We start from the raw sequence: 115,343 nt of genomic DNA, 5'->3' as shown, positions 1-115,343 counted from the left end.
GGTCATGCCGGAGTCAAAGATAGAGGCATGCGGGTCGGTGACGATGTCGGTGGAGACCAAGGGCTCCTCGGAGTAGGCGAGGATGCCCTTCATTTCACCTTCAGCAGCCTTCTTGATGGCGGCGTTAACCTCATCCACAGAAACTTCCTTCGAAGCTGTGAAAGTGAGGTCCGTGCAGGAACCGGTCGGGACCGGGACACGCATCGCGAAACCATCGAGCTTACCCTTGAGCTGCGGGAGGACCAGGGCGACAGCCTTGGCTGCGCCCGTTGAGGTGGGAACGATGTTGACGGCTGCGGCACGTGCACGGCGGAGGTCACTGTGCGGCGCATCCTGCAGACGCTGGTCACCGGTATAGGCGTGGATCGTGGTCATCAGGCCACGCTCAATACCGAAGGCATCATCCAGCACCTTTGCCATCGGAGCCAGGCAGTTGGTGGTGCAGGAAGCGTTCGAGATGATCTCGTGCTTCTCGGGATCGTAATCGGTGTGGTTGACACCGACAACGAAGGTAGCGTCCTCATTCTTTGCGGGAGCGGAGATGATGACCTTCTTCGCTCCCGCTTCGATGTGGGCCTTCGCTGCGTTGGCGTCAGTGAAGAAACCGGTCGACTCGATGACGATGTCGACATTGTTCTCGCCCCAGCCGAGGTTCTTCGGGTCCCGCTCTGCGGTGACGAGGATGCGCTTACCACCGACAATGATCGACTCATCGTCGTAGTCGACGTCCTGGCCGAGACGACCGAGGATGGAGTCGAACTTGAGCAGGTGCGCCAGGGTCTTATTGTCGGTCAGGTCGTTGACTGCAACAACCTCGATGTCGGCGCCGCGCTCGAGAATTGCGCGGAAGTAGTTGCGTCCGATGCGACCGAAGCCGTTGATGCCTACACGAACCGTCACTGTGATCTCCTTATGTCCTGTTGGAACTTTTGATCCATCGGGATGACCCCAAACCGGGCAGTTCAAGCGTTCATCCCTGATGGCTCTCACTCTACCGGCGTCCGCCGAAGCGCGCAGTGAAACCGGGCACAGTCGAACCAGAAATAGACATATACGGGCATCCGAACGGACAGAACACTCTCGGCCGACTTTTGAAATCCCACACCGCACGGACGGTGAATTTTGGTACCGAAAACCCCCTGCCTGCATCAACCAGGATTCCGAGATGCCTATCACCCCCGAATAGCGGGATCTTTTCGTCCCAGCCGGGCAGATCAAACACATGGTAGCTAGAAATGTGCAGTTCGTCACACCGTGGTAAAACGCTGCCGTCCGGCACACCAGCGCCAACGGAGCCGACTCACGTCAGCTCCAGATCACAGCTCAGGATCCGTCCGAGAACAATCCGTCCGTGACAACGTCCGTGGTCTTGGGAACCCCGAGTTCCACCGCCCGCCGATCCGCCATCGAGAGCAGGCGCCGGATCCGCCCTGCCACCGCATCTTTCGTCATCTGTGGATCGGCGAGCCGCCCCAGCTCCTCCAGGGACGCCTGGCGGTGCTGCACCCGCAGTTGTCCGGCTTCCGCCAAATGATCGGGAACGTCCTCCCCGAGGATCTCCAGGGCTCGTTCCACCCTGGCTGCCGCGGCCACCGCCGCACGAGCCGATCGACGCAGGTTCGCGTCGTCAAAGTTCGCGAGGCGATTGACTGTGGTCCGAACCTCCCGTTTTATGCGCTGTTCATCCCATTCCAGACGCGTACGCTGAGCACCCATTCTTGTTAAGAGCGCACCGATCGCCGCACCATCACGGATGATCACGCGCTCGGTTCCGCGGGTTTCCTTCGTCTTCGCGGTGATACCCAGACGCCGTGCGCATCCGACGAGCGCGAGGGCAGCCTCGGGGCAGGGGCACGTGACCTCGAGCGCCGAACTCCTTCCGGGTTCAGTGAGTGAACCGTTCGCGAGGAACGCACCACGCCAGGCTGCTTCCGCATCAGACACAGTGCCGGACACGACCCGGGGCGGCAGCCCCCTGACAAAGTGTCCCGACGGCGAGACCAGTCCCACTCTCCTGGCAATCTCCCCGGCACCGTCAGACACCGTCACGGTGTACCGTCTGGTTCGTCGGGCGCCTTCCACACCAACAGCATGGATGATAGCCTCGCGATCATAGAGATACCTGATGGAGTCCCGGATACGTCGTGCGATCTCCATCGACTCCACCTCCGCCTCGACCACTATCTGGTCCCCGAGCACCTGGATACCTGCGGTGAAGCGGAGCAGAGAAGCGAGTTCTGCAGTCCGCTGCGCGTCGCGTTTGATCGCGACACGTCCCAGTTCTTCCTTAACCCGCGTCGTCAACGCCACGGTATCTGGCTCCCCTCATTCACTGGATTCCCCATCGGTTTCCCGTCCGGTGGACGGAACTTCGGGGCGACCCGTCGATCCTACCGTCGACTTCCCCCAATCATGTGGCGCGCATAAACTCGGCGAAATGCTTCCGCGAGTTTGACAGGATCATGGCGGTTGACCCAGCCACCGTCACCATCACCGGCACGAACCGGTTCGAAGACGACATCTGCGCCGATTGTGGCGGCCGCGCGCGCCAGATAGCGGCGCTCCACTTCACTGGAGATCATCGTCGAATCGATGATGATCTGATCAACACGCAGATCCGGTGCGTGCTGAGTCAACATGTGGATGTGACGTTCCGTGGAGAATCCAGCGGTTTCGCCCGGCTCAGCCGTTAGATTGAGGACGACCACACGACACGCATCCGTCTCGATCAACGCCCGTACAATGTCTGGGACGAGGATGTGTGGGATGACCGAGCTAAACCATGATCCGGGCCCGAGGGTGACCATGTCGGCGGACCTGATCGCGGCAACCGCATCCACACCCGCCCGGGGACGCTCCGGAAATAGCTTTACCCGACGAACGTTGCCGGTCGTCGAAGCGACCGCGACCTGCCCCCGGACCGGGCGAACCGCCATCGGCTCATCACCGAGTCCCGCCACCTCCGCTTCAATCTCCAACGGCTGTTCACACATGGGGAGAACCCGACCATGCGAACGGGTCAACGTGGCGACGGCGTCCAACGCCTTTACCTCGCTTCCGAGTACATCTGTCAATCCCGCAATGAGAAGATTTCCCACTGCATGTCCCGCAAGCGCCCCGTAACCACCAAAACGGTGTTGGAGAGTTTCCTCCCACATACGCCCCTCATCATCGTCACGGGAGAGTGCGGCCAGCGCCATTCGCAGATCTCCGGGCGGTATCTGCCCGAGTTCCTGCCGGATTCGCCCTGATGAACCACCGTCATCGGCCACAGTCACGACTGCAGTGATCTCGTCAACATTGAGGTGACGTCCCGCCCTCAGTGTCTGGAACAGACCATGACCTCCACCAAGACAAGTCAGGCGGCGGAGTTCCGGGGACGTCGTGCAGGCGCTGTCACTCATCATTCGCCTCTCAGCCACGACAGATGTCACGGTGATTGACCGAAATGTCCAGGCCCTCTATTCCATCGAGCCGACGAGCGATCTCAACGGCCACCGCGACCGACCGATGGTGTCCCCCGGTACATCCGACCGCAACGGTGATGAAACTCTTACCTTCGCGGCGATATCCCTCGACCATAGTGGTGAACATAGATACGAAGTTGTCGATGAATTCCTTGGCGGACGGCTGCGCCAAGACATAATCACTGACCGGCTTGTCGACACCACGGAACGGACGGAGTTCAGGTTCCCAGTAGGGGTTGGGGAGGAAACGGACGTCCACGACGAGGTCTGCGTCCGCCGGAGCGCCATTCTTGAACCCGAAGGACTGTACTGTGACGTGCTGGCGCATATTGTCGATCGTGGCGAAAGAGCTCTCTATGGCACGGCGGAGATCGTGCACCGAAAGATCGGAGGTGTTGATGACCACATCCGCGCGCTCCTTGATCCCGGCAAGCGCTTCCCGTTCCCTCTCGATACCGATACTTAGCGTGTCTGTCCCCTGCAACGGATGAGTACGACGCACGGTATCGAACCGGCGGATGAGCATGTCATCTCGCGCATCCATGAAGAGAATCGTCGGATTGATCCCCTTCTGGCGTAGCTCACCGAGCACCTGCTGCAGTCCTCCATGGAAACTCCGCGACCGGACATCGGTGACCATCGCGAGTTTGTCCACCGGCGAGTCATCCCGTCGGCACAGTTCGACGAGTTCCACCATCAGGCCAGCCGGCAGATTCTGCGACACGTACCAGCCCAAGTCCTCCAGAACCCGGGCCGCGGAGCTGAGGCCTGCACCCGACATTCCGGTGACGAGAACGGGATCTCTCTCAATCGAGTGATCACGACAACGCTCAGAGGAACCTTCACGCGAATCGACTGTCATGTCCACATCCTATCCCAGGGACTCACACAAGGAACCTACTCCGGATGCAAACTCCGATACACTGTGTTCGCGAGGGTGGGGCCGAACCCCTTGACTGCGGTGATTTCCTCAACGCTCGCGGCCTTCAGTTTTTTGACGCTACCGAAATGGCGCACGAGTTCGGTACGGCGCGCGGCCCCGAGCCCCCTGATTCCGTCGAGTTCACTGACCCGCATCCGCTTGCTCCGCTGTTGTCGGTGGTAAGTGATGGCGAAACGGTGCGCCTCATCACGAATCTGCTGGAGCAGGTAGAGGGCCTGACTGTTTCTCGGGAGAATAACCGGTTCGCTGTCTCCCGGTACCCAGATCTCCTCCAGCCGTTTAGCCAGCCCGACGAGTGTTATGTCAGTGATACCGAGCTCATCAAACACAGCCTGAGCTGCATTAACCTGCGGTAAACCACCATCAACGATAAATAGATTCGGTGGATAGGCGAACCTTCTCCCATCCGTGGACTGCTCCTCGATCTTCTCGTCATCGAAGCGAGTGCCGTCAAATTCCTCCGCTTCGGGTACTGCGGTGCAGCCACCATGATGGCGCAGGAAACGACGCCGGGTCACCTCCGCGATGGATGCGACATCATCACTGTGTCCATCGCCCGCAGCATCCCGGATCCGGTAGCGCCGGTAGTCGGACTTTCGAGCAAGTCCGTCCTCGAAAACGACCAGTGACGCCACGACATCAGTACCCGCTATGTGGGAGATGTCCGTGCACTCGATCCGGAGGGGAGCATCTTCCATCAGGAGCGCATCCTGAATGTCCCTGAGCGCTGCAGATCGTGCCGTGAGGTCACCGACCCGTTTGAGCTTGTGCTGTTTCAACGCCTCCCTGGCGTTGCGTTCGACGGTGTCTGCAAGCGCACGCTTGTCTCCTCGTTGAGGTACGCGGAGATCGACTCGTGCCCCTCTGAGGGTACTTAGCCAGTCAGCGGTTTCCGCCGGGTCCTCCGGAAGTACCTGGACGAGAACCTCCCGGGGGACAGGAGTCAGATGATCCGAGGTTGTCTCTTCACTACTGTGGGACAACTTGTCGACACCACGGCGACGAATATCCGCATCGTGGCGGTAGCGCTCATCCACCGCGCGCTCAGCGGCATCCCCATAGAATTGGGTGAGAAAGTTCTGAATGATCCGTGGTACCGCCGGATCATGCCCATCCTCGGCGATATCCAACTCAGTGTCACCGCTTTTTTCCACGACCCAACCGCGTTGTCCACGGATACGTCCACCTCGGACATGGAAGATCTGGACGGCGGCCTCCAGTTCGTCAGTCGCGCAGCAGATGACGTCAGCGTCGGTCCCATCCCCCAGGACCACCGCCTGTTTCTCCATCGCCTTGGTGATCGCTCCGAGATCATCCCGCAGACGTGCAGCACGCTCGAAGTCGAGAGCTTCCGCGGCAACCCGCATCTGGCGTTCGAGGCGGCGAGTCACCCGGTCAGTCTGTCCCGCCATGAAGGAACAGAAACCATCGACGATCTCCCGGTGTTCTTCCGGACTCACTCTGCCGACGCACGGGGCAGAGCACTTGTCGATGTATCCGAGCAGACAAGGGCGACCGAGTTGACGATGCCGGTTCAGCACCCCCTTGGAACAGGTTCGGACAGGGAAGACACGGATCAGCAGATCAAGGGTCTCCCGAATTGCCCAGGCGTGGCTGTAAGGACCGAAATACCGCACTCCTCTCCGATGGGGACCACGGTAGACGAAGGCCCTCGGGACTTCTTCTCCGACAGTGACCGCGAGCATCGGATAGGTCTTGTCATCGCGGTATTTGACGTTGAAACGAGGATCAAAACGTTTGATCCAGGTGTATTCGAGCTGAAGGGCCTCAACCTCACTGGACACTACCGTCCATTCAACTGACGATGCGGTGAAAACCATCTGCCGGGTCCGGGGATGCAGTTGAGTCACATCCTGGAAGTAACTGGACAGTCGCGAACGGAGATTCTTGGCCTTACCGACGTAGACAACACGGTCCGAGGCATCACGGAACTTGTAGACTCCCGGGTCCGTGGGAACGCTCCCTGGCGCCGGGCGATAGGTAGCCGGGTCAGCCACAGGTCACCGACTCATCACACATGGTGCGCGCATCAGGTTTACCCTAGTCCTCCGGCATGTACGCGTCCTCGAGGTCGCGGAAGTGGGATACGGCTTCGACAACGGATTCCCCATCGGCGGACTGGAATGCCCACATTGGTACGAACTCGAACTCCGGGAGCTCGAGTCGCGCCCAACGCGCCCCTCTGGGAAAGGAAAGACCGTAAATCACCGACCAGGGGTAAAAGCGGGTGCCGATGAAATTCCTGACCTCGACGCCATCAGAGTTGGCACGGACCCGCGGACGAGCGATACCGATGCAGAAAAAAGCTATAACTAAACCAACGCCGACAAAGGACCACTGATCGACGGTCGTCACCGCTGCGCCGGTATCCCCAACCGCGACGGCAAAAGCCATGAAAATATGAACAGCCATCACCACGATCACAGCCACCATCGCGAGGAACCTGAGACGACGGGAAGTAACAACAAGCTCCCAGGGACGGTCGGTGGTCGTAGGGGTATCCGCGGCGAGTATACGCTGGATGTCGACGCCGCTGTCCTCGACTCCGTTGGTCTTGCCCTCTGGGTTCACGTCCACTCAATCTCTGTTCATTGTTACGGCCATGTTTCGTGGAACAGTCTAGCCCTCCCTCCCCGTCATCCGGTAAAGAACTCCGGACCTTCGGGTACGCTTCAGATAGCTTGATCAGGCTTCCGCCGCGAGTCTGCGCAGATGGCCTATCTCGGCATTCGGATCCCCGGCACCGTAGACGGCTGACCCCGCAACGAATGCATCGCATCCCGCAGCGGCGGCCGCGGCGATAGTGTCACGGGAGATACCACCGTCGATCTCGATGGTGCACTCTAGCTCACGTTCATCGATGATTCGACGCAGGGTGCGAACTTTCTCCAGCTGATCCGGCATGAATGCCTGCCCGCCGAAGCCTGGCTCGACGCTCATGACGAGAACCTGGTCGAATTCATCGAGGATCGGTAGGTGCTCCTCGATCGGGGTACCCGGCCGTAGGGAGAAGGCGGCTCGAGCCCCCTTCTCCCGGATGTGCCGAGCGAGGGTGACCGGATCGTCGGTGGCCTCAATGTGGAAGATGACGGTGTGTGCTCCGGCCTCGATATGGTCATCGACCCATTTCTCCGGATTCTCGATCATCAGGTGGACATCGAGAGGGATGTCTGTGACCCGATGAGCAGCAGCGGTGATCATCGCCCCGAACGATAGATTGGGGACAAAATGGCCGTCCATGATGTCCACGTGGATCCAGTCCGCATCCGATACCCTGGCTATCTCCTCGCCAAGTCTGGTGAAGTCGGCGGACAGGATTGACGGTGCGATGATCGGCTGTGACATGTCGCCATCCTATCGCTCTGCCCCCTGCTACGCACAGTAACGGATCAGCTCCCGCCAACCCGGAACACCGCGAAGAACATCGCGTCGGTTCCATGCCGATGCGGCCACATCTGCACACTCAGGTTTTCCCCGGTACCGGACATCCCACAGGCGAGTTCACGGGCATCCAGCTCCACGACATCGCATTCAACGAGCGCCCGATCGACGACGCCTCTGGTTTCCCTGAGATCCGGCGAACAGGTCGAGTACACAACCACACCACCCGGACGTGTGAGTGAAACTGCGCTTGACAACAACTCGAATTGCAGCTCCGCCAGACCCGCGATGTCCGACTCAGACTTCCGCCACCGCGCCTCCGGGCGTCGACGCAGCGCACCCAGCCCAGAACACGGGGCATCAACGAGTACCCTGTCGTACCCGGGGATCAGACCCGGTGAACGACCGTCAGCGGTATGAACATCCACAGGAAGTCCACTGGTCGCCGTCCGGACAAGCCTGGCACGATGCTCAGAGACCTCGACTGCATCGACCCGGGCTCCATCAACACGTGCCAGCGCCCCAATGAGTGCAGCTTTCCCACCCGGACCAGCACACAGATCAAGCCAACGACCGGCGTCCGGGCCGTCGAGCGGAGCTTCAACCACCGCACGAGCGATGACCTGGCTTCCCTCATCCTGGACCGTGGCCAAGCGTTCCCGCAGTGGTTCCAGATCCCCGGGATCACCCGAATCAAGGTGAACCGCGTAGGGCGAATAGGGTCCGGGCTCACCGCCGGTGACCAGCGCGAGTTCCTCTGCCGTGATCTCTCCCGGACGTGCCGCAAGATGGACCCTCGGTCGCGCAGAATCCGCTGCGAGTGCACTCGCCAGCTCACCTGTACCAATGACCCTGGCGAAACTCTCCGCGATCCACACCGGATGTGCGTGTTCAAACGCGACCGCAGGTATCTCCTCCCGGGGTGCAAGTTCCATCATCCAGGTCTCCGGAGACTTCCTCGAAATCGTGCGGAGGACCGCGTTAACGAATCCTTTGGCCCGTTCCTGCCCGATTCCCTCCGCCAACCGAACCCCACTATCCACTGCGGCATGAGCCCCGACGCGCATATTGAGAAGCTGGTAAGTGGAAAGCCTCAGAACATCCAGTAACTCCCCATCGATCATCTCCACAGGCCGACTTGATGCGGCGTCAATGATCTCATCCAGGACTCCGAGCTGGCGAAGCGTACCGTAGGTGAGTTCAGTCGCGAACGCAGCATCACGATCAGTGATCCCGTGCGTTCGGAGGAGCCCTGGCAACACGAGGTTCGCATAGGCGTCATCGGCACGTACCGCACGAAGGACATGCAGCGCTGCAGCACGAGGCATATCAACGCCCGGGGTGAGAGGCCGCACGGATGCAGGTGTCTGGGGCCTGCCCTTCTTCGATGCCTCCGTTCGTTGAGGCAGTCCGTCCCGGCGTCGGGTGGAAGTCCCGGATTGTTTCTTCGGATGGCTGGCAGAGCGGGACGCTCCGCCCGTCCTCGAGGTTGCCGAGGGATCAGATTGCGGTCGGCTTCCGCCACTCCGTGCACGGAAACCACCGGATTTGTCCAAGCTCATACGAGTACCGTTCCTTCTTCCGGATGAGCGCCACGCGCCCAGTCCATCGCATCCATCATTTTCTTTCCGGGGGCTTGTATCTGTTGAAGCACCACACATCCGTCTCCGGTCCCGACGGTGACTCCGGCCGCAGTCAACCGGATTTCTCCGGGGGCCAGAGTCCCAGTAATGTCCTGATCGATAACAGTGACCGGCCCAATCTTCATGCGCTGACCGTTCAGGGTCGTCCAGGCACCGGGCACTGGAGTGTACGCCCGGATTCGTCGACCAATGACCGATGCATCCGAGTTCCAGTCAATCCGGGCATCTTCCTTCGAGATCTTTGATGCATAGGTGGCGTCACCGGACTGGGGCTCAGGGATGAGTGTTCCGTCGCCGAGTCCATCCATCGTATCCACCAGAAGTTTTGCACCCCTGTGCGCGAGCCTGGTGAGAAGGTCATCCGCGGTGTCATCCGAGCCGATCGGTTCCAGAATCCGGTCGAACACCGGGCCGGTGTCCAGTCCCTTTTCGATGCGGAAGGTCACCGCACCCGTTTCGATATCTCCGGCTGCGATGGCAGCTTGAACGGGAGCCGCACCACGCCACGCCGGCAACAGAGAAAAGTGTAAGTTTACCCACCCGTGCGGAGCCACTTCCAGCAGATCAGGGGTGATGAGGTTCCCGTAGGCGACCACAGGAATGCAGTCGGGTGCGAGCTCCATTAATCGGGAGCGCAGTAGCTGTCCGTCGGCGGTACCCGGTTTCAGCGTCGTTGGTCTCAAAACCTCAATGCCGTTGGCGGTGGCGAGTTCCGCGACCGGTGACGGGTGCAGCGTCCGGCCTCTCCCCCGCCTGGCATCCGGTCTCGTGATAACCGCGACAACGTCATGGTTGGAGGCGAGGAGTTTCTCTAAGGCGACGACAGCGGGTTCCGGAGTACCGGCAAAAACCAGGCGCATGGGCGGGGAGCATCCTTACTATAGGGATAAACGGTCAACACCCCATCCTACGGCCAGGTTCATGATCGGTTGCACTCCGTCTCCGGCGTCCCCGAAAATCGGGTCACCCTAGGTGGATCGGATCAACCTGGACCCGGAGGGGGAGCTCGTCCTTCCGCACCACACGCGCAGTCCTCCCTCCTCTCAATGCCCTGCCGAGAGCGGTCCTCGGGCCTGCACCGAGAGGAACCCTGATGAGAATGCGCTGCGGCGGGCCGAAACGGGACTCGTCGTACTCCCCCGGCAGTGGTTTTCCGGGTGGCAGAGCAACGGGGCCGAGGATGTCTGCACCCCGGGGAAGCTGGACGAGCTCCAGGAATTCATCGAGAGTGGCCTGTGGACCATCGACTGCAGCAAGGTGTACTGCGGGAGGAAGATCAACCTCTCTACGCTGAGCCAGTTCAGTAGCTGCGGCGCCCACCAGATCCCAACGAATGAGCGACTGAACAGGTTGGAGAGCCGGATCAGCGACGATGATGACCTCCCCACCGGATTCAGCCGGTGCGACAAGGGTCGCTGCAGAGGCCCATTTCCCCAGTGTGTCTTCGGTGGCGCGGAGATCTGCGCGCCCGAGGAGTGCCCAGGCGTCGAGAATGAGACAGGCGCCGTAAGAGCCATCCCGCACCGGCGGTTCAGCACCGGGTGTGGATACAACGATCCGGGCACCCATCGGCACTTCATCGAGCACTCGGGAACCACCGGAGGTTGAGACCGGGAACTTCGGGAAGGCTCTACCGAATTCCTCTGCGGTGCGCTCCGAGCCCAGAACCACGGCCCGGAGCCGGACCGACCCGCAGTTTCCGCACCGATGATTGGCTGCTGGTCTTCCACACCACCGGCATGTCGGTACGCCCGGGACATCCGCATCGTTAGCGGGAAGTCCAACGGGTCCGTTACAGGAGCGGCATCTCGCGGGAGCTCGGCACCGGCCACAGGCGAGTGTGGGGACATAGCCTTTCCGCGGTGTCTGGATGAGCACGGGTTTATCCCGTTCGAGCGCACGGCGCACCGCCTCGAAGGCAACACCGGGGATTCGTGCGGAACGGGCCCGCGGATCCCGTTCCAACTCGATGTCACTGTCTGCGGTAGCCCGGATCCTGGGCATCCGCTGGCGAATGACCTCTCTGGGAGCGACGAGACTGTGCATCCATCCCTGCTCAACCATGAGCTGCACCTCGGCGGTCCTCGAGTGGCCGCCGAGGATGAGTGCACACCCTGTCTGCGCACTTCGGGTCGTAAGCACTTCACGCGCATGCGCATAGGGGGCACGCGGATCGATCAGGTTCTCGTCCCCGTCATGCAGAAGTACAGCGAGCCGGAGATCGGCAACCGGTGCATACGCCGCACTGCGGGTGCCTATGACCAAGCGTCCCTGCCCGTGAAGTATCGACAGAAACCGACGGTATCTCGCCTGCGGTCCCAATGCCGCATTGAGCACAGTCACCTGGCGGGCGGAAACCAGTTCACGGAGAGCGGTTTCGAGCGTATTGACGTCGCGTTGATCTGGGAGGACGACCAATGCCCCTCCCCCGGTACGGACGGTGGCGACGGTAAGAGCTGCCAATGCCCGAGCCCAATCGTCTCCGGGGGCGATCTGCCACGCGGCGCGTGCAGAACGTCCGGCAAGGACAGCGTCAACGAAACCAGGACCGTGGAGATAACTGATCCAGGGAGCCAGATCAGGTTCACTGACGGTCCCGAGTTGTTCCCATGGGGTCGAGGTGTCCGCGTTCTCCGCGGTTGCGTGACGAACAGGAACTGCGGAGCGGATCAGGTCACTCCGGACCCCGCCGTAGCGATCACAGAGAGCGTCCACCAGTTCCCGGGTTTCCTCGGGGTAGACGATCTCCGGTGAGATGACCCGTTCGAGCCAAACGAGTTCACCGCTGTGCGAACTGACGGAGGTTCTGTCGAGGACAACCGCATCGATTAACCGCCCGGAGAACCTAACCCTGACCTTCACTCCGGGGCGACAGTCTTCATCTTGTGTCGTATCGACCAAATAATCAAAGGTGCGATCCAGATGCGCGAGACCCAGGAGCGGAAGAACCCGCGCCACCGGCGCTCTCTGCGCCGGGGAACGGGGTGGAGACATGCCGCTGATTGTATATCGGTATCTGGGCGCTGCATGCTCGGGGTCGGGTCAGATTCCGGCAGCCGATCGCAGCGCGTCAACCCTGTTGAGCTGTTCCCAGGGGAGATCCAGATCAGTCCGCCCGAAATGGCCGTACACCGCGGTATCCGCATAGATCGGACGGAGAAGATCGAGCTCCCGGATGATGGCGGTCGGCCGAAGATCGAAGACCTCAGCCACCGCTGCCTGAATATCAGCGTCCGACAGGCCCCCGTGTGCGGTACCGAAGGTCTCGACGTAAAGCCCGACCGGTTTCGCCCTCCCGATGGCGTAGGCGACCTGGACCTCGGCACGGTCCGCGAGTTCTGCCGCGACAATGTTCTTCGCGACCCAACGCATGGCGTAGGCACCTGAACGGTCAACCTTGCTCGGGTCTTTACCCGAGAACGCACCCCCACCGTGACGAGCCATTCCACCATAGGTGTCCACGATGATCTTCCTGCCCGTCAAACCAGCATCCCCCATCGGCCCCCCGACGACGAAGGATCCGGAGGGATTAATGAGAACGGTGAGATCAGCGTCAACATAATCTTCCAGGCCCGCCTCACGGACAACGTACTCGATCACATGGGAACGCAGTTGTTCAGCCAACCATTCTTGACTCACGTCACGGTCATGCTGCGTCGATATGACGACGGTATCGAGCCGGACGGGACGGTCATCACCGTCGTAGGCGAAGGTGACCTGCGTCTTGCCGTCAGGGCGGAGATTCGGGACAATTCCCTCTTTTCGAACCTGCGTGAGCCTCCGGGCGAGCCGGTGTGCGGTCGCGGCCGGTAGCGGCATGTATTCCGGGGTCTCGTTTGTCGCGTATCCGAACATGAGTCCCTGATCACCCGCACCACTCTGATTGTCATCATCCCCGGTGTCTCCGTTACGGACCTCGTGGGAGGTGTCGACCCCGGCACCGATCTCCTGCGACTGCTCTCCGATGGCGACCGTGACTCCACACGTGGTGCCGTCGAAACCGACTTCTGAAGAGGTGAAACCGATCTCCCGGAGTTTGTCTCGAACGAGCGCCGGGATCTCGACGTATCCGGAACACCGGACCTCACCGACAACATGCACAAGCCCCGTGGTCACAACCGTCTCGACGGCGACCCGCGAACGTGGATCAACCCTGAGCATCGCATCGAGGATCGTGTCAGAGATCGCGTCACAGATCTTGTCGGGATGCCCTTCGGTGACCGATTCGCTGGTAAATAAACGGACGGCGCTGGTGCCTACAGCCACGGTACTTCCTTCTAAACTCGTTGATTTCCTGGTTGGCGGGCTCGTTCAGTGATACGGAGGCGACTGTACTGGTAAGTCGCGGAGCGCACCGGAGTGCGGCCGCCCGGTGACGAAACCAACCTAAATATAGACCAAGCTGTCTAAAACTGCAATGGCCCCCTCAGTCGCAGGTCACAGAGAGAGACTTCGGCCACTGGCAAACGATCATCGGCCGCTGGTGATTCGCGACACGAAATCGAGAATCCGGGACGCGACCTCAAATTTCGTGCCGTCCGGCACATCCGTCGCAACACCGTCCGGTGTGATCAGCCACCCACGATTCCGGCTTCGCCCGAATACCTTCCCGGAGCCGACATCGTTGCACATGAGCAGATCGCACCCTTTCCGCCTGATCTTCTGGACGGCGTGGTCCAAAGCAGTAGCCGCGTCATCACCAGTCTCAGCAGCGAAACCGACAATCACCGTATCCTCCCGCAGCTTCCCCGCCAGACGGTCTGCCACGAGTCCCGCGAGAATGTCAGGATTCTCCGTCAGCTCCAAATTCGTTAGCGCTGTAGCCCCGGTTTTTTTCAGCTTCACCGGAGCAACATCTGTCGGCCGATAGTCAGCGACCGCTGCCGCCATAATGATCACGTCGTGTACGTCGGCACGTGTGCGCACCTCCTCGTCAAGCTCCCGGGCGGACGAAACACGAACAAGTTCTGCACCACACGGCACAGGTAGTTCATCCACGGACCCCGCGACAAGAGTCACCTTCGCTCCTCGCTGCACCGCGACTTCAGCCAGCGCAAATCCCTGCCTCCCAGAGCTCCGGTTACCGAGGTAACGCACAGGATCAATATTCTCTCTCGTCCCCCCTGCGGTGATCAGGATACGGCGCCCATTCAGGTCCCGGGGCAGCTCGTTCTCAGCCAGCCGCAACAGGGCTAGGTCGATGATCTGCTGTGGTTCGGGAAGCCTGCCTGGTCCGGTGTCGGGCCCGGTAAGCCGACCATGCGCCGGCTCCAGAACTGTCACCCCCCGCGACCGGAGAATCTCGACGTTAGCCCTGGTTGCAGGGTGATTCCACATCTCGGTGTGCATCGCCGGGGCGAGGACCACCGGACAGGTCGCAACGAGACAGGTCGCGGTCAGCAGATCATCAGCCCGACCGATCGCCAGTTTTGCCATCAGGTCAGCGGTCGCAGGTGCTATCACCACCAGATCAGCGTTCTGTCCCACCCGAACATGTTGGACCTCTTCCACCCGGTCAAAGACACTCACCGCCACAGGATTCCCGGACAGCGCCTCGAATGTGGCTGCACCAACGAAGTTCAACGCAGATTCGGTGGGCACCACCCGGACGGAGTGACCCCGCTCAGTGAAGCCACGAACTACATGGCAAGCCTTATATGCGGCGATGCCACCGGTCACACCGAGCACGATATTCCGGGATACGGACGCGGGATCCGGATGTGCAGAAGGTACTGTACTGGCCACGATGTCCTTCAATCTTTACTGTTCAATCAAGATGTGCGCTGTCGATACCGGAAAACACGAGACCCCTCCTCCCTCCAGCGGAGCACTCCGGATGGTGTGAAACCTCCGGGTGTCCGTGGAAGAAGAAAGGGTGTGCGGAACAACATCGCATCGAGTCTTATTCGGAAGGCCCTGGAAGGATCAATCAGCCTTCTTCGTGGTCGAGCATTCCGCGGTTGATCTCGCGAAGTGCAACGGTCAGTGGCTTGGCGTGATGATCATCAATCAACGGACCGACGAATTCAAAAACGCCTTCATCACGCTGATGGAGGTAGCTGTTGATCTGCCGAGCTCGCTTGGCGGCGAAGATTACCAGGGCATACTTCGAGGACACCTTGTCCAGCAGCTCGTCGATCGGAGGATCGGTGATTCCGACTGGCGGATCGAATACAGCCTCAGTGGCGGAGATGTCATTGCTCACGGTTTAGCACCTTCAAAAGTCGAGGAAGAAAAATGGTTCTGGTTCGTCTGGGACCAACTACGACCCCGGACCGGTCAGTCACCGGTAAGGAGTACACGTATCTGGGCGACCGCGCGATCCACGTCATCATTGACGATCACATGATCAAATTCATCGGCCGCCGCAAGCTCATCCTTCGCTGTCTGCAGGCGACGTTCGATGACGTCGGCAGGCTCCGTACCACGACCGGTCAGGCGTTCCACCAGGGTCTCCCAAGATGGCGGCGCGAGGAAAACTGTCTGGGATTCAGGCATGATTCGAGCGATATTACGCGCACCGACCAGATCGACCTCCACAAGTACGGGACGATGGCGTTCAAGCGCCTCCCGGACGGGCCCTGCAGGGGTACCCGAGCGTTGCAGACCGCCGTGGATGTCGGCCCATTCAAGCATCCCACCAGAATCTATGGTGCGTTGAAACTCTTCAGGTGTCACGTAGAGGTAGTCACGGCCGTGGACTTCTCCGGGCCGTGGCGCACGTGTCGTCATGGAAACGGAGAAGAACAGGTCGGGGACTTCATCTCGGAGCCGATTGACCACCGTCGATTTACCGACAGCGGAAGGCCCTGCGAGTACAACCAGGTTTCCTGGAATCCGTTCACCCGACATATCGTTGACTAGTCCTCTTCAGAGAAGCCGAAACGTTCCAGAAGCGCACGGCGCTGCCGGTCACCGAGGCCACGGAGACGGCGAGTCTGAGCGATCTCCAGCTCCTCCATGATCTCCTTGGCCTTGACCTTGCCTACCTTAGGCATGGCCTCGAGCAGCGCGGAGACCTTCGTCTTACCGATGATCTCATCACTCTGCGCCTGAGCCAGCACCTCCTTCAGGTTAGTGCCACCTCGCTTCAGCTTCTCCTTCAGCTCGGCGCGCGCCTTACGGGCCTCTGCAGCCTTTGCAAGGGCATCCTTGCGCTGCTCATCGGTCAACTTGGGAAGGGCCACGGGGTTCCTCCGTTTTTCATGTTCTCGGACAGTGTCTATGGGTAGTCTCGGGTTTCGGTTCTACCAGTTCTCGCCGGTCACGACACCAAAAATCTCAACAGTGTCAGCCAGCGAACTTGGAACAGTCTAACACTAGTGCCCCAAAGTCCAAGGTCGAGGCCGAAAGCAGGCTCTCCCTGCCATCGGAAAAGCCCTTGACCAGTATTTTCGATGGACATTCAGAGACCATCAACGACCGAAGCTGAGAGCCTGCTGCATACAGGCTTTCCGCAGGTCATCAACGTTCGGCCCCGCGCGGAGAATGCCGCGCGAAACACTGGCGAACGCCAACGGCTCAACGCTTTGGGTGAGTAAGGCCACATCGCCCGGTCCGGCTCCCTGCGCACCGACACCAGGAAGCAGGACTGGACCACCGAGTTGCTCGAGCGAGGGCGGACCGGTCACGGTCGCCCCCACCACGACACCGCAGGGGCCGTATCCACCGGCAGTCACAAACGGTTCATTCCGAACCGCGCAGGAGTCGACGACATACTGTGCGACCGACGTGCCGTCAGCCTGTTCGGCATGTTGCACCTCCCGTCCTTCCGGATTGGAGGTGGCAGCGAGCACGAACACCCCCTTACCGTTCTCCACGGCCAGGGACACAGCGGGGTCCAGCGAACCGAACCCGAGGTACGGGGAGACTGTCACCGCGTCGACGGCGAGTGGCGAGTCGTCGTGGAGCCAGGCGTCGGCGTATGCCGACATCGTGGATCCGATGTCTCCCCGTTTCGCATCCGCGAGCACGAGACATCCGGCCTCGCGGAGCGTGAGAATCGTCTCCTCCAGCACCGCGTAGCCCGCACTGCCGTAACGCTCGAAGAAGGCCACTTGGGGCTTGACCAGTGCAGCGGTGTCCGCGAAGGCGTCCACGCAGATCCGAGCGAAGTCACCTAGGCCGGACGGGTCAGCCGACAGCCCCCAGTCACGGAGCAAACCCGGGTGCGGGTCGATGCCGACGCACAGTCGGCCCCGGTCGGCACCCGCCGCGGCGAGCCGGTCCCCGAAGGAGGGGGTCACGGTGCCGCTCATTCCTTCTCCCGGACCATGTCGACGGCGTGATCGAGCTGCTGGAGCGCACGCACGGTGAGCTCGCCAGAGCGCATGGCCTCGATGCCCTGGACAGCCGCAGTGACGCCCTGGACGGTGGTCACCAGCGGCACTCCGACCGAAACCGCGGACGAACGGATGTCGTATCCGTCATGCCGCGCACCGGCGGAACCGGCGGGTGTGTTGAGGATGAGATCAATGTCGCCGCCAAGGATCTGGTCGACAACGGAGATCTTGTCGTCCCCCTGCTTGACATCGGAGTGCTTGTACACAACCTCGCACTCGATTCCGTTGCGGCGCAGCATCTGTGCCGTACCGGAAGTGGCCAGAATTCTGAACCCGAGGGTGGCCAGGCGCTGGATCGGGAAGATCAGGGTCCGCTTGTCCCGGTTGGCGACGGAGACGAAGACCGTGCCCTCGGTCGGCAGACCACCGTAGGCACCATCCTCGGCCTTGGCGTAGGCGGCACCGAAGTTGTCCGCCAGGCCCATGACCTCACCGGTGGACTTCATCTCCGGAGACAGCAGGCTGTCGAGCAGCGATCCGTCCGCGCGGCGGAAGCGGTTGAACGGCAGGACCGCCTCCTTGACCGCGATCGGCGCATCGAGCGGCAGTGAACCGCCGTCGTGGCTGGTCGGGATCATGCCCTCCTCCCTGAGTTCGGCGAGCGTCGCGCCGAGGGAGATCCGGGCCGCCGCCTTGGCGAGCGGAACACCGGTCGCCTTGGACACGAACGGCACGGTGCGGGAGGCGCGGGGGTTGGCCTCGATGACGTAGAGGATGTCGTCCTTCAGGGCGTACTGGACGTTCATCAGGCCGCGGACACCGATCCCGTGTGCCAGCTTGACCGTGGACTCGCGGACCTTGGCGATGTCCTCCGGGCCGAGGGTCATCGGGGGCAGCGCGCACGCGGAGTCACCGGAGTGGATGCCCGCCTCCTCGATGTGCTCCATCACACCGGCGAGATAGACCTCATCGCCGTCGCAGAGGGCATCGACGTCGATCTCGATGGCGTTGTCCAGGAAACGGTCGACGAGTACGGGGTGGTCGGTGGTGATCTCGGTGGCGCGATCGATGTAGTCGGACAGCGACTGCTCGTCGTAGACGATCTCCATTCCGCGTCCGCCGAGTACATAGCTCGGGCGAACGAGAACCGGGTAGCCGATCTCCTCGGCCACGGCTCGAGCTTCCCGGAAGGAGGTTGCGGTGCCAAAGGCCGGGGCCGGGAGCTTCGCCTTGCGCAGGACCTCTCCGAACTCGCCGCGGTCCTCGGCAAGGTCGATAGCCTCGGGGCTGGTGCCAACGACGGGAACTCCGGCATCGCGCAGTTTCTCCGCCAACCCCAGCGGGGTCTGGCCGCCGAGCTGGACGATGACGCCCGCGACGGTGCCGGACTGCGTCTCGGCGTGATAGACCTCCATGACGTCCTCGAAGGTCAGCGGCTCGAAGTAGAGACGGTCGGCGGTGTCGTAATCGGTGGAGACGGTCTCCGGGTTGCAGTTGATCATGACGGTCTCGTATCCGACGCGGGACAGTTCGAGCGCGGCGTGCACGCAGGAGTAATCGAACTCGATGCCCTGGCCGATCCGGTTCGGGCCGGACCCGAGGATGATAACCTTCTCCCGTTCGGTCTGGGGGGCGACCTCGGATTCTGCGGCCGGGTCGAGCTCGTAGGCCGAGTAGTGGTACGGGGTCTTCGCCTCGAACTCCGCGGCGCAGGTGTCGACCGTCTTGAAGACGGGCCGGACGCCGAGGGACCAGCGCAGCCGACGGACTCCGTCCTCACCCGCGAGTTCCGGGCGCAGTGCCGCGATCTGCAGATCGGACAGCCCGTACCATTTCGCGGTGCGCAACAGTTCCTCGGTGAGCACCGGTGCGTTCTCGAGGGTGGCACGGAAGTCAACGAGTGCCTGCAGCTCACCGAGGAACCAGGGGTCAATGCCGCTGGCCTCGTGCACCTGATCAACCGTGGCGCCGAGTCGGAGAGCGAGCTCCGCATCATAGATGCGTCCTTCGGTCGGACGCTGGAGGTCGGCGAGCACCGCGTCAATGTCGGTGGCACGATCACCGGCGAAAAACTCATCAGGTTTCGTCCAGAACCCGGTCTGCTTGGTCTCCAACGAACGCATGACCTTGCCGAGGGCTGCGATGTAGTTGCGGCCCAGGGACATCGCCTCACCGACGGACTTCATGGTCGTGGTGAGGGTGTCGTCGGCACCGGGGAACTTCTCGAAGGCGAAGCGGGGTGCCTTGACCACAACGTAGTCGAGGGTCGGTTCGAAGGCCGCCGGGGTGACGCCGGTGATGTCATTGGTGATCTCGTCGAGGGTGTAGCCGATGGCGAGCTTCGCGGCGATCTTCGCGATCGGGAAACCGGTCGCCTTCGAGGCCAGCGCCGAGGAGCGAGAGACGCGGGGGTTCATCTCGATGGTGATCAAACGGCCGTTGTCCGGGTTGATGGCGAACTGGATGTTGCAGCCACCGGTATCGACGCCAACCTCGCGGAGAATCGCGAAACCCTGGTCACGCATGATCTGAAACTCACGGTCGGTGAGCGTCATGGAGGGCGCGACGGTGACGGAGTCTCCGGTGTGGACGCCGAGGGCGTCGACGTTCTCGATGGAGCAGACGACGACGCAGTTGTCGTTGGCATCACGCATGAGTTCGAGCTCGAATTCCTTCCATCCGAGGATGGACTCCTCGATGAGGACGTTCGCCTCCGGGCTGGCGGCCAGTCCCCCACCGGCGATCCGCTCGAGATCCTCGTCAGTGTAGGCGAGACCACTGCCGAGGCCGCCCATGGTGAAGGACGGCCGGACGACGACGGGCAGGCCGAGTTCGGCGACGGTCTCCCGGACCTCGTCCATGTTGTGGCAGACCCGCGAGCGGGCGGATTCGCCGCCGATACGCTCGACGATGTCCTTGAACTTCTGCCGGTCCTCGCCGCGTTCGATCGCGTCGATGTCCGCACCGATCAGTTCGACGTCGTACTTTTCGAGGCTGCCGCGGCGGTCGAGGGCGATGGCGGCGTTCAGTGCGGTCTGTCCGCCGAGGGTGGCGAGGACGGCGTCGACGGGGTGACCGGCAGCGCGTTCCGCCTCGAAGATCTTCTCGATGTACTCGGGCCGGATCGGCTCGACGTAGGTGTGGTCGGCAAACTCGGGATCGGTCATGATCGTCGCCGGGTTGGAGTTGATGAGGGTGACCCGCAGGCCCTCCTCCTTCAGGACCCGGCATGCCTGGGTGCCGGAGTAGTCGAACTCGCAGGCCTGTCCGATAACGATCGGCCCGGAGCCGATGACTAGGACGTGGTTGATGTCACTACGTTTGGGCATGGTTCTTAACCTTCCGTCGAGGTGCTGTGGGCGGACATGAGCTCGACGAAACGGTCGAACAAGGGATTGGCGTCGTGGGGGCCGGCAGCAGCCTCCGGGTGGTACTGCACGGAATACGCCAGTCCGTTGACGAGTGCTACTCCCTCGACGACATCGTCGTTGAGGCAGGTGTGGGTAACCCTCGCGGGGCCGAAGTCGGTGTCGAATTCGACGCCCGCCTCCCCCTTGAGCGCGAAGCCGTGATTCTGGGCAGTGATCTCGACGGTTCCGGTGGCGTGGTCGAGTACCGGGACGTTGATGCCGCGGTGGCCGAACTTGAGTTTGTAGGTCTCCATTCCGAGGGCGCGACCGAGGATCTGGTTGCCGAAGCAGATCCCGAAGAACGGGATCTTCGCGGCCAGGACATCGCGGACCGCCGCGACCATGGCGTCGGCGGTCGCAGGGTCGCCTGGACCGTTTGAGACGAAGACTCCATCCGGAGAGTAGGACGCGATGGTCTCGAAATCCGTGCCGGCCGGAACGATTACGGTACGGATTCCACGGGAGGAGAAGTTACGGGGGGTGTTCGTCTTGATACCCATGTCGAAGGCAACGACGGTGAAGCGGTGTTCACCATCCGGTTCAACGGTGTAGGGCTCGGTGCAACTAACCTCACCGGCGAGGTCCGCACCAACCATGGAAGGCTGGGCGTTGACGATACGGACGAGCTCCTCTGTGTCACACTGTGCATCAATACCGCTGAACACCCCCGCTGCCATGGAGCCGTGGTTGCGGAGATGGCGCACGAGTGCCCGCGTGTCGACGCCCCGGATACCGATGATCCCCTGTTCCGTCATCTCCTCGGCGAGAGTCCGCTCCGCACGCCAGTTGGAAACACGGTGTGCGAGGTCACGGACAACGAGGCCTGCAACCCAGATCCGGTCACCGCGGGATTCGCCGTCCTCGTCGTTCCATCCGGTGTTACCGATCTGTGGCGCTGCTGCGACAACGATCTGCCGGTGGTAGGACGGATCGGTCATCGTCTCCTGGTAACCGGTCATCCCGGTGCTGAAGACAGCCTCGCCGAGAGTGGTGCCAGTGGCCCCGAAGCCGAAGCCCCGGTAGATGCGGCCATCAGCGAGAACGAGAACTGCAGGGATATCGGACCGCTTGGTGTCGACGGGGTCGCTCACGGGGCCGCCTTTCGGGGGTCTGGGATGAGAATCGGTTTTATTCATTGTGTTGTATTATATGCAATCTTGTCGTGGGGCGGACCCGTTCAGTTCCGGGGTGCGGCAGATGTGCCGTCTTCGCAGGTGACCCGGCCCCGGAGAACCGTGGCCCGAACCTGGGTGGAAAACTCACGCCCCTCATAGGGGGTGTTCTCCGCCTTCGACGCCATCTCGGTACCCCTGGCAGTCCACCGACAATCCGGGTCGACGACGCACAGGTTGGCGGGTTCCCCTACTGCGATCGGACGACCGTGACCGGGAAGTCGGGTGATCTCGGCGGGACGTTCGCTCATCACCTTCGCCACCCAGCGCCAGTCCGCGAGACCGGTCTCGACAAAGAGCTGGGCGATAATGGCCAGCGAGGTCTCGAGGCCGAGCATGCCGGGGCGGGCGTTCTCGAACTCGCAGCATTTCTCCTCGGACCCGTGGGGGGCGTGGTCGGTCGACACACAGTCGATGATTCCGTCGAGGAGCGCCTGTCGAAGGACGTGGGTGTCACTGTCCTCGCGCAGCGGCGGGTTCACCCGGTACCGCCCGTCGTAGGAGGTGAGGCACTCATCAGTCAGCAGAAGATGATGCGGCGTGACCTCGGAGGTCAGCGGGATACCGTGCTCACGAGCCCAGGTGAGTAGCTCAACCGTGCCCGCGGTCGACGCGTGGCAGATGTGCACGCGCCCGCCGTAGTCGCGGGCGAGCAGCGCATCCCGGATCACGATGGACTCTTCGGCGGCGCGGGGCCAGCCCCGAAGGCCCAGCTCTGCGGCGACCTCTCCCTCGTGTGCCACGGCACCGGCGGTCAACCGCGGATCCTCGCAGTGCTGGGCCAGCAGCACATCGGTGCCGCGGGCGTACTCGAGAGCCCGGCGCATGATCAGCGGGTCGGAGACACACATGCCATCGTCGGAGAACATCCGAACCTTCGCCGCGGAATCGGCCATCAAGCCGAACTCGGTGATCTCCTTGCCCGACAGTCCTTTGGTGATGGAGCCGACCGGATGGACATCACAGAGGCCGATGTCCTGGCCCTTGAACCAGACGGATTCGGCGATGATCGGCTGGTCCATGACCGGGTTCGTGTTGGCCATGGTGAACACGGCGGTGAAACCGCCCTTCGCCGCGGCAGCGGAGCCGGTGACGATCGTCTCGGTGTCCTCGCGGCCTGGTTCCCGCAGATGCACGTGCATGTCGACGAGTCCGGGCAGGAGAACACCCCCGGCGCCGTCTATACGCCGGTCGGCGGAGGTGTCTGCGGGAGCGTCTAATGAGGTGATGACACCATCTGTCACGAGTACGTTGACCGGCGCGCCCTCGCCGTAGAGGCGGACGTCGGAGATGAGGAGAGTACCCGGTTCCACGGGTGCGAGGGCACCGGTGGCGGGCCAGTCAGAGGTCTTGGTTGCAGTCATGGAAATCACGCGTCCTGGAGAAGTCTTTGAGGGTTGTGGGTGAGTCGATAGTCAGCCGGCGAGCAGGGTGAACAGCACAGCCATCCGGAGATGGACACCATTGGACACCTGCTGCAGAACCGCCGTCTGCGGTGCGTCAGCGACGCTGTAGTTGATCTCCATACCGCGCAGCATCGGGCCGGGGTGCATCACGATGCACCCCTTCTTCAGCCGGGCGAGCCGATCCTTCGACAGGCCGTACCGGTTCGCGTACTCGCGGTGCGACGGGAAGAAGCCACCGAGCATGCGCTCCTGCTGGACGCGGAGCATCATCACGACATCTGCGTCAACGATCTCATCGTCCATCGACCACGCGGTCCGGACCGGCCAGTTCTCCACACCTGTAGGCAGGAGCGTCGGCGGCGCAACGAGCACAACCTCGGCCCCCAGGGTCGACAACAGGTCGACATTGGAGCGGACGACACGGGAGTGGAGACAGTCCCCCACCAACACCACTTTCCTGCCCTCAACAGAACCGAGCCGCTGCCGGATGGTGACGGCGTCAAGGAGTGCCTGGGTCGGATGCTGGTGCGCACCGTCGCCGGCGTTGATGACGCTCGGGCCGTCGCCACCGGGCGCAACCCACTGGGCGAGCTGCTGGGGGGCGCCCGACGACGGATGGCGGATGATCAGTGCGTCTGCACCGATAGCCTTCAGGGTCAAACCCGTGTCCTTCAGCGACTCACCCTTCTTCACCGAGGACGATGATGCGGAGATGTTGATGACATCCGCACTCATCCATTTGCCGGCGGTCTCGAACGACGAACGGGTGCGGGTCGAGTTCTCGTAGAAGACCGTGAAGATAGTCCGACCGCGGAGCGTGGGGAGCTTCTTCACTTCACGTCCCTCAAGCGCCTCCCGGAACCTGTCGGCCTCATCCATCAGACCGATGATCTGGTCGCGGTCGAGGTCCTTGATACTGAGCAGATGTTTCATGGAATCCCTCACACCCCGTCGGGGCGGGTCAGCACGACGGCGTCACGGCCATCGATGTCTTCGAGAAGGACGTCGACGTCCTCGGAACGGGAAGTCGGGAGATTCTTCCCGACATAATCAGCCCGAATGGGCAACTGACGGTGACCCCGGTCCACGAGAACCGCCAACTGAATGACCTCCGGACGACCCAGATCACGCAGCGCATCGAGTGCAGCGCGAATCGTGCGCCCGGAGTAAAGGACATCATCGACGAGAACAACCGTCGCCCCGTCAATTCCACCGGCAGGTACATCGGTGGGTTGCAGTGCCCGGTGACCACGAGAACGCAGATCATCCCGGTAAAGGGTGATATCGAGTGAACCGCAGGAGACCTCGACCCCGGAGAATTCCACTATCTTGCGTTTCAGACGCCGTGCGAGGGGCACACCCCCCGATGGGATGCCCAATAGAATGACCCTGCCGGACTCCACAGAGTCGAGGGCCGTCTTCTCAATGATCTGGTGCGCGATGCGCGCGACCGTCCGACCGACATCGTCCGCTGACAGCAGCTCCGTCGTAACCGGTTGATCGTGTCCGCTCATCGTGACCTCCTTTCCCGCCTCACGGTGCGGTTCCTTAAAGGATGCCTATGCTTGAACTACGATCACTACCCTAGCACCACCGGAACCATGGAGAAACGCACCTCCGCAGACCCCACCCGTCCGGCGGTGAAACTGATGACGGGAGCGCCAGCATGAGCCTGACCACGAGCCACTTCGTACCCTTCGACAGGGAGCGGGTCTGGGACTGGCACACACGCGCCGGTGCCGTCATGAGACTCTCTCCCCCTTTCGTCCCCATGACCCCGCTGAAGCAGGCAGCACGGCTATCAGACGGAACCACGATCTTCAGCCTCCCAGCCGGTCTCAAATGGGTTGCGCGGCATGACTTGTCCGGATACCGACGCGGACATCGTTTCACGGATGTCTGCGTCTCCGCGCCCCTTCGTTCCCTTGCAAACTGGAGACACATCCATACCTTCACCGATGCCCCCGGTGGAACCGTGATCACTGATGCCGTGTCGACCCGCGTACCCGGGTCCGCTCTCACGGGGCTATTCGCTTACCGGCAGCACCAGCTCTTCGAGGACCTCAAGTTTCTCGACCGGATGAACGCCTTCATCTCACCCGAGAACCGGGCCCCGAACGGAGACCCCCGTCCCCTCACCATCGCCGTAACCGGTTCAGGGGGCACCGTCGGTAAAGCGCTCTGCGCCCAACTCGGCACTGCCGGGCATACCGTCGTCAGGCTGCATCGCGGTGCCGATGCCGGAGTCGGCAGGCACTGGAATCCCAGTGACCCCGACCCACACCTCCTCGACGGAGTGGATGTCCTTGTCCACCTCGCAGGCGAACCTCTTCTCGGTCGATTCACGGAGGGGCACAAGAGGGCCATCCGGGAATCCCGGACTGGCCCAACCAACTATCTGGCGAAACTCGTCGCCACATCCCCCACCTGCAGCACCATGGTCTGCTCCTCCGCGATCGGTTTCTACGGACATGACCGGGGAAACGAGATCCTGACCGAGGCATCCGAGAGCGGCGACGGATTCCTCGCGGATGTATGCCGTGACTGGGAGCGCGCCTGCCAACCGGCCATCGACGCCGGAAAACGGGTAGTGAATGTCCGTACGGGTATCGCACTGGCCGGTACCGGTGGGGTTCTCCCCCTACTCAAGGTGCTCTTTTCCGCCGGTCTCGGCGGCAAATTCGGGGACGGGTCCATCTGGTTTAGCTGGATAGCCCTCGACGACCTGACCGATATCTACTTCCGAGCGATCGTTGACCGCGCGCTCTCCGGTCCCGTCAACGCCACCGCCCGCAACCCCGTCCGCAACGTGGAGATGACCGCAGCGCTGGCCAGCGAACTGAATCGTCCGGCATTCCTCCAGATCCCCGCCCTCGGACCGAAACTGCTATTGGGCAGTGAAGGAGCCGAGCAGATCGCTCTGGCGAACCAAAGGGTCGCACCCACGATCCTGAACGCACTCGACCACACGTTCCGATACCCGACGATCAACAGGGCACTCGCCCATGAACTCGGAGCAGAGGAGCTTCTCGGTTCCACAGGATCAAGCCCCTCGGTGTGACTGCCGACGAGGCATGCAGCGGGATCCCCGTACCGACTCCCGGTAGGATCTCGGAAAGCACACATGGCGCACCTGAGCGCCCTGGAACACACTTCACAGCTACCCGAGGAGCTCTGCACGGCAGTGACCGACAAAGACAACATCCCGACACCGGTTGACCTCGATCGTGTCGCTGAAATTCTGGACGGTGAAGGCCTCAAATGGCTCCGGGAGGAGGCATCTCCTGATGTCCTCCGTACCGGTTTCCCCAACGCAGCATTCGGGTTCTTCATCCGGGACGACAAGATCCTCGCGGACGCCATGTGGCGCGCTACACCACCCCGGGAACGTGCCCCGGAACTGCTCGCGGCGGTCAACGAGTGGAACCTGACCCAGATCACTCCGATACTGCACTTCTCCGAAACTCCCGACGGAGCACTCTCCATTTATGCGCACAGACGCCTGTTGGCCGGTCACGGCGCGACCCGGAACCAGATCGGTGCATTCACCATGTCGACCCTGGAACTTACGGTCAACTGTTTCAACTGGCTGGGCACCCAATTCCCCGACCTCGTCACCTGGCAGGAGCACAACCATGAGCAGTGAGAACTCAACCGGCGTCAACCCATTGGCTGGAACATCCGCAGAAGTCGGGCACGTGGATTTCGATGACGTACGCACCGTCATGCGCAACTTCGGAGTCGAACTAACCATGTCTGATGAAACGACGATCGCGGGAGCGAATCTCAACGGTATCCAGGCCACTTTCGCGATCATCGGTGGAGGGGTACTCCTCATCCGTGCTGATGTACCCACCGGTACTGCCCCTTCCGCAGGCGACCCGACACTGTTTCTCGCAGCCAACCAATTCAACGTGTACAGCTACGACGTGAAAGCGGTGGTCGTGGACCGAACCGACGAGCTCATCCTCCGGACCGAGAGTGAAACCCTCCTCGCAGCCGGAATGACCGAACCACAGCTCACCGCCGCGATCCGGTCCGGGGTGGACGGAATCCTCGGTGGACAGCAAGTACTGTCCGAGATCACCGCCACTCTCCGTGGTGCAACTGAAGGCTGGAACACACGACAGGCCTGACCACGCACCCATTCTCCCTCCCCGAACAGTATCTTCCCGAAGGCCCCAGATAACCGTGCATCCGATTCTCACGACCGTTTCCAAAACCCTTATCGCCGACGGACATAGCCCGACAAACGGTGACGGCATGATCACCGTGGAGACCAAGGCATGGGTCCTCACCTTCACGGTGTCCGACAAAAACAGCCTGATCGCCTCCGGTATGTGGAAGAAGCTGACCTCGATGGAGAATTCCGCACCTGTCATCGACCTGATCCAGGCCTGGTATACACGAGGATGGGATCTACCGTCCGCAGGCTACAACACCGACATTGCACCGGGACACATCGTCCTCGTCTCATCCGCCGCTCTAATGTGCGCGGACCGGATCGATGAGGGAATCCTGTCCGCATTCACGCTTCACGCACTCCATGGCACGCGCAGGCTCATGGAATACGCTGCACGCTCCCTACCCGACGGAGAAGAAGCAGCAGTGACCGCATTCGACGCCATTCCACAGAACGATGAGGCGGGTGCCTCCGCTCCGGGTATATCGCCCTCTGAACTGCATGCGGTGCTGTCCGGTCTCGATGACATCGCCGTCGGCATCACACACGGTAGCGCGCGCCGTGGACCGGTCATATATACGATGAAATCCGCCGATCACTCCCCGTGGTACAAGATAGAAGCCAGGTGGCGGACCGGCCTTCCGGGCGATGACGTCGATCTTCTGACCATGACACTGCACATCTGCAACGAGTTCACGGTCTCAGCGGCCGGACCTGTCATGGATTTCGTCACCTCACAGGGGGAAGTCGTGCTCAAAGCAACGGCACTGGTTTTCTGCCCGGGACGACTCGACCCCGAAGTTCTCTCCGAGACACTCGACCGAAAAATCCGGTGGATGCAGACTGGACTCCATCACGTTTCCGACCGCCTCCGGGCCCCCTCGGTCTGCCCACTCCCCTGATCCGTCAGTGCCTTCTCATGGAATGCAAAGTCTCGTCATCTGGATAGCATCCATAACCCCGATCCTGCTCACTCGGCTACCCCTCATTACCGCCCACGATTCCGGATAAACACAAACGACCCCCGAACCCACTTAATCTGGGGTTCAGGGGCCCTACGGTGATTCAACACGCGTCAGTGAATCTACTCATCACCGCTATCGGCACGGCCATCCGTAGATTCAACGGTCTCTTCCACTGCAGAGTAAACATGCCCAACCAGATGGTCGAGTTCAGGATCGGGATCGAGGAAATCCGGAGCCTCAGGTTCCGGTTCATTCACCCGAAGTGAGTCAAGATTCCCCGCGATCGAATCGAGTACCGCATTGACGTAGGCCTGCGCAGTCTCAGAGGAGTAATCACCCGTGAGACGCACAGCTTCATCGATAGCGGTGATCGGCGGTACCTCGGGATTGCAGAGCATCTCCCAAACTGCGACCCTCAGAATCGCACGCTCGACGGCAGGTAGACGTCCAAAGGTCCAATCTTCCACGAGATACCTGGCGATCGTCGCATCAACACGATCCAGCTCGTACGCGGTTCCTTCCACGATACGCCTGGTGTAATCGGCGATCGGCGCCACGTCAGGATGCGGAAGCCGCGACAGTTCCACGCGATCCTCGACGATCGCGATCGGATCCACGTCGCGCGCCTCCGCCTCGAAAAGAATATCGACGGCACGCCGCCGTGCCCGGAAACGGGCGCCGCGGCTCTTATGGGATGTCCGCCGTCTGGAATTGGGGTGTTTTCCTGTGTCAGTCACTGCCGAAGTGGTCCCGACGCCTAGTTGTTCACTCGTGAGAGGTAGGAACCGTTCCGGGTGTCCACCTTGAGCACGTTACCGGTCTCAATGAACAGCGGGACCTGGATCTCCGCACCGCTCTCGAGAGTTGCCGGCTTCGTGCCTCCGGTCGAACGGTCTCCCTGAAGCCCCGGATCAGTGTGCTCAACCTTCAGTTCCACGGAGATCGGCAGCTCCACGAAAAGCGGCTCGCCCTCATGGAAAGAAACCTGGACCGTCATGTTCTCAAGGAGGAACTTCGCGCCGTCACCCATGAGATGTTCTCCGACCTCCAACTGCTCGAAAGTCTTCGCATCCATCAGGACGTAGGACGTACCGTCATGGTAGAGGTAGGTCATGTCACGTCGGTCAACCGTCGCAGTCTCGACCTTGACCCCGGCGTTGAAGGTCTTATCCACAACCTTGCCCGAGACGACGTCCTTGAGCTTCGTCCGCACGAAAGCTGGACCTTTGCCCGGCTTGACGTGCTGGAACTCAATGATCTGCTGCAGCTTGTTGTCGATCTTGAGCACAAGACCGTTCTTGAAGTCGGCGGTGGTTGCCACGCGTTGCTCTCCCTCGGATATCACGATGCGGGGATCGGGCCGGATAATCCGGACTCCCGCTGGTACGGCGTATCAGCTTACATTACGCCTCCGCATGGATCACCTGCAGGTCCTTCGGTAGTTGGGTGATCACCTGCGGCGCACCGGCTGTGATGATGAGTGTGTCCTCAATCCGGACACCACCCTGACCGGGGATGTAGATGCCCGGCTCAATCGTCAACGTCATCCCTTCACGAAGTTCCCCGGCACCGGTCACAGCGGCAGATGGCGGTTCGTGAACATCCAGCCCGATACCGTGTCCAGTCGAGTGCACGAAGTAGTCTCCGTACCCTGCGGCTTCGATGATGCTGCGGCAGGCTGCATCAACCTCTCGGAGAGGAGTACCCGGTGTCGCAGCTTCCACACCAGCCGCCTGCGCACGCTGGACCAGACGGTAGATCCCTTCGGTGAAGTCCGTGGTGTGATCCATGATGAAGGTTCGGGTACAGTCCGAGTTGAACCCCCTGTCATGCGCACCAAAATCTATGGTCACCAGATCTCCGGATTCAATCACCCGATCCCCCGCGCCATGGTGGGGTTTCGCTGAGTTTGGACCAGAGGCGACGATGGTATCGAAGCTGACCCGCTCCGCTCCAAGCATCCGCATCCGATATTCCAGATCCGCCGCCACCTGGCGTTCGGTACGCCCCACGGCGAGTTCACCGGAGTCGAGCACCTGCTGCAGTGCTGTGGACGCCAGGTCCGCGACAGCGGTGAGCCGTTCCAGCTCAAGCTGGTCCTTGATCAGACGGAGATCCTCGATGAGTCCGGTGACGGGGACGAGCTTCACATCTTCGCCACACGCTTCTACCAGTTTGTCAAACTGTGCGACCGTAACATGTGCAGCCTCAAAACCGACACGACGCGGTCCTTCGATCTCGCGGAGCAGCTCCGCTGCGACATCACGCGACACGAGGCAGTCAATGTCCGGCACTTCCTCGGCGATCTGTGTGATGTAGCGACCATCGGTGGCAATTCTGGCAGATAGATCCTTGGAGAGCAGCAGTGCTCCGTTCGAACCGGAAAAACCTGAAAGATAACGCACGTGCGTGAGGTGCGTCACCAGAATCGAATCTATCCGCTGTCCGGCCAGTGTGGCCGCGAGTGCGCGTCGACGGTTGGAGAAACGAGTATCAGCGAAAAAAGTCACAAGCTCACCGTACTTTCGAGGAGGAATCGGAATCGGTCGGAGGGCCGTCGGGGTAATTACCCGAGCGCAACCCGCCACCATGAATTTCTTTTTGTTCAGGGTAACCCGTCGACACAATCCAGTGTTTGCGGCGGTACCGGAAATCCCGTAAGGAGGGGTGGTGATGGGGCATTCCCGCAGTCTCTACTTCCTGTAAAGCACAGTTCACCGGGGTGGACGACGGTATAGCTACCGGGTCCAAGGAGCACCCCGTCAGTCGACGGCAGCTAATTTGCGCAGAGCAAAACCATATCCGTCAGTTCCTAGACCGGCAATGACACCGCGCGCAATCGGTGAGAGATAGGAATGGTGCCGGAACGACTCCCGGGCATGCACGTTTGAGATATGAACCTCGATGAAACCTGCCCCATCTGCAATTTCAGCGAGAGCATCGCGGAGCGCCACAGAGGTATGAGTCAATCCTCCAGGGTTGATTATGACCGCGCGGCCAGCTTCTGCAGATTCATGGATCCAGTCGATGAGCTGGCCCTCCCAGTTCGACTGACGGCAGCGCACAGAAACGCCCAGACTCTCCGCGAGTGCCGTGAGTTCCTGTTCGACGTCCGCGAGCGTAGTCGAACCGTAGATCTCCGGCTGGCGTTTTCCGAGTCGGTCAAGGTTTGGACCGTTGTACACGTCAATGGTGCGCATGGCATCGATACTATTCGATGATCGCGTCGTAGGCGGCACGGAGGGAGTCAATCGACGGCCCCTCGATCCGCGTTGTTCGCCCAACCCCTGTCAAGGCCACAAAACGGATCTTCCCGTCGCGGTTCTTCTTGTCACGAGTCATCCCCGCGTAAAGTTCATCAAAACAGCCAGCGGTGTACGTGGTCGGTAGTCCGACGGAATTGAGAATCCGACGGTGCTTCTCGACGAGGGCATCATCCATGTGTCCCTCCCGCGCAGAAAGCTCGGCGACAAACATCATGCCCACCGCCACAGCACGTCCGTGGCGCCAGACGAAGTTCTCCCGGAGTTCAACGGCATGTCCAAAAGTATGGCCGTAATTGAGGATCTCCCGGAGTCCGGACTCCTGCAGATCCTCGGACACGACACGTGCCTTGACCGCAACGGATCGGGCAATCAGCTCAGGCAAATACCCTTCCGGGAGCAGACACGCGCCCGGGTCGGCTTCGTAGAGAGCGAGGATCGCCGGATCCGCGATGAACCCGGTCTTGATGATCTCGGCGCTCCCCGCGACTATCTCATCTTCCGGAAGGGTGGACAGGCGTTCCAAATCAATGAAGACGGCCGCAGGCTCATGGAAGCAACCCACCAGATTCTTACCTGTTGAGGTATTGATCCCGGTCTTTCCCCCTACAGCGGCATCGACCATCGCGAGTAGTGTGGTCGGAACCTGAATGACGGCGATTCCACGCATCCATGTGGCGGCGATGAAACCGGCGAGATCTGTTGCAGCTCCCCCACCAAGCCCGATCACCACGTCCCGACGTCCGATTCCGCCGCGGCCGAGAGCATCCCAACAGTCACCGGCGCTATCAAGTGTTTTTCCGGCTTCCGCATCGGGGATCACGTGCCGGATGACCTCCAGCCCCGTGAGTACCAACTCCCGCTCCAAGCCATCTGCGATTCCCCGCAATGCATCTTGATGGAGAACCGCGACCTTGCGCACCCCGGGTAACGCCGAAACAAAGCTGGCGATCGACGCATCCAGGCGGTGTCCGATCCTGACGGTGTACGGTGCAGGACCGTTGACGGCGATCGTTGATTCAAAATTACCGGGTGTACTCACGGTGAAGCCTTTCGCGTTCGGTGGATAGTCCTGTAACACGGTTCCGGACGGCAGCCAGGGCGGACTATGCCTCGGAGTCCAGATAGCCAAGAACGTCCGCGACCACCTGTTGAGGCGTCCGTTCATCAGTCCTTGCGCGGAAACTCGCCACCTCGCGGTAGAATTCCCGTCGGTTCTCGAGCAGTTCGGTGTAACGGGCAACGGCGTCCGCACCGTCTAGGACCGGACGGTTACTGCCTTCCGTACGACGTACACCTTCTTCAGGCGAAACATCGAGCCAGATGACCTCGTGCCGACTCAACAGTTCCCGCGTGGAACGGTGTACGACGGCTCCGCCACCGAGACTGACCACTCCGTTGTGTGTGAGCGCGGATTCAACGATTCGTGCCTCCAGTTCCCGAAAGGCAGCCTCACCGAGTGCGGCGTACACATCTCCGCACGGCTTACCCTGCGCCTCTTCGATCATCTCGTCGGTATCAACCACCGTGGTGTTCAGCGCACTGGCCAGCCGACGACCGATGGTGGATTTCCCGGCACCAGGAGGTCCGACGAGAATAACACGGGGATTGGACATCAGTTATCGAACTCCAGACGCTCGGCGACACGACGAAGATAGCTGTCAATGTTACGGGATGTCTCGTTCAGGCTGTCCCCTCCGAACTTCGAGAGAACCGCCCGCGCCAGAACCAGGGCGACCATGGCCTCCGCGACGACCCCTGCCGCTGGAACGGCGCAGACATCGCTACGTTGGTGAATTGCGCTCGCTGCTTCACCACTCGTCATGTCGATTGTCTTCAATGCTCGGGGAACAGTCGAGATCGGTTTCATCGCAGCCCTGACCACCAACGGCTGTCCGTTGGTCATTCCACCTTCGAGCCCACCGGCCCGGTTCGTGGTACGGGTGACACCATCGGGGGTCCTGATCATCTCATCGTGCGCGGCGGTACCGCGCCGACGTGCTTCGGCGAAACCATCGCCGATCTCCACTCCTTTGATGGCCTGGATACCCATGACTGCAGCGGCAAGCTGGGCATCCAAACGGTCTTCACCTGAAATATGGCTCCCGAGACCGATCGGTAGCCCGTGCACGACAACCTCGACGACTCCTCCAAGTGTGTCACCGGATTTCTTGGCGGCCTCGATTTCCGCGATCATCGACTCCTCAGCCACGGCGTTGAACGCCCTTACCGGGGATTCATCGATAGCATCGATATCACTGAACTCGGGGACCGGTGCATCCTCGACCACCGTCGATGCACCGATGGAGATAACGTGCGAGAGAACCTCCACGCCGAGGGCCTCACGGAGGAAGCTACGGGCGAGTGTCGCAGCCGCCACTCGTGCCGCGGTCTCCCGCGCGGATGCCCGTTCCAGGACAGGGCGAGCCTCATCAAAATCATACTTGAGCATCCCGGCGAAATCCGCGTGCCCGGGGCGGGGGCGGGTCAGTCGGGCTCCCCGTCCGGAATTCATTGCCTGAACGACTCCGTCATCATCAAGGTTCACCGGATCTGCGGACATGATCGTCGTCCATTTCGGCCATTCTGTGTTCCCAATCATGATGGCGACCGGACCACCGATGGTCCGTCCGTGCCGAACCCCGGTGAGCATAGTCACCTCGTCGGCCTCAAACTTCATCCGGGCACCACGTCCGTAACCGAGTCTCCGACGCGCGAGTTGGGTGGAGATTTGATCGGTCGTCAGCGGAACACCCGATGGCATGTGCTCAACCATCGCTATGAGAGCCTGGCCATGAGATTCGCCTGCTGTAGTCCATCGAAGCATGTGCTCATTGTTCCATGCCGGTACTTCAATGGGACAGCAGGGTCCCTGAAGCATCTCATATCAAGGAATAACGGCCCCCGCTCCGACGAAGAGAAGCACCAGCGACGTGGCGACGAGCATCGCCGGGCCATGTGGAAGTGAGCCTTTTCGGGTGATGAAAAGGATTCCGGTGGTGAGGCCACCAGCGAGTGCAACGGCGACACACATACCAGCGAAACCTGCGGTCACCGTGGTTAGCACACCGAGCGGAAGCGCCAGTTTAATGTCCCCGCCTCCGATTCCCCCGCCGGTGGCGGTACCCAGAAAGAGGTAGACCAGGAACCAACTGACACCCGGCAGAAGTTCATTGGGTGCGATCCATCCGGTGATCAGAACAGCCGCCACAGCGGGAGGCAGAGTCAATCCGTCAGGAAGTCGCCGGTGGTGGACGTCACTCTGTCCGAGGCAAAAAGCCCAGCCACAGAGAATAAGTACCGAACAAAACATGATCATCCACCGAAATCTAGCCTCACGATGACCGATTCCTGTCCCAATCAGGTCAAATTGTGGATGAGACACCCGAGATGATCAGAATGCCACACTAACTCGCATGATGATGTCGAATATCGTCAGTGTCAATACCGCGACGTGATAACAGACGAAAGCAGCCATGATCCAACACGGCGGCCGGTTCTCATCTGCGCTATCCAGGCGACGGGCGTAGCTGACCGCATTCGCCAACAAGATGACGCTCGCGGTCGTGAGATAGCTCAGTTCAGCGAATGGCGGGAATCGTGGTCAAGTCCGGACAGGAACAGCACGGGGAAATAACCGACCGGTACCAGGACCGCGACGAGGACATGCCGGAAACAGGGATCGTCTTCCGACCATGACCGGGGCTGGCCCCGACGCCCGTCATACCCCCATTCCTTTCGCGGCCAAAGCTTGTTCCAGCGCCTCCCGCATCGCTTCCCGAGGGGCACGCACCGCAGTGAACTGCTCGAACTGGCTGAGTGCTTGCCCGAGGAGCATGATGTCACCGCCGACAACCGGAACACCGGAGTTCAGCGCAGCCACGGCGAGTGGAGTCGGCCAGGGATCATAGATCACATCGACGATCGGAGCCTGAGCCAGGCTACCTGCGAGTCCTTCTGCGGCATTCGCCGGAACAGTGGAGATGACAACCGTGGCTCCTCGTGCCGCCTTCCGCACCGCTTCGGTATCGAAGCTACACCACTGGAGATTGATTCCGAGGTTCGACGCGAGGTTCGTAAATTCAGCACTTCGATCAGACCTGTTGATCAGCGTCACTTCCCGAAATCCCGCCTGACCGAGAGCCCACAGGGCCGGGCGTGCAGTGCCTCCCGCACCAACGAGGACTGCCCGGGAGCTACCCTCCACCCGGATGATCCCGAGCGCGTCCAGGGCTGCGAGCACTCCTTCACAGTCCGTGTTGTCCGCTCTCCAGCCATTACGGGTTCGAACCAGTGTATTCGCCGAGCCAATCGCGGTGGCGCGTGAGGTCGCCTCGTCCGCGAACGACAGTGCGGCGAATTTACCGGGCATCGTTACGGAGAATCCGACGTACTCGTGCCCGGCTGTTGCCACCAGCCCCGGGAGGTCCTCGGCACTGCAGTCGATTCGACTGTAGGCCCAGTCATGCAGTTCCGCGGCCCGGTAGCCGGCTGTGTGGATCACTGGGGAAAGACTGTGTTCCACCGGTTGACCGAGCACTGCGACCTTGTGCCGGATGACGATGCTCATGAGAACGCCTTTCAGAAAAACTCAGAAGAAACCTGTTACACACCGACGCGCATCCATCCTGAACAGAACCTGTGGGTGCCGCCCCTCACCGGCCTATCGGTTGGAGTCCAGGACACCATTGTCGACCGACTGCTGTATGTCTCGCAGGTGCTCCTCGAAGGTATCGTTAAATACGGTTCTCCCGTCGGTGTCGACAGTGACGAAGAAGAGCCAGTTACCTTCCGCGGGGTTCTCCATCGCCTCGATGGCCTGAATCGAAGGCGCGGCAATCGGAGTCTGTGGGAGACCATCCATCGCATAGGTATTCCACGGAGTTTTGCGGGCGCGATCTTCATCGGTCGTGGCAACCTCAACCTCACTCAGGTCGTAGTTCACGGTGGAATCGAACTCCAGCCGCATCGGCGCTGCAAGTCGGTTGAGGATGACGCGGGCAACTTTGTCGAAATCACCGGCAGGTGCCTCCCTTTCCACCAGTGACGCCGCGGTGAGCAGTTCATAGGGGGAGAGATCCATCGCGGCCGCCCGCTCCACGATCCCAGTGGAGTTGTACCCTTCAGCTCCAGCACTCACGAGTTCCGTCAGGATTCCCACCGCGTCTTTAGCCGGATTGATCACATAACTACCCGGTGTGATCAACCCCTCCAGACGCTTCGGGTCACCTGCCCGGGCCCGAACCTGATCGAGTGCCCACCCGGGAACTCCAAGCTCAGCGGGATCACTGGTTGCCGCAACACGCTCGAGTTCCTTCGTGGTGACACAGTTCGGGGATCCCTCTGTACAGGTCACTGCAGATATTTTGGTGTAGATTCCGGGACGCGTGGCACCTCCGATGACACGAACATCCATCAGTGTCGCACCACCCGGGATCTCCAGCATCTCCACCTTGTTCGCGGGATCCACGAGAGCCGCGACCGCGGACTTCGCGCTCATCTCCCCCTGGAGCCGGTAGAACCCCGGCTGGACCCGGGCCGCATCCGGGTTCGCCCCGGCCGCAGCTTGGAACGCACCGTTCGATTTGACGATCCCTCTCTTCACGAGCTCCGGACCGAGTGCGGACACGGACGATCCCTCTTCGATCTGGACGAGTTGGACGATCTCATTGCCGGTGCCGGTGAAGTCCTCCGGTACATTCGAACCACTCCGGGAGCTCACTATGTAAACCACCGTCCCGATGATGACGAGGACACTGGCGATGATGATCGCCATGCCGTACTGCCTGCGGCGCACATATTTGGTCTCCATCCGACGACCATTCACGGTACGTCGGGAACGTGCTCTCGTCATTTATGAACCGTCCTCGTCATAGGTGGCTGCCAGTGCATTTATCCGGGCATCGAGCCAGGACTGGAGAATTTCTACGGCTGCAGCCTGATCGATTACGCTGCGCCCATTCTTTGTATTTCGTCCCGACATGTGCAGTGCACGGGTTGCCAGAACCGAAGTGAGGCGTTCGTCAGCCATACGAACGGGAATGGCTCTACCTTGATCATCCCATCCGGTCAACCGGCGATTAATCCGAAAAGCGAGTTCCCTGGCATGGGTCACGGACGCCGATCCGTTTCCACGGAGATCCCGGGGCAAACCCACGATCACCTCGACAACTCCGTATTCACGGATGAGTTCGAGGATTCTGTCAATATCGGATCCGTCCCGGTCACGAAGTCCGGTAACCCGGGGAATCGTCTCCACGGGAGTGGCCAAAACACTATTCGAGTCGGAGACGGCAACACCGATCCGAACCGTCCCGACGTCAATTCCTAGACGGCGCCCCCGGCCGGGATCGTTACGTCCGGGTTTGTCTGGCTGTATGGACATACTCTCGGATTCATCCTTCATGTCGGTCACTGACGCAGGCGGCACAGAGAGAAACTCCGGCGTTGTCGGTGGGGATACCGTGCATCCCCCACCACGCCACGACCGTAACAGACGGCGCATGACGACAGCAGGGAAAGGTACCACACAAATCTATAGGTTCACGTCACACCATGCACCGATTGATGCGGCGTGTCCGAAACAGTGACGCCCACCGCTGGTCCCGACACACCGCACACGGACCCCGTTCACCTACCCCGGAGTTCGGTCTCCACGGCGGTGAATCCTGCATCGATCCCGCTTGCTTCCGAGCCTGAACCCTGAGCCATATCCGGTTTGCCACCGCCACGTCCGGCGACTGGACCTCCGAACACCTTGATGAGATCGCCGGAACGGACACCACGCTCCACCGCCGCGTCCGTCGCGGCGATGAGGAACGGAACCTTCCCCCGTTGATCTGAAGTGGCGAGCACGATGACCGCCGGAGCCGTTCCGATCCGGTTCCTCAAATCGGTGGCGACGGTCCGCAGATCACCGCCCGGGGTTCCCTCGGGCAACCGTACCGTGAGTAACTTGAAGTCCCCGATCTCACGGACCTGACGCAGATATTCACCAGTGGCCGCCGCGAGCTGCTTTCGGTGCAATGCAGCGATCTCTTTTTCCGCTGCCTTAAGTTTCTCAGTCAGGTGGGCGATCCGCTGGGGTAGTTCCTCACTGGGAGACTTGAGGGAGCTGGCGATCCCCTCCACGAGAACACGTTCCCTGGCCAGGTAGCGGAATGAATCCAATCCGGAGTACGCCTCAATACGTCGTACACCGGATCCGACCGACGCCTCACCGAGCACCGAAACAGGACCAATCTGCGAAGAATGCGTTACGTGAGTTCCACCGCAGAGCTCCATCGAGAAAGGACCACCAATCTCGACGACGCGGACTACGTTTCCGTAGTTCTCACCGAACAGGGCAAGCGCTCCCATTGCTTTCGCCTCGTCCAAGGTCGTCTCGAAAGTATTGACTGCCCAGTCGCTATCAACGGCCTGGTTGGTGATGTTTTCGATCTCGGTGAGCTGTTCAGGCGTAAGTGGCCGGGCGGAATTGAAGTCAAAACGGAGGTAACCCGGCTTGTTCATCGATCCCGCCTGCACCGCGTTCGGACCGACGACCTGCCGCAGCGCCGCATGGATGAGGTGGGTTCCGGAGTGTGCCTGCCTGGCCGCGTGCCGCCAAGCGTGGTCAACTGAGGCGAGCGCCCGCTCGCCGACACAGATCTCACCGCCCTCTACGGTGGCTTTGTGGATCCAGAGTTTCTTGCCGATCTTCTGTACGTCGTTGACCCGTAGTCGGGTGTCTCCCAGGACTATTTCCCCTCGGTCCCCCAACTGTCCACCGGCTTCCGCGTACATCGGGGTGACATCAAGGATCACCTCGACATCGTCTCCCTGTTCAGCATGCGTAACGGTTTTCCCGTCCCGCAGCAGTCCAAGAACCTTGCTCTCCGCTTCGAGATTGTCGTATCCGACGAACACAGTGGGATGTTCGTCCACGAACTCCCGGTACACGGAAAGATCTGCGTGACCGTGCTTCTTCGCTCGACTGTCTGCCTTGGCCCGGTCACGCTGTTCAGCCATGAGCTTCTCGAATCCGGCACGATCCACATCAAGTCCCGCCTCGGCAGCCATCTCCATGGTGAGGTCGATCGGGAAACCGTAGGTGTCATGGAGTGCGAAGGCCTGTTCCCCTCCGAGGGTCTTCGCTCCCGAGGCACGAACCCCCTCAGCGGTCTGTTCAAACAACCGCGTTCCCGACTCCAGGGTACGGAGGAATGACTTCTCCTCGGTCACTGCGGTGTCGAGGATCCGGCCCCGGGACTCCGCGATCTCGGGGTACGACGGGGTCATCGTGTCCATGATGGTGGCGATGAAGCGTTCCATCGTCTCACCCGTGGCACCGAGCAGCCGCGCGGACCGGATGATCCGGCGCAGCAGCCGGCGCAGGATGTAGCCGCGTCCCTCATTGCCCGGGGTGACGCCGTCGAGGATCAGCATCATCGCGGTCCGGGAGTGATCGGCGATGACCCGAAACCGGATGTCATCGGGGTGCTTCTTACCGTAGGTCGCGCCGGTGAGCTGCTCGGCGACGTCGATCACGGGCCGCAGGAGGTCGGTCTCGTAGACATTCTCGACGCCCTGCAGCAGGCAGGCGACGCGTTCGATGCCGAGGCCAGTGTCGATGTTCTTCTTAGGCAGCGGGCCGAGGATCTCGAAGTTGTCCTTGCCGATGCCCTCGCCGCGCTCATTCTGCATGAAGACGAGGTTCCAGATCTCCATGTAGCGGTTGTCGTCGGCTTCCGGGCCGCCGTCAGCGCCGTACTCCGGCCCGCGGTCGTAGTAGATCTCCGAGCAGGGGCCACAGGGGCCGGGTATTCCCATGGACCAGTAGTTGTCCGCCATGCCGAGCCGCTGGATACGCTCCTTCGGCAGACCGACCTTCTTCTCCCAGATGTCCGCCGCCTCGTCGTCGTCAAGGTAGACGGTGACCCACAGGCGTTCGGGATCCATCCCGAAGCCGCCGTCCTCGACCGAACCGGTAAGCAGATTCCACGCGTGGGAGATCGCGCCTTCCTTAAAGTACTGGCCGAAGGAGAAATTGCCCGCCATCTGGAAGAAGGTGTTGTGCCGGGTGGTGATACCGACTTCCTCGATGTCCAGCGTACGGACACACTTCTGGATGGAGGTCGCGGTACCGGAGGGGAAAGGCGGATTCTGCTGCCCTAGGAAGTAGGGCTTGAACGGCACCATTCCGGCATTGACGAACAGGAGGTTGGGGTCATCCAGGATCAGCGGGGCACTGGGCACCTCGACATGTCCAGCATTGACGAAATGCGCGATGAAGCGCTCCCGGATCTCGTGGGTCTGCACGGTTCTAGAATCCTCGCTGTCGGGTTAGGGGTTGGTCTCGGACAACCTTACCCGCTTCAGTGACCGTCTCCTGCTCCACCCCGCTCCTGCCGAAGTCTGAGCAGGACTCTGCGGCGAAGCTTCGAGACCGAACACACCCCCAGTTCAATTCCGTTCTGTGCCGCGGATGACCCTGCGCAATCTCCCGGTGACGTCTGAGAGCCGCTTTTCCGCTCCATGGCTGGTTGGCCTGTAGTACACCACATCGACGAGGGACTCGGGTAGATAACGCTGGCAAAGGACACCCCGCGGATCATCATGCGGGTAACGGTAGCCGACAGCGTTCCCGAGTTTCTTCGCCCCGGCGTAGTGCCCATCCCTGAGATGCGGCGGAACGTGTCCGGAGCGGCCTTCACGAACATCGTTCAGGGCGGCATCGATCGCGGTGATCACCGCATTCGATTTCGGCGCAGTGGCAAGATGGATCGTCGCCTGTGCGAGTGCCAGACGCCCTTCAGGTAGCCCTACGAGCGCTACAGTCTGTGCAGCGGACACAGCAATCGTCAGGGAACCGGGATCAGCCATCCCGATGTCCTCGGAGGCAAGGATCACCAGACGTCTGGCGATGAACCGTGGGTCTTCCCCCGCTTCAATCATCCGCGCGAGGTAGTGTAGCGCCGCATCAACATCCGATCCCCGCACCGATTTAATGAACGCACTGGTGACGTCATAGTGCTGGTCACCGTCACGGTCGTACCGGACGATCGCACGGTCCACGTTCTCCCGCACCGTGTCCACGGTGAGCTCGCCACCATCCGGAACCGCTTCAGCCGCAGCCTCGGTGTAGGTCAACGCACGCCGGGCATCTCCACCTGCTAAAGCCACAAGCTGACTGATGGCATCAGCCGAGGCCGTGATCCGGCCACCGATTCCACGCTCATCGATGAGGGCTCGCTCCAGGACAACTCGCACGTCATCGTCACTGAGTGGATGCAGTTGAAGAATGAGAGATCTGGAGAGCAATGGCGCAACCACAGAGAACGACGGGTTCTCCGTCGTCGCGGCGACGAGGAGAACGATCCGGTTCTCGACGGCACCGAGGAGTGCGTCCTGCTGTGTTTTGGAGAACCGGTGGACTTCATCGATGAACAACACGGTACGACGACCATTGACCAGATCACGACGGGCACGGTCAATGACGGAACGAACTTCCTTCACACCCGCATTCAGTGCGGAGAGTCCGACGAAATGTCGTTTGGTCTCCGCACTGACCAGGGAAGCAATCGTCGTCTTCCCGGTACCCGGAGGACCATAGAGAATAACCGAGGCCGCACCGGACCCCTCGACCAGCCGACGGAGCGGCTTACCGGGCCCCAGTATGTGCTTCTGCCCCACCACTTCGTCAAGCTTACGCGGACGCATTCTCGCAGCCAGAGGTGCATGCCCCCCAGGATGGAAGTACTCGGTTCCACTATCCGGACTCCCGGCACCTTCATCCTCACCGGGAAACAGGGTGGCCTGTGCCATCAGGACTGGATCTTCCTCTCTTGAATTTCGCGAATGCCCCGCTTCTTTGAACGCGCCGCCGCTTTTCACGGCGGCGTGCAGTACCTGCCACCCTTACCTACCGTTCAGTTCATCAAGACGTTCGACCACCGACGCGGCGAAACAGTGAACCTCTCCGAATCGGGGGTCGGATCCACGCTCTGCGTAATGCGCGAGGGCAGTAAAGGTCTCGTGGAGATCCTCTCTGGCTAAACCATCCCCCTCCGCGAAGTCATCGAGAACCCCCGCGAGAACATCGTAGTCGTCGTCAAGGTCGGATATCTCAGCGGTGACGACAGCTTCGATCTCAGGCCCTGGTATGGATGCCGAGCGTGCCTCAGCCCGTTCTCCCAGCTCGCTGATCACCTGGTTCATGGATCCGTAGTAGAGGTAACAGACGCTGGATATCGCCCAGCCGATCATCGCGGTCACGATGCGGGCCTGCAGTCTGACCTCGTTGGCGACGTTAGGCCAGATCTCCCGTACCTCTTCGACCCAAGATGCGATGAAAGCGTCAGTCTCCTCATCGGTTATGGGGCGTGTGAAAAGGAACTGTGGGAAGCCTGCGATAACGCACGCGATGTCAAAGGTCGCGTCCCGGAATCCCGCCCATTCGTAATCGAGGAACTGCGTGCGGTCAGCGAGAATGATGTTGTCCGGAGAAAGGTCGAAAGGAGTGAACGCTCGGTGCCGACCACTGACCAACCGTCGCTTCGCATCCGCCGCGAAATGCCGGACCACCGCCGGTATCTCAATACCTGCCGCGGACAGCAATTCCAGACCACGGTCAATCGATCCCGGCAAACCCTGGTCGCGTGCGTACTGCAGTTCTCCGGTGTCCGGATATGCCCGGAGCATCCGCTTGAGCAGGATATCGAACCCTGCCTCACGGTCGGCGGTACCGGCGTGCATACGCCCCAGTGCCCGCCCGAGATTGCGCACAAGTGAAAGACGTTCGTCGCCTTCTGTGGTGGATAGCAGATCCGCATAGGTTTCACCGTCTCCGGAGTCCGTGATGACAAGGATCCTCCTGTCAATGTCATAGGCAAGAAGGACCGGGCCAGGCCGGACATCGGCGGGCAACGACGTGGTGAACTGATAGGACACGACCTCCCGGATCAGTGCTGCATCATCAATGCGGTCTCCAGTGGGTGGGGTGTATTTCAGGACGACTGACCGCTGCTGCAGAAACGGAGATACCGCGACGCGGGCCCGTAGCACCACAGCGGTACCGGACCCACCGAGGGATGTGACATCCCCGAGTTTCTGGGTGCCGCCGAAACGCTCGGACAGCAGTTCCTGGGCCACCTCGACGATCTCTTCGGTCGCGAGCATGGAACACTCCTTCATGGGTCGTATGCCGGGAATCCGACGTGAAAAGGGCACTCGGGACGGTCACGTAAGTGATCATCACTCAGCCCTCGACACTCCCCCCACTGTATCCCTAGTGAAGAAAATGCGTCATTCCCCCCACGGAGACTGGCACGATGTGCCTTCCACAGTAATTCGCCAGGAAGTGGAATAAATGTGGTGTCGACAGGGAAAAGAAAGCGGAGGACATCGAAGCCCGGATGTTTTCCAAAGGCATATCGGGGGTAGCAAACCTCCCCCAATATCGGCAACCGTGGATTACACAGATGCCCGGCACTGGGTGATTACGGCACCCGAAGTTATCCGAGTGCCGTAATCCTTCACGTCAGTTCCGCTCAGCCTGTACTGGCTTCTTCGGTTTCGCGTCAATCCCCGATTCCCTACGCTGTTCCGGGGTGATCGGAGCCGGAGCATCCGTCAGTGGATCGACTCCGCCGCCAGACTTCGGAAACGCGATGACATCACGGATTGACTCGAACCCACCGAGAAGGCTCATAATCCGGTCCCATCCGAAAGCGATACCACCGTGCGGCGGTGCCCCAAAGGCAAAGGCGTCGAGAAGGAATCCGAACTTCTCCTGGGCCTCTTCATCAGTGATGCCCATGACCTTGAACACCCTCTCCTGAACATCTCGCCGGTGGATACGGATCGATCCACCACCGATCTCGTTGCCGTTGCACACGATGTCGTAGGCGTAAGAGAGCGCGGAACCGGGATCTTCGTCAAAGGTGTCGAGAAACTCGGGCTTCGGAGAGGTGAACGCGTGGTGGACGGCAGTCCACTTCGAATGCCCCAGCGCAACGTCACCGGAAGCGGTGGCATCCGCAGAAGGCTCAAACATGGGTGCGTCAACGACCCAGGTAAAGGCCCAGTCACCTTCTTTGATGAGGCCAAGCTTCCGGGCGATCTCACCGCGTGCCGCACCGAGAAGTGCCCGGGAAGATTTTGTGTCGCCGGCGGCGAAGAAGATGCAATCCCCCGGTTTCGCTCCGACGTAGTCTGCAATACCCGCGCGTTCCTGGTCCGTGATGTTCTTGGCCACTGGTCCCGCAAGTTCTCCGTCTTGACCGACGAGGATGTACGCCAACCCTTTGGCTCCACGCTGACGGGCCCAGTCCTGCCACGCATCAAGCTGGCGGCGCGGCTGGCTGGCTCCGCCAGCCATCACGACCGCACCGACGTACTCGTTCTTGAACACCCGGAAGGTGGTCTCGGAGAAGAAATCTGTACATTCGGTGATCTCGATAGCGAAGCGAAGGTCAGGTTTGTCTGAACCATAACGACGCATAGCGTCCGCGTACGTCATACGCGGAATCGGGGTGCTGATCTCATAACCGATCAACTTCCACAGCTCCACCAGGACTTGCTCTGCGAGCTCGATCACATCATTCTCGTCGACAAAGCTCATTTCTACATCGAGCTGCGTGAATTCGGGCTGCCGGTCCGCACGGAAATCCTCGTCCCGGTAACACCGGGCTATCTGGTAGTAACGCTCGAGTCCCGCAACCATCAGGAGCTGTTTGAACAACTGCGGAGACTGTGGCAGGGCATAGAAGGTCCCGGGCTTCAGGCGAGCCGGAACCAGAAAATCACGGGCCCCTTCCGGAGTTGCCCTCGTCAGGGTGGGCGTCTCAACCTCGGTGAATGCATTGGCATCGAGAACCCGCCGTGCGGCCTGGTTCGCCTTGGCACGCAACCGCATGGCCTTCGCTTGACTCGGACGGCGGAGATCCAGGTAGCGGTAACGGAGTCGAGCTTCCTCGCCGACCTCACCGGATGTGGCGGAATCCTCAATCTGGAACGGGAGCGGTGCAGATTCGTTGAGGATATCCAATCCGGTCACGTTGACCTCGATGTCGCCTGACGCCAGATTGGGGTTCTCTGACCCCTCCGGACGAGCCTCCACAACACCAGTAACCCTGATACAGAACTCACTGCGCAGATGGTGGGCTTTTTCCGCGACGTCGGAGTCCCGGAAGACCACCTGAGCGACACCGGAACGATCCCGCAGGTCGATGAATATCACGCCCCCATGATCACGGCGGCGCGCAACCCATCCGGTCAGCGTCACCGTCTGTCCCGCTGATTCCTTCCGCAGGTCGCCCGCAAGATGAGTGCGCAACACGTGTCTGGTGTCCTTCCACTAGTCAAAGATGAAACTTGATCGACCTGCGAGTCTACCCTCCGATACCTCAGCCCGGTCCTTCCGGGCTGAAAAGCCCTGCTACCGGCACCCGGTCAGCGGTACCGGTAGATCAATTCAGCGAGTTCAGCCGCGTTGGATTCCTGGACTTCTGTGGCATGATCATCGCATGACCTTTCGTGATGATGTCGACCTGAACGCCTCCCGCGCCCGACGGTCCGGTGGCGGGATGAGACTCGCTGCAGGCGGCGGTATCGGCACCGTTCTGGTGGCCATCGCATTCGTGCTCCTCGGAGGCGACCCCGGAGAGTTGAGTGAGGTTCTGAATCAGCAGCAGACGCAGGTCTCTCCCGGTAGCGGCGGAAAGACCGGAACACTCGATCACTGCAGGACAGGGGCGGACGCCAACCGTCACGCGGACTGCCGGGTATCGGCCACAGCACAATCCCTGGATCTCGTCTGGGAGAAGGAACTCCCGGTTCAGGCCGGTATCGATTACTCCCCACCTGATCTGGTTATCTTCGAGAACTCAACCAGATCCGGGTGCGGGGTCGCATCCGCAGCCACCGGACCGTTCTACTGTCCCATCGATCAAACGGCTTATTTCGATGTCAGCTTCTTCGAACAAGTCGTCGATCTCGGTGGAGAGAATGCTCCCCTTGCTCAGGAGTACATCGTCGCTCACGAGTTCGGACATCATCTACAGAACCTCGAGGGAACTCTGGGACTCAGTGACTACAAGAATCCCGGTGCGGATTCCAACGCCGTGAAGATCGAGCTTCAGGCTGACTGTTATGCAGGGGTCTGGGCACATTACGCCGATGATGGCGCAGACGCGCTGCTCCAACCCATCACAGATGCTCAGGTCCGGGATGCCGTCGCCACAGCCCGTGCAGTGGGTGACGACAACATCCAGCGCCGCACCCAGGGTGAGGTGCGTCCCGACGCTTTCACCCACGGATCCTCCGAACAACGTGAACAGGCATTCCTCGCCGGATACCGCTCCGGATCGATGAGCTCCTGCGATACCCTCGACCGTGGCGGCTACAGGATGTGACGGCACAGCATGCACCACTCCGGACTATTGACCGTAGAGGTTGCCCTACCTAGAGTGTTCAACGGCCAGCTCACCCGACAGACAGGTTGCATCACGCAATGAGCACCACCTCACGCATACCCGTTTCCGCACGGTTGGGTTTCCTCGACAGATGGCTTCCGGCGTGGATAGTCGCGGCCATGGCCCTCGGCATTCTCCTCGGACGGTTCATTCCGGCCTTCGGCAGGCTCCTTGATTCATGGTCGATCGGCGGGATATCGGTGCCCATAGGAATTGGGTTGCTGGTCATGATGTATCCGCCACTCGCAAAAGTCCGCTACGACAAGACGGCGGAAATCGCCGCCGACCGGCGGCTTATGACTCTCACTGTCGCCCTCAACTGGCTTCTCGGCCCGGCGCTGATGTTCGTCCTCGCATGGACGCTGCTTCCCGACTTTCCCGAATACCGGACAGGTCTGGTCATCATTGGGTTGGCGCGGTGCATCGCGATGGTGCTCATCTGGAATGATCTCGCCTGCGGAGACCGGGAGGCCGCGGCTGTCCTCGTTGCCATTAATTCGGTGTTCCAGGTGATCATGTTCTCCGCTCTGGGCTGGTTCTACCTCCAGATTCTTCCGTCATGGCTCGGCTTGGAGACCACGACCGCGGGCTTCTCCTTCACGGCAATTCTCATCTCGGTGCTCGTGTTCCTTGGAGTACCGTTGCTCGCGGGTTTTCTCTCCCGGGTAATCGGTGAGCAGGCACGGTCTAGGGAATGGTATGAGGCCCGATTCCTGCCCGTGATCTCTCCACTGGCATTGGGGGGCCTCCTCTACACAATCGTTGTCCTGTTCAGTCTGCAGGGTAAACAGCTCACCGCCGATCCCTGGGCAGTCATCCGCATCGCCATTCCCCTCACACTCTATTTCCTCATCATGTTCGCTCTCGCGATCAGCCTTTCCCGCGCCTGTGGTTTCGGCTACGCCACCTCTACGACGATTGCATTCACCGCCGCAGGCAACAACTTCGAGTTGGCGATCGCGGTCGCCATCGGAACATTCGGTGCGATGTCGGGACAGGCCCTCGCAGGTACCATCGGTCCACTCATCGAGGTACCGGTTCTCCTGGCACTGGTGTACCTCATCATGTGGTGGGGTCCGCATTTTTTCCCTGAGGACCCGACACTGCCCTCAACCGCATCCACGACCCAATAATTCCAGTCCCGCTGAAGAAGAACGGGGTAGATCCACGATGCCACCAGCATGCCCGGTTGTTGTGTTCATCTGCACGAGGAACGCAGGAAAATCCCAGATGGCTGAAGCCATCACACGGAAATACGCCGGTACCGACGTTGAAGTTCATTCCACGGGAACCGCCCCGAAGGGATCCGTGAACCAGCTTTCAATCGTCGCAGTCGCTGAAATCGGCGCGTCAATGGACGATGCGGTGTCCTCGGAGATCGACACCAATCTCCTCCGCAGAGCCGACCGGGTCATCGTGTTGGGGGCCGAAGCTGTGCTTGATCCGGTATCCGGAATGGTCGTGACCCCTGAGATCTGGATCACCGATGAGCCCTCTCTCCGCGGAATCGACGGCATTGAACGTATGCGACTCATCCGTGACGACATCGAGAGGCGGGTGCGTTCGCTCCTGACGGAACTCGGCGTGTCCAGGAAATCCTAGCTCGGTGAAACTTGTGGTGCCACGAGATTTTTCCGTATGTTCCCATAAGTCCGCGGTGTCACAACTCAGAGGAACCTCCACGAACACTATGTCGTTGCCTTCAGCCAACCCGAGTCGGCACACCGTTCATCGGCGATAAATCCACGCGCGAGCTCTGGTTCGGAGACGTCGATCGCGTCAGACATCCGCGCAGGGTCGACTGTCCCGGCGAAGGAATCGAAGATTGACGATTTCCTGCCAGTATCCTCCGACAGCCACTCATCGACTGTTTCAGCTCCTATCAGTCGATGCACGTGAACGCGCTACGGGCTGCCCCATCCTGTAGGCACGGGCTATCGCCTGATCCTCCTTATGTCGGTTTCACCTGGGGTTCAGCGAGGACAACCACGGAGGCAGCCTGAATATTGAGTCCCTGCCCACCCGCCTGAATCTGTGCGAAGAGGAGACTTTCGACGGGCGCGATTCCTAACGCATCGACATATGGCCGGTCAGTATCGCGGTGACACCGGGCCGCCGATGACTGAATCACCGGATTCATCTGCGATCAACTCAAACACGTCCAGAAAAAAGCTGAACACCAGAACCAGTTCTCCCGAATCATAGGCATCAGCCACGACTTCTTCGAACCAGCTCAACTCCGCGGGTCTGACTCCAGGAGTAAGCCACGCCGCACGGCTAATCCCCACCCGCGATCCTTCTACGACACTTCAACGGCAAAAGGTCTCATCCGCACCTATGACTTCCACCCGGCTCAGGCTCATCAACCCGGTTCGGAAGCTGATCCAGCACCCGATCGGCGTTGCGTTGAAGATACGCATCGGCGACGAGATCCGGAGATCATCCGCCTCCATGTCTGCCATTCCTGGTGCGGCCAGATCCGGTCTGACGATCCGGACAAGGTTTATGAATTCCTCGACCTTGTTCTAGAGTGGAGTTCCCCCAGTAGCATCACGGTCTCTGCAGATGCGGCGAGTGCAGATCACACAATCGTTCTCTTCGCCCTGGGATTTTTATCATGCGCGCCTCATCGATGACCAGTACATCCGGGTTCCCGAGATCGAGCGCCCCGACACCGTCGTAGGTGCAGATGAGAACCCTCCTCTGTCCCGCCACAACCCAGTGGCGGAGAGCTTGTCCGGACCGTGTGCAACGAACACCTCCAGAGCGCAGAATGATCAGAGTTCGCTCAACCAGTTCACGATAACCGAAGCCGCGGAGACGACAACGCTACGTCCAAGGTTCCGCTCGGGGTTGATGTCTCTCCGCGGCGAGATACACGAGGACAGCAATAGCCTGGACCGTTTTCCCAGCCCACTGTCGTCTCCCAGAATGATCCGACGTTGTACCACCGCGAATCTGGCACCATGGGACTGTCGCCCACGAAGGTGTAGTTGACGGAGGAAATCCGGTTGATCCGGATTTTCCGGATCCATCCAACGAGGTCGTCGGCCAGAAGCGGATCCGTCTCTCTCGTTCCGGCCTCGATCCGGAGGAGGCCGACGAGAAATGCCTGATAATACCTGTCGTCGGTGAAAGGTAGTCCTCCCACGCTTCATCGCCAGAATCGATGATTGAATGAGGAAACGGCAGAGAGGCCGCGGCGGCCCACTCAAGACCAGTCCGAAGGATGTCCAGCGAGGGTTCACCGGTGCCGTCACCTTGGGTCGCCACATCATATTCATCAGGAACGGGCCCGGGCGGTAACGCGCGGAAAATCAAGTACTCGATAGCGACGCAAGCATCCGCCTTTGTCAAGTTCGGAAACTTGACAATAGCAAGATCGTGTGCGTGTCAAACCAGGGCTTCGGGAACAGGATCCTCCCCTATTCCCAGTGTCCGGTGTTTCTCATCTTTCCCCGACATGGGTTCTGGCGGCGACCTTCATCCGCTGAGCCGTCCGTTCACCGATTCCGTTGACCTCGCGGTCAGTCGATCAACGGGGGCAGCCAGGACACCCGCGACAATGGTGATTCCGGAGTTCTCCAAACCTGTGAACCGGAGACGATCCGTAGTAAGTTGCCGGAGGACATCCAGAGGTAACTGTGAAGTGAGCTCCGGCTGCACTTACGGGTGAGTTTCCAGAGAGCTTCCTCGACCTCTTCCCTAAGACGTGCCTCAGAATCCTAGTGGCCCAATATCCGCTCAACAGCCATTCCGGCTGCTGCGACCGTCACCTCGTCAAGGCGATCAAATCCGATCCCTACGGTGGATGGGCCAATGCTCCTCAGCACGGCATCTCGAAAAGGCTCAATAGAGGTGCTGGGCGGGCCAATGTGTTCGGGGTATAAGCCACTCCGTCCCAACCGTACAGTTCCCTGGTGCACCTCACCTTCGTCAGGTCATCACGCCCCCCCTCCCGCCCGTCCACCGGGTCTGCGGATCCGGGAGCAGGGACAAAAGATTTGTGTAGTCGTTTCAGCAACGGTATCAGTTCGGGCAAAACCCAGAACCTGCCTAGCGACCCGCCGGTTCCCGCAGTGGAAGCGGGATCATCACGCAGGACGTCGATACGCATGACCACGGACGCCAACTCGTGCACAATCTGAGCAAAGTGCCTCATCTCCACACGTATATAGAGATCCGGTGGCCAGGTGATCGTAACGGGGGAAGAAGATCATACTCCCGCCCACACTCTCGAGATGAACCATTCTCCCCAAGATCCGCCTCTGATGGCTCCGCCTGGATGACATCGGGGAGAAGAACCGCCTGTCCAGCCAGCTACCTGATTTCATCGGCATCACGCAGTAGAATCCGGATCCGAGTTCGATCCATGCGGTTATCCTGTCTTCCGGTCGGTGCTCCAGAGAACAGTATCCTCGAGATCAACTAGACAGCACTGGAAGTTCCGACTATCACTTGAGTTCACCATCCACCTAGAGCGTGGTACCCCATCCCCCCCTACACCTGGAGTCATCCGTTGCGCACCGATGCCCTCGAACGCCGGAACAGAATAATAGACACCGCCTGCGAGCTCTTCCGCAGCCAACCGGACACGGTTCCGCTGGAAGTCATCGCGGACCGTGCCGGTGTCGGTATCGCCACGCTGTACCGGAATTTCCCCGACCGCGACTCACTGCTGCACGCATGCGGAGCGAGACTCTACACACGTGCCATTGAGCTCCAGAGATCCGTACTAGACAATCTGGATACAGACCCCGAGGGACAGTGGCTCCTCTACGTGGATTCGCTCGTGGGAATGGGCCTCGGTTCCCTTGTGTCATCTTTCGCCCCCGACGATTTAACGCAGCTACCGCCAGATGTGATGGATCTGAGGCAGGACACCGCGAAACTGGGCAATATGATCCTCGATTCCGCCAAAAAACACGGTCTCATCGAAGCATCAATTCAGTACGACACCTTCATGATCGGGCTCCTCACGGTCTCCCGCCCCCCAGTACCCGGTGTCCTCGCACTAGAGCCGAACATCACTGCGAATCTCGTGGAAATCTATCTTTCAGGCTTAAGACACGGGGCCCTCCGCCCCCTCAGATACTGAGGGCAACGGTCACCAGAACCAGGAGACCGGAACCCCCTGGAAGTCGCGGCACTCGAACAGAATATTACCCTTCTCCACACACCGGGCATCCCGTCCGTCACCCAGCTTCACCAACCTGGGCTGCGTGAAATGTACGTTACGTGTCGCATCCTCCCCTCTGAAAGCAGCGGACATCGATTCCTCCGCAACGCCACATCCCTCAGAAACCGGGGCCGCGATATAGTGGACTCCATAGAATCCACCGGCCGCACAGATCACACCATTCTGTCCCAGGATCTGTACCTGATCACCAGGGTAAAGCGGATCCTCCGGCATCTTCGCCGCCAGATCCCGATCGTAATCATCTCCGCCCCAGCGCTTCGATTCGGCATCCGGAACAAGCGGATTATTCGTGACTGACGGGGCGGACTCCCCCTCGTCCGCTTCACCAGATACCCCAGCCCCCGTGACGCTGGAACGCGTGTTTTCCTCATGCACCGACGAGGGACTCTCGGGGTTAGTGGTCTCCGTCAGCGGTGGCACGGACATCATGGCCGAGGGAGTTCCCGTGGGGGCTTCCCCGTTCTTGTCATCTGAAGTGCCACAACTCGTTGTCAGAAGAGTTGAGGCAATTACCGCTGCAGCGATACGTATGGTCTGATTACGGGTCATTGGTGAATACTCCTCACGGGTTTCAGGGCAAAGTACCGGCGGAACGGCACCATTGACGCGGCCGATTGTACAAGTCATACCATCCTTTTCGTGCACAACCGTGCAGAACTCCCGAAGCTACAGTGGTGGATGTGTCCGAATCATCAGCCGCCATGTCCGAGAAGCAGTCCACACGATCCCCCGGAGAATCGCCCGCCACAGCGTTTCTCACGACCTTCAACGAGATCGAGGGTTTCCTCCGCGAGACACTGGGCGCCCGTCGATCGGATTCCTTCACGTGGATGGTACGCCAACTCGCGAATCGGAATCGTTTGACCCGTACCCAAACCGATGCACTCCGATCTTTCGCCGATCTCCGGAATGCGATAAGCCATGGAGAGTATCGCGGTGGCCGCCCGATCGCTGATCCACGTCCCGACACCATCGAGGAAATTAGGAAACTGCGTGATGTTCTCCTGGCTGCCCCAACGGCTGTCGCTGTGCTGAAACAGGATCGGATCATCGGTTTCACACCGGAGAGCCCGGTGAACGATGTTCTTGCAGCAATCCGTGACACCGGATTCGCGCAGTTCCCGGTGTACCGGGAAGGAAACTACCATCGCTTGCTTACATCACGGTCTGTCGCACGGTGGATAGCCCATGATCTCGGAGTCAACGGCCGGATCGATGCCGCAAACGTCTCCGACATTCTCAGATTTGCCGAGAGCACAGATCGAGCGGAACTCATGGCACGAACAGCAACTGTCCCGGAGGTCCTCGAGTGTCTCGGATCAAGGGATGACACAGGACACACGCCAGAGGCAGTCATCGTGACAGAAAATGGACATGGCGACCAACGCCCATTGGCGATCGTGGTGGCATCCGATATTCCGACGCTACTCGACGCCGTCTCCTTCTGATCATCCACGCCACGTCGGTCTCAGCGCAAGATGACCGTGACCTCATGCCTTCAGTTGCAATTGGAGAAACGACACCAGTTCAGAGAGTTGGACATCAACCTGCTCGTGGGCCGAGAGATCCTTCACAGCGACAATTCCGGACTCTAGTTCACGGTCCCCGAGGACGAGGGCGAACCGCGCCCCAGCGCGGTCAGCTCCCTTCATTGCCCCCTTGAGACCTCGTTCGCCGAAGGACATGTCCGCGCTGATGCCTGCGCCCCGCAGTCGATTGATTTCGAATGCCATCCGGCGACGGGCGACCTCACCTAGAGCCACACCGTAAACCGCTACCCGGGCACCGTCGGAGACCCTGACATTCTCTGCTTTAAGAGCGAGCAGCGCACGATCCACCCCGAGGCCGAACCCGATGCCGGAGAGTTCCTGACCTCCTAGCTGCGCCATCAGGCCGTCATATCTGCCGCCACCACCGATACCGGATTGCGCACCGAGTCCGTCATGCACGAACTCGAAGCAGGTCCGGGTGTAATAGTCGAGACCTCGAACCAGGCGTGGCGCAAGTACGTAGGCAACACCCATGTCATCAAGAAGACCCGTGACCGTCTCGAAATGATCACGACATCCGGTACAGAGATGATCGGGCATGAGCGGAGCATCGGCGGTCATGTCACGGACCTCAACTCTCTTGTCATCCAGAACTCTCAACGGATTGAGTTCAGCCCTCTGGCGCGTCGCCTCATCCAGGGGAAGACGTAAAAGAAATTCCTGAAGTAGACGCCGGTAACCCGGTCTGCACTCGCGGTCTCCGAGACTCGTGATCTCCAACCGAAATCCTGTCAGACCGATACCCCGGAAGCACCGATCCGCCAAGGCCACGGTCTCCGCATCGAGAGCCGGATCCTCAACCCCGATCGCTTCCACTCCTACCTGTTGCAACTGCCGATACCGTCCGGCCTGGGGACGCTCGTAGCGAAAGAACGGTCCAGTGTAGGAGAGTTTCACGGGAAGTTGGCCACGATCAAGATTGTGCTCGATCACCGACCGCATCACACCAGCGGTTCCCTCCGGCCGGAGAGTCACTGAGCGCCCGCCCCGATCCTCGAAGCTGTACATTTCTTTACTCACTACATCCGTGGACTCCCCGACTCCCCTCGCGAATAAGCCCGTTTCCTCGAATATGGGGAGCTCAATGTGCTCGTAGCCCGCCAGATGAGTCTGCCTGGTGAATGCCTCACGCACAGCCAGAAACTCAGAAGACACCGGCGGCACATAGTCCGGGACACCTTTGGGGGCGGAAAACGGCTTGAATTTCGGGGAGTTGCTCACGGGTGCAAAGTATAGAGGATGCCCCACACCGAAAACGATGCTGCCCGATCATTTCCATCAGCCGATACCCGGCAACCGCAATCGTCAAGATCAGCCCTGGGTCAGCCCTAGAAGAAAGATGTTGGTGCGGCGTTCCGCACGCATCGTTGTCGCCGGACCGTGCCCGGGCAGCACCTGAAGACGATCATCAAGGGCAAGAACCTCATTTCGCAACGTCCGTTCCATCGCCTCAGGGTCAGAGGCCGGAAGATCAGTACGTCCGATGGTGCCCCGGAAAAGAACGTCCCCGGAGAGACAGACCCCTGCACCGACGAGGAGTGTACTTCCAGGGGAATGCCCGGGTGCGTGCCGAACAGAAAACGGAGTTCCTGCGAGACTGAGCTGAGTGCCGTGTTCCAGGTCCCGAACGATGGCTGGCCGGGTCATCCGGTCAGCGGTGAAAAGCTGCACTGATGCCGCCGAGACTCCTGCCCCCGGATTATCGAGCATAAGCCGATCAGCGGGATGAATGTAAACCGGAACCTCGAATCGATTCGCCAAGGTTCCGGAGTCCCGGGTGTGATCAATGTGACCGTGCGTCAGAACCACTGATTCCAGAGTCAGCCCACGCTCGTCGAAAATCTCAAGAACCCGCCGAGCCGCATGCATACCCGGATCAACGACAACACACCGGCCGCCATCGACGAGCAACCATGTGTTGGTCTGATACGGGCCGGCCGCGAAACCGAGAATCTCCATGTCCCCATCGTAACCGCTGAACAGCGCCACCGGGTCCATCCCCCTGCGGCTGCTGCCCGGTGATGGACACCGGCTAGGATGAGCGGGAAATGTTCATGGCCACTGAGTACCAAAACGTATCTCGGTCGGCCAACAAGATTCGACCAGGGGACAAAAGTTGACCAGTAACAGAACCCGAAGAACCGAAGCGATGAAAAAGCTGGGAGCCGAGCTGAAGAGCCGGGACCGTTCCGAAAAGACGAAACCGCTAACGGTCGCTTTCGCGTCCCTTGCGGTCATCGCCCTCATCGTTGGAGGGATCTGGTTCGCAAGCACCCGCACAGGTTCCGATGAAGCTACTCTCGAAGCCAACAAAGAAACTCCCCAGGCTCAAGAGACAGACTCAGACATCCGCGTACTCGATGGGAAGCGCACCACCCCCCTGGCAGACAAGGTGTCGTGCACTTACAGCTCCGAAGATCAGCCAGCGGCCAGAGAAGTCGACACCCCCACCCACACGACCGACGTACCCGCCACGGGGACTGTCCAACTCACCCTCAACACCAACAGAGGCCCCATCCCAATGGAGCTTGACCGCGCGGCCTCCCCTTGCACGGTCAACGCAATCGAACACCTTGCATACAATAAATACTACGATGACACCATCTGCCATCGTCTGACGAACCAGGGAATTTTCATTCTGCAGTGCGGCGATCCCACAGGTACCGGTACAGGTGGTCCGGGCTTCATCTATCCGAACGAATACCCCACGGATGACACCGATAATGCGGATACCCAGGTTGTCTATCCACGCGGGTCAGTGGCAATGGCGAACTCGGGCCCGGGAACCAACGGATCCCAGTTCTTCCTAAACTACGATGACTCTCCGCTTCCCGCGAAGTACACATACTTCGGAACAATCACAGATGAAGGCCTCGCGACCCTCGACAAAATCGCTGAGGCCGGTGTCAACGGCGACGGAGCAAACGGCGCTCCCTCCGAAGAGGTCCGGATCGAGACCGCGAAACTCGGCTGACCGAACGCAAGTTTAGCGCTGGAGGCGTTGTGGGGAATCACAGTACTGTGATTCCCCACAACGCCTCCAGCGCTCTCTCTCAAACTTTTTTTCACGCATCCGGGGGCGGTTTCCACCCCCACACGCCAGAATTATTCATCCTAAGTCAACCCTCACAACTTGATATTCCCTTATATCTGCGGTCAAAACCGCCCCAGTCAACCCCGACCAACCGCAGGTTTGTTGCGGATTCAACGTAACCGGATAGTCTGTCTACAAGTACCAACGCTTTACAACACCGATAAAAGGAATCTCCATGAAGCTGCTTTCCCGTAAGTCCCTCGTCTCCATCGCCGCCGTTGTTGCACTTTCCACCACCGGTCTCGCCGCACCGGCGATGGCCGCAGATAACCAGAACAGCAGCCAAGAGAACAGCAGCGTCTCCGCCAACACCGCGGACACCGACAAGGAGACCGACAAGGAGCCGAAGAAGAACTCCCCTGAGGGTTCTTCCATCGATAATTCCTCCGAAGGTTCTTCCTCAGATGAGAAGACCTGCCTGAAGAACGGCACGGAGAAGAAGTGCTCGTCCGTCGACTACTACGTCTCTAAGATCAGCGGTTGGGTCAAGATGCTCACCACCGTTGCGTCCCTCTTCACCGCAATTTTCGCGATCAGCACCGCAATCCAGAAGGTCACCAAGATCGCCGGTTAATCCTCCGATTTCCGAACGATCTCGTCCGCGAGATACGGTCACCGGAGTAAAGCACCATCACGTTATAATTACGTGGTGGTGCTTGTCGTTCACACCGGTTTGGTCCCGTCCTTTCACCTAGCTTACGCGTGGGGGCGACATAAATCGGATATTTGGGTTATCATTAGCGCCAGACACCCGCCCCATACATCAACAGAAGGATCCTCATGAAGGTTTTCTCCCGCAAGTCCCTGATCGCCGCAGCAACCACGATCGCCCTGTCCGCCTCTGTCATCACCGCACCGGCGTTCGCTGATGATGATGACACCAACGCGCAGGAAAGCTCCGTCTCAACGCTGACCGACGGCAGCTCCGAAAAGAGCGACGACGCCGATAAGGAGGGCAGTGGCTCGCTCGGTTCTTCCAGCGACAAGGTGACCTACACCGATGACAACGGGAAGACGAAGCAGACCACCAAGATCGAGTACTACGCAAAGCAGATCGGTGCATTCGTCAAGATGCTGACCACGATCGCCTCGCTGTTCACCGCGATCTACTCCATCAGCAACGCCATCCAGAAACTGGCCCCGAAAGCGTAGTAGCCGGAACTAGTTACCCGGCACAAGCACATGATGAAGCGGTCTCCCCGTCGTATTCACGGGGCTGGCCGCTTTATCTTTTTCCGCCATCACACATCCCCACGATGATGTGATCCCCGAGGCAAGTTGTCTGATAATCGAAGAATCTCAATGCCCCCCGGATGACCGACATCATGCGTGGGCTACTGTCAACCGTTGACCTACCCCCTATTGAGGACCTGTACCATGAAACTCATTTCACATTCCACACTCATCTCCGCAGTCACCACCACCGTCCTGACTGCTTCCGTCCTCTCTGTCCCAGCATGGGCCGAGGACACCATGCCTGGCAGCTCATCTTCTGAGGTATCCGGCAGTACCGAGGGGTCAGTCCGCACTGGTTCAAACAAAGACGAGAAGTCCGACAAGGATTCCGCTGGAACCGAGGAAGGTACCGGTGGCACAACTACCGGCAAATCCGATGCTGAGAAGACCGATCCGATCGCCACCGCCGTGGAGGGCTCCTCGGATAATGCACTGTCCTCGGGAATCGGCTCCAGTGAGAAGACCGAGTACAAGAATCTCGATGGTGACACGGTCGAGGGTCCCAGGGCCGCAATGGTCATCACGAAGATCATGCAGATCATCAAGGCTGTTGTCGGCATCATCAGCCTCTTATCCGCGGCAGCCTCGCTGACGAAGCTCATCCAGAAGTACCTTCCCCACTAGAGTCACCTGGAGAAGAAACAGTCGTCGGAACACCGTACACAACTCTTTTTCCGATAGGATGTGTACGGTGTTTCCGTTCGCATACAGACCTGCGACGAGATCCACGTTAGCCGGTGGACACCCGGTAGACGTCGAATACTCCTTCAGTATTACGAAGCTGGGTCATGAGGGAGCCGAGTTGTTTGGTATCGGAGACCTCGAAGGTGAATCGACAAACCGCGACGTGATCCTCCGCAGAATACGAGTTCATCGCGGTGACAGTAACACGCTGTTCATTGATGACCCGAGTCAGCTCGAACAGAAGTCCATGACGATCGAGCGCCTCCAATTGGAGTGTCGCCGCAAAGACACTCCCGGATTCCTCGGACGCCCATGATACCGCTATGAGACGTTCGGGCTCCTGATGGAGTTTCGCGGAGTTCGTACAGTCGCTGCGGTGTACGCTGACACCTCCGCCCCGAGTGACGAAACCGAAAATACTGTCACCCGGTACCGGACCACAGCATTTAGACAATTTCGCCATAACGTCGGGGCTTCCTTCGACGAGGATGCCAGTGCCGTCTCCCGGAGCCTGGCTTCGAGAACTGACCAGCTCGCTGAATGGTGTTCTGGCCGCGAGCGCGTCCTCGGCTTCGTCCGCAGAGCCAAAGTTGGCCATCAGGCGTGAAGCCACATGCTTCGCGGACACCGAACCCGCTCCGATTGCTGTGTACAACGCATCGACGTCCGGGTAGTGCAATTCAGTCGCGACCGTCTTCATGGACTGCGCAGTGAAAAGCCGGTGCATCGGAAGTCCCCCGCGCTGAACTTCGGCAGCGAGCGCGTCACGGCCGAGTTCCAGGGATTCCTCACGACGTTCTTTGGCGAACCACTGCCGTATCTTGGCTTTCGCTCTAGGAGAGACGACGAACTTCTGCCAGTCGGCGCTAGGGCCAGCACCAGGATCCTTCGAGGTGAACACCTCGACACGGTCCCCTGACTTCAGAGTGGATTCAAGCGCGACGAGCTTGCCGTTGACTTTGGCACCGATACACCGGTGCCCGACTTCGGTGTGAACCGCGTAGGCAAAATCAACCGGAGTCGCTTCGACCGGCAGGTTGATCACATCCCCCTTCGGAGTGAACACGAAGATCTGAGTGGCCTGAAGATCGTATCGCAGCGAATCCAAGAATTCATTGGGGTCCGCAGCTTCCTTCTGCCAGTCGAGAAGCTGACGCATCCACGCCATCTGGTCTACTTCGGACTGCTCACCGGCGTGGGACCCCTTCGTCTCCTTGTACCTCCAGTGGGCTGCGATCCCGAACTCTGCGTTGTAGTGCATCTCATGAGTTCGAACCTGCACTTCAAGGGCTTTCCCACCCGGACCCATGACAGTGGTGTGAAGTGACTGGTATACCCCGAACCGTGGTGCCGAGATGTAGTCCTTGAAGCGTCCCGGCAGCGCTGAATAGAGAGAGTGGACGGCACCGATGGCTGCATAACAGTCATTGAGGTTGTCCACGAGAATGCGTATTCCGACCAGATCGAAAATCTCGTCGAAGTCACGTCCGCGTACAATCATCTTCTGGTAAATCGACCAATAATGTTTCGGACGCCCCATCACGCTGGCGGTGATGGAGTTTTCCTGCATGGTGAATTGGACATCGGAGATGATCTCGGCCAAGTACCTGTCCCGGGACGGTGCACGATCTGCCACCAGACGTACAATCTCGTCGTACTTCTTGGGATAGAGAATCGCGAAAGAGAGATCCTCCAGCTCCCATTTGATCGTCGCCATCCCGAGTCGGTGCGCCAGCGGGGCGATCACTTCTAGGGTTTGCCGAGCTTTCTTGGCCTGTTTCTCTGGTGGAAGGAATCGCATCGTCCGCATGTTGTGCAGTCGATCCGCTACCTTGATGACCAGAACCCGAGGATCTTGGCTCATTGCAACGATCATCTTCCGGATCGTCTCGGCTTCTGCCGCAGCTCCTAGGGCCACCTTATCGAGCTTGGTGACACCATCAACCAATCGAGCGACTTCTTCCCCAAATTCGGCGGAGAGATCCTCGAGACTGTAGTCCGTGTCCTCCACAGTGTCATGGAGCAGCGCGGCGATCAGGGTGGTGGTGTCCATCCCGATTTCAGCGGCAATGGTCGCTACCGCAAGCGGGTGAGTGATGTACGGGTCACCGGATTTCCGGTATACGCCATCATGAAGACGTTCGGCAGTACGGTAAGCGTGCTGCAGAACCTCAATGTTCGCTTTCGGATGTATCTTGCGGTGAATGCTCACCAGAGGATCGAGGACCGGGTCAACCTTCGTCCTGGTCCCGGTAAGACTTCGTGCCAGTCGTGCTGACATGCTCCGCATGTTGACCTGCTGTTTACTGCCATGCCGGTTCTGAGACATCAGCAATCACCATCGGTAGGTTCATTGATCACGGTCAGCGGGCTATCCCCGAGGCGTTCCCGTCCGCCCAGCCTCGGAACCTCCAGAACCACTGCGTGCCCAGACACCACAGCACCGCAGCTTTCCAGGAGTTTCCTTGCTGCAACGAGAGTGCCTCCGGTCGCTAGTACATCATCCACGAGCACGACCCGGACGCCCTCGAGATCCGTCCCAGTGTCTGCCGGTACCTCAAGCGCTGCCGTTCCATATTCCAGTTGGTATTCCTCGGTGTGTACCGGAGGGGGAAGCTTCCCCTTCTTGCGGATCGCGAGAATACCGAGCCCCAGACGGTAAGCGACAGCGGAGCCGAGGAGAAAACCGCGCGCATCCAAGCCTCCGATCAGTTGGGCGCCATAGCGCTCGGCCGTGTCCGCGAGTTCATCGACCACCAGTTGAAATGCCTCCGCGTCCGCCAGAACCGGAGTCAGATCCTCGAACAGGATTCCTTCCTCCGGAAAATCCTGGACGTAACGGATCTTCGCTGCGAGTGCCTCGCGCGCATTGTCGTACGTCATTGTCCCTCACTCTCCTGCCACCGGTCCATGTTCCACCCGATCCCGGAATTACCGGTATTCACCACAACGTTACCTACGTTGCGGTCCACCACAAATATGCGGGGTTCTGCAGCCAACGGGATGGTCGGAACCTCCTGCCAGAGCCGTTCTTCGGCAGCCCGGAAACCCTCGAGATCGTCACTAGTGACGTTCACGGAACCATACTCGGCAGCCGGCCCCAGTGCCACCAGCAACGCATCGAGTTCTCCCTCGGTGACCTTGGGATTCCACCATTCGTCAAACGAGGAGACATCGAGATCAGCGAGGGTCCCGCCCTCGGTACTTGCGTCGATCACGGTGATTCCGGCTGGTTCACAGGAAACTCTGATCGCCTCCACCATCGCCGCCAACCGTGCATCCGGGCCGAGGTAACCAATCCGCACGGTACTTCCGGCAAGAACCTGGGCGCGAGCGATATCGACACCGAGATGGGCGTCGGAAATCGGACGATCATGATCCGTAGCGGGGCTGTTCGCGGGGGAAAGCCTCACCCCCATCGGCGGGACCGGATGATCCGCGATTCTCGACGATGCCGCTGCAACAGCCGTTTGATCAATGCACGCGGCAAACGCCGCACGATTCTCCGGTACAGAGAACAGGCTCCCATCCCCCAAAACCAGTTGTTCGATCCGGTCGCCGGTCATGTACTCGACATCAGCGGTGTTTCCCGGATCATCCCGGTTCACCCAATCAACCGATGTTCCACCGCTGAAGTCAGCGAGAACCGCCGAGGCTTCTTCTCTGCGCTCGGCAATGTCTGTACCCCTAGGCCAGACCATCACCGACTCCGACTCAGCGGGATCTCCGTTGAAATGATCGTTACGCCGGAGGATGACAGTCCCGTCCCCATCCACTCTGTCAATGGTGAACGGCCCCGAAGAAACCTGAAGTTCTGGGTCAAAGGAACTGAGGTTGAACCCGGTGTTCCAGACATCAGCTACCGGACGGAGTGCCTCGACGTTCTCCGTGACCAGTGCCGTGACCAGCTCTCCTTCAGAGATCCCTACCTTGGCGGCGATGGCGTGCGACGGCAGCACCGTCCCCGGGCCGAACATGTGCCTCCACCGTGCACCGGTGCCTTCATTGAACACGAGGGTGAACTCTTTCGCTCCGGCAGTGCAGTCCAAGTTCTTCACCTGGTGGTTGAGCGGCAAAAATGCGTCGAAAAGACCGGGAAGCACACCGGCTTTATAGGAGAGCAGAAAATCTGTACAGGTCACCGGCGCGCCGTCGGAATAGGATGCCTCGGGATTAATGGTGTAGATCACCCGGGGCTCCGCTCCCGGAAGTTTCTGCGCGGTGATGAGGTCCCGATTCGGGATCTGTTGTCCGGAGGGACCGTGAACAAACGCCGGTGGATAAAGCCTTCCAGCGAGGGTATCAGCGCTTGTCGACGCACCGAGTAGGCTTGCCGCATTCGTGGTTGCCAAGGGAGAGGACGTGGCGAGTGTCAACCGTGTCGGTTCCGGAGGAAGAGTCCCTTCACCGGAGACATCACCAGGCGTCCCACAGGCACCGAGAAAGACCAAGGCCCCGGAAATCACAGCGAACACTCGTGACAGCGAGTACTTGCTCTTCACCGATTTTCGGGGCAGCAGGTCGGCCATGCGAACAGTCCTTGTTGGTCTTCGGGGAATCATATCGCCTCGGATACTTCCTACGGTCCACCCCCTTTTTTCATTGGACTCCGGGTAGAAAGACCGAGAATGCTCCACGCGGAACTCATCACAGTATAAGCAACCCGCGCATAGTTCTCATCACCGGAGGAAGGGCAGGCCACCTCAGTGAGATCAGCCGTAGGACATCAACGTATCCTACGGCTGATCTTGTCACACAGTGTGCCCGAGCTTATCTACTGGCCGGGCCGCCAGCTAGCACCGTGAGGTCCGTGGCCCGGGTTCACGGCGGGAACCGGCGTGGATACCGTCCTGCGGGGCCCACGTTCGCTGTTGTTTGAAGCTCCTAACCCGGAGTCGGAAACTCCGACCCGGACATCCTGGCGTCCTTCGCGTTCCGCGAGAACACGTTCATTGTGCTCACGAATCTTACGCTGGCGGTTCTTGAGGGTGACCAGGATAGGTGTGGCGAGGAACACCGATGAGAATGTTCCTTCAATCACGCCGATGAATTGGACGAGCGCGAGATCCTTCAGGGTGCCAACTCCCATGAGCCACACCGCCACGACCATAAGCGCTGCAATGGGAAGCGCGGATATGACCGTCGTAGCGATGGACCGCATCACCGTCTGGTTGACAGCGAGGTTCGCCTGCTCAGCATACGTTCTCCGTTTCGTATTGAGGAATCCCGCCGTGTTTTCCTTTACCTTATCGAATACGACAACGGTGTCGTAGAGCGAGAACGCAAGAACTGTGAGCAGACCGATGACCGTGGCCGGGGTAACCTCGAATCCGATAATCGCGTAGATACCCGCAACAACAACGCCGTCGACGAATAGGCCCGCCATGGCGGCGATCGCCATGTCGCGCTCGAAACGTACGGTGATGTAACCGAAGATCAAGACGAGGAACACCCCAAGTGAGAGCAGCATCCGATTCGTGATCGTCGATCCCCACGATTCGGACACCGTCGAGTCACCAACGACATCGGGGTTCGGTTCACCGGAAGCATCCACCGGCTGGAAGCTCCCGAATAGTTCCTCGCGGGCATTCTGGATCTGCTGCTCATCGAGGCGCTCGGAATTGATCTCAAGGATCCGTGAGTCTCCGGCACCGACGACCTGAACCTTCTGTGGAATAACACCGGTGGCCTCAGTGAACACCTCGGCCGCCGCCTCAGTGGAGATACCTTCCGCCGGCATGTTCATTTTGGTTCCACCCTCGAAGTCAATCCCGAGCGTGAACCCGCGGATGACTATCCCGAGGAAGCAGACAACGAGAACGATGCCCGTGATGGCATACCAGACCCGACGGCGCCCGACAAAGTCGATTCCGCCCTCACCTGTGTAGAGACGTCTGAAGATGGAAGAACTCATGATTATTTCTCCTCGTTCTCGCCGGACTCGACACCGGAGTTTACTGAGGCTACCGGGGTTGAACCCGATGGCGTGGCGCCCGCTTCACTGAGTCGAGCGATGGTCTGCGCATCGGTTTCTCCGTCAAGCGCGTTGTCGGCGTGGTCTCCTGCGAGCCATTCACCACGGGTACGTCGTTCTCCCGCAACCCTCATGACCCCAGCAAGTCCGTTGACCCGCGGGCTAGCGAAGAACCGCTTACGTGAAGCAAGAATGACCAGCGGGGATGTGATCAGGAAGATCACCAGCAGATCGAAAACGGTCGTGAGGCCGAGTGTGAAGGCGAAGCCCTTGACGTCTCCGACTGCAAGAAGGTAAAGCACGACAGCGGCGATCAAGGAGACGAAGTTGCCGGAGAGAATAGTGTGCTTGGCTCGCTCCCATGCCCTCGGCACCGCAGAACGGAATGTCCTTCCCTCCCGGACCTCATCCTTGATTCTCTCGTAGAACACGACGAAAGAGTCAGCGGTGGTACCGATTCCGATGATCAGACCAGCGACCCCGGCGAGATCCAGGGAGTACCCGATCCAGCGTCCCAGGAGCACAAGCGATCCATAAATCAGCGAACCTGATGCGAAGAGTGTGAACACCGCGAGGAAACCGAAGATCCGGTAGTACGCAAGGCAGAACATACTCACCAGGATCAGGCCGATGATCCCTGCGATCAGACCGGCTTTGAGGGACGCAAATCCGAGGGTAGCCGGGATGGTCGTGGCTGTACCACCTCGCTCGCCGTTCTCCCCCGCGAAGGACAGGGGCAGCGCCCCGTAACGGAGGTTACTGGCGAGGTCCATCGCTTCCTGCTGAGTGAAGGACCCGGTGATCGAGGTACCGGATCCGACCGGTGTCGGAGACTGGATGACAGGCGCCGAGATCACCTCGGAGTCGAGGGTGATGGCCACCTGACGCTTCAGGTATTCCTGGGTCAGGGAAGCCCACGATGCACCGCCCTGCTCACCGGGGCCGGATTTGAAGGAGAAATTAATCTCCATTTGCCCGGTCTGAGGATTCAGACCACCATTGATCGGACGATTGGTGTCGATTTCATTTCCGCTCAAACGCATCCCGTGAACTGGATCGGTTTCCCCGACGAGAAGCGGTGACGGACCGAGGATGTACTTCGCTCCGGATTCCACGTCGCAGGCGACGAGAGGCTTCGCTGGATCATCGGTGCCTGCGATCGGATCGAGTTCTTCGTTACAGATCAACAACGATGCCGCAGCGAGCTGGGTCGTCGGGTCCTCGGACTGCCGATCTTCACGCAGCATCGCGGTGACCTCAGCGCGGCGTTCCGCCGCCTCGATGGAGTTCGCGGGTTCTTTAGGAGCCGTTGCACTGATCTTCGGCGCATCAATCTTCTCCACCTCGACGGTAGCACCGGAATTCTCCGATTCAGGGGCGGAAGCCCCCTCATCTTTCCCCTCAGCCTGTGCTTGAATGTCAGATATTGCTTTGGCTTGCTGTTCTGCGTCGAGGTTGAGTTGCTCGGTCAGTTGATTGACAGCGTCCTGGGCTTCCTCGGGAGTTATCACTCCGAGGGATACCCATCTCTCCGCCATTTCGGTCTGTTGTTCAAGTAACCGCTCCGGATCTGGCTGTCCCGGCTCCGCGACGGGGCGGAACAACAATTGGGAGGTCTGTCCGAGAGCCCGTGCCTGGGATGTATCCTCACCCGGAACCGTAATCACGAGCGTATTACCGTCGGTCACCACCTCCGCACCGGAGACACCCATACCGTTGACACGGTTCTGGAGAATGTTACGGGCCTGATCCAGTTGATCCTTCGTCGGTTCCTCACCCTGGGGAACCAGAGTCACCCGAGTTCCACCTTGAAGGTCGATGCCCAGTCGGGGCTTCGCCGAGTGGTCACCGGTCAGCAGGACCAGTGAGTAAACGAAGATCAGGATCACCAGGTAAAGGGCGAGCGCGATCACCGGCCAGTTCTTCTGCCCGACGCGTCTGCGCCCAGATTGCGAAGCCAATGGAGTGTCTCCTTGTGTCTCAGCGTATTCCGTTGGCCCGCGATTTCCGGAAGGGAAACTAGGCCAGCGCTGATAGGGGTTTCGGACGGATGAAACTCTGCCCTTGGACAGTCCAGGGGCCAGCGTTCATCTGTGCTTGTGGTCGTCATAGCATTTGTCCGGAACGGAGCCTGAGACCACACTGTGGGTCACGCCGTCCGGTCGTCACGGTTATAGTACGGCATCCGGGGCATCCGACCGGTTGTGGTCTCCCCTCTCGCCAGCAAACCGAGAATTAGGCGAGGATAACAGATTATCCGGGTAGTGCCGTACCGTATATCCGGGTTTAATTCCGTTCGCCTCTGGTCCCATCATCAGGATGCTCGATGGCCTCCGAGCGGACAATCTCATCATCCTCGTTTCGATCATTTGAATCGGCGCGGACATCCGTGTCCTCCCAGAATCGTTCATTGGAATTCATGCCGTCGGCAGCGGTGGACACCGACGATGTATCCACCTTCCGGATGATCGCGCTGCGTTCCCAGGTCATCGTCACCCCCACTGCGATCTCGAGATCCACCAGTTCCTCAGACATTCCACGGACTACCCCGTGAACGCCTGACGTTGTGACGACCCGGTCCCCAGCGTGCAGGGAGTTCTGCAGGGACTGAATCTCCTCCATGCGACGACGCTGACGGCGTGCCTGAATCGTGGTCGGGATGATGAAGATGGCGGCAATTGCTCCGAATATCAAGATATTGGTGAGATCCATGTCCACCACTATGCCAGAGACATGACCTCGAATCGCACAGTCGGGTCTGCGGTCTGCTCTATACGAGCGTAGCCTTTACCGATCAGCCCTGAAGCGCCCCCGGTTCAATGCCGGGTGTGCCATCAGGAGGTTGGAGCCCCAAGTGACGCCACGCAGCTACCGTCGCCACCCTCCCTCGTCCGGTGCGTGCAATCATCCCGGCCCGGACTAGGTAGGGTTCACAGACCTCTTCCACGGTCGCGGGTTCTTCACCAACAGCTACGGCAAGGGTATTCACCCCAACCGGGCCACCACCGTGACCTCTGATCAGTGCATCAAGAACTGCTCTGTCAATCCGGTCCAGTCCCATTGCATCGACGTCGAAAACCACGAGAGCTGCACGTGCGGCACCGATGTCTATGTGTCCGTCACCGTACACCTCCGCGAAATCGCGGACGCGTCGCAGCAACCTGTTCGCGATCCTTGGCGTACCCCGGGAGCGTGATGCTATCTCGCCGGCGGCATCTGCGTCGATGGTTACTCCGAGGATTCGGGCCGCACGCGTCACCACCCGCGTCAGATCTGTGGTGTCATAGAACTCCATTTGTGCGGTAAAGCCGAACCTGTCCCGTAACGGCCCCGTCAGCATCCCGGAACGGGTTGTCGCGGCAACCAGAGTGAATGGTGCCAGTTCGAGGGGGATAGACGTGGCTCCGGGTCCTTTACCCACGATAACGTCGATCCGAAAATCCTCCATCGCCATGTAGAGCATTTCCTCCGCAGGCCGCGCCATCCGGTGAATCTCATCGATGAACAGGACATCCCCTTCCATGAGATTGGACAGCATGGCCGCGAGATCACCGGCCCGCTCCAGAGCGGGACCGGAGGTCATCCGGAGGGAACTGCCGAGTTCCTGCGCGATGATCATCGCCATTGTCGTCTTTCCGAGACCCGGGGGACCTGACAGTAGGACGTGATCAGGTGCAACCCCTCGTTTCCTCGCTCCAGTGAGAACGAGGTCCAACTGATTGCGTACCTTCGGTTGTCCGATGAATTCGTCCAGGGAACGAGGACGCAGGGTGGTCTCAATGTCTCCGTCAGCCGGTTGCCGATCCGGGGCTACTGACGCATCCACTGGGCGGCCTCGGCCGCTGACTCCATCTCTGGTGTCCGGTAACTGAAACTCGGTTTTCTCGATGTCGGACATGTCCTCACCCTAATCCCACGAAGATCGGGAGTACTTCCAATCCTTCAGCTTGCGGCATCAGGCCCGTCCAAGGCGAGCGAGCGCCGCTCGGAGCGCACCGGCGGTGTCGAGTCCTGGGTTCTCTTCGGAAACCGCATTCACCGCTGTCGCTGCGGTGCGCTCGGGGAACCCGAGTCCGATCAACGCTTCGACCACCTGTTGCGGAATGATCATTCCGGGGACGACCTCCGTCTTCTCGAGCGCACCTCCGGCAGTGTATGTTCCGACTTTGTCCTTCAGATCAACGATCATCCGTTCAGCCATGCGCTTACCGACACCAGGGATACGTTGCAAACCACGCACATCACCTCCACCGATCGCGACCGCCAGCTCTCCGGGGTCGAAGACCGATTGTGCAGCGAGGGCCAGACGCGGTCCGAGGCCAGACACAGTCTGCAGGAGCGTGAACATTTCCCGACTCTCGGGATCGGTGAATCCATACAAGTTCATCGCATCTTCACGGACAACCAGCGTAGTGAGTACCCGGGTGTGCTCTCCCCTATGCAGTGTCGCGAGGGTCTGCGGGGTCGCGGTGAACAGATACCCCACTCCGGCACACTCGATGACCGCGGTATTGAGTCCGACGTCGATGACTTCTCCGTGGAGTGAAGCGATCATGCTGAAAAACTCCTCTTGCCTCTGTCCGGGGAAGGTGTCCCTCCGGTGACTGCTCCTTGATGATTACCGACGACACGCCCCTGTTGCTGCCGGAAAATCATGGGTGCCCGCCAGCAGTGGCACACAGCCAACGCGAGGGCATCAGCCGCATCAGCCGGTTTTGGCGGTTCCGAGAGCCCGAGAATTCGGGTAATCATCGCGGTCATCTGTTTCTTGTCCGCACGACCATTTCCGGAAATGGCCTTCTTCACCTCGCTGGGGGTGTACATGTGGACGGGAATGTTTCGTTCAGCGGCTGCGAGAACGAGAACCCCCACGGCATGAGCGGTATGCATCACGGTAGAGACGTTGCCCCGCTCGAAGACCCTCTCCACTGCAACCACATCAGGTTGATATTCCGCCATCCATTCCCGGACAGCGACGGACAAACGAAGAAGTCGGTGTGCGAGATCTTCCGTAGCCGGTGTCCGCACGACACCGACCGATACCGGGAAAACCGCACGTCCTCTACCCGCCTGAACAACAGAGAGCCCGCACCTGGTCAGTCCCGGATCAATCCCCATCACTCGTATTCCCTCGAGATTCACCCGTGACACCGGTCCCTCCGTCGATGCGCCCCACTACCAATGTAGGTACCGGGCAGAATCACCCCAGTCATCCGGCGGGGATATCGGATGACCAGCGGACCATTCCATGAAGAGCAAGGTTGAATGAGGGAAGCCGCCGGACCACAGCCCAGATTAGCACAGACTTGCGAATCGGGTGCGGATCCTGCGATTGTCCCAGACGGTGGGTTTAATCCTCTTCGAGTTCCGCCAGAACCTCGGGCGAAAGATCCATATTGGTATAGACGTTCTGAACGTCATCAGACTCCTCGAGGGCGTCGATGAGTTTGAATATGCGGCGGGCGTCGGCAGTTTCGAGCGGCACCTCAACCGATGCACGGAAGTCACTGTCAGAGTCATCAACCGGGATATCCGCCGCAATGAGTGCATCCTTCACTGCGGGAATGTCTCCGGGAGAGGAAACAACCTCGAAGAGGTCACCCACCTTAGTGACGTCCTCCGCATCAATTCCAGCCTCGAGAACAGCCATGAGGAGATCATCCTCCGTGCGCCCCTCGGCAGCCACGGTTACGATTCCTTTCCTGCTGAACAGGTAACTGACCGCACCGGAATCCGCCATTGACCCACCGTTCTTGGTCATCCGCGTCCGAACCTCGGTGGCTGCCCGGTTCCGGTTGTCGGTGAGACACTCGATCAACACCGCGACACCATTCGGCCCGTAGCCTTCGTACATGATCGTCTGCCAGTCCGCGCCACCAGCTTCCTCACCGGAACCACGTTTGCGGGCACGCTCAATATTGTCGTTCGGAACCGAGGCCTTCTTAGCCTTCTTGATCATGTCATCCAAGGTCGGGTTGGCGGAAGGGTCACCGCCACCGGTACGTGCCGCCACCTCGATATTCTTGATGAGTTTGGCGAATTCCTTACCGCGTTTCGCATCGTTGGCGGCCTTCTTGTGCTTGGTGGTCGCCCATTTGGAGTGGCCGGACATCGTATACCCTTTCCTCGGTGCGGTGCTCTGTGTCCGTCATCCGATGAGTCGGATCACGGATGACGAGAGGGACTGTGCCCCCTCCCACCAATGTCACTGACGACACGGCGGCACCACTGAAATACGTCGTTTGATTCGTTCCGATTATACGCGGACCATGGCAGCACCCCGAGCCGGGTCCACATAGCGATTCCTTCACATGCTGGCCGTGACCATGTCCCGGAACATCTGGTGTACCCTCGTGTCCCCGGTGCATTCCGGATGGAATGACGTAGCGAGGACAGTGCCGGACCGGACGGCGACAACCGCACCCGCGGCAGGACCGTCCGGGACGGTCGCAAGTACGTCGACACCGGGTCCCACCCGTTCCACCCAGGGGGCACGGATGAAGACGGCGTGGACGGCGCCCTCAATCCCGGCGAATGCAAGGTCTGTCTCGAAAGAGTCGACCTGCCTGCCGAATGCATTCCGGCGTACCGTCACATCGAGTACGCCGAAGCTATGTGCGTCTGCGCGGGTATCAAGGACCTCTCTTGCCAACAGAATCATTCCCGCGCAGGTTCCGTAGACGGGAAGTCCGTCAACGAGGAGCTTCCGTAACGGCTCCAGAAGCCCTCCGAGATCAAGGAGTTTGGACATCGTGGTAGATTCTCCACCCGGAATGATGAGCCCGTCGATCCCCTCCAGGTGTTCCGTACGCCGGATCTGCCGGTGCGCGACACCTATGCAGTCGAGAGTCTTCTCATGTTCTCTGACGCCGCCCTGCAGCGCCAGAATCCCGATCATCACTGTGGTGATGTCCTTTCATTGGTGGCCAGTGTGGACATGGGGATGGACCGTGTTCCCGGTCTCAAGGTACGCGCTAATCCCTCCTGAGTGACAACCGCCACCAGGTTGCCGGCTCGGTCGAAGATACGTCCATGAGTCAGAGCCCGGCCCCCCGACGCTGACGGGGATACCTGGTCGTAGAGGAGCCACTCATCGGCACGAAACGGGCGGAGGAACCACATCGCATGATCAAGCGACGCCTCCTGAACCTCCGCCCCGGGGTGCGGCACCAGCGCTGACTGGAGCAAGGTCATATCAGACATGTAGGCCAGGGTGCAGACGTGCGCGACATCGTCGTCAGGTAACCGCGTCCGCGATCTAAGCCATACCACCTGCTGACTCGCAGTATAGGGATTGTGCTGGTAGTGGGCTGGATCAACGACTCTGATGTCGAAATCACTCCACTCCGCCAACAGCGCACGCATCGATTCCCGCATATTAGACACGTCCGTCACTATTTCCTCCGGATCAGGAACTTTCCTCATCTGGTCGGAGTGCTCAATCCCGTGGTCACCTGAGCAATGGAAGGAAGCCGACATAATGAAGATCGGCTGCCCACTCTGAATTGCCCTGACCTGGCGGGAGCAGAAGCTTCTCCCATCCCGGATACGATCAACGAGAAAAATCGTGGGGCGGTCAGATCTCCCCGCGGATACGAAATAACCGTGGAGCGAGTGCACCGCGAACCCGTCATCCACCGTCCGGGTCGCCGCCACGAGTGCCTGTGCAGCGACCTGACCACCAAAGGTACGGAGCAGTGCGGACTCGATCACGGTTCCCCGGAACAGGTCCCTCTCGATCTGCTCCAGATCAAGGACCCGGTTTATTCTGGCCATGATCCTGCTTTTGCTCCTTGACACCGACTAACCCGGCACACCCGTTTCCCAGGGCGACGTGGGGCCTGAATAAAACGCGGATCGGGCCCCGGAACGGTGAAATTCAGTTCCAAAAGGCCCGAAAAACGCTTGAAACTACACGGCCGCGCCAATACTGGAAAGACCAATCTCCGACACCCGCCGACTTCCGGCTTCAGCATCCTGCGGTGCAACGAGCGACTGATTATGCAGAAGCTCGGACAGACTTGATGCACGGTCCCCCACAAGGATCGGATCGGAGTCGATGGTGTCGTTGATGTTGCGGAGCTCCGTCAACAGTTCATCCACGGAAAAGCCGCAGGCTCCGTCAGCACAGTCGAGGATGACATAACGGCAGTTTCGGAGCCGCTTGCTGTGCAACACCATTCTGGCGGTTTCCGCGCTACGCCGCAGTTCCCCGCGGTCCAATCCAGCACCGGAACCCGGGCCAAGATCCTCGAGGAACCTCTCCAAGCGTTGAACACCCCCTGCAAACTCTCCGGCGAACACCACGGAATCAGTCTCCGTGACCAGTGCAGGTTCGGAACTCAACAGGATCTTGAAAACCAGCGGAACGCCGTCAGCATGCTGCCCCAGCAGGATGCGGTCACCACCCTCGGGCGCTGACGCGGCGTAGATACGGCTGCGGTTAGCCATGAACGAAACCTCCTGCTGAAAATGAACGGTGCTTTGATCCCAGTGTAGTCCCACGGACGGGCGGTCACACCCATCTCAGGATCCTTCACCACCCACGTTCGGCAAGTCGGTGAGGCTGCGGAATTTCATCCACATTGATCCCGACCATGGCCTCACCGAGACCACGGGACACCCTTGCGATGGTCGCCGGATCCTCGTAGTTCTGGGTTGCTTGGACGATAGCGCGGGCACGCTCGGCGGGATTACCGGACTTGAAGATTCCGGAGCCCACGAACACACCATCTGCTCCGAGCTGCATCATCATCGCGGCATCAGCGGGGGTGGCGATTCCACCGGCGGTGAAGAGGACGACGGGGAGGGCACCAGTCTCCGCGACCTCGCGAACAAGCTCGTAGGGTGCCTGAAGTTCCTTGGCGGCGACGTAGAGCTCATCTTCAGCCATGGAGGACAGGCGCTTGATCTCCGCACGAATGGTACGCATGTGGGTGACCGCGTTGGATACGTCGCCAGTACCCGCTTCCCCCTTGGACCGGATCATCGCTGCTCCCTCGTTGATACGCCGGAGCGCCTCACCGAGATTCGTCGCACCACACACGAACGGCACGGTGAACCCGAACTTGTCGATGTGATTCGCGTAATCGGCGGGTGTGAGCACCTCGGACTCGTCGATGAAATCCACCCCGAGCGATTGGAGAACCTGTGCTTCCACGAAATGACCGATACGTGCCTTAGCCATCACCGGAATGGAAACGGCCTCGACGATGCCCTCAATCATGTCGGGATCTGACATGCGGGACACGCCCCCCTGGGCGCGAATATCCGCGGGAACCCGTTCGAGGGCCATGACTGCGGTGGCACCGGCATCCTCGGCGATCTTGGCTTGCTCCGGTGTAACGACGTCCATGATCACGCCGCCTTTGAGCATTTCTGCGAGACCGCGTTTGACTCGTGCTGTGCCTCGGGTTGGTTCGTTGTTGCTCACTGCGTTTTCCGTCTCCTGTATGCGGGGTGGGTCCTGGAAAGTACCCGCTCATAGTAGAACGGAAGACCCTTCGAGGTACACAACAGGTCGACTTACTTTCACCACCGCCCGGGATGGCCCTGGGCTCAGCTCTCGCTGTCATTGAGAGAAAGCGCGAAATACTCTGGGAGAGGTGCCGTCCCACCAAGCCTCATGAGCCGCACGAGCGGCCGGGTGCGCAGCGCCCTCGTGCGGGTCACATAGTCGTTGTAGAAGCGGTAGGACGTGTCCACCCGAAACACCGCGCGCTCCAGAAGTTCCGGGGGATCTCCCTCCATGTTCCTCATGTGGGCACTGATGCGGTGCTCCAGTTGCGCCCGTTCCGTGAAACTCCCGGGAAGAAGTGGAACGTCGATCGCCTGCCGCGCATCAGCCTCTGCCCCCGGGGTGAGAACCCCCACGAGATCCGCACGCCTATCGAGGGCCGCTTGTAGACTCGACAGTGCCGCATCCGTCCCTATGTGCAGCCGGTTGAGCCGTTGCGCCGTGAAATAACACCAGCACGCGAATGCGGTCACGATGACCGCCAGAGTTACCCATATGATCAGCACAGACGCACCCCTGATCCATCATCGACGGTACGGTAGACTTCGAGAACCTTGTCCGCGACCGCCTGGCAGTCGTACTTTTTCGCTCTCCGGTGACCAGCCGCGATCAGAGCTAGTCGCCGATCCTCATCATCCAGGAGACATCTGAGTTTCTCTGCGAGATCACCATCGGAGCCAACAGCGAACAGAAGTCCCGACGGTTGCTCGGATTCGACATCACAAACAGCAGCAAACGCCTCAAGGTCGCTGGCCACCACGGCAGCTCCGGCAGCCATTGCCTCGACGAGGACAATCCCGAAGGACTCTCCCCCGGTATTCGGAGCCACGTAGATGTCGGCGGCCCCGAGAATCGCGGCCTTCTCCTCATCGCTGACGCGTCCCACGAAACTCACGGAGTCCATGGACCGGGGTGTTCCGCCTCCGATCACCGTGCAGTGGACCTCGCGTTCTAGTTTCGCCAATGCCCGCAGGAGAATGTCGAGGCCTTTCCGCGGTTCATCGAGTCTGCCGAGAAAGACGATCTCGGGGCGTCGATTTTCCCGCCGGGGCCTGTTCCCTGCCGCCACCGCACGTTCATGATCGATACGCGCAGATTCGAAGAAGGCGGTGTTGACCCCATTGGGAATGAGGATCGGGTCTCCACCGAGTTGCTCGACCTGCCAGCGACGAGCCATCTCAGACACCGCGATTCCGCCGCGGATCTTCTCCAGCATCGGCCGGAGCAGGGGCATAGCGAGACGAAGAAGACGTGATCCTGACGATGAAGCATGATAGGTGGCAACTATCGGCCCCTCCGCGAGACGAAGCGCCGACATTGAGAAACTCGGGGAGTTGGGTTCATGGATGTGCAGGACATCGAAATGCCCGTTCCGGATAAACTGCCGCAACCTGCGGTTCACCCAGGGGCCGAATGACAGCCTAGCGACGGACCCGTTGTAGCGGAACGGGAAGCTTCGGCCCCCACGGATGACGAAATCAGGTACCTCAGTGTCTGCGGAACAAGGCCCGATCACCTCGACATGGTGCCCGGAATCGATAAAACGATGTGCAACATCGATAATGTGAGCCTGGACTCCACCAGGTTCATCAAATGAATACGGACAAACGACTCCTATCCTCATTGCGACTGCCCGGCCTTACGCTGAAGTCCGCGTGCAAGGCGATCAGCATCAAGATCGGCGTTCCACTGCGGCTGGAGCATGTGCCAGTCAGCGGGGTAGGCGGCAATGTTAGCCGCAAAGATGTCCGCCATCTTCTGCACGGCCGCATCGATATCCTCGCCGACGATGATTTCATCGGAGACACTGAACCCCCACCCATCGGAGGTGAAGTAACTGTGTGCGACATGCAGAGCGGCACCGGTATCCCGGGCAAGCCGAACGGCACCGCTCGGCATCCGGGCCGACTCACCGAAGAAGTTGACTGTCACCCCCGTGTGTTTTAGGTCTCGCTCCCCCATCAAGCAGACGATCCCACCAGATTGGAGTCGATCTCGGAGAATGGGGAAAGGTGGGGGCCCACCGGTCAACGGCAACACCTCGAATCCGAGTGTCGTACGGAACCGCACGAAGGCGTCATACAGCACCTCGGGTTTCAACCGCTCCGCTACTGTGGTGAAGCTGCCGTACCGTTGCACCATCAGGAGCCCCGCCATGTCCCAGTTTCCGGAGTGTGGCAATACCAAAATCAGGCCCCGTGGCGAGGCCACCGCCGCATCCAACGTACGGAGTCCAACCACATTGGGGGCGAGTTCCGCCAAGAGATCCCGGCGCTTCGCCAGGACCGGCAACCGAAACGCCTCAAGCCAGTAACGTGCATAGGAACGAACCGAAGCTCGAACGAGGTCACGGGTCACGTTCTCCGCACCTACAACTCTGGTCAGGTTCGCACGGAGCTGTTCCATACCACGCCCCCCTCCCGACGCGAGATCCGCTCCGAAGGTGAAGAGCGCTCGCGCAATCGGAGCCGGAAGCCAACGGACGACCCGCCACCCGAGCAGGTACCCCACCGCGGCAGGATCACCGGAGAGCACCGCTTCAATGAGATCACACCTCGGGCGGCGAAAGTCCCCGGGCCAACATCGATCAGCGTGGTTGCCGTCCATGTGTCTGTCTCCTCGACCTAGTAGGTTCGCGCTCCTGTGGGCGGGGCTGTTCGATCTGAAGCATTTGACGAACGTGAAGCGAAGCGGAGCCGCTGCACGACTGTGAGGACCGTACCAACGGCGAGCACCCAGATCGAGATCTCAATCGCCCAGGGAACACCGAGCCCGGTCAATCCGATACCCAGCAGTCCGATGATCAGACGTTCAGGGCGTTCGATGAGTCCCCCGACGATGCGCAGACCGGATGCTTCTCCTCTCGCCTTCACGTAGGAGATAACCTGGGAACCGACCAAAACGACCAACGACGCAGCAACCACCGAGCCAGCAGCCTGGTGCGTGTAGATGAGCCACCAGGTTACGGCACCGAAGAATGCACCGTCGGTGATCCGGTCACAGGTGGCGTCCAATGTAGCACCGAACTTCGTTCCTCCACCCCGCATTCGGGCCATCGTCCCGTCGATCATGTCAAACGCAGAGAACAGACCCGTAAGCACAGCAGCGGCGAACAGATGACCCGTGGGAATCAGAATCACGGACAGGGCAATAGCCAGGGTCGCCGAGACAACGGTGATCGTGTTTGGGGTGAGACCTAACCTGAGCATCACCCGGGCGACAGGTTCGACGACGACAGCGGCCGGACGTCGACCGCGTGCGCTAAGCATCCCCGCCTCCCAAAGGGGTCACCCAGGCATCCGCGAGAAGTCTTCTCGTGTCACGCAGAAGCTGCGGCAGAACCTTCGTTCCGTCAATGACCGTCATGAAATTTGAGTCACCGGCCCACCTCGGAACAATGTGCATGTGCAGGTGATCAGCCACCGATCCTCCGGATGCCCTGCCGAGATTCAGACCGACGTTGATGGCATCCGGACCGGAAACCGCCTTCACGGTTTTGACCGCGGTCTGCGCGAACACCATCAACTCCTTCGATTCTTCTGGGGTGAGGTCCTCGAGATTCGCCACCTTACGGTAGGGAACGACCATCATGTGCCCGGAATTATACGGGTAGAGATTCAACACGCAGTACACGAATGAACCACGGGCAATGATCAGGCCTTCCTCGTCGTCGAGTTCAGGAATCCGGAGAAAAGGATCAGAGACTCTTCCATCAGCAGCGCGCCCACCTGCACCGGGATCCGCGATGTAGGCCATGCGGTACGGAGCCCAGAGACGTTGCAGATGGTCGGGGTTCCCCAGGCCACTGTCGACGACGATTCCGTCAGCCGCCGCCTTCTCTCCCTCAGCGGCGGGCCGCAAGACGATCCTCATTCGGCTGATCATTGATCCGATCCCGGGCCCAGGAAACGATCAAATTAACCGCCTCCTCTACTGGCACTCCGTTCACCTGGCTGCCATCCAGGAATCTGAAGCTGACGGCGTCTGCCTCGACATCGCGGGCACCCGCTAGGAGCATGAACGGCACCTTGCCGGTCGTGTGGTTACGGATCTTCTTCTGCATCCGATCATCCGATTCGTCAACCTCTGCGCGGATACCAGCACGCCGAAGCCTTTCGCATACTGAGTCAAGGTGCGGTGCGAAGTCATCCGCCACCGGGATACCGACGACCTGGTGCGGTGCCAGCCACACAGGGAAGGCACCCGCATAGTGCTCCAACAGCACACCAAAGAAGCGCTCGATGGAACCGAACAGCGCTCGGTGGATCATGATCGGTCGTTTCTTGGTTCCGTCAGAGGCCGTGTATTCGAGATTGAATCGCTCCGGAAGATTGAAATCGAGCTGTACAGTGGACATCTGCCAGGTACGACCGATGGCATCCTTAGCCTGGACCGAGATCTTCGGCCCGTAGAATGCCGCTCCACCGGGATCCGGGACCAGATCCAACCCGGAGTTGTGAGCCACCCGTTCGAGGATTTCCGTGGAGCGCGCCCAGATCTCGTCGGATCCGACACTCTTCTCTGCATCCCTCGTTGAGAGTTCGAGGTAGAAGTCATCCAGACCATAGTCTCGCAACAGCGAGATCACGAACTCGAGAACCGTTGTGAGTTCTGCTTCGAGCTGGTCATCGGTGCAGTAGATGTGTGCGTCATCTTGGGTGAACCCACGGGCACGGGTGAGTCCGTGAATGACCCCGGATTTCTCGTATCGGTAGACAGTCCCGAATTCGAACAGACGCAACGGCAGCTCACGGTAACTTCGCCCACGCGACGCGAAGATGAGGTTGTGCATCGGGCAGTTCATAGGTTTCGCGTAGTAGTCCTGCGGTTGTTTGGTGACGTTTCCATCCGCGTCAGTTTCTCCGTCCAACTGCATGGGTGGGAACATCCCGTCGGCGTAAAAATCGAGGTGCCCGGATTTGGCGAACAACTCCCCCTTGGTCAGGTGTGGTGTATTCACGAAACTATATCCAGCGTTGATGTGCTGACGCCGTGAATGCTCCTCCATCTCGAGTCGGACAATGCCACCGTTCGGATGGAAGACAGGGAATCCGGACCCGATGTCGTCCGGGAAACTGAAGAGATCGAGTTCGGTGCCGAGCCTTCGGTGATCCCGCTTCTCCGCCTCCGCGAGCATGGTCTGGTACGCCTCAAGTGCCTCCCGGCTCTCCCAAGCGGTACCATAGATACGCTGGAGACCGGCATTGCGTTGATCTCCCCGCCAGTAGGCCGCGGAACTACGGGTCAATGCGAAGGCTGGGATATACCGTGTCGTAGGCACGTGTGGACCACGGCAAAGATCATACCACTCAGGTTCACCGGTCCGGGGATTCACGTTGTAGTAGCCTGTCAGCTCGCCGGATCCCACCTCTGTCGCCTCATCGGAATCAGGGTCGACAGATCCCTTGTCCTGGATCAGCTCCAGCTTATAAGGCTCCTCAGCCAGAGCCTCTCGGGCGGAGTCAAGTGTCGGGAAAACCCTACGTTCGAACTTCTGACCCGACTTGATGATCTTCTTCATCCGCTTCTCCAGGGTTCGGAGATCGTCGGGGGTGAAAGGTTCTGCTGCATCGAAGTCGTAGTAGAAACCTCCCGTGATCGCGGGGCCGATCCCCAGCTTTGTACCGGGAAACTCAGCCTGCACGGCCTGCGCGAGAACATGGGCGCAGGAGTGCCGGATAACCGACCTCCCAGCCTCGGTATTCGCTGCGACGGGTGAAAACACCGTATCGGTGTCCGGGACATGAGAGAGATCAAAGAGCGTGCCGTCCGCATCAGCGACGCAGACGACGGCATCCGCCCCCTTATTGGGAAGGTCCAGTTCACGCATTGCTACACCTACTGCGGTACCTGCGGAAACTCGGATAGACGGATGAGATCCGGCGTTTGATTTGTCTGTGTTGCACACGATGCTGGTCGCGCTCCTTCTTGCGATCGGCGGAACCGGCATACCTGGCCGGATCCCGTTCACGGTGGTGGAACAGTAACGTCAGGCACCGGAATTCACCAGTGCCGGGCGGGCCCGTCGCCAGGGCGTCAGGTGGGCCAATGCCGGACCACCTGAACTCCGTACACTTCTGCGTGGCGGAGCGAACGAGGCGGAACGGCCAAACTGTCAGCCATCATCTTAACCCGCCGTCTCATTCTTCGAGGAGCGCGGCTCCCCAGTAGAGATCTCGGCCCCCCTGGGTTCGTCCGTCACCTGGCTTGCCCTCCTGGACCCCGGGCGGACAAGCGAATACGGCGGACCCGACGTGAACGATCCACTGGTTCAACCGATCCTTCTCATCGAGACGCTGTTGAATGGGCACAAACTGATCGAGCGGGTTCTTCTGGAAGCAGATGAAGACAAGACCCGCATTCGAACTTTGTCCGCTCCCGGGTTCCGGGGGAAGATCGTAGTTGAAGGCCCGCCTCCTGATCTTCTGATACGGCTCGTCCACCGGATTGGTCGAACGCGCGACGTGACTTGCCGGATCAATGACCGGCAACCCGTAAGAGTCCCTGGCTCCGAAGTCCGGGGCATCAAATTCGTCACTTCCGGTTAACGGTGCCCCACTTTCGAGTGTCCGGCCCATCACCACCTCACGGGAAGTCCTGTCCAGAATCTCCCACTCATCGAGGTTCATGGCTATACGGCGGACGACGAGAGCGGTACCTCCGTACAACCATTCGGGCCCTTCATCGATCCAAACGATATCGTCGAACTCTTCTTCGGTACGGGGATTCACCGTGCCATCCTTCTGCCCGAACAGATTACGGGGGGTCACATTGTCCGGACGTCTTCCGTCAGAGTTGAGAAAACCCTGTTGGAACCACCTCACGGTGACATAGTCGACACCGGCTCTGATCAGGTGACGAGTAGCGTGCGATAACGTCACCGGGTCGTTGGAACAGATCTGGAGAACAACGTCAGCCTCACCCCATTTTTCCTCGAGTTGGTCACGCGAAAAGGCTGGCAATGCTCCGAGCCAACCGGGTTTCGCTTCGGGACGTCCAATGACGTCGAAGAACCTGGCCCCGAAACCACAGGTTACCGTCAGGTTCGCTGGTGTATCCGCCATTTCGGGTTCGAGGTCACCGAGTGGTGTCTGCCCCCGGCAGAGCCGACGAGCGTCTTCCGTCCAGAGTCGCATCAGTCGTCTGGCCGAACCCCGGTCAGCGCCCTCAACGAAGGTGAACGCCACCAGGTTGAGGTGCGCCTGGAACGGCGTGGCTATACCCGCCTGGTGCTCACCGTCAAACATCACGGTCTCATTTCCAGGACGAGCATCCCCGACCTCACGATCACCTGGAGGAATAACCTCGGGCCCCAGATCCGAGCGAGTTTCCGGAGAGCAGGCGGCTAACCCCACCCCGGCAGCACCTGCGGACAAACCCGCGAGAAAACCGCGACGGGTCAGTGAACGCGGTACAGGGCAGGATGGGTGATCTGGTGACATCGGGTATCTCACCGGACTTTCAGGATGATAAGGCTGAGGTGTAGAAATTCAGTGACACGTGAGGTGCCCCCCCCCCCGGAAATACCGCCGGCCCCCCGTCAGTTCCTTGCCTAACTATCATCACCATGTTTCATACCGTGGTCTCCGTGCGATGCATAATCTTCTTCACCTGCTGCGATCGCGCGAACCGGCACATCCTTCAACGTCACCTTCGTGCCATCCGACAACTCGAGAATGACATTGATGGTGGATCCCGCTTCAATGGCCCTATCATGGTTGAGGATCATCAGATGGTCGGCGCCAGGTTCCAGGATGTGCTTCCCGCCCGCCTTGATCTTGATTCCGCCGTCCTTTTCCCGCATCGTGCCATCAACGACCTCATGGATCTCGTAATCCGCGTCATCGAGCGAAGTGGTGAATCCGACCAGGGTGATGTCCCGGTCGGTTCGGTTTTCCAGAACCCCAAAAACAGCGGTCATCCCGGAGTTCTCCGGGATGGCTTTAACGTAACCGTCTTCGAGGTGCAACGCCACTTCCGTCACAGCATCAGCTACTTTTTCCTTGACGTCTTCACCAACTTCAGCAGCGGCAGAAGTAACGGCTGAAGTCGCATCATCCACGGACTCCTTCGTGGAATCGGAGCAGCCGGCAAGGATAAGACTCGCAGAGGCGAGGGTAGCGACGGTTGCACGGGTTAGGGTACGGGTGTTCATGGTGGACTCACTTTCTCTTCTTGAGGATCAGTCCTGCACCGACGATCACGAGGAGCAGGAGCCCGGCACCGATCGCGATACCGGGAAGATACGGGGTTGAGGATTCCGCGGAACCGGGCCGTGCGGAATCCCCCAGATTAGACTCCGACGCCAGCAGATCCTCCGACGGGACGCCTTCATCCGAAACGGTGAACGTGGTTCTGCCACGAGTAGCGTGCCCATCGGATGAGGTGATCTGGAATCCCACGGTATATTCGCCGGGCCCCGGAGTGATGTCATCGGGAACCGCCACCCGAACAATCTGGTCTTCGAGGGCCGGCTCATCACTGAAAAGGACAGTCGAGGTCTCAGTATCGCTCACTGCAACGGTATTGAAACTGTCCCGGGGAATACCGGAGAACTCCAGAATTATCTCACGCGGAAACACTTCCACCGTTGCCCCATCAGCAGGGGTTGAGTTGATTACGACGTCATGTGCAACCGCCCGGGTTTCCGACCATGCAGGTCCGAGGCCAGACTGTGCACCAAGGATGATCACGGATGCACAAAGCGCTGAAATGGCGCGCCCCATGCCACGACGGCACTGGTGTTCGGACTGCTGTCTCACATTCAACTCCCTGGGATTCTGTTGGATTTTCCGGGGTAAATCACCATCCAGCACCACTGGAACCCACATGCCGGAACGTGATCGGCCCCGATTTTCACGGCAGCCTCTTAGACTAGTCGGCTGCCGTTCCCCGGAAGTTCCCGCCAGCTTCGGATTCGCCCGAATCAGGAACAACGGAAACCTCATGAATGACCCTCCGGCCACAAATCTAACCCGTCATCGAAAGCAGCGCTCTGCCCTTCTCCTCGGACCATGCCACACGGCAGACCCGGCAAATGAAAAACCGCCCGAGGCAGGTAGTGCGCATGGGCGGTTCATTTGTGGTCCCAGCTGGGATCGAACCAGCGACCTTTCCGGTGTGAACGGAACGCTCTTCCACTGAGCCATGGGACCTCAAAACATAATGGTGACGATACTGAGAAAAAGAAGTAACCGTCTTCCACACAGAAGTTAACACGACCCTAAACCATAGACCTAATCGCCTGCTTGAACGGACAATTACCAGCCTAAATGGGCACGGACGGCCATAAGGCCATAGAAAATGATCCCGGCTCCGGGAGCAAGTCTTGACCACCAGAACATCCCGGAAGGGCGGACCAAAACCCACATCAAGGAGCGCTGGACTCCACACACCCGTCCGAACAACGGCTCGATCCCCATCCCCCAACACAGCTTAACTGGGGATTTGTGCACGGAACCGGATAGGGCTAGAGTTTGAAAACGCACCACACCGGATTCCTGATCCGGAGTATGTTGCGATGCGGATGTAGCGCAGTTGGTAGCGCATCACCTTGCCAAGGTGAGGGTCGCGAGTTCGAATCTCGTCATCCGCTCTGGTATGGTTTTCGTACCTGAACAACCACGGTGGAATGGCCGAGTGGTGAGGCAACGGTCTGCAAAACCGTGCACACGGGTTCGATTCCCGTTTCCACCTCCAGCTTCAAAGTCTTGCGCGTTTAGCTCAGCGGGAGAGCGCTTCCCTGACACGGAAGAGGTCACTGGTTCGATCCCAGTATCGCGCACCGGAGTCACACAACTCCTAAAAATGTGTGTGCGGATGTAGCGCAGTTGGTAGCGCATCACCTTGCCAAGGTGAGGGTCGCGAGTTCGAATCTCGTCATCCGCTCTGGAAATACTGCTAGCAGTTTTTCTTTCCTGCGCGTTTAGCTCAGCGGGAGAGCGCTTCCCTGACACGGAAGAGGTCACTGGTTCGATCCCAGTATCGCGCACCGGAGTCACACAACTCCTAAAAATGTGTGTGCGGATGTAGCGCAGTTGGTAGCGCATCACCTTGCCAAGGTGAGGGTCGCGAGTTCGAATCTCGTCATCCGCTCCAAAGAGGGGCATCTCGGTTAAACCCGGGATGCCCCTCTTCCTATATAGTAGGAGCTCCGTATCCTCAAGGACATGATCCCCCTTTCCGATTTTCTGGAACCCGAACCCCTGATCGGACCAATCGCCGATCCTCACCAAGATCAGGTACGCGCGTTATCCGCCATGACACTCACCGGCGCCACAGCGATCGGCGGCAGTTCCCGTGCCATCGGAAATGCCACGGACACCGAGCTGCTTCTGGCACTACGCCGTTGGAGCGACGTTGTTCTCGTAGGTGCCGAGACCGTCCGTTCAGAGAACTACGGGGGTGTCGTGGTGGATACTGATACCCGTTTACGACGCGCGAAGGAGGGACGCGGTGAGGTTCCCCCTCTCGCCGTCGTGAGCCGATCCTTAGCTCTGTCCCCTGATTCCAGACTGTTCGCCGACACCTGTATCCCGCCGCTCATACTCACCCCGGAATCGTCCTACACCGATCCTGCACTCACCGATTCGCGGGAAATGATTAGGGGGACGGGAGCCCAGATCTTCTCGATTGGGGATGGTGATGCGCGAAAAATCATGGAGACACTACGTCGACTCGGCCATCGGAGGATTCTCTGCGAGGGCGGAGCATGCTTGCTCGGGCAACTCGTTCGTGCGGGACTGACAGATATCCATCACGTCACCATCGACCCGAGTCTCACGCTGCCCGCCGCCCCTCCGCTCATTTCGTCGCCCCCCGAGGATCTAGGAGGGGAACCAGAGCAGCACCAACTTGAGCTAGCGGACATGCAGGCGACGAAAGACGGATGCGTCTTTCTTCGTTACCACACGAGACACCCTGGTCCCACTCCCTGAGCAGGGCTGTTTCCGCGGTATGGTGGTGCAGTGACTGACCTAGCCCAATCCCGTTTGACAACACTCTGGATCTCCCCGGGTGAGCGCGCACCCGCAACCTCCCCGACCCCACGGACCACCGGTTTCGACGGTATCGGTCGAGTGGTCTTCTGGCCATTGTCGGTGATGCTGATCATCCACCGCATTCTGATCCTCTCCGTCAACGGATCCGTGACCGATGATTTCTCCACGGTCTACTACGCGCTTCGCCGTTTCCATGAGGGGGTGCCGATCTACAACGAGGTCTACCACTATGTCGATCCACATTATCTGTATTCTCCGGGAGCCACGTTGGTGCTGTCCCCGCTGGGGATGCTCACAGATTTCGATTCCGCCCGGATGTGGTTCATCTGCATCAACGCTGGTGCGATCGTGGCGGGACTCGCAGTACTGACGAGAATGTTCGGGTATGCTTTGTCTTCAGTGGTTTTCCCCGGAGCGGTGTTCTTCACGTTTCTCACCGAAGCTGTCCGGAACACCCTTGTCTTCTCTAACATCAACGGGATACTCCTTCTCGCACTAGCCGCCTACCTCTACTGCCTGCTGCACGAACACAGGTGGGCCGCTGGCATTCTGATCGGGATGGCGATCCTCATCAAACCGATCTTCGCACCCCTGCTATTTCTCCCCCTGGTGAAGCTGAACTGGCGTACCGTCGCCATCGGCGTACTTCTCCCTGCGATCATCAACGCGATCGCCTGGCCAATTGTCCCCGGCGCGACCGATTACATCACCCGTACGATGCCCTATCTCGGAGAGGTCAGGGACTACGCAAACAGTTCACTCCCGGGTATCGCCACCTACTACGGCATGCCATGGTGGCAGGAGAAGTTCTGGTTCCTGTTCTTCGCGGGCTGCGTCACGGTGGGGACGTTCGTTCTTCTTCGCTGGCGCTACTCCGATCCTCTGCTCTGGCTTACGACGACCTCGGGTTTGCTTCTAGCAGGCGTGTTCCTGCTGTCCTCTCTCGGACAGATGTACTACTCGATGCTGTTGTTTCCGCTGCTGTTCACCGTTCTACTCCGACGCTCCCCAATGCACTCTCCCGTCGCATGGATTGCTGTGTACTGTTTCTTGTCCGCAGATGTATGGTTCTCCGATGAGTGGATCGATGCTGGCCGCGCGATCCACTATCTCAAACCGACCATCGGTTGGGCACTCATTGTGTTGACTATATCCGTGGCATCTGTCATCTGGTGGTGGCAGGAAAGGAACGGGCGAGCTGCAGTGGCATCTGAACCACCAGGAACCACGGTCCCATCCCCCACCACAACTGATTCAGCCCACCACCCCCGAGAAGAAAGCGAAGCGCAGGAACGATGACCGACTTCACCCTCATCCCCGATGACCAGTGGCGCAAACGGCTCTCTGCCGAGGAATACAGGGTTTTGCGGCAGGGAGGAACCGAAGCTCCCCACACAGGGAAATATACGGACACGGTCACTGAGGGCGTCTATTCCTGCCGTGCATGCGGTACCGAACTATTCCGGTCAACCGAGAAGTTCTCCGCTCACTGTGGCTGGCCCGCGTTTTTTTCACCCCTCGCCGCGGATCGGGTGATCGAGCGTGCGGATAACTCACTACCCGGGCGACCCCGCGTCGAAGTACTCTGCGCAGCATGCGATTCCCACCTGGGACATGTGTTCACAGGTGAGGGATACGACACACCGACGGATCAGCGCTACTGCATCAACTCAATCTGTCTCAGCCTCGAGGAGAAACCTCTCGACGAATCCTGAGAACCACAGATGCCCGCCTTTCCCGGGACGGGATTGGGCGGACATCGACACGGGTCAGGGAAGAACCGCGATGATCTCCTCGACATCATCGACACGTCTACCGGAGAAGAACGGAATCTCCTCCCGGACATGCCGACGTGCTTCCGTGTAGCGCATGCGGTACATCAGATCCACGATGCGGTGCATCTCTGGTGCCTCGAACGCGAGGATCCACTCATAGTCCCCCAGGGAGAATGCAGGTACTGTGTTGGCACGCACATCGGGGAAGTCCCGCGCCGCCATACCGTGTTCGACAAGGATTTTCCGGCGCTCCGCATCATCCAACAGATACCAGTCATAGGAACGGACGAACGGATAGACGGAGATCCACCGGCCTGGGTCCTCCCCCATGATGAAACTCGGGAGATGGGACTTGTTGAACTCTGCCGGGCGATGCAGCGCGGTTCCCGTCCAGAAAGCCTCGGTACACCGGCCAAGCGTCGTCGTACGACGAAAATCGTTGTAAGCCCGCTGGATATCCTCGATTTCTTCCGCATGCCACCAGATCATGACGTCGGCCTCAGCACGCAGTCCGGAGATGTCGTAGATTCCCCGGACCGTGACAGCGCTGTCCTCGAGTTTCTGGAAGAACTCCCTGGTGTCGACAATCGCTTGAGAGCGATCATCCCCGAGCGCCCCCGGAATGATCCGGAAGGTGGCGAACTGGGAGTACTGCTGCATCGAGTTGAGTCTCTCGAAATCCTTGCGCTGAGCCACGGTATTCGAGCTCCTTTCGTGGTGGGGTGGCCCCGAAACGGAACCACCGGTGAAACGTCGTCGGCATCATGTATTCACCGGCGAGCACTGCCATCCATCATAAGTTGGATACCCACCGGAGGGCGTGACCGCCCCTTCGGCGCGCCTCCCCAACCATAAGGTTTTGCGGCGTTAGGTTGAAACCCGTGACCGACTCCGAAGCTCCCCAGCATCCCGCCCCCGCCGGGACATCGGCCGACACCGGCGCTCCGCAGATGTTCAACGACGCTGTCGAATCCATGCACCGGGCCCGTCTACGTCCGGAGGTGTCCCTGGGAACCATCCGGCCGCCGCAACGGCTAGCCCCGTACAGTCATGCGATCGGACTCGAGATCGAACGCTCCACGAATGGAGACATCACCGCAGAGAGCGAAGGGGACGCATTCGGCAGATTGATCCTCCTTCACGATCCCGGAGCTGAAGAAAGCTGGGACGGCAAGATGCGTCTGGTCGCCTACATTCAGGCTGACATGGACGACTCCGTGGCCGGCGACCCATTACTGCCCGATGTCGCATGGGACTGGTTGAAAGAATCACTCGCCCACTGTGATGCCTCTCATACGAACCTCGGCGGGACCGTCACCTCCACTGCATCCGTCCGCTTCGGTGAAATCGGCGGTCCACCCCGCGCATTCCAAGTGGAGATGCGTGCGTCATGGACAGCGGTCGGCAACGACTTGACCGAGCACGTCGCCGCATTCAGTGAGTTACTGTGTCATGTCGCCGGTCTTCCCCCCGAGGGTGTCATTCCACTGAGTCAGCGGAGCTCCAGGCCCCACTTATGAATCTGGAGCAGTCAAAAGTACATCGCGACGGGTCTCCCGCACACCTCGGTGACAGTGAGGTCAACGTCATAGAGTGATGCCAGGTTTTCGGTAGTCATGAGTTCTTCTGGGGTACAACTATGCACGAGGGATCCATTCTTCATTGCGATGATCCAGTCGGAATAGGCTGCAGCGAAGTTAATGTCGTGAATCACGACGACAACTGTGCGGCCCAATTCCTCCGCTGTCCGCCGCAGCAGTTTCATCATCGCCAAAGAGTGCTTGATATCGAGGTTGTTCAATGGCTCATCGAGCAATATATAGTCGGTTTCCTGGGCCAGCACCATCGCGACAAATGCCCGTTGGCGCTGCCCACCGGATAGTTCATCGAGGTTACGTTCGGAGAACTCCTCCAGTTCCAGATACTCCAACGCACGTTGTATGGCTTCCTCATCTCGCTGCGTCATTCGTCCGGCGCTATGGGGAAACCGACCGAAAGCGACGAGGTCACGGACGGTAAGTCGAACAGCGACCCGATTCTCCTGGCGAAGGACGGACAGGATCTGCGCGAGCTTTCGGGAGGGAGTTGACCTGACATCATGCCCGTCGACACTCACGGTTCCGCCGTCCGCCCGAATCAATCTGCTGATAATTCCGAGCAAAGTCGATTTACCGGCCCCATTGGGCCCAATCACACTGGTCACGCCTCCCGTTGGGATGTCCACGCTGACATCGTTAACAACCGTGTTGGAGTCGTATTTCTTGGTCACACCGGCGATTCGAATCAACGGCCCAGGCCTTTCTTTGACAGCAGAAGGTAGAGGAACAGAATTCCGCCAGCAAACTCGATTATCACCGAGAGGGAGGTTTCAAAGGAAAACAGCTTGCCGAGGACCCACTGGCCCACCACGAGGAACACCACACCGAGGGCAGAAGCGACCGGGATGGTCCATCCGTGCCTGTCACTGCGGACAAGCAGGTACGCAAGGTTGGCCACGAGCAGGCCGAAGAAGGTCACTGGGCCGACGAGAGAAGTAGAGACGCTCACCAGGATGGAGCAGAGGACGAGTGCGATGATCACTTCACGTCGGTGATTGACCCCGAGGGATACTGCAGTCTCCCTCCCGAGGAGCAGTACGTCGAGCTGCCTGCGCCGACCCAGGAAAATACCGACGCACACGACGGTGACAACGGCAGCCCACGGCAGCAGATGCTTGTCCACCACGGAGAATGTCGCGAAGAAGACGTCCTGCAACACCTGGTATTCACCAGGGTCGAGCATCCGCTGCAGCAGCGCGGACAGGGAACGGAACAAAACGCCCACCACGATTCCGATGAGCAGCAACAAGTCGATGGAGGTCCGCCCGCCCACGAAGACAACCGAGAAGAGAAATAGTGAAAAACCGACCATGATGGCCGTGTTAACGAAGAACATCACGACCGACGGAGTTGTCGAGAAGAACATCACCCCCAACCAGTACACGATGATCGTCTGGATAAGGAGGTAGAGACTGTCGAAGCCCATGAGCGCCGGAGTGAGGATCTTGTTGGCCGTAATCGTCTGGAAGACAACGGTGGAGGCTCCGATCGCCACCCCCACGATGACGAGGCCAGCGACCGCCGACAACCGGAGTTTGAGTACGAATTTCCATGCAGACGGGAGATCCCAGGTGAGGGAGAAAACCACACCTGCGGTGGCCAGAGACATGAGGCCCACGACAAGGAGAATTCGGGAACGATCAGCCTTACGACGCCGTTCTCGTTGTTCATCGATGACGGACCGAGTGTTCGTCATCGATGAATTGTCAGCTACGGACACGGGAATTCCTCCGGAATAGGATCACCAGGAAAACAGCAGCGCCGATGACTCCCATCACCGTGCCGACGGGCATTTCATAAGGGAACCGGATCGTGCGTCCGACAAGGTCGCAGACCATGCACATCATCGCTCCGATTAACGCTACCCAGGGCAGAGACCGCCTGGTGTTGTCCCCCATCACCGCACTCACGAGGTTCGGGACAACGAGACCAAGAAACGGGATAGCCCCCACAACGGTTACTGTCACAGCAGAGACCACCGATACGACTGCGAGGCCGAACGTCTCCACGGCACGAGCATTGACGCCCGCGTTCACGGCGTAGGAACGCCCAAGTCCCAGAAGTGTGAAACGGTCCGCTGCCGCGTAACTGACGATCACGAGCACACCGATGATCCACAGCAGCTCATAACGGCCACGTAAAACCCCTGCGTAGCTACCCAACTGCCAGGAGCCGAGGGATTGGAGGAGGCCGTAATTATAGGCAATGAACGTCGCGACTGCTCCGATGACGCTACCGAGCATGATACCAACCAGTGGAACGGTGAATAGTCCGGGGTTGGGGATCCGCCGAATCGCGCCGAGGAACAGCGCGGTTCCGGCTAGAGCGGTCAACGATGCTGCCGTCATCTTCCATCCGATCGGTGCCGCCGGAAAGAAGAGGGTGACGAGGAGTAACCCGAGTGCCGCTGACTCAGTGGTACCGACAGTCGATGGTTCCACGAAGCGGTTCCTGGCCAGTAACTGCACGAGAAGCCCCGCCACCGCGATCGTCGCACCCGAGAGCACTATGGCGACGGTACGCGGTATCCGCGAGACAACCATGATGCGCCAATCTGAGTCGGCAACGCCGACGAACAGACTGAGAGCAGACAATGCCGCCAGCACCAGGATCGCTGGAAGCAGCAGCGTCGTTGAGTTGAATTTCATCCCGACAGGTCAGCCCTTGTACGCAGATCCGGCGGCATCGATCATCTTCGACATGGTGTTCAGCCCGCCGATGACGAGGTACCAGTCCGAGGAGTCAAGGTAGACGATGTTGCCGTTCTTCGCGGCCTTCGTGTTATTGATCAGCTCATTGTCGAGGGTTGCTTCTGCGGTACTACCATCGCGTCCGATCGCTGCATCCCGATCGACGACAAACAGGTAGTCGGGGTCAGCGTCCGCCACGAACTCGAAGCTGATGGGATCGCCGTGGGGTCCAGCCTCTTCAACCTTTGCCGCAGGAGTGTAACCGAGATCGAAGATCGTACCGAAACGAGATTTTTCGGAGTAGGTCGACAGTTCACCGCCACTGGTCATAATGACGAGTGCGGTGGGCCCACCAGCGGAGATCTCCTTCTTGTACTCGTCGGCCTTCTTCTCTAATTCGTCGGCCTTCTTCTCTGCTTCTTTACCGACACCAAAAACGGTACCGATCATCTCGGCGGATTCCGCGTTCGACTTGAGGTAATCATCATATTCAACAGTGATGTCGATCGTCGGTGCGATCTCGGACATCTGGTCATAGGTCTTCGCGGTCCGGCCACCGATGACGATTAGGTCAGGTTCGAGAGATGCGATCGCCTCATAGTCCGGTTCGCGGAAGGAACCGACGTTCTGCTTGTCCTCGTAACCGTCAAGAATTTCCGGGTTCGCGCCACCGGAGGCAACCCCGACGATGCGGTCACCGTAACCGAGAGTGTCCAGGTAGTCGACGCCGGAATAGTTCATGACAACGATCTTCTTTGGCTCGGCGGCGATCTCAGTCTCACCTTGTCGGTGCTTCACAGTCACCGGGTAATTGGCCGTAGCTTTGTCATCTCCCGATGCCGCAGCCGTCGAACTCACCCCACTGGATCCGGCAGTGGCCTCCCGATCAGTGTCATCGGCCGCAGATGAGCAGCCGGCAAGTGTGAGAGCTGCGGCGACGGCAACAGCAGTGACACGGGTCCTGATAGTCATATTCTTCCTTATCCTTCAGATCTTGAGGTGTCGGGACCGCCCGCACCAAGCCATATGACTGAACTGGTTTCCCCGGAGGCACTCACCGTGGGACGGCACCCGCTTTCCAGCCGCACAACAAATGAGACGCCCCAGCCGACAGCACACGTACTGCACTATCTAGCACTATCTATGACTATCTATCGGTCGAGCATCCTCCCATTTGCGAACGACCGTGCCAGGATAGCGCAGGCTCCCCTATGAAAACCATAACCAAATCCGCAATCTGAAACCTTCACCCCCAGTTGTCCATATTCCTAAACCCAGCCTAAATAAACTAGAAAACACCGAAAACATTAGGCCAGCATCAGCCTGTGGCAGCCATGAACAGCAGGGACCGCATTACACTTGGCCCTTATGGCAGTACCCCTCACATCACCGACCGAAGGAACACCAGGGCTCATCGACCACGCCCCGGGATTCAATGGCGCGGCTGAGCTGCTTGCCGCAGGCCGAGGTCCTATCGCCGTAGATACTGAACGTGCATCGGGCTACCGATACGACGAGCGAGCATTCCTGATCCAGCTCCGTCGCCGCGACACCGGGACCATCCTCCTGGACCCTGAAGGCATGCGTAGGGAGCTGCGTGCAGCATTAGCCCCGGTCCTGAATTCCGCGGTCTGGATCATCCATGCCGCTCCCAGTGATCTCCCATGTCTCAGCAAGCTGGGTTTGTACCCAGCCGATCTCTTCGATACCGAACTAGCAGGCCGGATCGCCGGGATGGAACGGGTCAACCTGGCCGCCATGGTCGAGGACGTCCTCGGTTACACACTATCCAAAGGGCATGGACAGGAGGACTGGTCGACACGCCCGCTTCCCGCCGACTGGCTGGACTATGCTGCGTTGGACGTCGAGCTGCTCAACGAACTCGCAGAGGCCATGACCGAGATCCTCGACAACAAGGGAAAACTCGACTGGGCAGTACAGGAATTTCACCATATCCTGCGAACACACAGGCGCGATACAGATTCAGGGTCTACAACGTGGGCACAAGCCAAAGGCATCAATGGCCTGAACCGGCCGGAGCAGCGCGCCGTAGCACGTGCACTATGGCTGGAACGGGACCGAATAGCACGCCAGCGGGACTGCGCAGTACATAGAATCCTAAAAACGAGGACGATGATAGAAATTGCGCGACGATTACCCGATTCACCCCGCGAGCTCACCACCATCAGTGGTTTCCCGAGGAGGGACGAACGTACTCGATCACGATGGATGTCAGTCATCAATAACGCACGCAACAGCCCTCAGTCATCATGGCCGACGCTTCCCGCCCACAATGCGCAGCATGTCCCCGGTAGATCTGCTTTCGCTTCCTATCCCAAGGTCAAAGCGTCTCTCACCCGTGCGAGGGAGTCTCTCACGGAAATTTCCGGGCAGGTTGAGGTTCCGGTAGAAAATATCCTCGCTCCCGCCACACTTCGCTCTGTGGTGTGGCACGCTGTGGAAACCAGGCGGATTCGATCGGTCGGCGAGCTGATCGACCATCTGGAGAGGATGCAGGCCCGCCCATGGCAGATGGAACTCAGCGTCCCGGTACTCGCCCAGGAGCTTCTTTGACACCTCTCCTATGTTCCCAGGAGACGAGAAACAATCTCCCCAGCTAGTTGTCGTCCGGATCCAGCAGGGAATCATCAGATCCGATGGTCCTGAGCCAGATATCGATTTGCTCGGTGACCCCGTCAACATCCAGGCCTAGTTCCTCGAATATCTCGGCCCGCGACGCATGATCCAAAAATCGCTCCGGTACGGCCATCTGCCGTAGTGGGGTATCGATCTCACAGGCGTTGAGCGCCTCTGCAATAAGGGACCCGATACCACCATGGACGACCCCGTCTTCGAGAGTTACCACGAGATCGTGGTCGGCAGCCAGCCCCGGAATGGAGGGGGCAACCGGGATAACCCACTTGGGGTCAATCACGGTCATATCGACACCCCGTTCCCTCAGTTTATCCGCCACTGCCACAGCAGTATGCGCCATGCACCCGACGGAAACGAGAAGAACCGACGGCACCGTGTCCGTTTCCTCGCCAGCCTCCTCTTCCTGATGGCTGCAGTCCGAGTAGACGAGAACATCCACTCCGTCGCCGAGGCTGAATACGGGCGGAAGCTCATCGGGCAACGAGCCTTTCGGAAAACGTACAACACTCGGTCCGTCATCAATCTCCGTGGCTTCACGCAGTAGCTCAGTCAAACGCAGGCCGTCGCGGGGAGCAGCCACCCGGATTCCCGGGATGATACCCGTAACAACCAAATCCCAGACACCGTTATGACTCGCGCCATCAGAGCCGGTGACTCCCGCACGGTCCAGAACCAGAGTAACCGGCAACCTGAGTAGTGCCACATCCATGAGAAGTTGATCAAAAGCACGATTGAGGAACGTCGAGTACACCGCGACTACCGGGTGCAGGCCTCCGAGAGCGAGTCCTGCGGCAGAGGTGAGTGCGTGTTGCTCAGCGATACCGACGTCAAAGAACCTGTCCGGATATGCAGCCCCGAATTGCGCGAGTCCCGTGGGACCCGCCATTGCAGCGGTGATTGCGACGATGTCATCACGCTCAGAACCAAGCTCAACAAGTTCAGCCGAGAACAGACCGGTCCAACCAGGAGCCGAAACACCAACCGCTTCTCCGGTGAGAGGATCAATGATACCTGTCGAGTGCATCAAATCAGCAACGTTATTCTCCGCTGGTGCATACCCACGCCCCTTTTCGGTGACACAGTGCACGATGATCGGTCCCTGATGTTCCCGCGCATATCGGAAAGCGTTCTCGAGACTCTCCAGGTTGTGCCCATCAACCGGGCCGATGTACTTCATTCCCAGTTCAGGGAACATCTCACTGGGAATCATCGAATGCCTGACACCTTCTTTCACCGCCCTAAGGGCTTCGAAGGTACGTCGCCCAATCCACCCCATCGAGTTCAGGGTGGACTTCCCCTGCTCCATAAAACGGTCGTAGAAAGGCTGCATACGCAGAGACGCGAGATTCTCCGCGAGACCACCGATGGTTGGGGAGTAACTTCGGCCGTTGTCATTGACAACGATCACAACCCGCCGATCGCGCCCTGCCGCGATGTTGTTCAGTGCCTCCCAACACATACCACCCGTAAGCGCGCCGTCTCCGACCACGGCGACAACCGTGCGGTCGGTCTGACCGGTAATCTCGAAGGCCTTCGCCAATCCATCGGCGTAGCTCAGCGACGCCGACGCGTGGGACGATTCCGTCCAATCATGCTCACTTTCACTACGGCTGGTGTACCCCGAGAGACCGGCCTTCTGGCGGAGCGAATCGAACCGGTCGGCACGTCCTGTGAGAATCTTGTGAACGTAGGACTGGTGGCTGGTGTCGAATATGAGTGGATCATGTGGTGAGTCGAAAACTCGGTGCAGCGCGATCGTCAGCTCGATGACACCGAGGTTGGGACCAAGATGTCCCCCGGTTGCGGAGACCTTCTCCACAAGGAAGTCGCGGATCTCCTCCGTGAGTCCCTTCAGCTCGAGATCGCCGAGGGCCCGGAGGTCAGCGGGTGTGTGGATACGGTTGAGGATCTCCATTGGCGTGAGTCAGACACCTTTTCTTTCGTCGGGTCCTGTCGGTGGGTGGCCGAGACCCTGATCGGACACGCCGTCCGGCTGGGGACGACCTGGTGGTCGGCGCACTCGTCCACGGTTCGTTCTCCACCGGATCACGGTAATCCGTGATGACGATAGTGCCGCCAGGGGCTGAAACAGCGGCTGCCCGGGAGGACATTGTACGAACCGTTGCTGTCGAGACGCCACGGGACAACCGGGTACGGTTGTTCCGTCGATCTTACCCCGTGGCGGATTCTGGCTGCCAGCAGACACGAGAACCCAGGGAGCGTGCAAGACTCTTCCCGAAGATGGTCTCTTCCTAGCGAGCTTCGTTGTCACGGCTCGGTAAAAGCAGACCGAACGCCTCGAGATGGTGGGTTCCCGGAAACGCTCCGGCTACCGCAAGCCGAGCCAATGTGTAACCGCCGATATTCCAAGAGGCGATATCCCGCGCGAACGTGGCTGGATCGCACCCGATGTGAACGACCGCCGCCGGGTGCGCCCGCGCAACAGCCATCACGGTTTCTACACCTGCTCCAGTACGCGGTGGATCAAGGACCACCACGTGAGGTGCCGGTAACTGCGGTACCTCCGCCGCAACCTGTCCCGTCCTGAAGGTAACGGGCAGCTCCGTCAGTGCATCCCGTCCACATTCGGCGGCCATACCCGACTGCTCCACGGAGAAGACCGACGCCCGAATCGCTCCGTGGGAGGATTTCAGCGCATCCAGCAGAGCGGGCGCAAAAAGACCCGCTCCGCCGTAGAGATCCCAACCGACGAGCGTGTCTGGAGTTGTTTCCGTTACTTCTCCGGCCTCTTCCAGTGCCGTGGAAAGCCATGCTCGGACCACTGAGGTGAATACCTCCGGCGCCTTTATGTGTGCCTGCCAGAACGCTGTCGCTGGGAGGTGGTAGGTGTGTCCGCCGACTTTCTCGGTACAAACACCACTGCCTTCCAGCGTCCGTCGAACCAATTCGATTCTACGTCCCCTGGCAGGGCGACTGGATTCAACCACATGCCGGTCACCGGCGGAGTCCACGGCGACGATGAGTTCAGCACCTGGGGTGAAACGGGCGGAACCTGCACCGACGATTCCGTCCAGCATGCCCGGGAGAGCCTGCATACACGGAATGGAGAGCAAATCGTGACTGCCCGCGATACGGGTTCCTGCATGTCCTGTGGCGTCAACACCGAGCCGGAACCGGGTACGCCAACCTGATGCGGGCTCGAGGGGGATGGTTTCAATTTCCGGGATCTCCGCTGTCTCAAGACGTCCGATTCTCCGGAGCTGATCAAGCAGCACCTCTTTCTTGAGCTGGTCTTCGACGCCCGGGTCGACATGTCCGTAGTCACAACAGCCTGCGCCTCTCGCTGCCGCTGGACAGCGCTGAGCCACACGATACGGCGATGACTGCACGACGTCGATGATCCGCGCCGTAGTGAAACGTTTCTTCACCTTGGTGATCTCGGCCCGGACGACATCTCCTGGAAGGCCACCTCGGACGAAAACCACACGTCCGTCGGGAAGTTGCGCAATGCCTTCTCCCCCGTGTGCGGGACGATCGACGGTCACGGTGACGCGGTCCCCGACACCGACGGCATTCTGCTCGTCGGTGTCGGAACTGTCGGTGGTTGTGGTTTCACTCAAGGCGGATCCAATCGATTCAAATGGGTAGAGCGGAAAATTGAAAAGTAAAAGTGTCAGATGCGGGGGTCGGTCAGGTGATTCACTTCCGAGTCATCCTGCGGCAAGCCTCTCCCGGTGCTTTCCTCCGCAGGATAAGCCGCTTCAATCGCCGCAGAAGCGCGCCGAACGGCCCACACCGTGAGCAATGCGGCCACACCGGTGAGTGGCCAACCCATTGCGATCCGGGCAACAGCGAGAGCATTCGTGGCATCCGCATCGTAGAGATGACGCTGCACGATGAATCTCGCGAGGAATACCGCTGCCCAGGCTACTGTCGCCCAGGTGTACGCCCGACGGGCCCCCGGAACGTTCCGCCACGACATGTCGTGACCATTGAGGCCACGCCACGTGACACCGACCATGGGCCAACGCACGACTACGGAACCGAGGAAAACCACCGCGAAAAGCAGCGACATCCAGATCCCGTAGAGAAAATACGCCTTGGCGTCCCCGGTAAAAAGGGCGAACGCCGCGCCTATGGCGACCCCGACCAGCCCCGAGATCGCGGGCTGCAGATTCTCCTTCCGTGCCAAGCGCCAGGAAAAAACCACCAAGGCCACGGACAGTGATGCGAGCAGTGCCCACATCAACCCGAATCTGTTGTTGATCGGAATGAGCACCAGGATGGGAAGAGTCGAGGACACGAGGCCACCGAGCCCGCCCATCTGTTCGAGCAGCGTCGGGGCGGGCACCTCATCGCTATCAACCATGCGGCGATATCCGGAGTCCACGGGGCCCACTAGCCGTCCGTCTTCCGGATCTGGTGCATCGCTGATGCTTCGGGAGAGAGAGAATCACCAGTCACCGAATTCGGGTTCATGGGGTCACTGGTTCCTCTATCGGACTGTTCCTGTGCCTCCGATTCCTGTATCCCCTGTTTTGACGCTGCAACAGTGTCCTCCGGGGTCGCAGGACGTGCACGGAGATCCCGGGTGTCCATCTTTCCGGTCTCCTGAGCCTTTTTCAGGCGTTCCTGCATCGCCTGTGTGACCTGTTTCGCGAGGGCTTCAGGTAGGGCTACCGGTAACGACTGCCCGGCAGGGAGCGGACCGTCGCCGCGATGGACGAACGTACGTGCTGTGACTTCACGGCCGAGCTGCGCCAACTCGTCCGCGGATCCTGCAGGTGCCGCGAGTGTCATCCGGAGCATCCACCGGGGACCATCAACCCCGATGATCCTGATGACCGCCTCACCTGCCGCACCAACGACCTCGCGACCCCACGGCCCCTGCTCGATGCGTACCTCGAGGCCGTCATTTCGCATTCCCTCCGCTATCTCCCGGGTCGACTCACGCCACTGACCAGCGGAACGGGGTGCAGCGAACGCCACTGGGGTAATACGCCCATGAACCGTGATGATGTGCAGCATGCGGGGGCCGTTATCCCCCATTTCCACCTGAACCTCGGATCCGCGTGGGAGTGGTACGACGAGAGAACCTAGGTTGAGTGCCCCGTCCGCAAAATCTGAGAAGTCGAAGTCCCTAATATCCACGGCTCCACCATCGAATGGGCCAACCTCCCCGTTGACCGCGTCATGCGCGGGGTCCGGAGCATCAACATCCGACGGGACATCCGGATGTCCCCCGACCACGGTATCCGCTGACTCAACGACCGTCTGCGACTCGTCACGCGACCCCTCTCCGAGGGATGCATCCTGTTCCTTCTTTCTGCCAAATCCGAATAGCGCCATCTGCTGTTTCAGTGTCCTTTTCCGTGTCATCCGCCATCAGGTACCGGTAGCACGCTGAATAGGTTGCGGGTCGTAATAGTCTGTCATTCTTATTAAGGCCGATTAATGGCCAGTTTTCCGGGCAGGTTCAGACCCGAATGCCCCACAGCGGGAGCATGTAGTCCATTATGCCGCCGTCCAACTCACCGGACGTTGATCTGGACCTGCGTCCGCTCTAATTCACACCGGTGGAACCGTACCCCGATGCACCACGAACGGTCTCATCCAAGGCATCGGTTTCCTCGAAGTCACAGAGTTCGACCCGCTGGATGAGAAGCTGCGCAATACGGTCTCCGGGCTCGATGACAACAGGTTCACGGGGATCGAGATTAATCAGACACACCTTGATCTCTCCCCGATAGTCCGCATCAATGGTCCCCGGTGTGTTGACGATGGAGAGACCACTGCGCAATGCGAGACCACTCCGTGGGTGTATGAGACCCACATAGCCAAGGGGAAGCGCGATTGCTATGCCGGTACCGACCAGAACCCGCTCACCAGGTTCAATCACGCACCGTGTCAGAGCCGCAAGGTCAACTCCCGCATCACCCCTGTGCGCTCTGCGGGGAGATGCCGCGGCAGTATCAAGCTTGAGGAAACGGATCACCGGAGTACTCTTTGAGGATTCAGTCGCGTCAGTCACACTGTTCACACTACGCAACAGGACAGCATCCTCCACAGTCTCCACGCCGATCCGGTACACGGCCCGGGGTGCAGTAGAATAATCACCTGTGAGTGAATCCGGATCGAACACCACCAGGATCATCTACCACGAACGGCAGTGGGTGCCATGGTCGTGGTGGATTTTTGGTGCGCTCATAGCTGCACTGCTCACCGGGCAGTTAGCACACAACCGGTCGGAGATCTGGTTGTACGCTCCGGGATTCTTGCTTACAGGAACAGCGGTGTGGGTTCTCCTGTCACTGTCCGGAACCGTCATCTCCGTAGAGGAAGACCCTGAAGGAACACGCTGGCTACGCGCCGGAGATGCGCGCCTTCCCGATGATGCCGTCTCCAGGACATTGGCGGTCCCCGCCTCCGCGAAACGTAATGCGATGGGCCGACAACTCGATCCCGCAGCCTTCGTTATCTCGCACGGGTGGGTTCCCGAGATGGCGATGTTCGTTCTCAACGATCCGGAGGATCCGACCCCCTACTGGTTGATCGGTTCAAAAGATCCCGAGGCGCTGATCAAAGCTTTTCTCCCCGACCAGATTTCAGGAGCGCAATGATCCGATCCACCAGGATCAAGGTTCGTACAAATGGGACCTGAAAAGCGCTGGCTGCTTCCAGGCCCCATTCTCCGATATGAAACAGTCCTCCCGGTTAGGCGCAGTCGAGACAGATCTCGTCACCATTATCTTCCACGTGGGACAGTCGCTTCTGGCGCTGCACCAGGAAACAGCTACTGCAGGTGAACTCATCCGCACGCCGGGGAACAACCTGGATGTTGAGTTCTTCCCCCGAGAGATCCATAGCCGGCAGCTCAAAGGGCTCGACAATCTCTCCGTCATCGTCAAGTACGGTCTGTGCACTCTCTGAGGATTTCAACCCCTCAAGCGAATCCGTCTCCAGATCTTCATCCGGGCGCAGCCTCGGGGCGTCGTAATCGGTAGCCATGATGTCGGCTCCTTTTTCTCACAATGGGATCGGGCGGGGCAGTTTAGTCAGCGGGATCTGGCCCGCCAGCGTATTTCACGTCGACGCGCATATTAAGCCTTAAAACGGTCCTTGTCATATTCAGCTATCGCCAAGAGGGTTTCTGCAGGTGACAGCTCTGTCTCGAGACGACGCTGATTGAGATGCGGAACAGGCCGGTTCACTACTGCAATCGGGATACCCGGGCACCTCGCTCCAGCAAACTACGGAACTCATCTGCGAGCGCAACCCCCGCCGCCCATATGAGTTCGCGATCAGTAGACCTGGAATCAATCGGCGGCGCCACTACCCGCACACCAGCTTCCTCCGCGATGATCATTCCCGCAGCGTAATCCCAACCATTGAGCGCATGCTCGTAGTAGGCGTCAACCCGCCCGGCTGCAACCTGACAGAGATCCAGTGCCGCACTACCCATCCGACGGATGTCCCGCACCTCTGGCAGGATGCATCTGAGCAGCTCCGCCTGGCGCTGCCGGAACGCTGAATCATAGGAGAAACCCGTGGCGACGAGCGCCTGACCAGTGGCAGCAACGGTACTGCACTGCAGTTCTCGAGTCACACCATCAGGTCCGGTGAGATGCGCCCCCGCCCCTCGGGCACCGGAGAACAGTTCACCGGTGGCGACGTTAAGCACCACTCCAGCAACCGATTCGTCTTCCACCACCGCGGCAATCGATACCGCGAACATCGGGATTCCGTAGAGGAAGTTTACCGTTCCATCGATCGGATCGATGACCCAACGGACACCGGTGGAAGATGCCCTGTCCGCGCCTTCCTCACCGACGATTCCATCCCCCGGGCGTTCCTTCTCGATGAGTGAGGTGAGTAGCCGTTCCACCGCAGTGTCCACGACGGTCACGGGGTCGACCGGGGATGACTTCATCTTCACGTTCAACTTGGGATCACCCAGCCGACGAACCTCAGCCCCGATGAGTTCTTGCGCCCTACGCGCCCATACGACAGCGATGTCCCGGAGAGACTCCGGTCCGGTGTCTGAAAAACTGGCTGGGGTTTCTCTGCCACGAACGATGTTCTTCGGGGTTTCCATGCCCCCCATTGTGCCGGTCGCATGTACCGTAACCACGAACCGGGACCTGGATGGGGGCGTTTGTACAATGGCTGCATGACGAATATCGGTTTTGGAATTGACGTCGGCGGTTCAGGCATCAAGGGGGCACGAGTGAACCTGGACACCGGAGAGTTCATCGACGAGCGAATCAAGATCCCGACTCCCCGACCGGCGACGCCCGCGGCTGTGGCCGCGACAGTGGCCGAAGTCGTCCAGCTCTCGAACTGGGACGGTCCTGTGGGGGTCACCCTTCCCTCCGTAATCAGGAGCCAACGGGCGTTGACCGCAGCGAACATTGACCCGTCCTGGATCGACACAGATGTGAAGGACGTCTTTCACCGAACTCTCGGCCAGCGGATGGTGAGTGTTCTGAACGACGCCGACGCTGCCGGGTTGGCCGAAGTCGCGTTCGGACACCCGGAGGCACGGACCGGATCAGTGATTCTGCTTACCTTTGGTACGGGCATCGGGAGTGCCTTCCTCATGGACGGGAATCTCTTCCCGAACACCGAACTCGGCCACCTGTTCCTCGAGGGTACAGAGGCAGAGCACCTCGCTTCGTCGGCGGTCAAGGAACGGGAAGATCTCCGTTACGGGGAATGGGCTCGGGAGCGGGTTTCGCCGGTTCTACGGGAATTCGAGCGACTCTTCTGGCCGTCACTTTTCATCATCGGGGGAGGCATCTCACGGAAGGCCCACAAATGGATCCCCAAACTCGAGTGTTCCACCCGCGTGGTCCCCGCCGAACTCCGAAATCGTGCCGGAATCGTGGGTGCAGCGATGGCAGTGGACAGGGGACTGACACCGTAGCCGGTTGGCGACGTCGGATTCCCCTCCAGGTCCCCGTTGAACCGTGGTGGGAGAGCCCCCAAACGTCGGGAACCGGTAACACGGGTGTACCGCCGCAAACAAACCCTTCGGTGTTGCTCTATACTGGCGAGTTGACCGTGAATTAATTACGGCTCACTGTGACCGTCCCGTGACTGTCTTCTCCCTCCGGGTGACCGGCAGGAGACCGGTCCAGTACCGATGGAACCACAGCCCGGCCCATCGGACGGCGTCACAGTGAACGTATCTGATTCACCCATGTGACCGGTGTGGAAGGCCCCATGGAAGGCTCTCCGTGACCGAAATAGGTCTCCGCTACGATTTTCCTCGTCGGGGCCACTATGTCGGCACGATCATCCGACACCGGACACAGAACATGATCTCAAGGCGAAAGGGCGCACGTGGCAGCCACCGATTCTTCAGACCTGGCCCGACCGGAGGACACTGAACTCTCCTCCTCGGACACCCCCGGGGGCACGACCGCAGCACGCAAGACAGCCAAGAAAACGGCCAAGAAGACGGCCCGCAAGGCTACGGCCCGCAAAGCGGCCCCTCGGACGGCCCGCACCACGACGAGTTCCGTCACCACCACGACCGGAACTCAGGACGAGAAACAAACGGATGAAGCCGCCACACCCGCGAAGAAGACGGTGAAGAAGACCGCACGAAAGGCGTCACCCCGCAAAGCTGCGGCACCGACGAACCGTTCCACTGAGTCAGCATCGGCCCCTGCAACGGCGGATGAAGAGGCGGAAATTTCCGCGCCGAAGAAAGCCTCAGCGAAAGCCACGAAAAAGAGCACCCGTAAAGCTCCTGCGCGGAAGACAGCAGCGAAGAAAACCACAAGGAAGAAGACCACCACCAAGACAACCAAGAAGGTCGAGGCGCCGGGAGACATACCGCAGGACGATACCGAGGATGTCTTCATTGTCGAAGTGCCAACGGACGATGATGACTTCGCCGCGGCTGACCTACCCGCCGATGAGGACAACGAAGATACCGAAACGGATGAAGTCACCGAATCGGAGGATGAGGATGATGGATCCTCCGTCTGGGATGAGGATGAGTCCGCTGCACTCAGACAGGCCCGTAAGGATGCTGAGCTGACCGCGTCCGCGGATTCCGTGCGTGCCTACCTCAAGCAGATCGGCAAGGTCGCCCTACTGAACGCCGAACAGGAGGTTTCGCTCGCAAAAAGAATCGAGGCGGGGCTGTACGCCACCTACCGGATCGAGCAGATGCAGGAGGCATTTGCGGCCGGCGACAAGGACGCGAAGCTTACCCCCGCTGTCAAGCGTGACCTCCGTGCAATCGCACGAGACGGGCGTAAAGCTAAGAACCATCTGCTGGAGGCCAACCTCCGCCTCGTCGTCAGCCTGGCGAAGCGTTACACCGGACGGGGAATGGCCTTCCTCGACCTCATCCAGGAGGGCAATCTGGGTCTAATTCGTGCGGTGGAAAAGTTCGATTACACCAAGGGCTACAAGTTCTCCACGTACGCCACCTGGTGGATCCGACAGGCCATCACCCGCGCGATGGCAGACCAGGCCCGAACCATCCGCATCCCGGTCCACATGGTCGAGGTCATCAACAAGCTCGGCCGTATCCAACGCGAGCTACTCCAGGATCTGGGCCGCGAACCCACACCGGAGGAGCTCGCCAAGGAGATGGATATCTCGGAGGACAAGGTCCTCGAGATCCAGCAGTACGCCCGTGAGCCCATCTCCCTCGATCAGACGATCGGCGACGAGGGCGACAGCCAGCTTGGTGACTTCATTGAGGATTCCGAGGCGGTCGTGGCAGTTGACGCGGTGAGCTTCACCCTCCTCCAAGATCAGCTCCAGGATGTCCTGCAGACACTGTCCGAACGCGAAGCCGGTGTCGTCAAACTGCGGTTCGGGCTGACCGACGGCATGCCGCGCACGCTCGACGAGATCGGCCAAGTTTACGGAGTTACGCGCGAGCGTATCCGCCAGATCGAGTCCAAGACGATGTCGAAGCTCCGGCATCCGTCTCGTTCGCAGGTGCTCCGCGACTACCTCGACTGATTCGGGCTCCCCCACGGGAATGCGGAGAAGACCGTATCGGTGATCACATGATCGTCACCGATACGGTCTTCTTTTTTCGCTCGCTCAGCAATCAGGGCTTTGAGTGGGTACTACGAGGTCCCCTCCGGTGATATATCGGTTTTCCCCATCTCGGTGTCACCCATTATTGCGGGTTCCCAGGTATCCGAAAGGCCGTCCTTGCCGTATGCGAGGCGTCGATGCGCCCATTCCAGAGGCCCGGGTAGACCTCGAATATCCAGGAGCACGGCAATCAGAACGGTGAAGAACCAGACTGCGCAGCCCGCGAGGGTGCCGGTGAGTGCGCTCCCCCGGACTGCGAGCTGAAATCCCAGGGGTGCCAGGAACACCACACAGAGCAAGGACTGGAGTACATATCCAGTCATCGAACGTCGTCCCAGGGCGAGTAGCGCACGGATGCAAACATTGAAACGGTGTTCACCACCTGCAACACGTGCCGCATCGACCTTATGCTGCAGAGGGCGGCTCACCAAAACGATCGCGGCGACAAGGCCCGGGCCTGTGAGCATCCCGACGACCGCGTTCACTGCCTCCAACCGTGGCGCCCAGGATTCTGGTGCCCATCCCGCCATCGAGAGACCCCAGGGAAGACCAACGAGCATGATCACCGTGACAGCAACACCAACCGCTGTCCATAACGCGCGGAGATGCGTCTCCGGGTCGGTCAGTATGCCTTTGCGTGCAGCGACGAAACCAAGAATGATCACGGGAGCAACAATTATGAACTCAACGGGGAAGGTGAACAGTGATCCGACGAGCACAAGTCCACCGAGCAGCACGAGCCCACCGTAGGTGTGCGTATCGAGGTCGCCTGTTCCGTGCATCATCAACGTTGAGTTGAACAAGATCATCGGAATCATGACCAACAGAGCGAGTACCTGGAGTACACCCGCGATGATCAGCAAAGTTCGATCACGGAGTGGGATCAGCAAGGCAAGAATCACTCCGGTCAGGCCGTAAAAGGTCATGATGTCGCCGTAGAAGAGAAAAATCATGTGTACGACACCGAAAAGTGCGAGCAGCCCATACCGGCGTACGAGAACCCCACGCGCAGCTTTGAGTGGGTATTTCCTACGCCACAGACTCAGTGCCAGGAGACCGACTCCATAGCCGAGGAGCGTGGAGAACATGGCGATACCTCGAACATGGATGAACAATGCCCCGAAAAGAACCGCGAGCCGGTCAGCGAGATGCCCATCGGTGATTCCCCCGGCCGCAGCGGACACCCCGGGGGATTCCCCCGCCGGACTGAGCCACACTCCTGTGATGTTGGCGATAGCGATCCCGAGAAGCATGAGCCCGCGAGCAATGTCTGGACTGACCATCCGTGCTCGGGTGGGAACGGTGGACGCACCAGTCCTGTGTTTCGAATGATGCCCGGTACTCGCCGTTTTCCCGTTTCCCACTTTGCTACTCACAATCCTCCTTATTGATACTTATTGATGATCTCTACTGGTGTCGGCATACCTCACGCTAGGACGACAACGTGACCAGATACACAATGCTCCGATGAGAGGACTACCAGTTACGGAGGTAGGCAATCCGGTCCCGGAGTTGCTCGGCTGTGCACAGGGCCGTCGGTGGACCGCCGCAGTTCTGCCGTACCTCGTTGTGGATCGCTCCGTGCGGACGTCCGGTCCGTCCCGAGGTGATCGAGACAAGGGTGTTCAACTCCTTTCGGAGCTGAGGTATTTCATTCGAGGCTGTATCCGGTTCCCGGCGCGGGTGTTCGGTCGTGTTTGGAGCTGTCTGCTCCCTCCGCTGTGTTTCCGCACGTGCTTCAATCTGCTCCGCCTGCCGTTGCTTGAGGAGCTGCCTCATTTGTTCAGCATCGAGAAGTCCCGGCAACCCCAGGTAATCGGCTTCCTCGGCGGAACCTGCGAGAGTACCGGTGCCATAGGTTGAGCCGTCGTAGATCAGAGAATCGAGTTCTGCCTCGGCGCCGATGGATTCATATGATTTCGTGTCGTCCGGTTCGTTCTTCTCCTTGTTCGCCTCAGCGAGCAGCTCGTCGTCCCACCCTTCCTTCACCCGATCCGGTTTACCGAGGACGTGGTCACGCTGGGTCTCTAACCGGGCAGCGAGGTCCAGAAGAACAGGAACCGAGGGGAGGAACACAGAGGCGGTCTCCCCCGGCATGCGGGAACGTACGAACCGTCCGATGGCCTGGGCAAAAAACAGTGGGGTCGAGGCGGAGGTAGCGTAGACACCGACCGCAAGACGGGGAACGTCGACGCCCTCAGAAACCATTCGGACGGCAACCATCCACTCATCCGTCGAGTTGGAGAACTCTTCGATGCGTTGAGACGCCCCGATCTCGTCGGAAAGCACGACCGTCACGGGTGTGGAGGACATTGTCCCGAGGATCTTCGCGTAGGCACGTGCAGTGGTCTTGTCCGTCGCGATGACCAGGCCACCGGCATCCGGCATCCGCTCACGCAACTGCATCAGCCTAGTGTGGGCGCCACGCAACACCGCGGGAATCCAATCACCTCGCGGATCGAGGGCGGTCTTCCAGGCGCGGGCGGTCTGCTCAGCGTTCAGGGGCTCGCCGAGCCGGGCTGCGAACTCCTCCCCCGCAGAGGTCCGCCAGCGAGCCTCCCCGGAGTAGGCGAGGAACACGACAGGACGCACGACGCCGTCGGCGAGCGCGTCCGAATAGCCATAGGTGTGGTCGGCGCGTGATTTGAGGTAGCCCTCCCCGTCATCGGTGTACCGGACAAACGGGATCGCTGCGTCATCGGAGCGGAACGGTGTACCGGTGAGTGCGAGACGCCGTTCCGCGTCGTCGTAAGCCTCGCGGATACCATCACCCCAGCTCTTCGCGTCACCACCGTGGTGGATTTCATCGAGGATCACCAGTGACCGGTGGGCGGTCGCGACGGCTCGGTGCTTGTACGGGTGCATCGCCACTTGGGCGTAGGTGACCACGATACCGTGGTATTCAGGGTTAACCACACCGGCGGTGTTGGTGAAGTGCGGGTCAAGGGAGAGCCCTACTCTGGCAGCCGCCTGCGACCACTGCACCTTGAGGTGCTCGGTCGGTACGACGACGATGACCCTGTCCACAGTCCGGTTTCCGACGAGTTCGGTGGCGAGCCGGAGCGCGAAGGTCGTCTTCCCGGCACCGGGGGTGGCGACAGCGAGGAAATCCTTCGGTTGTGCGGCCATGTACTTGTCCAGTGCCGCGCGCTGCCAGGCGCGTAATCTGCCGCTGCTCACTTCTTGCGCAGGGACCGGTAGACACGTTCGCAGTCGGGGCATACCGGCGATCCGGGTTTCGCCTGCTTGGTCACGGGGAAAGTCTCGCCGCACAATGCCACCACCATGCGGCCAGAAACAGCCGACTCGACGATCTTGTTCTTTTTCACATAGTGGAAAAACTTCGGTGTGTCATCGGACGTTGTCGTATCTTCCCTCACATCGGGGCGTTCAATGGTTTTCGTCGTGGTGTTCACGGCACCCATCATGCCCCAATCACGGGAGTTCGGGCACAACAGGGTTCACAACAGGGTTATCGTGGGGCCCATGATGCAGCGGCGGAACGAGGATGGGATCGAGTTCGATTCCGGTGATCACGCTTCCATCCCCTCTGAAGGTGACCGAGCTGGACGGAATGCCGACGGGACCGTGGTCACACCGGATCCGGTTGTCGGTTGGCGGCGTGGTCTACGCAGATTGTTTTCTTCGCGAAAGAATGTCGAACTAATCACGAGTGCCAGGCAGACGCCGCTGGACAACCTCAATGAACGGCGCCGGAAGTACGCGATCCTACAGGGGTCACGGATACCGTTTCTCCTGGCCAGTGCAGTGACGTGGATCTGGTGGGAGAACACCTGGCTCTCCGCGATCCTTTTCCTCATCTCGGTACCGTTACCGTGGATCGCTGTGGTCATCGGTAACGGAGCCGGTGAACCGCGGGACCCACGGACTCGGCAGGTGTACAAGCCCGGTGTGGCGCGCGAGTATCACGCGCAACAGATGCTGGCCGTGCAGAGACAGCGTGAACTGGGAGAGTCTCCGGATCAGGGTCCGGATAACGGAGCCAATGACGGCAACGCCATCATCGAGCATGATTAACTGTCCCGAGGTATCATCCGTGCCATTATCCGAGGAGTTCCCACGTGCCCGAATCACTGTCCGCAGTCGTCCCCCATCTCGTGAGAGTCTTCGGTGAGCATGGTTTCACCGAGAGCGGTATCGCTGATCATCTGGGGCCCGCCGCACTGTCAGCGTTGTACCGGGGGGAAACCGCGGCAGTCCAACGAGCTTCTGAATGTGCGGGGGATCCCGGGAGATCGGAACTCATCCGGTTTTTCCTGCTCCGCTCCCCCACCGGATTGCGGGAGCTTTCAGCGCTGCTCGGCACACGGGTCGTCGGGCTTCTCGACGCCGCGGGAGTTCTGGAGTCCGACAGTGATTCGGAGACCGTACGGATCGCCGTCGATGTGCGTCCCCGTTTTATCGGTGCCGAGGATCAGTGGGTGTTCTCCGATCTGGATCCTTCTCTCTCTGCCGGGACTCCGAAACCGAATCACGTTCCCGGTTTAGGGGCAGCTTCTCTCTCACTGCTCCAGGCGACACCGACAACACCCGTCCGCAGTGTCTTGGACCTTGGCACCGGTTGCGGTGTCCAGATTCTAGGACAGCTCAGATGTGCGGATCATGTGATGGGAACCGACATCAACGATCGTGCACTGGACTTCGCTGAGGCCACCCTAGCCGGAACCGGGGTTCCAGTTACCAGGGAAGGTCGGAGAGCGAGCCGTGTAGAGTCCCGGACTGGGGACGGAGTAGCCGAGGTGGAGCTTCGTCGGGGATCCTGGTATGAACCGGTCGAGGGGCAGCGATTCGACCGGATTATCGCCAATCCGCCGTTCGTGATCAGCCCGAGCAGTAGTCATGTCTATCGGGATTCGGGGTTAGACCTGGATTCAGCGAGTGAACTCGTTGTCTCGCACGCCGTGGAGCATCTGAACCTCGGCGGAACTGCACATGTTCTCGCATCATGGATCCACACGACGGACACCGACTGGAGGCATCGGGTTGCGGGCTGGATCCCTGACACTGGGGTCTCGGCCTGGATCTTGCAGCGGGATATCGCTGATCCTGAGCTGTATGTCGGAACCTGGCTACGTGACGGTTCCGTGGATCCCGGTGGAACGGAGGGCGGGCACCGGACCGTGGAATGGCTGGATCACTTCGCGGAGAACGATGTTACCGGCATCGGCTTCGGCTTCATAGCCCTCCAACACATCGGCGACGATTGTCCTTCCGAGGTCGCTGCCGAAGATTTCGGTGCCTACGAGACCACCGGTCTCGGCGAGGAGGTGATGGAGTACTTCTCCCGGACCGCGTGGCTGCGCGGGAAGAGTTCCGATGACGTCGCGGACACACAGTTCCTGATACGGACGGGAGTGGCAGTGGAGGATGTCCGAGTGGCTGACGAGGACTCCGGCCAGGGGTTCGCGCCAGCGATTCTCCGGATCAGTCGAACTGACGGCCCCCGCTTCTCCCATGAAATTGATCGCCCCCTGTACGCGATCCTGGCAGGACTTCATCCGCAGGGACTCACTCTCCGTGAGACCGTCGAACTCTACTGTGCCGCCCACGGACTCGAATCTGGGGAGGTGCTGCGGGAGGCAACGAGGGCAGTGGTCGACCTCATTCGTCACGGTATTGTGTTGCCCGCGGACATCACCATCACCACAGGCACCCGCTCATCCTGATCCCACGATTGAAGGAGGACACCGTGAAAGCGGTTCTGACCCGTGTTTCCCACGCCAGCGTCACCGTCGACGAAGAACTTGTCGGTGAAATCAACTGCCCGGAGACGTGCGGAGTCCTGGCACTCGTTGGGGTTGCCCGCGGTGACGGCGCCGATGCCTCACGGACAGAAACGATGATCCGGAAGATAGCTGAGCTCCGGATCCTCCCCGGGGAAGAATCCGTGGAATCCGTTGGGGCACCTGTTCTCATCGTGAGCCAGTTCACTCTGCAGGGAAAGACCGTCAAAGGTCGACGTCCGAGCTGGTCGGACGCTGCTCCCAGTGACGAAGCGGAACCGATCATCAACGCCATCGCAGAAGGCCTTCGTGCCCGCGGAATCCCGGTTGCGGAGGGAAGATTCGGGGCGATGATGCGGGTTTCCTCCGTGAACGAGGGACCCTTCACGGTTCTGGTTGACTGCTGACCCCTAATACTGGGGACTCCACCAGCGCGGACGTAACCACGTATCTGCCCGGGAACTTTCCCGCTGCATCACCCGTTGAACCAATGAGAACCCGATGAAAGCAGGAGGCCAGTATGACGACCACGTCCCCGCAGGACATCGATGTCGAGGAGCCAGACCGCGGATCACGCCGTGGCCAGACCAATGACAATCCGTCAGCCGATCTGGTCCGCGTCTATCTCAACGGCATCGGAAAAACGGCGCTCCTGACCGCCGAGGATGAGGTCCACCTCGCCCAGACCATCGAGATCGGGTTGTACGCTGATCATCTGCTCTCTGATCCAAACACGAAGCTCACCCGTGCGATGAAACGAGATCTCAAGGTCCTTTCAAAGCAGGGTAAGCAAGCACGATCCCACCTGCTTGAAGCCAATCTACGGCTTGTGGTCAGTTTGGCGAAACGCTACACCGGTCGTGGTATGCCCCTACTAGATCTCATCCAGGAGGGTAACCTCGGGCTCATTCGCGCCATGGAGAAGTTCGATTACACCAAGGGCTTCAAGTTCTCCACCTACGCCACCTGGTGGATTCGACAGGCCATCACCCGGGGGATGGCTGATCAATCCCGCACCATTCGACTCCCGGTCCACCTCGTAGAACAGGTGAACAAACTCTCCAGGATCAAAAGGGAGCTCTATCAGAGTCTCGGTCGAGAGGCGACGAACGAAGAGCTCGCGGAGGAAAGCGGCATCGACGAGTCCAAGATTGAGATGCTACTCCGGCAGTCCCGGGATCCGGTGAGCCTGGACATGCCCGTCGGCGCTGACGAGGAAGCACCTTTGGGTGACTTCATCGAAGATTCGGACGCCACCGATGCCGAAGCAGCGGTGGTGGCGTCACTACGGCACTCGGATGTCCGCACGGTTCTCGCCTCCCTCGAGGTGCGGGAGCAGGAGGTCATCCGGCTACGTTACGGCCTCGACGACGGGGTTCCACGGACGCTTGACCAGATCGGTCGGCGCTTTGGACTCTCCAGGGAGCGTGTGCGGCAGATCGAGCGCGAGGTCATGAGTAAACTTCGCGATGGCGAGCGGGCGGATAAACTTCGCGCTTACGCCAACTGATCACTTCTGGTGTCGGCTAAGGCCCTGTACCATCTGATATTCTCGACTCCCCGATCCCGAACAAAACGGTACACTTGATCAGTAACGGATCCCACCCCAGTTTCCATTGAACACCGTTTGAACTGTCTGTTCACATCTTGGAAACGCTTCCCGGTCTCCCCCACAACATTCTCATCTTACCCCGAAATAGGGGGACGGAGTCGCACCGAATGGTTCCCCTGCCCTGCGGGAACAATGTTGGTCGTTAATGCGTTGGTCAAAGTGCGACGGCAGTGAACGGGTATCACCCCAGCACTACCGTCGGGAAACAGAGTTCGATGATGTTGCGGCGAACTTAATTTGTTAAGCGGGCACGTAACAACCCGAGGAAAGGCGTTATCTCCGTGAAGGATCTGGTCGACACCACCGAAATGTATCTCCGTACCATTTACGAGTTGGAGGAGGAAGGCGTCGTACCGTTACGCGCTCGCATCGCGGAGCGACTGGAGCAGTCCGGTCCAACGGTGAGCCAGACGGTTGCCCGTATGGAGCGTGACGGGTTGGTACACGTCGCACCAGACAGAAGTCTGAAGATGACAGACGAGGGGCGTTCCACAGCCATCGCGGTCATGCGCAAGCACCGACTCGCTGAACGCCTGCTGACCGATATGATCGGTCTCGACATCCTCAAGGTGCATGCCGAAGCCTGCCGATGGGAACATGTGATGAGTGTCGAGGTCGAGCGTCGCCTCGTCGAGGTACTCGACAGCTTCCACACTTCCCCCTTCGGCAATCCCATACCCGGACTGGTTGAACTCGGGGTGGAGGACACCGGGGGTATGTCGTTCGGCGAGCGTGCCAGTGACCTCCCTCTCGGGGAAGCCATCCCGTGCCGTATCCTGCAGTACAACGAGATTCTTCAGGTAAATGTGGCCCAATTGAAGGAGCTGACCGAGTCAGGTATGAATATCGGTTCTGAGGTCGAGGCAGTCAACTCCGATGGTGAAGTCACTCTCACCAGAGAGAATCGCAGCGTCACCATCGATCATGAGCTCGGGCATGCCGTCCGATTGGAACGACTGAACTGATCGGAGCGGGAGGGGCACGTGTCGGACGCCTGGTTCCCGGTACAATCCGACACGTTTCACCGACAGCTCTCCAAAATCAGGTCGAATCGTCCACGCCTGTAGGCAGCCATCAGAAGCCCGGTCAGTCGGTGCCCGGAATCCTCGTCATACGCACACCTGAGCGCAGCCCAGACGCGGGCCGTCCTCCCCGCTGCAATCAACGTCACCGCATACACACAGAGCGCGTTACACCGGATAGTTCCCCGAAACATCCGAGCAATCACCAACATCGCGTTCTGGAGAGCCGGAGGATGATGCTCCTCCGAAGCGATTCCAAGAACAAGATCCCGTATCTCAGGGCGGACGAGTAATCCTGCTACAGAAAAGAGCGCTTCCTCATCACGTCCGACATCATCGTCACCAGCAGGTGAAGCCCGCAGTTCACTCAGCCATCTGCCAACCATAACCCTCAATAGCGAACGTGCCTGATCTGTGCCTGATCTGCTCAGTTCTTCCGCGATCTGGGCGCTCCGTTTCTCCGCTTCCATTGTCATCCGTTCGACCCCGATCCCGAAATCTCCGTACACCACGGATGAGAAGAAGCTGAGTGCATCCTCCCGACTCAATTCTGGGAGCATTCCACTCCCCGAGATGAGTTCACGCATAGCGGCACCGGTAGCGATGTCAGGTAGTACACCGTTTGCACGAAGCGTAGGGTTCCCACCCCACTCCGGGGCAGTGTTATCCGCCAGTTTCCGGAACGGTGCTCCCGACATGATCTCAGGTACCCACCAGACAGCCAGTACCTGGATACCATGACCAACAGCTCTCCTGCACAGCATGTGTGCATTCTCAATGCCCGGACGCTCACCTCCGGGTCCTTCTCCCACGAAGAAGGCGAAGGTGACAGTCACACCGATGTCAGCGAGTGACAGTAAGGTGGCTTCTACCGCACCATCATCAGCGAGATCCGCCCGGGTTATCGGACCGACCAGGGATTTTCCGGGCTGATCCGGCTTCGGGAATATCGCGGTCACGACCAGGGAATCAGTCGGGTAGAAACCGAGAAACGCCGGAATGCTCGCGATCAGGTCATCGGGAATCATCAGGGTCTGTGTCATGGATCTACCGTTGTTCTTCCTCTCGTCCACTGATGGCAGATCCCGGAGGCGCTGTCAGTAAACCAGAGGCATCGGTTACCTGTTCACAGGTAACCGCCCATTCCCAGAACGAAGTGGAGGTAATCCGGTGTATCCTTATGGGTCAGTCTCTGTCTCCGGGTATCCCCGGATATCCGTGGCCGTCAGTGGATGGAGAACGTCGCTCGCGGTGGTGCAGGCGAAATCAACCACCATCATTTTGGGTGGAATATTCACCCCCCGGGCTTTGTTGACGGGGATGCGACCTCCACTGGTGAAGTATCCACGATTCTTCACCAGGTCTGG

The 115,343-nt window shown here is 59.7% G+C and carries 107 protein-coding genes and 7 tRNA genes (1 of these 114 running past the window's edge); 33 read left to right on the top strand and 81 right to left on the bottom strand.

All coding sequences use genetic code 11. The features are described 5' to 3' along the window. From gap to pyrR, 21 genes are all read right to left on the bottom strand, one after another. Positions 1–900 carry the 5' portion of a type I glyceraldehyde-3-phosphate dehydrogenase gene (gap, locus tag QWU44_RS02535; protein ID WP_370914122.1) on the bottom strand. 105 nt of this gene lie to the left of the window's left edge, so 900 of the gene's 1,005 nt are visible here — the first part of the coding sequence; the start codon lies at positions 898–900; its stop codon lies beyond the left edge, outside the window. Between the two features lie 423 nt (positions 901–1,323). Beyond that, positions 1,324–2,310 (bottom strand): DNA-binding protein WhiA, encoded by a 987-nt coding sequence (gene whiA, locus QWU44_RS02530; protein WP_370914121.1) that lies wholly within the window; start codon positions 2,308–2,310, stop codon positions 1,324–1,326. 80 nt (positions 2,311–2,390) lie between these two features. Continuing rightward, positions 2,391–3,404, bottom strand: coding sequence for a uridine diphosphate-N-acetylglucosamine-binding protein YvcK (gene yvcK / locus QWU44_RS02525; RefSeq protein ID WP_370914120.1), 1,014 nt, complete (start codon positions 3,402–3,404; stop codon positions 2,391–2,393). 10 nt (positions 3,405–3,414) lie between these two features. Then, the gene (gene rapZ, locus QWU44_RS02520) at positions 3,415–4,329 is read right to left on the bottom strand and encodes an RNase adapter RapZ (RefSeq protein WP_370914119.1); all 915 of its coding nucleotides are present in this window, start codon (positions 4,327–4,329) and stop codon (positions 3,415–3,417) included. 35 nt (positions 4,330–4,364) lie between these two features. Next, positions 4,365–6,428: an excinuclease ABC subunit UvrC gene (gene uvrC, locus QWU44_RS02515; RefSeq protein ID WP_370914118.1), complete on the bottom strand. Its 2,064-nt coding sequence runs from the start codon at positions 6,426–6,428 to the stop codon at positions 4,365–4,367. A 43-nt stretch (positions 6,429–6,471) separates the two neighbouring features. Then, positions 6,472–7,008 (bottom strand): PH domain-containing protein, encoded by a 537-nt coding sequence (locus QWU44_RS02510; protein WP_370914117.1) that lies wholly within the window; start codon positions 7,006–7,008, stop codon positions 6,472–6,474. Positions 7,009–7,116: 108 nt separating this feature from the next. Next, positions 7,117–7,776 carry a ribulose-phosphate 3-epimerase gene (rpe, locus tag QWU44_RS02505; protein WP_370914116.1) on the bottom strand — a complete coding sequence of 220 codons (660 nt, stop codon included), beginning with the start codon at positions 7,774–7,776 and terminating at the stop codon, positions 7,117–7,119. Positions 7,777–7,820: 44 nt separating this feature from the next. Then, entirely contained in the window at positions 7,821–9,374 is a 1,554-nt protein-coding gene (locus tag QWU44_RS02500; RefSeq protein ID WP_370914115.1) for an RsmB/NOP family class I SAM-dependent RNA methyltransferase, read from the bottom strand. Beyond that, positions 9,371–10,315 carry a methionyl-tRNA formyltransferase gene (gene fmt, locus QWU44_RS02495; RefSeq protein ID WP_370914114.1) on the bottom strand — a complete coding sequence of 315 codons (945 nt, stop codon included), beginning with the start codon at positions 10,313–10,315 and terminating at the stop codon, positions 9,371–9,373. The genes QWU44_RS02500 and fmt overlap by 4 nt, the downstream gene beginning before the upstream one ends. A 103-nt stretch (positions 10,316–10,418) precedes the next feature. Then, positions 10,419–12,449 carry a primosomal protein N' gene (locus QWU44_RS02490; protein ID WP_370914113.1) on the bottom strand — a complete coding sequence of 677 codons (2,031 nt, stop codon included), beginning with the start codon at positions 12,447–12,449 and terminating at the stop codon, positions 10,419–10,421. Positions 12,450–12,497: 48 nt separating this feature from the next. Next, complete coding sequence (metK, locus tag QWU44_RS02485) at positions 12,498–13,721, bottom strand: methionine adenosyltransferase (protein ID WP_370914112.1); 1,224 nt, start codon at positions 13,719–13,721, stop codon at positions 12,498–12,500. 204 nt (positions 13,722–13,925) lie between these two features. After that, positions 13,926–15,200, bottom strand: coding sequence for a bifunctional phosphopantothenoylcysteine decarboxylase/phosphopantothenate--cysteine ligase CoaBC (gene coaBC / locus QWU44_RS02480; protein WP_370914111.1), 1,275 nt, complete (start codon positions 15,198–15,200; stop codon positions 13,926–13,928). 184 nt (positions 15,201–15,384) lie between these two features. Next, positions 15,385–15,660, bottom strand: a complete 276-nt coding sequence (gene rpoZ / locus QWU44_RS02475) for a DNA-directed RNA polymerase subunit omega (RefSeq protein WP_370914110.1) — start codon at positions 15,658–15,660, stop codon at positions 15,385–15,387. A 74-nt stretch (positions 15,661–15,734) separates the two neighbouring features. Then, complete coding sequence (gmk, locus tag QWU44_RS02470; RefSeq protein ID WP_370914109.1) at positions 15,735–16,307, bottom strand: guanylate kinase; 573 nt, start codon at positions 16,305–16,307, stop codon at positions 15,735–15,737. An 8-nt stretch (positions 16,308–16,315) separates the two neighbouring features. Then, positions 16,316–16,642 (bottom strand): integration host factor, actinobacterial type, encoded by a 327-nt coding sequence (gene mihF, locus QWU44_RS02465; RefSeq protein ID WP_198735979.1) that lies wholly within the window; start codon positions 16,640–16,642, stop codon positions 16,316–16,318. Between the two features lie 228 nt (positions 16,643–16,870). Then, complete coding sequence (gene pyrF, locus QWU44_RS02460) at positions 16,871–17,701, bottom strand: orotidine-5'-phosphate decarboxylase (RefSeq protein ID WP_370914301.1); 831 nt, start codon at positions 17,699–17,701, stop codon at positions 16,871–16,873. Between the two features lie 8 nt (positions 17,702–17,709). After that, the gene (gene carB, locus QWU44_RS02455; RefSeq protein WP_370914108.1) at positions 17,710–21,066 is read right to left on the bottom strand and encodes a carbamoyl-phosphate synthase large subunit; all 3,357 of its coding nucleotides are present in this window, start codon (positions 21,064–21,066) and stop codon (positions 17,710–17,712) included. Positions 21,067–21,071: 5 nt separating this feature from the next. Beyond that, positions 21,072–22,238 carry a glutamine-hydrolyzing carbamoyl-phosphate synthase small subunit gene (gene carA, locus QWU44_RS02450; protein ID WP_370914107.1) on the bottom strand — a complete coding sequence of 389 codons (1,167 nt, stop codon included), beginning with the start codon at positions 22,236–22,238 and terminating at the stop codon, positions 21,072–21,074. Positions 22,239–22,324: 86 nt separating this feature from the next. Next, entirely contained in the window at positions 22,325–23,683 is a 1,359-nt protein-coding gene (locus tag QWU44_RS02445) for a dihydroorotase (protein ID WP_370914106.1), read from the bottom strand. Between the two features lie 51 nt (positions 23,684–23,734). Then, positions 23,735–24,658 (bottom strand): aspartate carbamoyltransferase catalytic subunit, encoded by a 924-nt coding sequence (locus tag QWU44_RS02440; protein ID WP_370914105.1) that lies wholly within the window; start codon positions 24,656–24,658, stop codon positions 23,735–23,737. Between the two features lie 8 nt (positions 24,659–24,666). Further along, a complete protein-coding gene (gene pyrR / locus QWU44_RS02435) occupies positions 24,667–25,239 on the bottom strand; it encodes a bifunctional pyr operon transcriptional regulator/uracil phosphoribosyltransferase PyrR (RefSeq protein ID WP_370914104.1) in 573 nt (190 codons plus the stop codon). 152 nt (positions 25,240–25,391) lie between these two features. Between pyrR and QWU44_RS02430 the strand changes: the two genes are divergently transcribed. From QWU44_RS02430 to QWU44_RS02415, 4 genes are all read left to right on the top strand, one after another. Further along, on the top strand, positions 25,392–26,786 hold the full coding sequence (locus tag QWU44_RS02430) for a TIGR01777 family oxidoreductase (RefSeq protein WP_370914103.1): 1,395 nt from the start codon (positions 25,392–25,394) through the stop codon (positions 26,784–26,786). A 63-nt stretch (positions 26,787–26,849) separates the two neighbouring features. Next, positions 26,850–27,371, top strand: coding sequence for a YbjN domain-containing protein (locus QWU44_RS02425; RefSeq protein WP_370914102.1), 522 nt, complete (start codon positions 26,850–26,852; stop codon positions 27,369–27,371). After that, positions 27,361–27,861 (top strand): YbjN domain-containing protein, encoded by a 501-nt coding sequence (locus tag QWU44_RS02420; protein WP_370914101.1) that lies wholly within the window; start codon positions 27,361–27,363, stop codon positions 27,859–27,861. Before QWU44_RS02425 ends, QWU44_RS02420 begins: the two co-directional genes overlap by 11 nt. Positions 27,862–27,916: 55 nt before the next feature. After that, on the top strand, positions 27,917–28,810 hold the full coding sequence (locus tag QWU44_RS02415) for a hypothetical protein (RefSeq protein ID WP_370914100.1): 894 nt from the start codon (positions 27,917–27,919) through the stop codon (positions 28,808–28,810). Between the two features lie 182 nt (positions 28,811–28,992). On the opposite strand, the gene nusB is transcribed toward QWU44_RS02415, so the two are convergent. From nusB to aspS, 15 genes are all read right to left on the bottom strand, one after another. Next, complete coding sequence (gene nusB / locus QWU44_RS02410) at positions 28,993–29,610, bottom strand: transcription antitermination factor NusB (protein WP_370914099.1); 618 nt, start codon at positions 29,608–29,610, stop codon at positions 28,993–28,995. Positions 29,611–29,630: 20 nt separating this feature from the next. Next, positions 29,631–30,194: an elongation factor P gene (gene efp / locus QWU44_RS02405; protein ID WP_370914098.1), complete on the bottom strand. Its 564-nt coding sequence runs from the start codon at positions 30,192–30,194 to the stop codon at positions 29,631–29,633. Between the two features lie 82 nt (positions 30,195–30,276). Beyond that, complete coding sequence (locus tag QWU44_RS02400; protein ID WP_370914097.1) at positions 30,277–31,383, bottom strand: M24 family metallopeptidase; 1,107 nt, start codon at positions 31,381–31,383, stop codon at positions 30,277–30,279. Between the two features lie 252 nt (positions 31,384–31,635). Further along, a complete protein-coding gene (gene aroQ, locus QWU44_RS02395) occupies positions 31,636–32,073 on the bottom strand; it encodes a type II 3-dehydroquinate dehydratase (RefSeq protein WP_370914096.1) in 438 nt (145 codons plus the stop codon). 10 nt (positions 32,074–32,083) lie between these two features. Continuing rightward, positions 32,084–33,178, bottom strand: a complete 1,095-nt coding sequence (aroB, locus tag QWU44_RS02390) for a 3-dehydroquinate synthase (RefSeq protein ID WP_370914095.1) — start codon at positions 33,176–33,178, stop codon at positions 32,084–32,086. A 64-nt stretch (positions 33,179–33,242) separates the two neighbouring features. Beyond that, a complete protein-coding gene (locus tag QWU44_RS02385; protein WP_370914094.1) occupies positions 33,243–33,752 on the bottom strand; it encodes a shikimate kinase in 510 nt (169 codons plus the stop codon). Continuing rightward, on the bottom strand, positions 33,752–34,963 hold the full coding sequence (gene aroC, locus QWU44_RS02380; RefSeq protein ID WP_370914093.1) for a chorismate synthase: 1,212 nt from the start codon (positions 34,961–34,963) through the stop codon (positions 33,752–33,754). Before aroC ends, QWU44_RS02385 begins: the two co-directional genes overlap by 1 nt. 60 nt (positions 34,964–35,023) lie before the next feature. After that, on the bottom strand, positions 35,024–35,455 hold the full coding sequence (locus QWU44_RS02375; protein ID WP_370914092.1) for a prepilin peptidase: 432 nt from the start codon (positions 35,453–35,455) through the stop codon (positions 35,024–35,026). A gap of 402 nt (positions 35,456–35,857) precedes the next feature. Then, entirely contained in the window at positions 35,858–36,706 is an 849-nt protein-coding gene (locus tag QWU44_RS02370) for a shikimate dehydrogenase (RefSeq protein WP_370914091.1), read from the bottom strand. Between the two features lie 93 nt (positions 36,707–36,799). Continuing rightward, positions 36,800–37,990, bottom strand: a complete 1,191-nt coding sequence (gene mltG / locus QWU44_RS02365; protein WP_370914090.1) for an endolytic transglycosylase MltG — start codon at positions 37,988–37,990, stop codon at positions 36,800–36,802. Then, positions 37,991–38,521, bottom strand: a complete 531-nt coding sequence (gene ruvX, locus QWU44_RS02360; protein ID WP_370914089.1) for a Holliday junction resolvase RuvX — start codon at positions 38,519–38,521, stop codon at positions 37,991–37,993. Positions 38,522–38,766: 245 nt separating this feature from the next. After that, positions 38,767–41,436, bottom strand: a complete 2,670-nt coding sequence (alaS, locus tag QWU44_RS02355) for an alanine--tRNA ligase (RefSeq protein WP_370914088.1) — start codon at positions 41,434–41,436, stop codon at positions 38,767–38,769. A gap of 144 nt (positions 41,437–41,580) precedes the next feature. Continuing rightward, a complete protein-coding gene (locus tag QWU44_RS02350) occupies positions 41,581–42,942 on the bottom strand; it encodes a replication-associated recombination protein A (RefSeq protein ID WP_370914087.1) in 1,362 nt (453 codons plus the stop codon). Between the two features lie 93 nt (positions 42,943–43,035). Then, a complete protein-coding gene (locus QWU44_RS02345; protein ID WP_370914086.1) occupies positions 43,036–44,295 on the bottom strand; it encodes a phosphotransferase family protein in 1,260 nt (419 codons plus the stop codon). A 361-nt stretch (positions 44,296–44,656) separates the two neighbouring features. Continuing rightward, a complete protein-coding gene (gene aspS / locus QWU44_RS02340; protein WP_370914085.1) occupies positions 44,657–46,456 on the bottom strand; it encodes an aspartate--tRNA ligase in 1,800 nt (599 codons plus the stop codon). 187 nt (positions 46,457–46,643) lie between these two features. On the opposite strand from aspS, the gene QWU44_RS02335 reads away from it, so the two are divergent. The 3 genes from QWU44_RS02335 to QWU44_RS02325 all read left to right on the top strand — a co-directional run bounded on the left by QWU44_RS02335 (position 46,644) and on the right by QWU44_RS02325 (position 49,193). Further along, a complete protein-coding gene (locus QWU44_RS02335; RefSeq protein WP_370914084.1) occupies positions 46,644–47,531 on the top strand; it encodes a neutral zinc metallopeptidase in 888 nt (295 codons plus the stop codon). 98 nt (positions 47,532–47,629) lie between these two features. Continuing rightward, positions 47,630–48,724, top strand: a complete 1,095-nt coding sequence (gene arsB / locus QWU44_RS02330) for an ACR3 family arsenite efflux transporter (protein ID WP_370914083.1) — start codon at positions 47,630–47,632, stop codon at positions 48,722–48,724. Between the two features lie 37 nt (positions 48,725–48,761). Continuing rightward, positions 48,762–49,193: a low molecular weight phosphatase family protein gene (locus tag QWU44_RS02325; RefSeq protein ID WP_370914082.1), complete on the top strand. Its 432-nt coding sequence runs from the start codon at positions 48,762–48,764 to the stop codon at positions 49,191–49,193. Positions 49,194–49,279: 86 nt separating this feature from the next. Here QWU44_RS02325 and QWU44_RS02320 read toward each other — a convergent pair whose 3' ends face one another. Further along, entirely contained in the window at positions 49,280–49,486 is a 207-nt protein-coding gene (locus tag QWU44_RS02320) for a hypothetical protein (protein WP_370914081.1), read from the bottom strand. A 195-nt stretch (positions 49,487–49,681) separates the two neighbouring features. Next, the gene (locus QWU44_RS02315) at positions 49,682–49,828 is read right to left on the bottom strand and encodes a hypothetical protein (protein WP_370914080.1); all 147 of its coding nucleotides are present in this window, start codon (positions 49,826–49,828) and stop codon (positions 49,682–49,684) included. Between the two features lie 100 nt (positions 49,829–49,928). On the opposite strand from QWU44_RS02315, the gene QWU44_RS02310 reads away from it, so the two are divergent. Further along, positions 49,929–50,120, top strand: a complete 192-nt coding sequence (locus QWU44_RS02310) for a hypothetical protein (RefSeq protein WP_370914079.1) — start codon at positions 49,929–49,931, stop codon at positions 50,118–50,120. Positions 50,121–52,110: 1,990 nt separating this feature from the next. Next, entirely contained in the window at positions 52,111–52,689 is a 579-nt protein-coding gene (locus tag QWU44_RS02305; protein WP_370914078.1) for a TetR/AcrR family transcriptional regulator, read from the top strand. A 9-nt stretch (positions 52,690–52,698) separates the two neighbouring features. Here QWU44_RS02305 and QWU44_RS02300 read toward each other — a convergent pair whose 3' ends face one another. Next, positions 52,699–53,340, bottom strand: coding sequence for a hypothetical protein (locus QWU44_RS02300; RefSeq protein WP_370914077.1), 642 nt, complete (start codon positions 53,338–53,340; stop codon positions 52,699–52,701). Positions 53,341–53,471: 131 nt separating this feature from the next. Between QWU44_RS02300 and QWU44_RS02295 the strand changes: the two genes are divergently transcribed. Next, on the top strand, positions 53,472–54,239 hold the full coding sequence (locus QWU44_RS02295) for a hypothetical protein (RefSeq protein WP_370914076.1): 768 nt from the start codon (positions 53,472–53,474) through the stop codon (positions 54,237–54,239). A 42-nt stretch (positions 54,240–54,281) separates the two neighbouring features. On the opposite strand, the gene hisS is transcribed toward QWU44_RS02295, so the two are convergent. Together hisS and QWU44_RS02285 are read right to left on the bottom strand one after the other, a co-directional pair. Next, on the bottom strand, positions 54,282–55,562 hold the full coding sequence (gene hisS / locus QWU44_RS02290; protein WP_370914075.1) for a histidine--tRNA ligase: 1,281 nt from the start codon (positions 55,560–55,562) through the stop codon (positions 54,282–54,284). A 90-nt stretch (positions 55,563–55,652) separates the two neighbouring features. Continuing rightward, positions 55,653–56,300, bottom strand: a complete 648-nt coding sequence (locus QWU44_RS02285; RefSeq protein ID WP_370914300.1) for an MBL fold metallo-hydrolase — start codon at positions 56,298–56,300, stop codon at positions 55,653–55,655. A gap of 157 nt (positions 56,301–56,457) precedes the next feature. Here QWU44_RS02285 and QWU44_RS02280 point away from each other — a divergent pair, with 157 nt between their 5' ends. The 4 genes from QWU44_RS02280 to QWU44_RS02265 all read left to right on the top strand — a co-directional run bounded on the left by QWU44_RS02280 (position 56,458) and on the right by QWU44_RS02265 (position 59,295). Further along, positions 56,458–57,315 carry a peptidylprolyl isomerase gene (locus QWU44_RS02280; protein ID WP_370914074.1) on the top strand — a complete coding sequence of 286 codons (858 nt, stop codon included), beginning with the start codon at positions 56,458–56,460 and terminating at the stop codon, positions 57,313–57,315. A gap of 295 nt (positions 57,316–57,610) precedes the next feature. Further along, positions 57,611–58,009, top strand: a complete 399-nt coding sequence (locus tag QWU44_RS02275) for a hypothetical protein (RefSeq protein WP_370914073.1) — start codon at positions 57,611–57,613, stop codon at positions 58,007–58,009. A gap of 206 nt (positions 58,010–58,215) precedes the next feature. After that, entirely contained in the window at positions 58,216–58,587 is a 372-nt protein-coding gene (locus QWU44_RS02270; RefSeq protein WP_370914072.1) for a hypothetical protein, read from the top strand. 225 nt (positions 58,588–58,812) lie between these two features. Further along, positions 58,813–59,295: a hypothetical protein gene (locus tag QWU44_RS02265; protein WP_370914071.1), complete on the top strand. Its 483-nt coding sequence runs from the start codon at positions 58,813–58,815 to the stop codon at positions 59,293–59,295. A gap of 106 nt (positions 59,296–59,401) precedes the next feature. Here QWU44_RS02265 and QWU44_RS02260 read toward each other — a convergent pair whose 3' ends face one another. The 24 genes from QWU44_RS02260 to QWU44_RS02145 all read right to left on the bottom strand — a co-directional run bounded on the left by QWU44_RS02260 (position 59,402) and on the right by QWU44_RS02145 (position 84,001). Then, positions 59,402–61,684 (bottom strand): bifunctional (p)ppGpp synthetase/guanosine-3',5'-bis(diphosphate) 3'-pyrophosphohydrolase, encoded by a 2,283-nt coding sequence (locus tag QWU44_RS02260; protein ID WP_370914070.1) that lies wholly within the window; start codon positions 61,682–61,684, stop codon positions 59,402–59,404. Next, a complete protein-coding gene (locus QWU44_RS02255) occupies positions 61,684–62,238 on the bottom strand; it encodes an adenine phosphoribosyltransferase (RefSeq protein WP_370914069.1) in 555 nt (184 codons plus the stop codon). Before QWU44_RS02255 ends, QWU44_RS02260 begins: the two co-directional genes overlap by 1 nt. Continuing rightward, positions 62,235–63,884, bottom strand: a complete 1,650-nt coding sequence (locus QWU44_RS02250; protein WP_370914068.1) for a peptide ABC transporter — start codon at positions 63,882–63,884, stop codon at positions 62,235–62,237. The genes QWU44_RS02255 and QWU44_RS02250 overlap by 4 nt, the downstream gene beginning before the upstream one ends. 245 nt (positions 63,885–64,129) lie before the next feature. Continuing rightward, the gene (gene secF / locus QWU44_RS02245) at positions 64,130–65,272 is read right to left on the bottom strand and encodes a protein translocase subunit SecF (protein ID WP_370914299.1); all 1,143 of its coding nucleotides are present in this window, start codon (positions 65,270–65,272) and stop codon (positions 64,130–64,132) included. Then, entirely contained in the window at positions 65,272–67,290 is a 2,019-nt protein-coding gene (secD, locus tag QWU44_RS02240; RefSeq protein WP_370914067.1) for a protein translocase subunit SecD, read from the bottom strand. Before secD ends, secF begins: the two co-directional genes overlap by 1 nt. 325 nt (positions 67,291–67,615) lie before the next feature. Further along, positions 67,616–68,041, bottom strand: coding sequence for a preprotein translocase subunit YajC (yajC, locus tag QWU44_RS02235; RefSeq protein WP_370914066.1), 426 nt, complete (start codon positions 68,039–68,041; stop codon positions 67,616–67,618). Between the two features lie 82 nt (positions 68,042–68,123). Further along, positions 68,124–69,227: a Holliday junction branch migration DNA helicase RuvB gene (gene ruvB / locus QWU44_RS02230; RefSeq protein ID WP_370914065.1), complete on the bottom strand. Its 1,104-nt coding sequence runs from the start codon at positions 69,225–69,227 to the stop codon at positions 68,124–68,126. 57 nt (positions 69,228–69,284) lie between these two features. Beyond that, on the bottom strand, positions 69,285–69,884 hold the full coding sequence (ruvA, locus tag QWU44_RS02225) for a Holliday junction branch migration protein RuvA (protein WP_370914064.1): 600 nt from the start codon (positions 69,882–69,884) through the stop codon (positions 69,285–69,287). After that, positions 69,881–70,471 carry a crossover junction endodeoxyribonuclease RuvC gene (ruvC, locus tag QWU44_RS02220; RefSeq protein WP_370914298.1) on the bottom strand — a complete coding sequence of 197 codons (591 nt, stop codon included), beginning with the start codon at positions 70,469–70,471 and terminating at the stop codon, positions 69,881–69,883. The genes ruvA and ruvC overlap by 4 nt, the downstream gene beginning before the upstream one ends. A gap of 208 nt (positions 70,472–70,679) precedes the next feature. Then, positions 70,680–71,441, bottom strand: coding sequence for a YebC/PmpR family DNA-binding transcriptional regulator (locus QWU44_RS02215; RefSeq protein ID WP_370914063.1), 762 nt, complete (start codon positions 71,439–71,441; stop codon positions 70,680–70,682). Positions 71,442–71,636: 195 nt separating this feature from the next. Then, a complete protein-coding gene (gene pdxT, locus QWU44_RS02210) occupies positions 71,637–72,227 on the bottom strand; it encodes a pyridoxal 5'-phosphate synthase glutaminase subunit PdxT (RefSeq protein ID WP_370914062.1) in 591 nt (196 codons plus the stop codon). Beyond that, complete coding sequence (locus QWU44_RS02205) at positions 72,227–73,105, bottom strand: acyl-CoA thioesterase (protein ID WP_370914061.1); 879 nt, start codon at positions 73,103–73,105, stop codon at positions 72,227–72,229. The genes pdxT and QWU44_RS02205 overlap by 1 nt, the downstream gene beginning before the upstream one ends. 135 nt (positions 73,106–73,240) lie before the next feature. Continuing rightward, positions 73,241–73,780 (bottom strand): hypothetical protein, encoded by a 540-nt coding sequence (locus QWU44_RS02200; protein ID WP_370914060.1) that lies wholly within the window; start codon positions 73,778–73,780, stop codon positions 73,241–73,243. Positions 73,781–73,865: 85 nt separating this feature from the next. Beyond that, complete coding sequence (pdxS, locus tag QWU44_RS02195) at positions 73,866–74,762, bottom strand: pyridoxal 5'-phosphate synthase lyase subunit PdxS (protein WP_370914059.1); 897 nt, start codon at positions 74,760–74,762, stop codon at positions 73,866–73,868. 125 nt (positions 74,763–74,887) lie between these two features. Beyond that, positions 74,888–75,352, bottom strand: coding sequence for a hypothetical protein (locus QWU44_RS02190; protein WP_370914058.1), 465 nt, complete (start codon positions 75,350–75,352; stop codon positions 74,888–74,890). Next, positions 75,346–76,470, bottom strand: a complete 1,125-nt coding sequence (locus tag QWU44_RS02185; RefSeq protein ID WP_370914057.1) for a glycosyltransferase family 4 protein — start codon at positions 76,468–76,470, stop codon at positions 75,346–75,348. Before QWU44_RS02185 ends, QWU44_RS02190 begins: the two co-directional genes overlap by 7 nt. Further along, positions 76,467–77,453, bottom strand: coding sequence for a phosphatidylinositol mannoside acyltransferase (locus tag QWU44_RS02180; RefSeq protein WP_370914056.1), 987 nt, complete (start codon positions 77,451–77,453; stop codon positions 76,467–76,469). The genes QWU44_RS02185 and QWU44_RS02180 overlap by 4 nt, the downstream gene beginning before the upstream one ends. A 17-nt stretch (positions 77,454–77,470) precedes the next feature. Continuing rightward, positions 77,471–78,115 carry a phosphatidylinositol phosphate synthase gene (gene pgsA / locus QWU44_RS02175; protein ID WP_370914055.1) on the bottom strand — a complete coding sequence of 215 codons (645 nt, stop codon included), beginning with the start codon at positions 78,113–78,115 and terminating at the stop codon, positions 77,471–77,473. Then, positions 78,108–78,719 (bottom strand): HIT domain-containing protein, encoded by a 612-nt coding sequence (locus QWU44_RS02170; RefSeq protein WP_370914054.1) that lies wholly within the window; start codon positions 78,717–78,719, stop codon positions 78,108–78,110. Before QWU44_RS02170 ends, pgsA begins: the two co-directional genes overlap by 8 nt. Continuing rightward, positions 78,691–80,676 carry a threonine--tRNA ligase gene (gene thrS, locus QWU44_RS02165; RefSeq protein ID WP_370914053.1) on the bottom strand — a complete coding sequence of 662 codons (1,986 nt, stop codon included), beginning with the start codon at positions 80,674–80,676 and terminating at the stop codon, positions 78,691–78,693. The genes QWU44_RS02170 and thrS overlap by 29 nt, the downstream gene beginning before the upstream one ends. Before the next feature lie 310 nt (positions 80,677–80,986). Next, the gene (locus QWU44_RS02160; RefSeq protein WP_370914052.1) at positions 80,987–82,288 is read right to left on the bottom strand and encodes a Dyp-type peroxidase; all 1,302 of its coding nucleotides are present in this window, start codon (positions 82,286–82,288) and stop codon (positions 80,987–80,989) included. A gap of 110 nt (positions 82,289–82,398) precedes the next feature. After that, positions 82,399–83,001, bottom strand: coding sequence for a copper chaperone PCu(A)C (locus QWU44_RS02155; protein ID WP_370914051.1), 603 nt, complete (start codon positions 82,999–83,001; stop codon positions 82,399–82,401). Positions 83,002–83,008: 7 nt separating this feature from the next. Beyond that, positions 83,009–83,608 (bottom strand): copper resistance CopC family protein, encoded by a 600-nt coding sequence (locus QWU44_RS02150; RefSeq protein WP_370914050.1) that lies wholly within the window; start codon positions 83,606–83,608, stop codon positions 83,009–83,011. A 321-nt stretch (positions 83,609–83,929) separates the two neighbouring features. Beyond that, positions 83,930–84,001, bottom strand: a tRNA-Val gene (locus QWU44_RS02145). A 367-nt stretch (positions 84,002–84,368) separates the two neighbouring features. Here QWU44_RS02145 and QWU44_RS02140 point away from each other — a divergent pair. The 9 genes from QWU44_RS02140 to msrB all read left to right on the top strand — a co-directional run bounded on the left by QWU44_RS02140 (position 84,369) and on the right by msrB (position 87,561). Continuing rightward, positions 84,369–84,441, top strand: a tRNA-Gly gene (locus QWU44_RS02140). Positions 84,442–84,471: 30 nt separating this feature from the next. Then, positions 84,472–84,545 (top strand) — tRNA-Cys (locus QWU44_RS02135). A gap of 13 nt (positions 84,546–84,558) precedes the next feature. Continuing rightward, positions 84,559–84,630: transfer RNA gene (locus QWU44_RS02130), tRNA-Val, on the top strand. A gap of 31 nt (positions 84,631–84,661) precedes the next feature. After that, positions 84,662–84,734: transfer RNA gene (locus QWU44_RS02125), tRNA-Gly, on the top strand. 31 nt (positions 84,735–84,765) lie between these two features. Continuing rightward, a tRNA-Val gene (locus QWU44_RS02120) sits at positions 84,766–84,837 on the top strand. Between the two features lie 31 nt (positions 84,838–84,868). Further along, positions 84,869–84,944: transfer RNA gene (locus QWU44_RS02115), tRNA-Gly, on the top strand. 71 nt (positions 84,945–85,015) lie between these two features. Continuing rightward, positions 85,016–85,783 (top strand): pyrimidine reductase family protein, encoded by a 768-nt coding sequence (locus QWU44_RS02110; RefSeq protein ID WP_370914049.1) that lies wholly within the window; start codon positions 85,016–85,018, stop codon positions 85,781–85,783. A 30-nt stretch (positions 85,784–85,813) separates the two neighbouring features. Next, the gene (locus QWU44_RS02105) at positions 85,814–87,145 is read left to right on the top strand and encodes a glycosyltransferase family 87 protein (protein ID WP_370914048.1); all 1,332 of its coding nucleotides are present in this window, start codon (positions 85,814–85,816) and stop codon (positions 87,143–87,145) included. Next, positions 87,142–87,561 carry a peptide-methionine (R)-S-oxide reductase MsrB gene (gene msrB / locus QWU44_RS02100; RefSeq protein ID WP_370914047.1) on the top strand — a complete coding sequence of 140 codons (420 nt, stop codon included), beginning with the start codon at positions 87,142–87,144 and terminating at the stop codon, positions 87,559–87,561. The genes QWU44_RS02105 and msrB overlap by 4 nt, the downstream gene beginning before the upstream one ends. 54 nt (positions 87,562–87,615) lie before the next feature. Here msrB and hemQ read toward each other — a convergent pair whose 3' ends face one another. Then, entirely contained in the window at positions 87,616–88,317 is a 702-nt protein-coding gene (gene hemQ / locus QWU44_RS02095; RefSeq protein ID WP_370914046.1) for a hydrogen peroxide-dependent heme synthase, read from the bottom strand. Between the two features lie 185 nt (positions 88,318–88,502). On the opposite strand from hemQ, the gene QWU44_RS02090 reads away from it, so the two are divergent. Continuing rightward, positions 88,503–89,141: a DUF3000 domain-containing protein gene (locus tag QWU44_RS02090; protein WP_370914045.1), complete on the top strand. Its 639-nt coding sequence runs from the start codon at positions 88,503–88,505 to the stop codon at positions 89,139–89,141. A gap of 11 nt (positions 89,142–89,152) precedes the next feature. Here the strand turns inward: QWU44_RS02090 and QWU44_RS02085 are convergent, their stop codons facing one another. The 4 genes from QWU44_RS02085 to QWU44_RS02070 are packed head-to-tail and all read right to left on the bottom strand — an operon-like array spanning position 89,153 to position 92,881. Continuing rightward, positions 89,153–89,908, bottom strand: coding sequence for an ABC transporter ATP-binding protein (locus tag QWU44_RS02085; protein WP_370914044.1), 756 nt, complete (start codon positions 89,906–89,908; stop codon positions 89,153–89,155). Then, positions 89,905–90,915, bottom strand: a complete 1,011-nt coding sequence (locus tag QWU44_RS02080) for an iron chelate uptake ABC transporter family permease subunit (protein WP_370914043.1) — start codon at positions 90,913–90,915, stop codon at positions 89,905–89,907. The genes QWU44_RS02085 and QWU44_RS02080 overlap by 4 nt, the downstream gene beginning before the upstream one ends. Positions 90,916–90,925: 10 nt before the next feature. Next, positions 90,926–91,867: an ABC transporter permease gene (locus QWU44_RS02075; RefSeq protein WP_370914042.1), complete on the bottom strand. Its 942-nt coding sequence runs from the start codon at positions 91,865–91,867 to the stop codon at positions 90,926–90,928. 9 nt (positions 91,868–91,876) lie between these two features. Continuing rightward, a complete protein-coding gene (locus QWU44_RS02070; protein ID WP_370914041.1) occupies positions 91,877–92,881 on the bottom strand; it encodes a siderophore ABC transporter substrate-binding protein in 1,005 nt (334 codons plus the stop codon). Positions 92,882–93,277: 396 nt separating this feature from the next. Between QWU44_RS02070 and QWU44_RS02065 the strand changes: the two genes are divergently transcribed. Next, positions 93,278–94,483, top strand: a complete 1,206-nt coding sequence (locus tag QWU44_RS02065) for an HRDC domain-containing protein (protein WP_370914040.1) — start codon at positions 93,278–93,280, stop codon at positions 94,481–94,483. Positions 94,484–94,526: 43 nt separating this feature from the next. Here the strand turns inward: QWU44_RS02065 and dxs are convergent, their stop codons facing one another. From dxs to dut, 5 genes are all read right to left on the bottom strand, one after another. Further along, positions 94,527–96,479: a 1-deoxy-D-xylulose-5-phosphate synthase gene (gene dxs, locus QWU44_RS02060; RefSeq protein ID WP_370914039.1), complete on the bottom strand. Its 1,953-nt coding sequence runs from the start codon at positions 96,477–96,479 to the stop codon at positions 94,527–94,529. 337 nt (positions 96,480–96,816) lie between these two features. Then, positions 96,817–98,145: a class I SAM-dependent RNA methyltransferase gene (locus tag QWU44_RS02055; protein WP_370914038.1), complete on the bottom strand. Its 1,329-nt coding sequence runs from the start codon at positions 98,143–98,145 to the stop codon at positions 96,817–96,819. A 53-nt stretch (positions 98,146–98,198) separates the two neighbouring features. After that, positions 98,199–98,894 carry a DUF3159 domain-containing protein gene (locus tag QWU44_RS02050; RefSeq protein WP_370914037.1) on the bottom strand — a complete coding sequence of 232 codons (696 nt, stop codon included), beginning with the start codon at positions 98,892–98,894 and terminating at the stop codon, positions 98,199–98,201. A gap of 29 nt (positions 98,895–98,923) precedes the next feature. Then, positions 98,924–99,874 (bottom strand): DUF3710 domain-containing protein, encoded by a 951-nt coding sequence (locus tag QWU44_RS02045; protein WP_370914036.1) that lies wholly within the window; start codon positions 99,872–99,874, stop codon positions 98,924–98,926. A 214-nt stretch (positions 99,875–100,088) separates the two neighbouring features. Continuing rightward, positions 100,089–100,520 carry a dUTP diphosphatase gene (gene dut, locus QWU44_RS02040; protein WP_370914297.1) on the bottom strand — a complete coding sequence of 144 codons (432 nt, stop codon included), beginning with the start codon at positions 100,518–100,520 and terminating at the stop codon, positions 100,089–100,091. 124 nt (positions 100,521–100,644) lie between these two features. Here dut and QWU44_RS02035 point away from each other — a divergent pair, with 124 nt between their 5' ends. Next, entirely contained in the window at positions 100,645–101,145 is a 501-nt protein-coding gene (locus QWU44_RS02035; protein WP_370914035.1) for a DUF3093 domain-containing protein, read from the top strand. A gap of 94 nt (positions 101,146–101,239) precedes the next feature. On the opposite strand, the gene QWU44_RS02030 is transcribed toward QWU44_RS02035, so the two are convergent. Both QWU44_RS02030 and QWU44_RS02025 read right to left on the bottom strand, forming a co-directional pair. After that, positions 101,240–101,533 (bottom strand): DUF4193 domain-containing protein, encoded by a 294-nt coding sequence (locus QWU44_RS02030; RefSeq protein ID WP_370914034.1) that lies wholly within the window; start codon positions 101,531–101,533, stop codon positions 101,240–101,242. Between the two features lie 202 nt (positions 101,534–101,735). After that, positions 101,736–102,620 (bottom strand): inositol monophosphatase family protein, encoded by an 885-nt coding sequence (locus QWU44_RS02025; RefSeq protein WP_370914033.1) that lies wholly within the window; start codon positions 102,618–102,620, stop codon positions 101,736–101,738. 75 nt (positions 102,621–102,695) lie between these two features. Between QWU44_RS02025 and ppgK the strand changes: the two genes are divergently transcribed. Both ppgK and QWU44_RS02015 read left to right on the top strand, forming a co-directional pair. Then, positions 102,696–103,451, top strand: coding sequence for a polyphosphate--glucose phosphotransferase (ppgK, locus tag QWU44_RS02020; protein WP_370914032.1), 756 nt, complete (start codon positions 102,696–102,698; stop codon positions 103,449–103,451). Positions 103,452–103,870: 419 nt separating this feature from the next. After that, positions 103,871–105,517, top strand: a complete 1,647-nt coding sequence (locus QWU44_RS02015) for an RNA polymerase sigma factor (RefSeq protein ID WP_370914031.1) — start codon at positions 103,871–103,873, stop codon at positions 105,515–105,517. Positions 105,518–105,627: 110 nt separating this feature from the next. Here QWU44_RS02015 and QWU44_RS02010 read toward each other — a convergent pair whose 3' ends face one another. The 3 genes from QWU44_RS02010 to QWU44_RS02000 form a co-directional block, all read right to left on the bottom strand. Next, the gene (locus tag QWU44_RS02010) at positions 105,628–106,974 is read right to left on the bottom strand and encodes a DUF418 domain-containing protein (RefSeq protein WP_370914030.1); all 1,347 of its coding nucleotides are present in this window, start codon (positions 106,972–106,974) and stop codon (positions 105,628–105,630) included. A gap of 100 nt (positions 106,975–107,074) precedes the next feature. Beyond that, positions 107,075–108,727 carry a DEAD/DEAH box helicase gene (locus QWU44_RS02005; protein ID WP_370914296.1) on the bottom strand — a complete coding sequence of 551 codons (1,653 nt, stop codon included), beginning with the start codon at positions 108,725–108,727 and terminating at the stop codon, positions 107,075–107,077. Between the two features lie 47 nt (positions 108,728–108,774). Further along, positions 108,775–109,014, bottom strand: coding sequence for a DUF3039 domain-containing protein (locus QWU44_RS02000; RefSeq protein ID WP_198736052.1), 240 nt, complete (start codon positions 109,012–109,014; stop codon positions 108,775–108,777). Positions 109,015–109,024: 10 nt separating this feature from the next. On the opposite strand from QWU44_RS02000, the gene QWU44_RS01995 reads away from it, so the two are divergent. The 5 genes from QWU44_RS01995 (at position 109,025) to QWU44_RS01975 (ending at position 113,919) form a co-directional block, all read left to right on the top strand. Continuing rightward, entirely contained in the window at positions 109,025–109,636 is a 612-nt protein-coding gene (locus QWU44_RS01995; RefSeq protein WP_370914029.1) for a DUF3099 domain-containing protein, read from the top strand. A 44-nt stretch (positions 109,637–109,680) separates the two neighbouring features. After that, positions 109,681–111,285: a methyltransferase gene (locus QWU44_RS01990; protein WP_370914028.1), complete on the top strand. Its 1,605-nt coding sequence runs from the start codon at positions 109,681–109,683 to the stop codon at positions 111,283–111,285. A 23-nt stretch (positions 111,286–111,308) separates the two neighbouring features. Then, complete coding sequence (dtd, locus tag QWU44_RS01985) at positions 111,309–111,749, top strand: D-aminoacyl-tRNA deacylase (RefSeq protein WP_370914027.1); 441 nt, start codon at positions 111,309–111,311, stop codon at positions 111,747–111,749. A gap of 113 nt (positions 111,750–111,862) precedes the next feature. Then, positions 111,863–112,852, top strand: a complete 990-nt coding sequence (locus tag QWU44_RS01980; RefSeq protein WP_370914026.1) for a sigma-70 family RNA polymerase sigma factor — start codon at positions 111,863–111,865, stop codon at positions 112,850–112,852. Between the two features lie 383 nt (positions 112,853–113,235). Continuing rightward, on the top strand, positions 113,236–113,919 hold the full coding sequence (locus tag QWU44_RS01975; protein WP_370914025.1) for an iron dependent repressor, metal binding and dimerization domain protein: 684 nt from the start codon (positions 113,236–113,238) through the stop codon (positions 113,917–113,919). A 56-nt stretch (positions 113,920–113,975) separates the two neighbouring features. Here the strand turns inward: QWU44_RS01975 and QWU44_RS01970 are convergent, their stop codons facing one another. Further along, positions 113,976–115,019: a DUF4192 domain-containing protein gene (locus tag QWU44_RS01970; protein WP_370914024.1), complete on the bottom strand. Its 1,044-nt coding sequence runs from the start codon at positions 115,017–115,019 to the stop codon at positions 113,976–113,978. Between the last annotated feature and the right edge of the window lie 324 nt (positions 115,020–115,343).

Source organism: Corynebacterium sp. CCM 9203 (genome assembly GCF_041357675.1).
Lineage (GTDB): Bacteria > Actinomycetota > Actinomycetes > Mycobacteriales > Mycobacteriaceae > Corynebacterium.
This window is presented reverse-complemented; position numbering and strand designations above follow the sequence as displayed.

Excerpts from the sequence above, each read along its gene's own strand:
- yvcK (WP_370914120.1), bottom strand. The coding sequence starts at position 3,404 with ATGAGTGACAGCGCCTGCACGACGTCCCCGGAACTCCGCCGCCTGACT.
- rapZ (WP_370914119.1), bottom strand. The coding sequence starts at position 4,329 with ATGACAGTCGATTCGCGTGAAGGTTCCTCTGAGCGTTGTCGTGATCAC.
- rpe (WP_370914116.1), bottom strand. The coding sequence starts at position 7,776 with ATGTCACAGCCGATCATCGCACCGTCAATCCTGTCCGCCGACTTCACC.
- QWU44_RS02500 (WP_370914115.1), bottom strand. The coding sequence starts at position 9,374 with ATGAGCTTGGACAAATCCGGTGGTTTCCGTGCACGGAGTGGCGGAAGC.
- fmt (WP_370914114.1), bottom strand. The coding sequence starts at position 10,315 with ATGCGCCTGGTTTTTGCCGGTACTCCGGAACCCGCTGTCGTCGCCTTA.
- QWU44_RS02490 (WP_370914113.1), bottom strand. The coding sequence starts at position 12,449 with ATGTCTCCACCCCGTTCCCCGGCGCAGAGAGCGCCGGTGGCGCGGGTT.
- gmk (WP_370914109.1), bottom strand. The coding sequence starts at position 16,307 with ATGTCGGGTGAACGGATTCCAGGAAACCTGGTTGTACTCGCAGGGCCT.
- carB (WP_370914108.1), bottom strand. The coding sequence starts at position 21,066 with ATGCCCAAACGTAGTGACATCAACCACGTCCTAGTCATCGGCTCCGGG.
- QWU44_RS02445 (WP_370914106.1), bottom strand. The coding sequence starts at position 23,683 with ATGACTGCAACCAAGACCTCTGACTGGCCCGCCACCGGTGCCCTCGCA.
- QWU44_RS02440 (WP_370914105.1), bottom strand. The coding sequence starts at position 24,658 with ATGAAACATCTGCTCAGTATCAAGGACCTCGACCGCGACCAGATCATC.
- pyrR (WP_370914104.1), bottom strand. The coding sequence starts at position 25,239 with ATGAGCGGACACGATCAACCGGTTACGACGGAGCTGCTGTCAGCGGAC.
- QWU44_RS02430 (WP_370914103.1), top strand. The coding sequence starts at position 25,392 with ATGAGCCTGACCACGAGCCACTTCGTACCCTTCGACAGGGAGCGGGTC.
- QWU44_RS02425 (WP_370914102.1), top strand. The coding sequence starts at position 26,850 with ATGGCGCACCTGAGCGCCCTGGAACACACTTCACAGCTACCCGAGGAG.
- QWU44_RS02420 (WP_370914101.1), top strand. The coding sequence starts at position 27,361 with ATGAGCAGTGAGAACTCAACCGGCGTCAACCCATTGGCTGGAACATCC.
- aroQ (WP_370914096.1), bottom strand. The coding sequence starts at position 32,073 with ATGCGCACCATTGACGTGTACAACGGTCCAAACCTTGACCGACTCGGA.
- QWU44_RS02385 (WP_370914094.1), bottom strand. The coding sequence starts at position 33,752 with ATGTCCAATCCCCGTGTTATTCTCGTCGGACCTCCTGGTGCCGGGAAA.
- aroC (WP_370914093.1), bottom strand. The coding sequence starts at position 34,963 with ATGCTTCGATGGACTACAGCAGGCGAATCTCATGGCCAGGCTCTCATA.
- QWU44_RS02375 (WP_370914092.1), bottom strand. The coding sequence starts at position 35,455 with ATGATCATGTTTTGTTCGGTACTTATTCTCTGTGGCTGGGCTTTTTGC.
- QWU44_RS02370 (WP_370914091.1), bottom strand. The coding sequence starts at position 36,706 with ATGAGCATCGTCATCCGGCACAAGGTCGCAGTGCTCGGTCAACCGGTG.
- mltG (WP_370914090.1), bottom strand. The coding sequence starts at position 37,990 with ATGACGAGAGCACGTTCCCGACGTACCGTGAATGGTCGTCGGATGGAG.
- ruvX (WP_370914089.1), bottom strand. The coding sequence starts at position 38,521 with ATGTCCATACAGCCAGACAAACCCGGACGTAACGATCCCGGCCGGGGG.
- QWU44_RS02350 (WP_370914087.1), bottom strand. The coding sequence starts at position 42,942 with ATGGCACAGGCCACCCTGTTTCCCGGTGAGGATGAAGGTGCCGGGAGT.
- QWU44_RS02345 (WP_370914086.1), bottom strand. The coding sequence starts at position 44,295 with ATGCTCGCGACCGAAGAGATCGTCGAGGTGGCCCAGGAACTGCTGTCC.
- QWU44_RS02335 (WP_370914084.1), top strand. The coding sequence starts at position 46,644 with ATGACCTTTCGTGATGATGTCGACCTGAACGCCTCCCGCGCCCGACGG.
- arsB (WP_370914083.1), top strand. The coding sequence starts at position 47,630 with ATGAGCACCACCTCACGCATACCCGTTTCCGCACGGTTGGGTTTCCTC.
- QWU44_RS02325 (WP_370914082.1), top strand. The coding sequence starts at position 48,762 with ATGCCACCAGCATGCCCGGTTGTTGTGTTCATCTGCACGAGGAACGCA.
- QWU44_RS02310 (WP_370914079.1), top strand. The coding sequence starts at position 49,929 with ATGACTTCCACCCGGCTCAGGCTCATCAACCCGGTTCGGAAGCTGATC.
- QWU44_RS02300 (WP_370914077.1), bottom strand. The coding sequence starts at position 53,340 with ATGACCCGTAATCAGACCATACGTATCGCTGCAGCGGTAATTGCCTCA.
- QWU44_RS02285 (WP_370914300.1), bottom strand. The coding sequence starts at position 56,300 with ATGGAGATTCTCGGTTTCGCGGCCGGCCCGTATCAGACCAACACATGG.
- QWU44_RS02275 (WP_370914073.1), top strand. The coding sequence starts at position 57,611 with ATGAAGCTGCTTTCCCGTAAGTCCCTCGTCTCCATCGCCGCCGTTGTT.
- QWU44_RS02270 (WP_370914072.1), top strand. The coding sequence starts at position 58,216 with ATGAAGGTTTTCTCCCGCAAGTCCCTGATCGCCGCAGCAACCACGATC.
- QWU44_RS02265 (WP_370914071.1), top strand. The coding sequence starts at position 58,813 with ATGAAACTCATTTCACATTCCACACTCATCTCCGCAGTCACCACCACC.
- QWU44_RS02260 (WP_370914070.1), bottom strand. The coding sequence starts at position 61,684 with ATGTCTCAGAACCGGCATGGCAGTAAACAGCAGGTCAACATGCGGAGC.
- QWU44_RS02255 (WP_370914069.1), bottom strand. The coding sequence starts at position 62,238 with ATGACGTACGACAATGCGCGCGAGGCACTCGCAGCGAAGATCCGTTAC.
- QWU44_RS02250 (WP_370914068.1), bottom strand. The coding sequence starts at position 63,884 with ATGGCCGACCTGCTGCCCCGAAAATCGGTGAAGAGCAAGTACTCGCTG.
- yajC (WP_370914066.1), bottom strand. The coding sequence starts at position 68,041 with ATGGATCTCACCAATATCTTGATATTCGGAGCAATTGCCGCCATCTTC.
- ruvB (WP_370914065.1), bottom strand. The coding sequence starts at position 69,227 with ATGTCCGACATCGAGAAAACCGAGTTTCAGTTACCGGACACCAGAGAT.
- ruvA (WP_370914064.1), bottom strand. The coding sequence starts at position 69,884 with ATGATCGCTTCACTCCACGGAGAAGTCATCGACGTCGGACTCAATACC.
- QWU44_RS02215 (WP_370914063.1), bottom strand. The coding sequence starts at position 71,441 with ATGTCCGGCCACTCCAAATGGGCGACCACCAAGCACAAGAAGGCCGCC.
- pdxT (WP_370914062.1), bottom strand. The coding sequence starts at position 72,227 with ATGATCGGGATTCTGGCGCTGCAGGGCGGCGTCAGAGAACATGAGAAG.
- QWU44_RS02205 (WP_370914061.1), bottom strand. The coding sequence starts at position 73,105 with ATGGCCAGAATAAACCGGGTCCTTGATCTGGAGCAGATCGAGAGGGAC.
- QWU44_RS02200 (WP_370914060.1), bottom strand. The coding sequence starts at position 73,780 with ATGGCTAACCGCAGCCGTATCTACGCCGCGTCAGCGCCCGAGGGTGGT.
- QWU44_RS02185 (WP_370914057.1), bottom strand. The coding sequence starts at position 76,470 with ATGAGGATAGGAGTCGTTTGTCCGTATTCATTTGATGAACCTGGTGGA.
- QWU44_RS02180 (WP_370914056.1), bottom strand. The coding sequence starts at position 77,453 with ATGGACGGCAACCACGCTGATCGATGTTGGCCCGGGGACTTTCGCCGC.
- pgsA (WP_370914055.1), bottom strand. The coding sequence starts at position 78,115 with ATGCTTAGCGCACGCGGTCGACGTCCGGCCGCTGTCGTCGTCGAACCT.
- QWU44_RS02170 (WP_370914054.1), bottom strand. The coding sequence starts at position 78,719 with ATGAGGATCGTCTTGCGGCCCGCCGCTGAGGGAGAGAAGGCGGCGGCT.
- thrS (WP_370914053.1), bottom strand. The coding sequence starts at position 80,676 with ATGCGTGAACTGGACCTTCCCAATAAGGGGGCGGATGCCGTCGTCTGC.
- QWU44_RS02160 (WP_370914052.1), bottom strand. The coding sequence starts at position 82,288 with ATGTCACCAGATCACCCATCCTGCCCTGTACCGCGTTCACTGACCCGT.
- QWU44_RS02155 (WP_370914051.1), bottom strand. The coding sequence starts at position 83,001 with ATGAACACCCGTACCCTAACCCGTGCAACCGTCGCTACCCTCGCCTCT.
- QWU44_RS02110 (WP_370914049.1), top strand. The coding sequence starts at position 85,016 with ATGATCCCCCTTTCCGATTTTCTGGAACCCGAACCCCTGATCGGACCA.
- msrB (WP_370914047.1), top strand. The coding sequence starts at position 87,142 with ATGACCGACTTCACCCTCATCCCCGATGACCAGTGGCGCAAACGGCTC.
- QWU44_RS02080 (WP_370914043.1), bottom strand. The coding sequence starts at position 90,915 with ATGACGAACACTCGGTCCGTCATCGATGAACAACGAGAACGGCGTCGT.
- QWU44_RS02075 (WP_370914042.1), bottom strand. The coding sequence starts at position 91,867 with ATGAAATTCAACTCAACGACGCTGCTGCTTCCAGCGATCCTGGTGCTG.
- QWU44_RS02070 (WP_370914041.1), bottom strand. The coding sequence starts at position 92,881 with ATGACTATCAGGACCCGTGTCACTGCTGTTGCCGTCGCCGCAGCTCTC.
- QWU44_RS02065 (WP_370914040.1), top strand. The coding sequence starts at position 93,278 with ATGGCAGTACCCCTCACATCACCGACCGAAGGAACACCAGGGCTCATC.
- dxs (WP_370914039.1), bottom strand. The coding sequence starts at position 96,479 with ATGGAGATCCTCAACCGTATCCACACACCCGCTGACCTCCGGGCCCTC.
- QWU44_RS02050 (WP_370914037.1), bottom strand. The coding sequence starts at position 98,894 with ATGGTTGATAGCGATGAGGTGCCCGCCCCGACGCTGCTCGAACAGATG.
- QWU44_RS02045 (WP_370914036.1), bottom strand. The coding sequence starts at position 99,874 with ATGGCGCTATTCGGATTTGGCAGAAAGAAGGAACAGGATGCATCCCTC.
- QWU44_RS02030 (WP_370914034.1), bottom strand. The coding sequence starts at position 101,533 with ATGGCTACCGATTACGACGCCCCGAGGCTGCGCCCGGATGAAGATCTG.
- QWU44_RS02025 (WP_370914033.1), bottom strand. The coding sequence starts at position 102,620 with ATGGAAACCCCGAAGAACATCGTTCGTGGCAGAGAAACCCCAGCCAGT.
- ppgK (WP_370914032.1), top strand. The coding sequence starts at position 102,696 with ATGACGAATATCGGTTTTGGAATTGACGTCGGCGGTTCAGGCATCAAG.
- QWU44_RS02005 (WP_370914296.1), bottom strand. The coding sequence starts at position 108,727 with ATGGCCGCACAACCGAAGGATTTCCTCGCTGTCGCCACCCCCGGTGCC.
- QWU44_RS01995 (WP_370914029.1), top strand. The coding sequence starts at position 109,025 with ATGCCCCAATCACGGGAGTTCGGGCACAACAGGGTTCACAACAGGGTT.
- QWU44_RS01980 (WP_370914026.1), top strand. The coding sequence starts at position 111,863 with ATGACGACCACGTCCCCGCAGGACATCGATGTCGAGGAGCCAGACCGC.
- QWU44_RS01970 (WP_370914024.1), bottom strand. The coding sequence starts at position 115,019 with ATGACACAGACCCTGATGATTCCCGATGACCTGATCGCGAGCATTCCG.